General features: G+C 38.4%; 103 protein-coding genes (1 of these 103 running past the window's edge). 47 read left to right on the top strand and 56 right to left on the bottom strand.

What is annotated here, in order from left to right:
• The 4 genes from B3C94_RS14080 to B3C94_RS14065 all read right to left on the bottom strand — a co-directional run.
• Positions 1-1,026 carry the 5' portion of a hypothetical protein gene (locus B3C94_RS14080; protein WP_293904711.1) on the bottom strand. The gene continues 192 nt to the left of window position 1, outside the view, so the window shows 1,026 of its 1,218 coding nt (coding positions 1-1,026); its start codon is at positions 1,024-1,026; the stop codon falls past the left edge of the window.
• On the bottom strand, positions 1,019-1,621 hold the full coding sequence (locus tag B3C94_RS14075) for a hypothetical protein (RefSeq protein ID WP_293904709.1): 603 nt from the start codon (positions 1,619-1,621) through the stop codon (positions 1,019-1,021). The genes B3C94_RS14080 and B3C94_RS14075 overlap by 8 nt, the downstream gene beginning before the upstream one ends.
• Positions 1,622-1,738: 117 nt before the next feature.
• Entirely contained in the window at positions 1,739-2,272 is a 534-nt protein-coding gene (locus B3C94_RS14070; RefSeq protein WP_293904707.1) for a sigma-70 family RNA polymerase sigma factor, read from the bottom strand.
• Positions 2,273-2,423: 151 nt separating this feature from the next.
• Complete coding sequence (locus B3C94_RS14065; protein ID WP_293904705.1) at positions 2,424-3,359, bottom strand: hypothetical protein; 936 nt, start codon at positions 3,357-3,359, stop codon at positions 2,424-2,426.
• Positions 3,360-3,610: 251 nt separating this feature from the next.
• On the opposite strand from B3C94_RS14065, the gene B3C94_RS14060 reads away from it, so the two are divergent.
• The 3 genes from B3C94_RS14060 to B3C94_RS14050 all read left to right on the top strand — a co-directional run bounded on the left by B3C94_RS14060 (position 3,611) and on the right by B3C94_RS14050 (position 6,055).
• A complete protein-coding gene (locus B3C94_RS14060; RefSeq protein ID WP_293904703.1) occupies positions 3,611-4,207 on the top strand; it encodes a porin family protein in 597 nt (198 codons plus the stop codon).
• Positions 4,208-4,279: 72 nt separating this feature from the next.
• Entirely contained in the window at positions 4,280-5,317 is a 1,038-nt protein-coding gene (locus tag B3C94_RS14055; protein WP_293904701.1) for a sensor histidine kinase, read from the top strand.
• A 9-nt stretch (positions 5,318-5,326) separates the two neighbouring features.
• Positions 5,327-6,055, top strand: coding sequence for a LytR/AlgR family response regulator transcription factor (locus tag B3C94_RS14050; protein WP_293904699.1), 729 nt, complete (start codon positions 5,327-5,329; stop codon positions 6,053-6,055).
• Here the strand turns inward: B3C94_RS14050 and B3C94_RS14045 are convergent, their stop codons facing one another.
• The 4 genes from B3C94_RS14045 to B3C94_RS14030 all read right to left on the bottom strand — a co-directional run bounded on the left by B3C94_RS14045 (position 6,056) and on the right by B3C94_RS14030 (position 9,471).
• A complete protein-coding gene (locus tag B3C94_RS14045; protein ID WP_293904697.1) occupies positions 6,056-6,964 on the bottom strand; it encodes a DUF6268 family outer membrane beta-barrel protein in 909 nt (302 codons plus the stop codon).
• A gap of 197 nt (positions 6,965-7,161) precedes the next feature.
• The gene (locus tag B3C94_RS14040; RefSeq protein ID WP_293904695.1) at positions 7,162-8,010 is read right to left on the bottom strand and encodes a TraB/GumN family protein; all 849 of its coding nucleotides are present in this window, start codon (positions 8,008-8,010) and stop codon (positions 7,162-7,164) included.
• Positions 8,011-8,090: 80 nt separating this feature from the next.
• Positions 8,091-8,303, bottom strand: coding sequence for a hypothetical protein (locus B3C94_RS14035; protein WP_293904693.1), 213 nt, complete (start codon positions 8,301-8,303; stop codon positions 8,091-8,093).
• Between the two features lie 721 nt (positions 8,304-9,024).
• Positions 9,025-9,471 carry an SRPBCC family protein gene (locus tag B3C94_RS14030; RefSeq protein WP_293904691.1) on the bottom strand — a complete coding sequence of 149 codons (447 nt, stop codon included), beginning with the start codon at positions 9,469-9,471 and terminating at the stop codon, positions 9,025-9,027.
• A 210-nt stretch (positions 9,472-9,681) separates the two neighbouring features.
• Between B3C94_RS14030 and B3C94_RS14025 the strand changes: the two genes are divergently transcribed.
• Positions 9,682-12,330, top strand: coding sequence for an alpha-L-rhamnosidase (locus tag B3C94_RS14025; RefSeq protein WP_293904689.1), 2,649 nt, complete (start codon positions 9,682-9,684; stop codon positions 12,328-12,330).
• A 34-nt stretch (positions 12,331-12,364) separates the two neighbouring features.
• Here the strand turns inward: B3C94_RS14025 and B3C94_RS14020 are convergent, their stop codons facing one another.
• The 5 genes from B3C94_RS14020 to B3C94_RS14000 form a co-directional block, all read right to left on the bottom strand.
• Complete coding sequence (locus B3C94_RS14020) at positions 12,365-13,270, bottom strand: AraC family transcriptional regulator (protein ID WP_293904687.1); 906 nt, start codon at positions 13,268-13,270, stop codon at positions 12,365-12,367.
• Between the two features lie 186 nt (positions 13,271-13,456).
• Positions 13,457-14,446, bottom strand: coding sequence for a DUF5007 domain-containing protein (locus tag B3C94_RS14015; RefSeq protein WP_293904685.1), 990 nt, complete (start codon positions 14,444-14,446; stop codon positions 13,457-13,459).
• Positions 14,447-14,454: 8 nt separating this feature from the next.
• Positions 14,455-15,138 (bottom strand): hypothetical protein, encoded by a 684-nt coding sequence (locus tag B3C94_RS14010; protein WP_293904683.1) that lies wholly within the window; start codon positions 15,136-15,138, stop codon positions 14,455-14,457.
• Positions 15,139-15,156: 18 nt separating this feature from the next.
• Positions 15,157-16,770: a RagB/SusD family nutrient uptake outer membrane protein gene (locus B3C94_RS14005; protein ID WP_293904681.1), complete on the bottom strand. Its 1,614-nt coding sequence runs from the start codon at positions 16,768-16,770 to the stop codon at positions 15,157-15,159.
• Between the two features lie 4 nt (positions 16,771-16,774).
• The gene (locus B3C94_RS14000) at positions 16,775-19,912 is read right to left on the bottom strand and encodes a SusC/RagA family TonB-linked outer membrane protein (RefSeq protein WP_293904679.1); all 3,138 of its coding nucleotides are present in this window, start codon (positions 19,910-19,912) and stop codon (positions 16,775-16,777) included.
• 214 nt (positions 19,913-20,126) lie between these two features.
• On the opposite strand from B3C94_RS14000, the gene B3C94_RS13995 reads away from it, so the two are divergent.
• Entirely contained in the window at positions 20,127-21,332 is a 1,206-nt protein-coding gene (locus B3C94_RS13995) for an FN3 domain-containing metallophosphoesterase family protein (RefSeq protein WP_293904677.1), read from the top strand.
• Positions 21,333-21,511: 179 nt separating this feature from the next.
• Positions 21,512-22,048 (top strand): GNAT family N-acetyltransferase, encoded by a 537-nt coding sequence (locus tag B3C94_RS13990; RefSeq protein ID WP_293904675.1) that lies wholly within the window; start codon positions 21,512-21,514, stop codon positions 22,046-22,048.
• A gap of 22 nt (positions 22,049-22,070) precedes the next feature.
• On the opposite strand, the gene B3C94_RS13985 is transcribed toward B3C94_RS13990, so the two are convergent.
• The 5 genes from B3C94_RS13985 to B3C94_RS13965 all read right to left on the bottom strand — a co-directional run bounded on the left by B3C94_RS13985 (position 22,071) and on the right by B3C94_RS13965 (position 24,973).
• On the bottom strand, positions 22,071-22,952 hold the full coding sequence (locus B3C94_RS13985; RefSeq protein WP_293904673.1) for an alpha/beta hydrolase: 882 nt from the start codon (positions 22,950-22,952) through the stop codon (positions 22,071-22,073).
• A gap of 146 nt (positions 22,953-23,098) precedes the next feature.
• On the bottom strand, positions 23,099-23,320 hold the full coding sequence (locus tag B3C94_RS13980; RefSeq protein WP_293904671.1) for a methyltransferase type 11: 222 nt from the start codon (positions 23,318-23,320) through the stop codon (positions 23,099-23,101).
• 157 nt (positions 23,321-23,477) lie between these two features.
• Complete coding sequence (locus B3C94_RS13975; protein ID WP_293904669.1) at positions 23,478-23,606, bottom strand: hypothetical protein; 129 nt, start codon at positions 23,604-23,606, stop codon at positions 23,478-23,480.
• Positions 23,607-23,807: 201 nt separating this feature from the next.
• The gene (locus B3C94_RS13970) at positions 23,808-24,026 is read right to left on the bottom strand and encodes a hypothetical protein (RefSeq protein WP_293904667.1); all 219 of its coding nucleotides are present in this window, start codon (positions 24,024-24,026) and stop codon (positions 23,808-23,810) included.
• A 350-nt stretch (positions 24,027-24,376) separates the two neighbouring features.
• Positions 24,377-24,973, bottom strand: a complete 597-nt coding sequence (locus tag B3C94_RS13965; RefSeq protein WP_293904665.1) for an HD domain-containing protein — start codon at positions 24,971-24,973, stop codon at positions 24,377-24,379.
• Positions 24,974-25,151: 178 nt separating this feature from the next.
• On the opposite strand from B3C94_RS13965, the gene B3C94_RS13960 reads away from it, so the two are divergent.
• From B3C94_RS13960 to B3C94_RS13935, 6 genes are all read left to right on the top strand, one after another.
• Positions 25,152-26,174 (top strand): LLM class flavin-dependent oxidoreductase, encoded by a 1,023-nt coding sequence (locus B3C94_RS13960; RefSeq protein ID WP_293904664.1) that lies wholly within the window; start codon positions 25,152-25,154, stop codon positions 26,172-26,174.
• 13 nt (positions 26,175-26,187) lie between these two features.
• The gene (locus B3C94_RS13955; RefSeq protein ID WP_293904662.1) at positions 26,188-27,309 is read left to right on the top strand and encodes an NAD(P)-binding domain-containing protein; all 1,122 of its coding nucleotides are present in this window, start codon (positions 26,188-26,190) and stop codon (positions 27,307-27,309) included.
• Positions 27,310-27,467: 158 nt separating this feature from the next.
• The gene (locus tag B3C94_RS13950) at positions 27,468-28,379 is read left to right on the top strand and encodes a hypothetical protein (protein WP_293904660.1); all 912 of its coding nucleotides are present in this window, start codon (positions 27,468-27,470) and stop codon (positions 28,377-28,379) included.
• Positions 28,380-28,525: 146 nt separating this feature from the next.
• Positions 28,526-29,296, top strand: a complete 771-nt coding sequence (locus B3C94_RS13945; protein WP_293904658.1) for a helix-turn-helix domain-containing protein — start codon at positions 28,526-28,528, stop codon at positions 29,294-29,296.
• A 203-nt stretch (positions 29,297-29,499) separates the two neighbouring features.
• Positions 29,500-29,997 (top strand): DUF1772 domain-containing protein, encoded by a 498-nt coding sequence (locus B3C94_RS13940; protein ID WP_293904656.1) that lies wholly within the window; start codon positions 29,500-29,502, stop codon positions 29,995-29,997.
• A 278-nt stretch (positions 29,998-30,275) separates the two neighbouring features.
• Complete coding sequence (locus tag B3C94_RS13935) at positions 30,276-30,779, top strand: hypothetical protein (protein ID WP_293904654.1); 504 nt, start codon at positions 30,276-30,278, stop codon at positions 30,777-30,779.
• A gap of 404 nt (positions 30,780-31,183) precedes the next feature.
• On the opposite strand, the gene B3C94_RS13930 is transcribed toward B3C94_RS13935, so the two are convergent.
• Entirely contained in the window at positions 31,184-31,990 is an 807-nt protein-coding gene (locus B3C94_RS13930) for a LexA family transcriptional regulator (protein WP_293904652.1), read from the bottom strand.
• Between the two features lie 348 nt (positions 31,991-32,338).
• Here B3C94_RS13930 and B3C94_RS13925 point away from each other — a divergent pair, with 348 nt between their 5' ends.
• The gene (locus B3C94_RS13925) at positions 32,339-32,911 is read left to right on the top strand and encodes a hypothetical protein (protein ID WP_293904650.1); all 573 of its coding nucleotides are present in this window, start codon (positions 32,339-32,341) and stop codon (positions 32,909-32,911) included.
• 147 nt (positions 32,912-33,058) lie between these two features.
• Here the strand turns inward: B3C94_RS13925 and B3C94_RS13920 are convergent, their stop codons facing one another.
• From B3C94_RS13920 to B3C94_RS13910, 3 genes are read right to left on the bottom strand one after another with little or no spacing between them, the layout of a single operon-like run.
• Entirely contained in the window at positions 33,059-33,574 is a 516-nt protein-coding gene (locus B3C94_RS13920; RefSeq protein WP_293904648.1) for a hypothetical protein, read from the bottom strand.
• Complete coding sequence (locus B3C94_RS13915; protein WP_293904646.1) at positions 33,531-33,908, bottom strand: hypothetical protein; 378 nt, start codon at positions 33,906-33,908, stop codon at positions 33,531-33,533. Before B3C94_RS13915 ends, B3C94_RS13920 begins: the two co-directional genes overlap by 44 nt.
• On the bottom strand, positions 33,895-34,389 hold the full coding sequence (locus B3C94_RS13910) for an N-acetylmuramoyl-L-alanine amidase (RefSeq protein WP_293904644.1): 495 nt from the start codon (positions 34,387-34,389) through the stop codon (positions 33,895-33,897). The genes B3C94_RS13915 and B3C94_RS13910 overlap by 14 nt, the downstream gene beginning before the upstream one ends.
• Positions 34,390-34,965: 576 nt before the next feature.
• On the opposite strand from B3C94_RS13910, the gene B3C94_RS13905 reads away from it, so the two are divergent.
• The gene (locus B3C94_RS13905) at positions 34,966-35,412 is read left to right on the top strand and encodes a hypothetical protein (protein WP_293904642.1); all 447 of its coding nucleotides are present in this window, start codon (positions 34,966-34,968) and stop codon (positions 35,410-35,412) included.
• Positions 35,413-35,460: 48 nt separating this feature from the next.
• Here B3C94_RS13905 and B3C94_RS13900 read toward each other — a convergent pair whose 3' ends face one another.
• Entirely contained in the window at positions 35,461-35,802 is a 342-nt protein-coding gene (locus B3C94_RS13900) for a winged helix-turn-helix transcriptional regulator (protein ID WP_293904640.1), read from the bottom strand.
• A gap of 96 nt (positions 35,803-35,898) precedes the next feature.
• Between B3C94_RS13900 and B3C94_RS13895 the strand changes: the two genes are divergently transcribed.
• The 3 genes from B3C94_RS13895 (at position 35,899) to B3C94_RS13885 (ending at position 40,065) form a co-directional block, all read left to right on the top strand.
• Positions 35,899-36,501, top strand: coding sequence for an FMN-dependent NADH-azoreductase (locus B3C94_RS13895; protein WP_293904638.1), 603 nt, complete (start codon positions 35,899-35,901; stop codon positions 36,499-36,501).
• A gap of 339 nt (positions 36,502-36,840) precedes the next feature.
• Positions 36,841-39,069 carry an ATP-binding protein gene (locus B3C94_RS13890; RefSeq protein ID WP_293904636.1) on the top strand — a complete coding sequence of 743 codons (2,229 nt, stop codon included), beginning with the start codon at positions 36,841-36,843 and terminating at the stop codon, positions 39,067-39,069.
• Between the two features lie 105 nt (positions 39,070-39,174).
• A complete protein-coding gene (locus tag B3C94_RS13885) occupies positions 39,175-40,065 on the top strand; it encodes an SIR2 family protein (protein WP_293904634.1) in 891 nt (296 codons plus the stop codon).
• A 111-nt stretch (positions 40,066-40,176) separates the two neighbouring features.
• Here B3C94_RS13885 and B3C94_RS13880 read toward each other — a convergent pair whose 3' ends face one another.
• Together B3C94_RS13880 and B3C94_RS13875 are read right to left on the bottom strand one after the other, a co-directional pair.
• Positions 40,177-41,337 (bottom strand): FAD-dependent oxidoreductase, encoded by a 1,161-nt coding sequence (locus B3C94_RS13880; protein ID WP_293904632.1) that lies wholly within the window; start codon positions 41,335-41,337, stop codon positions 40,177-40,179.
• 28 nt (positions 41,338-41,365) lie between these two features.
• Positions 41,366-42,124: a helix-turn-helix domain-containing protein gene (locus B3C94_RS13875; RefSeq protein ID WP_293904630.1), complete on the bottom strand. Its 759-nt coding sequence runs from the start codon at positions 42,122-42,124 to the stop codon at positions 41,366-41,368.
• A 275-nt stretch (positions 42,125-42,399) separates the two neighbouring features.
• On the opposite strand from B3C94_RS13875, the gene B3C94_RS13870 reads away from it, so the two are divergent.
• Positions 42,400-43,626 carry a hypothetical protein gene (locus tag B3C94_RS13870; protein WP_293904628.1) on the top strand — a complete coding sequence of 409 codons (1,227 nt, stop codon included), beginning with the start codon at positions 42,400-42,402 and terminating at the stop codon, positions 43,624-43,626.
• Between the two features lie 415 nt (positions 43,627-44,041).
• The gene (nudK, locus tag B3C94_RS13865) at positions 44,042-44,623 is read left to right on the top strand and encodes a GDP-mannose pyrophosphatase NudK (protein ID WP_293904626.1); all 582 of its coding nucleotides are present in this window, start codon (positions 44,042-44,044) and stop codon (positions 44,621-44,623) included.
• A 21-nt stretch (positions 44,624-44,644) separates the two neighbouring features.
• Here the strand turns inward: nudK and B3C94_RS13860 are convergent, their stop codons facing one another.
• The 7 genes from B3C94_RS13860 to B3C94_RS13830 all read right to left on the bottom strand — a co-directional run bounded on the left by B3C94_RS13860 (position 44,645) and on the right by B3C94_RS13830 (position 48,213).
• Positions 44,645-45,073: a hypothetical protein gene (locus tag B3C94_RS13860; protein ID WP_293904624.1), complete on the bottom strand. Its 429-nt coding sequence runs from the start codon at positions 45,071-45,073 to the stop codon at positions 44,645-44,647.
• A gap of 82 nt (positions 45,074-45,155) precedes the next feature.
• Positions 45,156-45,419 carry an Ada metal-binding domain-containing protein gene (locus B3C94_RS13855; RefSeq protein WP_293904622.1) on the bottom strand — a complete coding sequence of 88 codons (264 nt, stop codon included), beginning with the start codon at positions 45,417-45,419 and terminating at the stop codon, positions 45,156-45,158.
• Positions 45,420-45,427: 8 nt separating this feature from the next.
• Positions 45,428-46,141 carry a 2OG-Fe(II) oxygenase gene (locus B3C94_RS13850; RefSeq protein ID WP_293904620.1) on the bottom strand — a complete coding sequence of 238 codons (714 nt, stop codon included), beginning with the start codon at positions 46,139-46,141 and terminating at the stop codon, positions 45,428-45,430.
• Positions 46,142-46,286: 145 nt separating this feature from the next.
• Positions 46,287-46,718 (bottom strand): MarR family winged helix-turn-helix transcriptional regulator, encoded by a 432-nt coding sequence (locus tag B3C94_RS13845; protein ID WP_293904618.1) that lies wholly within the window; start codon positions 46,716-46,718, stop codon positions 46,287-46,289.
• A 48-nt stretch (positions 46,719-46,766) separates the two neighbouring features.
• On the bottom strand, positions 46,767-47,402 hold the full coding sequence (locus B3C94_RS13840; RefSeq protein WP_293904616.1) for a nitroreductase family protein: 636 nt from the start codon (positions 47,400-47,402) through the stop codon (positions 46,767-46,769).
• Positions 47,403-47,415: 13 nt separating this feature from the next.
• Positions 47,416-47,784: a DUF1304 domain-containing protein gene (locus B3C94_RS13835; RefSeq protein ID WP_293904614.1), complete on the bottom strand. Its 369-nt coding sequence runs from the start codon at positions 47,782-47,784 to the stop codon at positions 47,416-47,418.
• Positions 47,785-47,787: 3 nt separating this feature from the next.
• Entirely contained in the window at positions 47,788-48,213 is a 426-nt protein-coding gene (locus tag B3C94_RS13830; RefSeq protein WP_293904612.1) for an organic hydroperoxide resistance protein, read from the bottom strand.
• Between the two features lie 140 nt (positions 48,214-48,353).
• On the opposite strand from B3C94_RS13830, the gene B3C94_RS13825 reads away from it, so the two are divergent.
• From B3C94_RS13825 to B3C94_RS13795, 7 genes are all read left to right on the top strand, one after another.
• Positions 48,354-49,268 (top strand): helix-turn-helix domain-containing protein, encoded by a 915-nt coding sequence (locus tag B3C94_RS13825; protein WP_293904610.1) that lies wholly within the window; start codon positions 48,354-48,356, stop codon positions 49,266-49,268.
• Positions 49,269-49,360: 92 nt separating this feature from the next.
• Positions 49,361-50,122 carry an SDR family NAD(P)-dependent oxidoreductase gene (locus B3C94_RS13820; protein WP_293904608.1) on the top strand — a complete coding sequence of 254 codons (762 nt, stop codon included), beginning with the start codon at positions 49,361-49,363 and terminating at the stop codon, positions 50,120-50,122.
• 196 nt (positions 50,123-50,318) lie between these two features.
• Positions 50,319-51,047, top strand: a complete 729-nt coding sequence (locus tag B3C94_RS13815) for a metallophosphoesterase family protein (RefSeq protein WP_293904606.1) — start codon at positions 50,319-50,321, stop codon at positions 51,045-51,047.
• Positions 51,048-51,318: 271 nt separating this feature from the next.
• Positions 51,319-51,885 (top strand): Crp/Fnr family transcriptional regulator, encoded by a 567-nt coding sequence (locus B3C94_RS13810; RefSeq protein WP_293904604.1) that lies wholly within the window; start codon positions 51,319-51,321, stop codon positions 51,883-51,885.
• 58 nt (positions 51,886-51,943) lie between these two features.
• A complete protein-coding gene (locus tag B3C94_RS13805) occupies positions 51,944-52,525 on the top strand; it encodes an NAD(P)H-dependent oxidoreductase (RefSeq protein ID WP_293904602.1) in 582 nt (193 codons plus the stop codon).
• A 121-nt stretch (positions 52,526-52,646) separates the two neighbouring features.
• Positions 52,647-53,921 carry an adenylosuccinate synthase gene (locus tag B3C94_RS13800; protein WP_293904600.1) on the top strand — a complete coding sequence of 425 codons (1,275 nt, stop codon included), beginning with the start codon at positions 52,647-52,649 and terminating at the stop codon, positions 53,919-53,921.
• A gap of 12 nt (positions 53,922-53,933) precedes the next feature.
• Positions 53,934-54,500, top strand: coding sequence for a Crp/Fnr family transcriptional regulator (locus B3C94_RS13795; protein WP_293904598.1), 567 nt, complete (start codon positions 53,934-53,936; stop codon positions 54,498-54,500).
• 113 nt (positions 54,501-54,613) lie between these two features.
• On the opposite strand, the gene B3C94_RS13790 is transcribed toward B3C94_RS13795, so the two are convergent.
• From B3C94_RS13790 to B3C94_RS13780, 3 genes are all read right to left on the bottom strand, one after another.
• Positions 54,614-55,849 (bottom strand): porin, encoded by a 1,236-nt coding sequence (locus B3C94_RS13790; protein ID WP_293904596.1) that lies wholly within the window; start codon positions 55,847-55,849, stop codon positions 54,614-54,616.
• 302 nt (positions 55,850-56,151) lie between these two features.
• The gene (locus tag B3C94_RS13785) at positions 56,152-57,687 is read right to left on the bottom strand and encodes a RagB/SusD family nutrient uptake outer membrane protein (RefSeq protein WP_293904594.1); all 1,536 of its coding nucleotides are present in this window, start codon (positions 57,685-57,687) and stop codon (positions 56,152-56,154) included.
• Between the two features lie 11 nt (positions 57,688-57,698).
• Entirely contained in the window at positions 57,699-60,944 is a 3,246-nt protein-coding gene (locus tag B3C94_RS13780) for a SusC/RagA family TonB-linked outer membrane protein (RefSeq protein WP_293904592.1), read from the bottom strand.
• 477 nt (positions 60,945-61,421) lie between these two features.
• On the opposite strand from B3C94_RS13780, the gene B3C94_RS13775 reads away from it, so the two are divergent.
• Entirely contained in the window at positions 61,422-61,781 is a 360-nt protein-coding gene (locus B3C94_RS13775; RefSeq protein WP_293904590.1) for a VOC family protein, read from the top strand.
• 51 nt (positions 61,782-61,832) lie between these two features.
• Here the strand turns inward: B3C94_RS13775 and B3C94_RS13770 are convergent, their stop codons facing one another.
• The 11 genes from B3C94_RS13770 to B3C94_RS13720 form a co-directional block, all read right to left on the bottom strand.
• A complete protein-coding gene (locus B3C94_RS13770) occupies positions 61,833-62,525 on the bottom strand; it encodes an energy transducer TonB (protein WP_293904588.1) in 693 nt (230 codons plus the stop codon).
• Between the two features lie 63 nt (positions 62,526-62,588).
• Positions 62,589-63,449 (bottom strand): DUF1735 domain-containing protein, encoded by an 861-nt coding sequence (locus B3C94_RS13765; protein ID WP_293904586.1) that lies wholly within the window; start codon positions 63,447-63,449, stop codon positions 62,589-62,591.
• A 12-nt stretch (positions 63,450-63,461) separates the two neighbouring features.
• On the bottom strand, positions 63,462-65,039 hold the full coding sequence (locus tag B3C94_RS13760) for a SusD/RagB family nutrient-binding outer membrane lipoprotein (RefSeq protein WP_293904584.1): 1,578 nt from the start codon (positions 65,037-65,039) through the stop codon (positions 63,462-63,464).
• Positions 65,040-65,050: 11 nt separating this feature from the next.
• A complete protein-coding gene (locus B3C94_RS13755) occupies positions 65,051-68,188 on the bottom strand; it encodes a SusC/RagA family TonB-linked outer membrane protein (RefSeq protein ID WP_293904582.1) in 3,138 nt (1,045 codons plus the stop codon).
• 412 nt (positions 68,189-68,600) lie between these two features.
• Positions 68,601-69,623 (bottom strand): energy transducer TonB, encoded by a 1,023-nt coding sequence (locus B3C94_RS13750; protein ID WP_293904580.1) that lies wholly within the window; start codon positions 69,621-69,623, stop codon positions 68,601-68,603.
• Positions 69,624-70,512: 889 nt separating this feature from the next.
• The gene (locus B3C94_RS13745) at positions 70,513-70,830 is read right to left on the bottom strand and encodes a hypothetical protein (protein ID WP_293904578.1); all 318 of its coding nucleotides are present in this window, start codon (positions 70,828-70,830) and stop codon (positions 70,513-70,515) included.
• 197 nt (positions 70,831-71,027) lie between these two features.
• A complete protein-coding gene (locus B3C94_RS13740) occupies positions 71,028-72,038 on the bottom strand; it encodes a hypothetical protein (RefSeq protein WP_293904576.1) in 1,011 nt (336 codons plus the stop codon).
• A gap of 120 nt (positions 72,039-72,158) precedes the next feature.
• A complete protein-coding gene (locus B3C94_RS13735; protein ID WP_293904574.1) occupies positions 72,159-73,619 on the bottom strand; it encodes a SusD/RagB family nutrient-binding outer membrane lipoprotein in 1,461 nt (486 codons plus the stop codon).
• A gap of 13 nt (positions 73,620-73,632) precedes the next feature.
• A complete protein-coding gene (locus tag B3C94_RS13730) occupies positions 73,633-76,863 on the bottom strand; it encodes a SusC/RagA family TonB-linked outer membrane protein (RefSeq protein WP_293904572.1) in 3,231 nt (1,076 codons plus the stop codon).
• Positions 76,864-77,510: 647 nt separating this feature from the next.
• Positions 77,511-78,782 (bottom strand): serine--tRNA ligase, encoded by a 1,272-nt coding sequence (gene serS / locus B3C94_RS13725; RefSeq protein WP_293904571.1) that lies wholly within the window; start codon positions 78,780-78,782, stop codon positions 77,511-77,513.
• A gap of 311 nt (positions 78,783-79,093) precedes the next feature.
• Positions 79,094-80,167, bottom strand: a complete 1,074-nt coding sequence (locus tag B3C94_RS13720) for a class I fructose-bisphosphate aldolase (RefSeq protein ID WP_293904569.1) — start codon at positions 80,165-80,167, stop codon at positions 79,094-79,096.
• Between the two features lie 111 nt (positions 80,168-80,278).
• Here B3C94_RS13720 and rsmI point away from each other — a divergent pair, with 111 nt between their 5' ends.
• The 4 genes from rsmI to B3C94_RS13700 all read left to right on the top strand — a co-directional run bounded on the left by rsmI (position 80,279) and on the right by B3C94_RS13700 (position 84,739).
• Positions 80,279-80,944 (top strand): 16S rRNA (cytidine(1402)-2'-O)-methyltransferase, encoded by a 666-nt coding sequence (rsmI, locus tag B3C94_RS13715; RefSeq protein WP_083663502.1) that lies wholly within the window; start codon positions 80,279-80,281, stop codon positions 80,942-80,944.
• Between the two features lie 36 nt (positions 80,945-80,980).
• Positions 80,981-81,742, top strand: a complete 762-nt coding sequence (locus B3C94_RS13710) for a PH domain-containing protein (protein WP_293904563.1) — start codon at positions 80,981-80,983, stop codon at positions 81,740-81,742.
• A gap of 23 nt (positions 81,743-81,765) precedes the next feature.
• Complete coding sequence (gene lnt / locus B3C94_RS13705; RefSeq protein WP_293904561.1) at positions 81,766-83,388, top strand: apolipoprotein N-acyltransferase; 1,623 nt, start codon at positions 81,766-81,768, stop codon at positions 83,386-83,388.
• Between the two features lie 214 nt (positions 83,389-83,602).
• On the top strand, positions 83,603-84,739 hold the full coding sequence (locus B3C94_RS13700) for a cysteine desulfurase family protein (RefSeq protein WP_293904559.1): 1,137 nt from the start codon (positions 83,603-83,605) through the stop codon (positions 84,737-84,739).
• Between the two features lie 159 nt (positions 84,740-84,898).
• Here B3C94_RS13700 and B3C94_RS13695 read toward each other — a convergent pair whose 3' ends face one another.
• Together B3C94_RS13695 and B3C94_RS13690 are read right to left on the bottom strand one after the other, a co-directional pair.
• On the bottom strand, positions 84,899-85,318 hold the full coding sequence (locus B3C94_RS13695) for a copper resistance protein NlpE (protein ID WP_293904557.1): 420 nt from the start codon (positions 85,316-85,318) through the stop codon (positions 84,899-84,901).
• Positions 85,319-85,402: 84 nt separating this feature from the next.
• Positions 85,403-85,735, bottom strand: a complete 333-nt coding sequence (locus B3C94_RS13690; RefSeq protein WP_293904555.1) for a tetratricopeptide repeat protein — start codon at positions 85,733-85,735, stop codon at positions 85,403-85,405.
• A gap of 399 nt (positions 85,736-86,134) precedes the next feature.
• On the opposite strand from B3C94_RS13690, the gene B3C94_RS13685 reads away from it, so the two are divergent.
• The 5 genes from B3C94_RS13685 to B3C94_RS13665 all read left to right on the top strand — a co-directional run bounded on the left by B3C94_RS13685 (position 86,135) and on the right by B3C94_RS13665 (position 91,405).
• Positions 86,135-86,872, top strand: coding sequence for an electron transfer flavoprotein subunit beta/FixA family protein (locus B3C94_RS13685; protein WP_293904553.1), 738 nt, complete (start codon positions 86,135-86,137; stop codon positions 86,870-86,872).
• 20 nt (positions 86,873-86,892) lie between these two features.
• Positions 86,893-87,867: an electron transfer flavoprotein subunit alpha/FixB family protein gene (locus tag B3C94_RS13680; RefSeq protein WP_293904551.1), complete on the top strand. Its 975-nt coding sequence runs from the start codon at positions 86,893-86,895 to the stop codon at positions 87,865-87,867.
• Between the two features lie 115 nt (positions 87,868-87,982).
• Positions 87,983-88,612, top strand: coding sequence for a bifunctional nuclease domain-containing protein (locus B3C94_RS13675; RefSeq protein ID WP_293904549.1), 630 nt, complete (start codon positions 87,983-87,985; stop codon positions 88,610-88,612).
• 45 nt (positions 88,613-88,657) lie between these two features.
• Positions 88,658-90,028, top strand: coding sequence for a nucleoside permease (locus B3C94_RS13670; protein ID WP_293904547.1), 1,371 nt, complete (start codon positions 88,658-88,660; stop codon positions 90,026-90,028).
• Between the two features lie 39 nt (positions 90,029-90,067).
• Positions 90,068-91,405, top strand: coding sequence for a mechanosensitive ion channel family protein (locus B3C94_RS13665; protein ID WP_293904545.1), 1,338 nt, complete (start codon positions 90,068-90,070; stop codon positions 91,403-91,405).
• Positions 91,406-91,779: 374 nt separating this feature from the next.
• Here the strand turns inward: B3C94_RS13665 and B3C94_RS13660 are convergent, their stop codons facing one another.
• The 3 genes from B3C94_RS13660 to B3C94_RS13650 all read right to left on the bottom strand — a co-directional run bounded on the left by B3C94_RS13660 (position 91,780) and on the right by B3C94_RS13650 (position 94,864).
• The gene (locus tag B3C94_RS13660) at positions 91,780-93,339 is read right to left on the bottom strand and encodes a calcineurin-like phosphoesterase family protein (RefSeq protein WP_293904543.1); all 1,560 of its coding nucleotides are present in this window, start codon (positions 93,337-93,339) and stop codon (positions 91,780-91,782) included.
• Positions 93,340-93,696: 357 nt separating this feature from the next.
• Entirely contained in the window at positions 93,697-94,200 is a 504-nt protein-coding gene (locus B3C94_RS13655; RefSeq protein WP_293904541.1) for a hypothetical protein, read from the bottom strand.
• Between the two features lie 91 nt (positions 94,201-94,291).
• Positions 94,292-94,864 carry a C40 family peptidase gene (locus B3C94_RS13650; RefSeq protein ID WP_293904539.1) on the bottom strand — a complete coding sequence of 191 codons (573 nt, stop codon included), beginning with the start codon at positions 94,862-94,864 and terminating at the stop codon, positions 94,292-94,294.
• A gap of 311 nt (positions 94,865-95,175) precedes the next feature.
• Here B3C94_RS13650 and B3C94_RS13645 point away from each other — a divergent pair, with 311 nt between their 5' ends.
• Complete coding sequence (locus B3C94_RS13645) at positions 95,176-96,072, top strand: EamA family transporter (protein ID WP_293904537.1); 897 nt, start codon at positions 95,176-95,178, stop codon at positions 96,070-96,072.
• Positions 96,073-96,223: 151 nt separating this feature from the next.
• Here the strand turns inward: B3C94_RS13645 and mtaB are convergent, their stop codons facing one another.
• Entirely contained in the window at positions 96,224-97,546 is a 1,323-nt protein-coding gene (gene mtaB / locus B3C94_RS13640; RefSeq protein WP_293904535.1) for a tRNA (N(6)-L-threonylcarbamoyladenosine(37)-C(2))-methylthiotransferase MtaB, read from the bottom strand.
• Between the two features lie 267 nt (positions 97,547-97,813).
• Here mtaB and B3C94_RS13635 point away from each other — a divergent pair, with 267 nt between their 5' ends.
• From B3C94_RS13635 to B3C94_RS13620, 4 genes are all read left to right on the top strand, one after another.
• Complete coding sequence (locus B3C94_RS13635) at positions 97,814-98,635, top strand: thymidylate synthase (protein WP_293904533.1); 822 nt, start codon at positions 97,814-97,816, stop codon at positions 98,633-98,635.
• Between the two features lie 63 nt (positions 98,636-98,698).
• A complete protein-coding gene (locus B3C94_RS13630; protein ID WP_293904531.1) occupies positions 98,699-99,193 on the top strand; it encodes a dihydrofolate reductase in 495 nt (164 codons plus the stop codon).
• A gap of 82 nt (positions 99,194-99,275) precedes the next feature.
• Entirely contained in the window at positions 99,276-99,842 is a 567-nt protein-coding gene (locus tag B3C94_RS13625) for a hypothetical protein (RefSeq protein WP_293904529.1), read from the top strand.
• 123 nt (positions 99,843-99,965) lie between these two features.
• Positions 99,966-101,174, top strand: coding sequence for a serine hydrolase (locus tag B3C94_RS13620; RefSeq protein ID WP_293904527.1), 1,209 nt, complete (start codon positions 99,966-99,968; stop codon positions 101,172-101,174).
• A gap of 124 nt (positions 101,175-101,298) precedes the next feature.
• Here B3C94_RS13620 and B3C94_RS13615 read toward each other — a convergent pair whose 3' ends face one another.
• Positions 101,299-102,306 (bottom strand): D-alanine--D-alanine ligase family protein, encoded by a 1,008-nt coding sequence (locus B3C94_RS13615; RefSeq protein WP_293904525.1) that lies wholly within the window; start codon positions 102,304-102,306, stop codon positions 101,299-101,301.
• A gap of 146 nt (positions 102,307-102,452) precedes the next feature.
• On the opposite strand from B3C94_RS13615, the gene B3C94_RS13610 reads away from it, so the two are divergent.
• From B3C94_RS13610 to B3C94_RS13585, 6 genes are all read left to right on the top strand, one after another.
• Positions 102,453-103,436 (top strand): PASTA domain-containing protein, encoded by a 984-nt coding sequence (locus B3C94_RS13610; RefSeq protein ID WP_293904523.1) that lies wholly within the window; start codon positions 102,453-102,455, stop codon positions 103,434-103,436.
• 194 nt (positions 103,437-103,630) lie between these two features.
• Positions 103,631-104,671 carry an endolytic transglycosylase MltG gene (mltG, locus tag B3C94_RS13605; protein ID WP_293904521.1) on the top strand — a complete coding sequence of 347 codons (1,041 nt, stop codon included), beginning with the start codon at positions 103,631-103,633 and terminating at the stop codon, positions 104,669-104,671.
• On the top strand, positions 104,671-105,078 hold the full coding sequence (locus B3C94_RS13600) for an acyl-CoA thioesterase (protein ID WP_293904519.1): 408 nt from the start codon (positions 104,671-104,673) through the stop codon (positions 105,076-105,078). Before mltG ends, B3C94_RS13600 begins: the two co-directional genes overlap by 1 nt.
• A gap of 1 nt (position 105,079) precedes the next feature.
• A complete protein-coding gene (locus tag B3C94_RS13595) occupies positions 105,080-106,045 on the top strand; it encodes a YihY/virulence factor BrkB family protein (protein WP_293904517.1) in 966 nt (321 codons plus the stop codon).
• 300 nt (positions 106,046-106,345) lie between these two features.
• Complete coding sequence (gene rpsA, locus B3C94_RS13590; RefSeq protein WP_293904515.1) at positions 106,346-108,277, top strand: 30S ribosomal protein S1; 1,932 nt, start codon at positions 106,346-106,348, stop codon at positions 108,275-108,277.
• 99 nt (positions 108,278-108,376) lie between these two features.
• Positions 108,377-109,216 (top strand): sulfurtransferase, encoded by an 840-nt coding sequence (locus B3C94_RS13585; RefSeq protein WP_293904513.1) that lies wholly within the window; start codon positions 108,377-108,379, stop codon positions 109,214-109,216.
• A 1-nt stretch (position 109,217) separates the two neighbouring features.
• Here B3C94_RS13585 and B3C94_RS13580 read toward each other — a convergent pair whose 3' ends face one another.
• Genes B3C94_RS13580 through B3C94_RS13570 form a run of 3 tightly spaced genes read right to left on the bottom strand, consistent with a single transcriptional unit; the run spans position 109,218 to position 115,176 of the window.
• Positions 109,218-111,119 (bottom strand): RecQ family ATP-dependent DNA helicase, encoded by a 1,902-nt coding sequence (locus B3C94_RS13580; RefSeq protein ID WP_293904511.1) that lies wholly within the window; start codon positions 111,117-111,119, stop codon positions 109,218-109,220.
• A complete protein-coding gene (locus tag B3C94_RS13575) occupies positions 111,116-113,200 on the bottom strand; it encodes a ComEC/Rec2 family competence protein (protein ID WP_293904509.1) in 2,085 nt (694 codons plus the stop codon). Before B3C94_RS13575 ends, B3C94_RS13580 begins: the two co-directional genes overlap by 4 nt.
• Complete coding sequence (locus B3C94_RS13570) at positions 113,197-115,176, bottom strand: hypothetical protein (RefSeq protein ID WP_293904507.1); 1,980 nt, start codon at positions 115,174-115,176, stop codon at positions 113,197-113,199. The genes B3C94_RS13575 and B3C94_RS13570 overlap by 4 nt, the downstream gene beginning before the upstream one ends.
• Positions 115,177-115,343 lie beyond the last annotated feature (167 nt).

The following is a 115,343-nucleotide window of genomic DNA, read 5'->3' as shown; positions in this document are numbered from 1 at the left end:
ATAAGTCATCTGGTGGAGGTCGACCACAGCCAGTTTTGTAGGACAATCAAACCATTCTCCCGGATCCTTAGGGATCTGCCATCCTTTTTCAATATATTGTACCAATACATCTTTCCCCTTGATATAGATGACAGATACGATGCGATGCGCGTCCAATACTTTCTGGAGGTCGACAAAAAAATCCGAAGCAAAGTTTCCATCTTTTTTAACCTTCAACAGGCCACCCGTTGGCGGAGACTCGGAAACAGGAGCATAATCCTGTGCTCGCGCGATGTACTTCGAGGGTCTATAATAGAGGTCACCATTCAAGATATCTACAGCGAAATTGTTATATCCCAAAGACATCCGAGAATCACTGCTATAGCGGATTGACCTTTCACGAGAATTGAAAACTGCCACCTGGGCGACCGTCGGAAATTTATCAAAGTTATTAGGGTTTATCCCTATAGGCAACAATATTGTATGATCATCGGTTACAAAAGAATAATAGGTATTGGTATTTACTTCTGCCGTTTTCCCCATTGGTAGAGCGGGCACCGTTAGAGATGCTGTCATACGCATTGTACTGGGGTTGAACTGAATGACTTTTCCTTCAGCAAGAAAGAATGCATAGGCTTCTTCATTGGAAATAAAAGCTAGGGAGCCAAAAGATTCAGCTTTGACTATATTTTTGAATTGCATTGAATCAACCACCTTAACCTTCATCGCGTTATCTACAGCATATTTCCTCAAAATAGCTGAGCTGCCGTCCCAAACATAGGGATGCTTTGCGTAGGAATATATCGCATTTTCGCGTCCCAATAACACCATTTCCTTTGGATCAACCCGTTTAGGTATATCTTGATAGGCCCCCAAATAGAACATACGTCCCTGAGGGGTCTTTACACGCGTTCCAATCAGAATCAGTCCATGATCTTTATCTCCATGACCATTTGAGGAACTTCGACAGGCCACAAAAAGGAAAACGAATAGCCAAAGGAGCACAATAGCATAGGTTGTTAATCTTAAGCTGGATATATTATACATTATTTTTGGCTTTTTCTGGATATATTTTCACATCCCCGCGAATGAAACGTGAGAAATTGTCGTCTGGTGAAAGATGGCTTTCTGGTACAATTGAATGCTTACCATCAATTGTTTCGAGATAATAAGTCTCCCCAGGAGCTAATGTGTATTTTTCTCCATTGGTACATTCAATGGACTTAATCTTCGAAGAGCGATTGAAAACTTGTAGATATCCCGAAAATTGCAATTTGCAATGATCCTCCAAAATCTCAATATCACCTTGCGCGGAAGTAATGACGATCGCATCTGAATCATTCAGATAAGATCCAGTCCAGCGCTGGTAAGCTACAGTAATCAATAAAAAAATCGCTAAAGCAGCTGTAAGCGGCAGAGCGTAGTTCTTTTTCCTAGGCTTGGTAAACTGGACTACATTTGCCCCAGTTGTCTTCTGTTGGATCTGCCGCCAAACGGAATGTTTCATGCTATTCAATTCATTCGAAGAAAGAACATTCCGATCCTCTGAATAATCATTGAGCCAATCCTCCACAGCTTTACATTCAGCTTCGTTCGCGGTATGCTCATTATATCGTTTTAAAATTTCTGGGTTAATTTCCAAAATATAGCAATTGTATGAAACCTACTTTTTATAGAGAAAGCCAAAAGCTAATTTTAGCCTCCTTTATGAGTATAGTTGGTCAAAGTGCATAATACCCTTAGTTAGATTTTATTTTTTTTATACTTTTCTTTCTATACTACTTCTTATGGCTTTCAACGCTTTGGTTAAATGTGCCTCTACAGTCTTTTCAGCAATGGATAATCGCTGCGAAATTGTCCGGGTATTGAGACCTTCATCTCTGCTCATGACAAATACTGTCCTGCACTTTGGAGGAAGCTGATCTGTTATTGCATGAATTCGATTCTTTAAATCCCTGAAAAAAATAGTTTTTTCGGTGACATTATCACCTCTGGCTTGGTCAAGACGCAGCTGATTAAGGTATATATTTCTCCGATGGTTTGTTTTAAGGTAATTTAATGCGGCAAGTTTAGCCGCACGATTCAGATAATGCTGGATGGGAACCGTGAGCTGGATTTCAAATCTTCTTTCCCATAATCTTAAGTAAATATCCTGTACAAGTCCCTCCGTGATTGACCGATCTCTTATCTGTTTGAAAATAATATTGAATAGTTGCTCCGAAGTACTCTTGTAAAGAGCCTCAAAATCGTTAGGAGTTTTAAAATCAATACTTATATTACTTCCGCTTCTCACAGTTATTTAGAATAAATCTAATTTAATGCAAGTATAGGAAAAGTTCTCCATGTTATCCTAATTTTTTCTCAATTCAACCAGAAGCTACAGTATAAATCGAGAAAAAAGTCTATCGCGACTTGCAATCTAAAACAGATAATTCATCAAAGAGTTATTCCATAATGGTATGTGGAGTTAGCGGAACCTTTTGTTTCCAGATCCCTTTTATTGTAAACTCATGCCCCGATCCTCTATTCTTAATGGTGAGGATATAATTGCAAGTTCTTTCTAGATATTTAAACTCTCCCCTTACGACGATATGCGCATAAGGTTTGAGTAGCAGTTCTTGTTTATCTCCCGATTTAATATAATTTTCAAAAGTTTTGCCCTTGGTATAAGGCACCTTTCCTTGCCAGCGCACAGCGCCATTTATCAAAAGTTCATCCATAAATAGCGAAGAATCTGCAGTTTTGAGCCATTCGAAAGCACCATAGTTTTCACTTATAAACTCCGAACTATATTTTACGTCTTTAAAGATAGCAGTGATATCGGCTTTCCGCTCCTGGTTTGAACTATTTGTCAGTGTCATAGCAGTACAACCTTCGGCACTGACATAGATTTTTCGACTTCCTTTCACTTCTGTAATTTCTTTTTTGACCAACTCATATCTCTCAGCTCTTGTTTGGATAAAGTTCACTTCATCTTGTTTATCCGCCGACAATATGCCAATGACAAAATTACGCGGCTGGTCACTAAAATTCTCCAATAAAGTCAATCGGAGCTTATTATTAGCTGTTTTTTCCAACTGTAACCAACCATCTTCGACTTCAACAGAACCAGTATGTTCCAATTTTAGTTTTTTTCCAGTAGCATCTCTCAGCATTTCACCAGTAAGCGCGTCTTTTACATACGAAACATACCAAAGGTCTGCTTTGATCGGGATGATATTCCCAATGATTCCGGTTTTCAAAGTGACAGTTTTGTAATCAGGATCTATTAAACCGCCGCGGGAATTCAGACCCTCTTTCGAACAGGAAATGAACACAAAAAGATAAAAAAAACATACCAGATGAGGGAAAGGGGATGTAGGCTTCAACGGATTTTTCATGCAAATCGATTATTTGTACCACCCAATTGATTAGACAGCATCTATACTGTAAGTTAAAAAAATAATCAAACTTTTCCTACTGTTGCCAACAGAAATGCACATAAACCATAAATTTTGACAAATAAATAGAAAGATGCTATTTACTAATCCCGCTTATATAAACCTTCGTCACTACAGAAATGCAGTTCGTCAAAGACTTTTTGCCAAGGAATTGATCCTTCGTTCTTTTGGGCAAATTAAAACAATATAAAATGAATAAAAACGCAATTTTATCATGCATCGTATTATTTGCTATGATGTTTAGCAAAAAGCTATTTGCTCAGGAACAACCTTTCATTCAACTGGGTATTAAGGGAGGAAGCAGTCTCAACAAACTCAATACAGAATTAGCTGATTTGGATGACAAATATGCCATAGGATTACACGTAGGTGGTATGGCAAGGATTAATTTTGGAAGAGCTTATATTCAGGGTGAGGCTCTTTTCAATAAGCGGAAAGCAGCGCTTAAACCGCAAGGACAAACAGAAAGCAAACTAAAATGGAATGCAATCGATATTCCCGTGGTTGCAGGCTACAAAATATATCAAAATCAGGAGCTCAATTTCCGGATATTGGGCGGTGTCATTTACAGCTACACCCTAAATGACAACCTGCCGCCTTTAAAAGCAATACAACAGGGAATCAAACATTTTGACAAATCAAACTTTCAACTTACAGGCGGTCTTGGAGTGGATATTCGGCGATTTACGCTCGACCTTCGCTATGAACGAGGATTTTCTGACCTCAACAAATCTTTTAAATCCAAACCACAGGCATTTTCTATTGGATTGGGTTACTTTATCTTTTAAAACAATGAATATGTTTTACCTTTGGAGCTATCTAGGGATCAGGCTCCAAAGGTATTTTTATAAAATCGCTGTATGTTCAAAAAAAACTATCTAACTAAACATCTTTTCCTTACCTTATTTTGGCTTGTACTCGGGTTTACAGTATGGATTCAAATAAAAGATGAATTCAATGCACTACAGGCGCTATTCCATACTTCTTTGATTATGGTTTCTTCCATTATTGTTTCACAATGGCTTAGTGACCGGGTTCTGCCTCAGGCGATCAAGACCCGACAAATGAAACCTTTTGTCCTGAAAGCGATCGTGTTTGTCATCATTTTAGCAATTTTAATTGGCGGTATAGATTACTATTTTATCCTTTCTAAGGAGGGTATATCTATTCAACAAAAGACAGATCTCATATTCACTCATTTCTATCAATCAATTCCATCTTCACTCCTTATTAATGGCACAGCTTGTGGAATTAGGTTTTATCAGGAACATGCCGATATACAACGTGTTCACAGCCAGTTGCAACAAAATTTTTTAGAAAGTCAGGTAAAATTTCTACAGGATCAGGTTAATCCTCACTTTATGTTTAATGTTTTGAACCACATTCATATTCTGATGAAAAAGAACGTGGAAATGGCCGATTATTTGCTTCTTAAATTTTCGGATATTTTAAGATATCAACTCTATGAATGTAACCAGCCGCTCGTTCTTTTAACACGTGAACTGCAGTATTTACAAGACTTTATAGCCATAGAAAAAATGCGTTGGGGAGACGAGTTGGATGTAAATTGCTCATGGACACAATCTTCAAAGGATTTATATATTGCGCCATTGATGCTCATCTGCTTTGTCGAAAATGCATTCAAACATGTGAACCGGCTTCCAAATCAAAAAGGAAGCATCCTCCTATCTTGTGTTGAGGAAGGAGGACAACTTCAATTTAACATTAGCAATAGTTATCAGGAATATCCTCATTTAGCTTCAACAGGACACTCTGGCATAGGGTTGGAAAACGTAAAAAAGAGGCTGAAACTGCAATATGAAAACAATTACTCGTTAACAATCCACAAACTTGATAGCAGCTTTGCTGTCCAACTGACAATTGATCTTAATAGCTAACTTTCGACAATGGAAGAAATGAAAATGAAATGTATTATCGTTGACGATGAACCTATGTTGCGTCAACATATTGCTGAAATGACCGAACAGATCGATTTTTTGGATTTAGTAGAAACATTTCCGTCAGCGCTAGCTGCAACCTCAAGGTTACAGCAGGGCGATATAGATCTTATTTTTTTAGATATCAATATGCCCTATCTTACTGGCATAGACTTTTTAGACTCGCTTGAGAACCCACCGTTATGTATCTTCATTACAGCTTATTCAGAATATGCCTTGGAAGGATTCAGGCTACAAGCTGTTGATTACCTACTCAAACCTATAGTTTTCCAGCGTTTTTACCAGGCCAGCACCAAGGCTTTTCAGCTCTTTTTGCAGCGCAACAAACCTTCACAGGAGAGCAATCCTAATGATCACATGTTATTTGTAAGACAGGGAGATTCTTTTGTTAAAATCTCCTGGACAGATATTCTATACGCTGAAAGTATGCAGAATTATACAAAACTTCATTTTAAAGAGCGCACAATTACTATCCATCAGACCATGCTAGCTTTGGAAGAGGCATTGCCCAACAACCATTTTTTTCGCATTCACAAATCCTATCTAGTCAATGTAAACCATATTGATATCATTACTGGAGGGAGAGTGTATATACAGGAACGAGAATTGCCTATATCACGTACAAAAAGAGAGGAGCTTCTTCAGAATGTTGTTTTTAAGAAGCTCCTCAGCCGATAATTATGGCATATTCCATTTAATTGCTATCGAACTATAAAAGGTCGGTGAAAACCGGGGGTCTTCTTGTGTTTTATTCTTGAATAAACTTTTTAAGGATCGATCGTTTTCGACATACAATCTGGCCAGTGTACTCCCTCCTGTCAGCTGGAGCTTGAGGCTCTTGCCTAAATTGAACTGCGGCTGAAGCCCGGCTGTTAATAACATAAAACCAGCTAAAGTAGATTTCCCATTCTTCTCGCGCTCTGCAGTCATTCCGTCCAAATTAAGGACAGCGCGTAGATCCATCAATTTGTTGACATGGTAGGATGCGGAAAGACCTTGCGGGAAATTTATATTAAACTTCACTTTTCCGTTTGTTTTCCAGTCGAAATACAAACCTGGCAGAATCATTGGTACGCCAAAACTATTGCTCAGTACAGGTCCAAAACCAAAAGCTAAATTCGGTCTAAATTTTTTGATAAAAAGCACGCCCCCCTGTCCCAGCACATCCTTGCCATCGACCTTAACGAGATCTGAATAAATCCCTACAGAGGCAAAAGTTAATAGAGACCAATTTTTCTTTAATGAGGTCAGGTATTGAAGTCCAATTTCCGCATTTAACATTTCACTCGGAAATAAAGGTTCTTCGTACCCCCGATTTTCCATCCTTGCATAAGCTGCACCTATTTTCCATGACCAACGTTTTATATTACCCAAAGAATCTATTTTAGTGGATAGCGGAACTTCCAGATTAAATTGTATCCTCTTGAAATCACTTTTTGACCCCGTCTTAACGCTATCTTCAGGTCGAATATAGTTTGAAAGCGGAACATAATCTACGGCAACTTGCCCGGACACGGCATTTTGAGCATGTGCAGCCAGCGTCGTCAATCCGCTGAGTATAACAGCACATAATACTTGTTTCTTCATGTTTTTTCAACAAAGGAAGCTTTTGGCTTGCTCAAGCACCAATTTTTTTGATATAGTGCGTATAGACGTTGACCAAATGCAAATTTATCGCGATGTCAAAAACAAAATGAGGTTAAGTTAAGTCCGAACATCATTTCTCTTTCTAGAATTAATACTCCCCAAAAATGAATACTCCCCAAAATAGGATTAAAAAGGATTTATTTCACGGCCTCGACTGTAAATCCTTTATCACGCAGCAGGGTGATCAAGCCCTTATTGCCAGCTAAGTGACCTGCACCAACAGCAATAAAACAGGATTGATCCTTAATAACTTCTGGTATCAAGTTGCTCCAATTTAAATTTCGGCCAATTAACAATTTATCTTTTTGCTCTGCTGTCATCCATGCCGAATCTTCCAATAATTTTGTTAATTCTTCCAAATTTTCGCTCTTATAGGCTTCAACCATTTTTGCAGTCAATGCCGGATATTTATCCAATTGAAAAACAGATTCCATAAATAATTTGGGCGTAATGAGATCTTTTAATAAATTAAACTGAAAATCAGGCGTTTCAAATTCTCCAATTGTCTTTCCATGGCTGTTTGCAAGCGCTGCTAATTCTACCTCATAAGACTTCATCTTCGTTGGATCTGGGCAATTAAACCCTTTCATCGAGAATAATGAAATCACCGCAACAGGCGATACATAATCCAACAATTTGATGGAGAGTTGCTGTGCAACCAGTACACTATCCATTTTTTTGATCTCATCCTCAGAAAATCCCTTTATAAAATTTGGATCCGAAACAGCAAATGCTTGCAGAGATTTTGCATTTTCCGGTTTAGAAAGGTCAACTTCAAAAATTATTTTTTTACTCGAATTGAACGCATCCAAATTCTTTTGTTTGATGACAAAATCATCTGGACATAACATATGGATTGTACCGAACAGATAAGAATCTTGCTTCAGACCATTACCGGAAATTTTCCACAACATGGAATTGCCCTGGGCGAAGCTGCAAAAAACAACGAAGAGAAGCAGTACTAATAGAATTGATATTTTTTTCATAGGATCGTATAAATTGATTTTATCTGTTAAAAAAGCAACGAATGCCTTTTCTTAAAAAATTATTATCCTTGTTTAAAGAATTAAATGCTTGTCCCAAAAAATTCCTGATGTTGTCTTTCGCTCTTGATATCTTCAATATTTTTTTCGATCAGCCAAGCCTTAAAATGTTCTGGATCCTGCGGTGTAAAGTGAATCACATCACCGGATTTTAAAAGTAGGGAAAATATTCCGCAAGAGGCAGCGAACTTTATGATTTCATTAGAATGGTATCCGAGTTGGGAAAAATATTCCATTTTTTATTCAATTCTAGAAATATATGCTTTACATGCCAATACAAGTCTATTAAGACAGCTATCATTCAGAAAGCACGTTAAATTTTATTTTCTCTCAGTTTTATAATTCATTCAAATATCGTAAATTATTTTAAATATTTCACCAAACAGATTATTAATTTAATTTTTATTTTCATAAATTAAATAAGCGATTAACGACCTTTTCCACTCAAAAACACAAGAAACTATAAATCAAAAGCATAACGCTAAATACTTATTTTAATATTCTTTACAACAAAATTTACAACTAATCTATTTGGAGCAACAATCCGTCAAATAATATAACGAATAGTTCCTGTATATTCTTGAAAATCAAATTTCACATAAGCATATTCGTTCGGCAATAGCATATTTTATCTACATTAAGTTAGCAGAAATCAAGTTATCCATTTCTGGGGTGAAATCGACTTTCCCAAAGCAGAAAGATGCCATTTTGACCATGTCATTCTTCATGATATTAGGAATAAAGCTGATGTTGAGCTGAAATCCAGTGGATACGTAATCGAAAGTTTAGAATCAAGCCTATGGTATTACCGGAGCAGCCATCGCTGGAGGACTTGCAGGTCTATATTATGTTGAGAAATGGAAATCCATTCCTAGAGATTGGTTATTAAATTTAGCCTGTTACGAAGACATTAACAACTTAATGAATGTACTGTTAGCTAGCTAACAGTACATTGATTCAAAAAGGCTGCCCTTTTCCTGTTTCGACATAGAGCTCCAAACTTTTCACAAATTGTCTCCATCCGTCTATGCAAATTGCATAACACTCAATTTCAGGCTGTAAGCCAATATGTTCGAGTTGCAGTATAGTCCCTTTCTCTTTTTCAAGGATGCTCCAAACGATCGTTGTGCCAATCCATTCCTTTTGATTTTTCAATCCAGGAACCGCGATCAATGAATCTTCAACATACCAAACAACCTTTTCATTTTTCTGTAATTCTTCGACCTGTATTGTTTTATAAATTTGATCACCAAAACGCACGGTAAACCGATCGTTTTTGCTATTTGAAGCCCCTTCAAACAGTGCTGTCCACCAAAATGGTATTTCCTCTGTCAATGCCTTAAACACCTGATCTGGAGATCTGCTCAGTTGAATTGTTTGGTTATAATTTTCTATTGTCATCATCTATTTTCTTTGAATATGACATAATGGCCTCGCTTCCCCTTATGATTCACGAATTTATAGATACATTTTCCATTTGATCTTAGCATAAGACAAGTTTTTAGCTTTTGATCAGGACAGTACATGACGGATACTTCGGATTTATTACAGATAATAGCTATATTAACTCTTATATTCCAAACAACAGATTACTAATCAAATCTTAAACCATCCATGAAAACTGTGCTCCAAAAATCAGGAATATTAGGATTTCTGATCATACTGAATCTCTCAGCCTTCGCCCAGAAACTCGGCGTAATTGACCTTAAGGTAGAACATTTAAAAGATCCATTAGCCATTGAAACCGCAACTCCGAGATTGAGCTGGAAAATAACTTCTACCGAAAAAAACACACAACAATCTGAATATGAAATCCGGGTCGGAACCGATAAAACCTCATTAAATAAGGGAAAAGATCTAGTTTGGAAAAACCACACTGTCACCGACCAATCTATATGGATTAATTACGCCGGATCTCCTTTGCAGTCAAAGAAAAAATATTTCTGGCAAGTCCGGGTGAAAGATAATCATGGGAACAGATCAGCGTGGTCGACGATTGGATTCTTCCAAATGGGAATGGCTGCGGCTGACTGGCACGCACAATGGATCACCGTTTCCGGAAAGGATACTTCGGCCCGTAGTCCAATTTTCAGAAAAGAATTTACACTGAAAAAAAAGATAAAGTCTGCCATGGCTTATATTACGGCAAAAGGGCTATATGAAGCCAAACTCAATGGGCTCCGTATAAGTGACACCTACTTTGCTCCGGGATGGACCAGTTACAAAAACCAGCTGCAATACCAAGTTTACGATGTTACCTCATTTCTGACAGTTGGTTCCAATGTAATTGGTGCTAGTCTTGGCAATGGTTGGTATAAAGGTCGTATTGGATTTGGAAACCAACATAATTTTTATGGCGATACACGTGCACTGCTTTTGCAACTTGAAGTCGAGTATACAGATGGTACAAAGGAAACGATAAAGACGGATGAAAGCTGGAAATACACCTATGGGCCGATTATGGCTTCGGACGTTTACGATGGGGAGCACTATGACGCAAGAATGGAAATCGCTGGTTGGGATACTGCTGGATTTAAAGAAGACAACAAATGGACGTCGGTGGGTTTAATGAACAAAGGAACAGAAAAACTTATCGCTATGAGCGGTCCTCCTGTAAAGAAACACGAGCAGTTTAAAGCCCTTCGGGTTTTCAAAACACCAAATGGAGATACTGTTGTCGATTTTGGCCAAAATTTGGTAGGCTGGGCTACGTTGAAATCGCAAGGTCCTGCCGGGACAAAGATTACACTAAGTCATGCTGAAGTACTTACAAAGGAAGGCAATTTCTATACAGAAAACCTGCGGTCAGCCAAGGCCCAAAACAGTTATATTTTAAAAGGAGGAGCCGAACAAATATTTGAACCGCATTTTACTTTTCAGGGCTTTAGATATGTGAAAGTCGAGGGCTATCCAGGAGAATTAAACGTCGATAACATAACGGCTGTTGCCCTCTATTCAGATATGCAGACAACGGGCAAATTTGCAACTTCCAATACCCTGATCAACCAATTGCAGCACAATATTCTATGGGGACAAAAAGGAAATTTTTTGGATGTTCCTACCGACTGTCCACAACGCGATGAGCGTTTAGGCTGGACAGGCGATGCGCAAGCTTTTGCCAATACGGCGGCTTACAATATGGATGTCGCAGGGTTCTTTAGTAAATGGCTAAGAGATGTGAAGGCGGATCAACAGCCCAGCGGACTCATTCCTCACGTCATACCGAATGTTCTCGGGGCCAACGACGGTGCATCAGCCGGTTGGGCCGACGTATCCACAATCATTCCTTGGGATATGTATGTCGCTTACGGAGATCGCAGTGTACTGGAAACACAATATGAAAGTATGCAAAAATGGGTGAATTATATTCGTTCTGTAGCGAAAAACAATCTTTGGAATTCAGGTTTTCATTTTGGGGACTGGCTTTTCTACCGTCCGAATGACGATAATGATGGAAGAGCTGCTGTGACAGATAAATATCTCATCGCACAGACCTTTTATGCCCACTCGACACAACTACTGATTAACGCAGCAGAGGTTCTAGGCAAAAAAGAGGACGCTGCGAAGTACAGGGCATTACTCACTGACATCAAAGCAGCTTTTGCAAAGGAGTATATGACCGCAACCGGCCGATTGGTATCCAGTACACAGACAGCTTATGTATTAGCGCTACAATTTGATATGCTTCCCGAAGAACTCCGGGCTGCATGTGCTGATCGCCTTGTTGCCAACATCCGTGACTATGGCAACCACCTTACCACCGGATTCTTAGGCACTCCCTATATATGCCATGTCCTGACACGATTTGGATATAACGACGTTGCCTACGACCTGTTGATGCAGGAGAGTTACCCGTCATGGCTCTATCCTGTAAAAATGGGTGCTACCACCATCTGGGAACGGTGGGACGGTATTAAACCCGATGGTTCGTTTCAAACTCCAGACATGAACTCCTATAATCATTACGCCTATGGTGCCATTGGTGACTGGATGTACCGAACAATAGCAGGAATTAACTCCGTAGCTGCCGATCCAGGTTACAGAACTATCGTTATAGCCCCAAAACCAGGAGGTAAATTAACGAGAGCCTCGGCAGAACTGGAGACGCTATATGGCACCGTGAAATCGGCTTGGGCGCTAGAAAATAACCTACTGAAGTTGGATGTCACCATCCCTGCCAATACAAGGGCAAAAATTGTGCTTGCCGGTTCCAGCTATGAGATAGGTTCCGGAACCTATCATTTTGAAAGCAGCATCAAGTAATCATAAAAGCCACGTCATATGACGTGGCCTTAAACTAAACATATGAAACAATTGAATTTTCAGTATAACGCTGATCATAGCGTAAAATATATTCTTTCGGTGTGCAACCAATAATCTGTTTAAATACGCGATTAAAATTGGTAATACTATTGAAACCGCAGTTATAAGCAATAAATGAGATATTTTCCAGGTGTAGGTGATCTCTTCCAAATTGATGGCAAACCTCATTAATCCGTATTCGGTTAAGATAACCAACTAAGGTCATCCCGCAATGTTTTTTAAAATAACGGCAAAATGCCTGTGGAGACAGATGTGCTCTCTCTGCTACGCTTTCTAATGTAAGTCCATGTCTAAAATGTGTATTGATATAATGACAAACCTCTTCAATACGTTTATTTTTTCCAATTGTGCAAACAGCAGACTCCATATATTCGGGACAAAGTGGATCTGTCTTTTTTGAAATTTGAGACAGTGTCCTGAGCAAATAGAAAAAATGCATCATTTTTTCTATTTTTTCCGATTGTTTTAATAACATAACTCGCTTGGACACTACTTCAAAATCCACCTCAGGAATCTTAAAGCCCTTAGAATCCTGCCGAAGAAATTGCTCCAATGATTGGAATTCACCCAACATAAAAAGCTGTTTCAGTCTCCCTCCCGGATCAAAAAAGATAGAAATCGAACTGGCGGCATCACCAGCCTTATCTTCGGAAATAGATTTAAAAACATGCGCTTGATGTGCACCGATAAAAAAGATATCGTTTTCCTTAAATGGATGCAGGGTTTCATCCACAAGCAATACTCCTTTTCCTTTTGTAATCCACATCAATTGAGCTTCTTGATGCCGATGTAGATGCGGGTAAAAAGATTCCGATATATCCTCCTGAACAGTTATGCTCTGCCCCTGTATCACAGGAATGTTAAACTGTAACGTTTTCATAGTATGTTAGTATCTAGGTTACTCAACATTGGTTTACTAAATATAAACAACCGGCACAACATATTGATACATGTCAATCAAACATCAATTAAAATATCAAAATTTGCCCATTATTGGTTAATTTTTGCATTACAACACGCAAGGGTTTAGTAGAAATAAGGGGAGTATATTGGACTCCCCTTATTTTTATTGCGTAATACGCGTTACACTTGGCAATTGTACACTAACTTCATAAGTACCTTCCATCAAAATTTGGAATCCAAAAACAGGGTTTACGTTACTAGCGGTCAATCCGTCTATTTGGGCATACTTCATTGGAATACGGTAATAATTGAGAAATCCCCAATCTGTTCCATCTTTTCCGATTAATTTGGCCAATGGAAATGGCGCAACTTCAAAATCACAGATCATTGAATTGTCTGTAACCTGTACAGGGTTAAACTTCACATGTGATTCAAACATTGGACGGTCGCCTCTTTTGATTACCTCCCCATTTTTAGGATTAAAAGCATTCCCATTTTTATCTACAATCTTTAAAATAACACGTGCGCCATCATTCGAGATCTTTGTACAGGTAACTTTCGGAGCGGTGATTCCCGTAAAAACCTCGGCAGCAGTTGATCCGGAAGCTGCTTGATAGGTTACTTTAAACATATCATCAATCGTAGGTTCTACAATTTCAATAGTAGCCAATTTAGGAAATATCCGCTCTCCTCTTGGATTCGTCATTTTGACATCGAAATTGAAACGGCCTAAAGGCAGATTGGCGGACGCCCGATTAAAAACCAGCTGTCCACTTACGGTATTGAATTCCATGGGCGTTTTCTTTACCGTTTCTCTCTTTTTATTTAACAGTTCAACCGTTGTATCAGTCTCGGCATTGAAAACTAAACCAGGTTTAAAAGTTAGGATGTCAAATTCTTTAAAAAAAACATCCGGTGCAGGCTGACCCGTTGCTTCGTCCTGTAAATTTAATAATTCAAACGTATATGGTGGAGTGGAACCATCTGTATTGATACGGTCAGACATCGTAAGCGACATTCCACGTTTACAAAAGATGGTATTGTCTTTATAGCGGATACCTTCACTCAAAAAGCCGTTTTCAATTTTTTTGCATCCAGAAGTCAATGCAAAAACAAACACCAGGCTATATAAAATTTTTAAATTCGTTTTCATATCTGTTTTTAGTCAGCCATTTTTCCGGCGTTAAAAAATAAACGATGCGTGTTTTGCAATACATGCAATACACCGGTCGTCGTAATAATTCCCGAGGTTTGACAGTCGTAGGATTTATCGAGCTGATCTTTGGGAATCGCATTATAATCCGGTTCCTCAGCATCAAGAGTCCCTATGACCTTTGTAAAATTGAGATAGTCTACATAATCCAAATAATCGCTGTAATCACGTGTTCTGCGCAACTTAATATTGAACCTGACATTTGGGATCGCGCCAAGCTTGCTTACAAAATATTTATTGTCCGGACTGAGATTCTCTCGAGTAATCTTTCCATCGAATAGATAAATCATCATCGAATCACGCAATTCCTTGACAGGAATATTGTTGATCCCAAACTGGATGTTTTCGTTTCCTACTTCAATAATCTTTTGTTGTTTTTTGGCGGCTACATAATCCCGCACCCCATAATCGCTAGTAGCAAAAAAAGTGACATCCGAATTGACAATATCTTTAATACCAGCACGATCTATAATCTTAACCAGTGAATCAAAGCTACCGTGCTGCTTTAAAAAATCATAGGTTGTCTGATTCACCTGTGCATCGCTCTTTCCTCCATCTACTTTGTAATTATCTTTCTTACAAGCAAAAAGAAAGATCAATAGCGATGCAAACAATCCTGTTATCTTTTTCATAATTCTATTAGTTAGTGCCTACACCTTTCCTCTCCAATAAGAGGTCTGTGTCAGCTTGTTATTATTTTTGAATAGGGCTGGATTAATTGGCCAGTAGAATCCTTCCTGGCGAAAACGGGATTCTGAAAGCCATGGAACAAAATTGCTGTATTGTCTTGTTCGCAATAGATCATAAAAAATATGCCCTTCGAGGTAAAGCTCTTTTCCCCGTTCAATGATATACTCGTACATCACATCGTTTTTACTCGAAGTATTATCTACCAATGCGGACTCATCTGCACCATTCCTCTTTCTAAATTCATTGATGATATCTATAGCCTTGGATACTTGATTTTTGTAGAGCGCGATTTCAGCTTTCAACAACCGCATATCAGCTAACCGAAAGACAATCAAATTATTGCTTATATAGGGATCTTGCTTTTGTGAGGGATTGCGATAGACTACACTTTGATATTTTATACAAGTGGGTTTATCACTATTCAAATCGGTAAAATTACGTCGACAGCGAATATCACTATCATCAAAGACTTGCGAAGGCATCGCTTTCCACTCCCATTGTTGCAAACTCGCATTCCAATACCAATCCCAAACCTGGTCTATCTTGTAAAAATGATTCGTAAGATAGTCTGCATTGACATAACACCTCGAATTTGTTCCCGTTGTTGCTAGTTGTGCTGTTCTCAAAAACATATTGGCGATATGTTGGTTGGTTCCCTCGCGCGTATTTTCACTCATCGCAATTTCAAAAATCCCTTCACCCGAAAGTCCTTCAAAAGTCTTATAATAATTAGATGTATCCGTCAATGAATACATACCATTACTTAGAATTTCATCAATAGCTTTATCTGCTTTGTCTACCATTTCAAGATCAGGTTGATTTGAATTCACATCGCTCATTGTTGCCTTCCATAGGTAGAAATGAGCCAATAGTGCATTCACTGCCCCTTTATTGGCCGTAACTTTCGCGTTCCCCATAAGTGAATATTGCCAAGGCAATAGTTCATGCGCCTGTAGTGCATCCTTTTCGATCTGTGCCATAACCTCTTTCCGGGGACTTCGTGCTAATTCTGGAGCGGAAATAGGGTCGTCATATTCTTCTGTTACCAAGGGTACATCTCCCCACACTCGTAGCATCATAAAATAAGTGAATGCCCGTAAAAAATAGGCCTCCCCAAGCATCTCATTTTTGAATTTCGTCGGATTGGTCACATCGGTCAAAAGATCATCTGTTACTTTGGGAACCCTATTAATAATGATATTACTCATCGTAATCGCTTTATAATACTTGGTCCAGTCTCCAAAATTCTCGACATTATATTGAAATGTAAAATCTCCATCTTGAATTCCCTCAAGACCGTCACCGTTATATTGGATTGTAAAATAATTCTTGGCTATAGCATCTCCATACATAAAATACCGCGGACTGGGATTCCAGTTACCCGAATTCATCACATCCCGCACCAAGGCATAGTTACCCGCCATAGCGCTTCTCAAATCACCGGAGCTCTTCCAATATGCACCAGAAAAGGTTGAATTGACAGGTTCCTCTACCAAAAACTTTTTACAGGATCCAAGCAAGAAAACCAGTATCAATAGCACGGCTAGTTTATAGTTTAAAATAAATCTTTTCATCGTCTTAAAAAGTTAGTTCAAATCCTAATGTATATTTTCTTGGAATAGGATAACCACCACCGTTATACTCTCCGTATGGGTTTACAGCCTCCGCATCAGGCAATTTTTTTGATTTTTGCCAACGGGCTACATTGTCAACTATACCAAAGAATCTCACTTTTGAAATACTCCATTTCTTGCTGATGCGCTCAGGAAGGTTGTAAGAAAAAATAAGGTTCTTGAAACGCATATAAGAACCATTTTCTAAAAAGAAAGTCTGTGCAGAGGTATAGTAGTAACGATAGGTACCTATATCATATTTAGCATATTCGGCTTTATCACCTGGCTGCCTCCAAATATTCAGCTTATCTAAATCCCGTATCGAGAAGTAAGTGAAATTTGACACCGCATCTCCAGAAGCGGAGTTATTAAATTGATCTGATTCAAAAAGATTTAGCACATCTCTTCCAAAACCATAGGTAAAAAATAAAGTAAGCGAGAAGTCTTTATAATTAAAGACATTATTCCAACCTCCTGTCCACTTAAAATTGGGATCTCCAATTGCCCTTTTGTCAGGATTTATACCGCTGTTAAATACGTCTACAAAATAATCCCCATCAACATCTTCAAAATAAAAATCTCCCGGATTGAATGTCCCATTGGAATTGCGATAACGTTCACCAGTATAAGGGTTAACAGGGATATCATCAATTGTGGAGAAAACACCTAGTGTCTTATAGAGATAGAATGCGTTGATTGGGCTACCTACTGAAAGGATATGGGATTTATCAAATCGATCACCATCCATAACCATATCGCGACCACCGTTTGGAAGGTTCATGATCCGGTTTCTGACATAAGAAATATTTAAATTGGACCGCCAGGTTAATGCGGAGCTACGCGGAAGAACATCTGCTGATAATTGAATATCGACACCTGAATTGCGGATCCCGACAGAATTTGTTTTAGCATAATCATAGCCTGAAGTCACTGGGAGCATTACATCAAATAGCCCGTCATAATTTTCCTTATTAAATATATCCACCATAGCTGTAAATCTCCCTCTATACAATTCCATATCTACACCTAGATTCCATTGCCTGTTGCGTTCCCAGCTAAGATTCTTTTGGGCAACACCATTCGCAAAGTTTGGTGTTATAGCCACCTGACCATTATAAGAAGTAGCTCCGGAATTACCCTGATACCCTCCGTTATTGACATTATAAAGATTGTACTGCAGATAGTTGCTTGATGGTAGCGATCCGGTCAACCCATAGCTTCCTCTGATTTTAAGCAAGGTTAGCGTAGGGTTATTTTTGAGAAAATCTTCTTCGGTTAAAATCCAGCCAACAGAAGCTGACGGAAAATATCCCCATTTGTTGTTCTCTCCAAAGCGGGATGATCCATCTGCACGAATAGCTCCCGAAAACAGGTATTTACTATCAAAATCATAAGAAAAACGACCGAGATAAGACAGCTGTGACCATTTTTGCAAATCAGAGTTGGCACCGATATTATTTTGCAGAAAGCCTGTAACCACCTGAATTTGATCCGACACCCCTTGGCTTCCCCACGCCGATACATTTTGCATTTTATTTTTTTCGGCTTCCTGACCCAGCAATACATTTAAGGAATGCTTTCCAAACTGTTTGACATAGGTTAAGAAGTTTGATATCCGGACTTGGCTATTTTCATAAGAATAAGCTGAAGAATAATTACCAGCACCACTCATCAAGGCCGACGGTCTATTATAAGCCCTATTGGCCATGTCTTTAATATAGGCGGACTGCGAAGTAAAAGTCAATCCTGGCGCAATATTGAATATCAGATTTAGATTGGTATTCAGATTAGAAGATTCATTATTATCGAGGCTACTGTCATATGTACCCAAAAGATAAGCCTTTTTCGCATCGGAAAGATTAAACAGTGATGAAGGCATACTCCCCGCACTCAAAGCTATTGGACTCACATCACTCCCACTCCCCCGGGCTCTCTTATTATACGAATAAGCAACGATAGGATTGATCGTTAAACGCTCATTGATAGCCTTACTTGATAGATTTAATCTTCCCGTATAGCGTTTAAATCCGGTTGCTTTAATGATCCCTTCCTCATCGTAATAATTACCGCTAAAACGATAAGAACTAATCGCCGACCCTCCGCTTACGGAAAGATCCGCACTCTTTATCTTTCCTTTTTGGTAGAAAAGATCCTGCCAATCGGTATTTCCATTAAATGCCGGATTCAATGAATCGGTAAGCATAAAGGGCAGATTCCTAAAATCATTGGAAGAAAGCTGATTTTTGAGGATCGTCATCTTTTGTTCTCGCTCAGTCCTTCCGAGTGTTACTTCGCGCAGTTCGGGCCGTTGCGTTAAACCTCCATATCCGGTCAGCATAAAACGCGGATCACCATTGCGGCCTTTTTTCGTCGTAATCATGATGACCCCATTTGCTGCTCTTGAACCATAAATAGCAGCCGCGGAAGCATCCCTAAGCACATCTACGGATTCTATGTCATTTGGATTCAGCCCGGCAAGGTAGTTGGTTCCTGTCCCCGTATTCGGGCCGACAAATTGCTCCGTAGGCTGAGGAACTCCGTCAATTACATAGAGCGGATTACTAATAACATTGTAATAATCATCATTGGAATAATTTAGACTAACTGCCGATGTCCCTCGAACAGCGAGTGTGGGTGATGCACCCGGAGCACCGGAAAAGTTCTGAACATTTACGCCCGCCAATCGCCCCTGAAGCAGCATATCAAAGCTGGCAGCGGGAAGATTTTCCAGATCTTTGCCCGATATACTTGATATCGCAGCTGTAGCTTTTTTGCGCGAAGTACTTTGATAGCCGATTACCACGGCTTCGTCAAGAATACTTAATGTTTCGACCAGTGCAAAGGACATCTTACCTGTTGCAGGAATAGTTTGACGTGCTCGTTCATAACCGACAAAACTCGTCTCTAAGACTTCTCCAGATTTACCTGAAATCTTAAAATTCCCCTGATCATCGGTCTGTGTACTGTTGGAAGTACTCGTGTTTCTCACAGTTACTCCAGCTAATTGCTTACCATTCTTATCACGTACGGTGCCCGTGATCTGTTGGCCTAATGCAATTAGTGAAGTTAGAAACACAGATAAAAATAAAACTATCTTTTTCATTTGTGTTTGATTAGGTGCTCTTACTTAGGTTATCCCAAATATAAGTGTCAAACACAGGTCCCATTTTCTTAATAATTACCAGTTTACAGCACTTTTTTAGCAAAAAAAACAAAAACGATACAACTTATGATTTTGAGGAGGCTTCATTTTGAATTAATAGCATTTTTATCTAATTTTAATATCAATTTTGTTTCTTTAGACCGAGAAAAAACCTATGCACATTGCAAAATCCGTCACTGATCAAGGTATTAAGATGAAAAAAATGCTGTTCTTCATTTTATTGTGCTGTTTCAATTGTTTTATCGCAATTGGACAGGATGCAATAAAAATAAACCATCTCCCCTTTATTCAAGGTTTGACGGAGCAATCTGTTTCCATTATTTGGACGACAGACAGGCCCGCGACGGGTTGGGTCGAACTGGCTCCAGATGACTCCAGTCACTTTTACTTTAAGGAAAGACCCAAATATTACGCGGCTGCTTATGGTTTTAAAAAAGTAGGTACGCTGCATCAAGTTACATTGACCAACTTAAATCCTGGAACACGCTATAGATATCGTGTATATAGTCAAGAAGTTCTCAAACATGTTGGAGTGAATGTCCAATATGGAAGGGTCGTGGCCAGTGATGTCTATCAAAAGGCACCTCTTTTTTTCCAAACCTTTGGCAAGGCCAAATCGACCCATTTTACGGTAGTTAATGATATTCACGAACGCAATGAGGTTCTCGATAAGCTATTGGATATCGGCGACCTTAAGACAAGTGACTTTGTGGTATTCAACGGTGATATGGTTAGCAATCTATTAAGTGAAACACAAATGTACGAAGGGTTTATGGATACCGCCATTAAAAAGTTTGCCAGCGAAAAACCAATGTTTTATTCAAGAGGAAATCATGAAACACGGGGGCCTTTTGCCATTGATTATCCCAAATATTTTCCAACACCAACAGGTGAACTATATTATCAATTTAAACATGGGGATACCGGTTTTATCGTATTAGATTGCGGCGAAGATAAACCCGACAACGATATAGAATATAGTGGTATTGTGGATATGGATAATTATAGAAGCGAACAGGCAAGCTGGTTGGCCCAAGCTGTTGAAGACCCCTCATTTAAAGATGCCAAATATAAGATCGTAATCTGTCATATGCCCCCTTTTGGCGGTTGGCATGGGGAACAAGAAATTTTGGAGAAATTTGTTCCCATCCTCAATAAGGCAGGAGCACAGATCATGCTCTCGGGTCATTTACACAAACACATTATCAAGGAAGCAACAAATAGCGTACAATTTCCAATTATTGTGAACTCCAACAATAATGTGCTACGCGTGGATTTAAATGATGAAAAAGGAATTTTTAGAATTCTCGACCAGCAAGGAAAAATGGTCGATCAGGTGGTCATCAAACCGTTAAAATAAGCGATATTGCTTATCGCTAATGAGAACAGCAGACAAATTCATAGCTGGTGAAACGAAGTTAGGGCACTATATCCTTTATTTATTTTATTAAAATTCTATTAATTGTGGTATAATTCAGGAAACCTAATCATTAATTAGAGGATTGATATAACAATTTCAGATACACAAAGTATTAAATAATGATCAACTTAAAACCACTCTCTCTTAACGATGTCTCACCATTTTATGAATGGATCAATGATGATATGTCTATTAAATATTCGCTTTCACTTTTTCAATCATTGCACACAAAGAATCAAATCGACCATTGGTTTCATTCGGTTATCAATGACTTAACTAATTTTAACCGGGGAATTTTCCTCAACGACTCAAATAGATTGATAGGCTATGCCGGCATTTGCAATATTTCCAAAGCAAATAGATCGGGCGAGTATTTTATCTTTATAGGAGATCGTCAAGAGTGGGGAAAAGGAATAGGTTCAGAAGTCACTAGATTAATCCTCGGTATGGGATTTGAGGAACTAGGGCTCCACAGGATCATGCTCACTGTATCGGAACCAAATTATGCTGCAATAAAAGCCTATCAAAATGCAGGCTTTAAACTCGAAGGGAGAATGCGTGAAGCCTGTTTTAGAGACAATCAATTTCACGATAAACTATTCATGTCAGTTTTGGAAGAAGAGTGGAACAACGAAGTACAGCTAAGTGTAAAATGAAATTAAACACCGTATAGCCAGACTACTCCTTTGAATAGACAGTTTTTGGATACAGCTTCTTAAAAGCATTGTAGACAGCTTGATGTATTACTGTTGAATGCAATTCATCAGGTATGTAATCAAATACAAAATGAGTCTTATTATTTCGTTTAAGAACCTCAGATAACGCTATAGCCTCATCATACATTCTTATGTCTTCTTCCTTGTTGGGGATACCGAGGTAAACCTTTATATTTTTTTTCAAATTAGTTTGCAGAAACTTCTCCGCATTCTTCGATAAAGACTCTTCTCCCCACCACAAACTTGGACTGATAATAATATAATCATCAAATAGTTCAGGTTGTTTCAGTAATATTTCTACGGAAAAAAGTCCAGCTAGTGATTCTCCGATTAACGTCTGTTTTCCGTTCGATTTATAATTGCCACTTAGGTAAGGAATCAATTCATTTTTTAAGAATGCCCTATATTTTTCAGAACCGCCATAAGTAGGAAAACTAGCTTTTTGAAAGCCTTCCTTTTCTATAAAATCTGTATTTTCAACAGGAAAGGTAAAATCTCTTCTTCGTGTGTTTCCTCCTATTCCAACAACAATGCTTTGAGGAAATCTGTCGATCCAGGGTTGTGTACTAAAACGTACAATACCTGCAATATGGAAGAAATCTTCATCAACTCCGCCATCGAGAACATATACAATTGGATAGCGAATAGAATCATCTGGATTATAATTATCCGGCAGACAAATATTGATCGTTCGATCTTCCCCCAAAACATTTGAATGCAATATTTCTGAAATACCTATTGATAATGGCACTCCTTTTTGTGCAAAACAAGCTGCGTTAAAAATAAGGAGTATAAAAAAAAGGAGCATTCTATTACCTATCATATTGATATTTTTTGCTTTCATAATGGACATGTGATTAATCTTTTGGAATCGTCAGCTATCTGACATACCAACTTTAAAGTTGATAGATAGCAACGTTTAGCAAATCACAGCCGTGAATTTACAATGAAAATAAATATAATCGATAGGTTTTTATTTTTAGCGAGTGGTTAGACGATTCTTTCACATCGATAGCCCCACTCAAACATCTTTCTAATGATGCTGTTGGTCTCGATTTCCAATTGCGAAGATTCCACTCGGAGAATACACTCCTCATCGTCAAGATCGAAGTTAATTTTATAAGAAGAAAACAAGCTGACAAGAGTTGCAATGATCCGCTGTGCGTCTTTCATTCGATAAACATTGGTTTTAAATATTTCGACTCGTTTCATTAGATCTGATTAAATTCTGTTCAAGATATATTGTGCTAGTCCAATTCCATTTACTGATCCTAAACTACAATATGATTCGAACAACGACTACAAAGTTTAGATAAACACAATAAAAAAATCGGTGAATATATGGGATTAAGCGGTAAATACCCGCTTGCTATTTAACGACCAAATTGTAACTGTTCATAAATCCCTGAATAAGCTCAGGTAGATTGAGCAATAGAAATACACAAATGACAATAGCAAGAATGGCATAAAAAAACCACGATGAACTTTTCTTTTTCATAACAAACTATTTTAAGTTTAAAGATATAGGCTACACAATCTAGGATGCCATAGAAAAAAGAAACAGATAGACAACATAGCATATCCACTTAATTTCCCTATATAGTTCAATATATGAAAATTAATCTATATAACAATAAAATAATTTTAGAAAATATATTTTTCAAAATCACTCATGGAAGCTTCAATAAAGAAAACCCTGTTACAAAGCTGAATTTTTCGAATCCCTATATCCTTGGATTTCATCCTGCGGCGTTCTTTCTAGCGGAGTACTGGTGTTCGTCGCGCTATTAACCTGTAACTTATATTGGATTTTTGTATTCACGGTAGTAGCCGCCTCTTCTTCGAGTTTTAATCCGCTCAAGAAAGTACTCACTCCTACTACAGTTAAAATTGCTAATGAATTAAAGAAGTGTATCATAAATAAAAATTGAATAGTTTATCAATCCAATTTCAAGAAACAAATTTTAAAACACCACAGTTTTTCGGCGAAAGAACAATTTCAACCGGTAAACAACACACTTTTATCCATTAACCGATATCTTATGACTATTAATGCTTACGTACAAGGATTCATTTAAATTTCCGATCAACCATATATTTAAAACATGTTTTAATATCTTGACGATGCGAAAAATAGTTAGAGCGGCCTTCTTCCAGGTAAGCGAGAAGAATAATCTCCGCATCTACTGTTGAAACAATAAGCTTCCGTGCTGCTATTTTTATCACATACACATTCGACAGGCTTATTACGGAATACGGGATTACCTCTTAATCCTTTTTAAGAATCCCCCGCATCACTCCCATATCGATCAATTTTTCAGCATATCCCCAGAGTACTGCCGAACCGTCTTTAATGACAGATTTCTTTGCATAAACCTTTTCATAATTTACACCAGGTTCATTCCAGGTTCCACCGTTATTAGAACTATTCTGCAATAGCGGCTCCAACCGATCCATGGCGCGTGCAAACTGCGCATCGTGAGTCTGCCCAGCTTCGAATTCTTCCCATAAGGCGATAAGTTCTTCAGCCTGCTCAGCTGGCAGAATTCCAAATATCCGCTGAGCCGCCAAACGTTCTACCTCTGTATTTGTATGATTTTTCTCAGTATCATAGATAAAGGTATCACCAGCATCAATTTCAACAATATCGTGTATTAATACCATCTTGATCACCTTCAGTAAATCTACCGATTGATTTGCATGTTCTGAAAGTACCATGGCCATTACTGCTAGATGCCAACTGTGTTCGGCATCATTTTCGGGTCGATCGCTATTGAAAAGCTTTGTTTTTCGCTGAATATATTTAATCTTATCGATCTCCTTAATGAACTCAATCTGTTTTAATAATTTATCCGAAAAATCCATCCTCAATCACTTATTTAATTACGTAATACACAAATTTACCTTTTTTGAAATACAGCTTACTTGTCATTTGGCAAATTAGTTCAAATCCGATATTATTTACACCCACCGGACAATCTATATTACTGAGATTACCGCAACATTTGTTAAATTTGATTGACATCAAATCGCATTGTGATTTATGAAAAAACTAGGATTTTTATCTTTTGGACATTGGTCCAAACACCCTGCATACAGTACGCAGACAGCAAGTGACACCTTGCTGCAATCAATAGATTTAGCGGTAGCAGCCGAAGAAATCGGATTGGACGGCGCTTATTTCCGTGTACACCATTTTGCCAATCAGTTAGCCTCCCCTTTCCCATTATTATCGGCCATTGGAGCCAAAACCTCTAAAATCGAGATTGGAACCGGTGTAATCGACATGCGTTATGAAAACCCGCTTTATATGGTCGAGGACGCGGGAGCTGCCGACTTAATTTCAGGTGGCAGATTGCAATTGGGGATCAGTCGTGGCTCACCCGAACAGGTAATAGATGGCTGGCGTTATTTTGGATACAATCTAGCGGAAGGAGAGACAGATGCCGAGATGGGCAGGAAGAAAGCATTGGAGTTTTTAGAAAAACTAAATGGTATTGGTTTCGCCGAGCCAAATCCTTACCCAATGTTCCCAAATCCCCCGGGCTTATTGAGGCTAGAACCTCATTCGGAAGGATTACGAGATCGCATATGGTGGGGAGCAGCATCCAATGCCACTGCTGTATGGGCTGCTCACAATAGAATGAATCTTCAAAGTTCTACCTTGAAGTATGATGAAAATGGCAAACCCTTTCATATTCAGCAAGCAGAACAGATTCGGTTATACAAAGAAGCCTGGAAGGAAGCCGGACACCCGGGAGAGCCTAGAGTTTCAGTCAGCCGATCCATTTTTGCTTTGGTAGACGATTTAGATCGCTATTACTTTGGGCAAGAAGCGGACAAATCGGATAAAATTGGCCTTATTGAGTCAGATAAAAGAGCCATTTTTGGTCGAAGCTATGCTGCTGAGCCAGATCAACTCGTTAAAGAATTAGCACAGGACGAAGCCATACAGGAAGCGGACACACTGCTTTTGACCATTCCGAATACTTTAGGAGTAGATTACAACGTTCATATTCTCTCCGCTATCCTGGAACATGTGGCTCCTGAACTTGGTTGGCGCTAATTCTGCAGTATTTATGCTAAAAAACATTCGTTATAAAACAAAGATTGCAGTCATAGGCGCTGGTCAGGCCGGGCTTTCCGCTGCTTATCATTTAAAAAAACTGGGGCTTAAAATCGGGCAGGATTTCATCATTTTAGATGAAGCCCCCAACGCTGGCGGTGCCTGGCAATTTCGCTGGAACTCACTCACCTTAAGCACTGTCAATAAAATACACGATTTGCCGGGCATGTCGTTTGAGGAAACTTTAACGACAAAGGATACCGAAGTGCAGGCCAACACTGCCGTTCCCCATTATTTTGAACTTTATGAAAGGAAATTTGGACTTCAGGTATATCGACCTGTTAAAGTAGAAAAGGTATACGAGAATGGCGATCGATTTCACATTGATACCTCAGAAACACTTTTCTCTGCTCTTGGTATCATTAATGCAACCGGGACCTGGGGAAGCCCTTACATTCCAGTATATCCAGGAGCAGAATTATTTCAGGGAGAACAGCTCCATACAAAAGACTTCAAAACTGCAGATTATTTTCGAGGCAAACATGTAATTGTTGTAGGTGGTGGCATCTCTGCCATCCAGCTACTCGATCAAATCTCACAAATAACAACCACAACATGGGTTACACGACGGCAACCTCTATTCAGAGAAGGGCCATTTGATGACATGGCAGGACACAATGCTGTTGCCATGGTAGAGGAACGCGTTAGGCAAGGACTTCCCCCCTTGTCAGTGGTATCCGTTACAGGCCTCCCCTACTCCGCTGAAACCCAGGAAATGGAAAAACGCGGTGTACTTAAACGTTTTCCCATGTTTAAAGAAATAACCAAAACAGGAATCAAATGGGAGGACGGACGAGAAGAAAGGGCCGATGTTATATTGTGGAACACAGGCTTTAAAAGTTCTTTAAGCCATTTGGATGCCGTGCTACCAAAAGAAGAGCAAGGTGGTATTCAAATGGCCGGCAGGCTGGCTACCATGGTCGCTAAAGAACCTAGAATTCACCTCGTCGGTTATGGGCCATCCGCATCAACTATCGGTGCAAACCGTGCTGGAGGCGCAGCGGCGAGAGAACTTCTAAAAACGCTCTCAATGGCCGACCTGAGCGCAAACTCTTATACGAGAAGCCAACCGTAGCGATGACACCATTTTAAACATAATAACAAAAAGCCACTTCATAATAAATAATTAGCAACTCGACTAATCTTAAATCACCTCTTATCGCTGTTAACAAATGATTAAAATAGAAACTTAATCCTTCGATCAATAAAACCTAACGACAAACTTAAATTCGCATGAGTTATCTTAAACAGCAGACTCGCCCCAAAATAATAAAGCAACACTGGTTATGGTTGCTGGGACTATTTGCCATGGCATTTTTTAGTTGTACCTCTCAAAATAAACAGGTGCACCTACAAGATTCGTTTCTGGTCTATCAGGAAATTGATAGCCTGAAAATCTCGGAGTACAACCTCAAAGAACAAGACTGCACTTTGATAGCAAATAAGTGTTATAGATTATCCGTCTTTAAGAATGACTCAAACTGTTTTTTTCAGATTGAAAAACTGCACAATCATCAATGGCATCTTATTATGCGAGATATGGAGTATCAGACCAATAATTCAGGACTGTCTTTTGCCGATCAGAATAATGACGGTTTTAAAGATATTGTATGGAACAAGAAATGGCAAGAACACACCTATTTGTTTAATCCAAAAGTTAAAAACTTTATTGAGGTAGGCGAATATCACAATAGCAAAACAGTTAAAATAAATGGTAAAACCGCATTTTATAAGCAGAGTTTCCCCATTCAATACCTCTGGAACGAAGAAAAATCCATGAACTCAATTTGCGGAGAAATAATCGAAACACATTCAGAACTCTTTGCAATAGATGCGGATTACCGAAAAATCAGCATCGCAACAATAGATAATTTCGACAGCTATAATTATTCCGCTAGTGACAGTTGTGTACAGGTTATCAAATGTTATATACCTCCTTATAAGGGACGTTACGGCAAAATCAGCATTTGGAATATTGGAATACCGGTGGATTCTATTGTTTTAAAAAGTGATCTAAGTCATTATAATCCTTCATTGGATTCGAATTGGATCGCCAACTATTGGCAAAATAATTGTGTTAAATTATTAAAAAACGCACAATTATTTCAAGTGAGAAGAGAAAAGCCCCTTTATTATTTTAAATAAGCCGGATTACATTCACATATGTTTGAAATGTGCTATATCATGATAAATCAGCTAATGAAAATCCGATGGCAATATCCGCTCTTATTGGATATTTCCGTATAAGATGTATATGACAATTCGTAATTCAAAGCCAATACAGTTAATTGATGAATCCCAAGATTATCCACCCCGACAAATCCATTGCATTATTTGTAAAAGAAATATTGGTATTTGAAAGTACCGATGAATATCGCTGTAACTTACCTTTTTATGCTGATGGATACCCAGGCCTATTATTTCAACGATCAAAAGGAGACTTTCTCATTAGCCCCCATAATAAAAAAATGCCCCATATTTTCTTATATGGTCAAACGATAACACCTATTACGATCAATATAGCTGGCCCCTTTCAAATTATAGTTTTCAAATTTTATCCTTTTGTGTTACGTGCGTTTTGGGATATACACCCAGAAAGTATAAATGACAGCTGTTATTATTTAGAAGCCACTCCACATACAGACATCCGTCAATTGATTACTGAATTATCTTCCTCCTCAAACTGTCACAACAACATCCGCGTATTATCCGCTTTCCTTCTCAACCTTTTTAATACCAAGAAGGATAATCTCGACTTTTCAATTAAACAGGCTATCCTAAATATCATCGAAAACAATGGTCAGGTTGCTATTGGAGAAATTGCCAAGGAAGCGCGACTGAACATCCGAACCTTTGAACGCAGATTTCTTAAAGAGACGGGATTAACAGCTAAACAATTTGCTAAGATAGTACAATTTCAGACCTCTCTGAAACAATTGACCAGTAAAGACTTTCACAGACTAACAGATATTGTTTACGAAAATGGCTTCTCGGATCAGTCTCATTTCATCCGTGTATTTAAATCCTTTACAGGTTCAACTCCCGCTTCATTTAACAAATGATAAACTGTGTCGTTTTTATTCTATTTTACTTCGGCGCTTATTCCAAACTTTGTACAGATGCCGGGTAGATCAACATCGGTATTGGCGTTTTTTCAAAGTCTATACTCTTTACGAAATAGACTTTAAAATAATATTTTGATACGCCTGCATATCAACTGAAGTAAGTTTAGCAAACGAATTTCACAATTAAAACAAATAGAAATATGAAATTACAGGACATCATTTTGGCGCTGGCAACAATTTTTTCGGCCATCATTTCTGGCTTATTCTTTTCTTATACATTTTCGGTCAACTTGGGTCTGCATAAACTTAATGACAGGGCTTATCTGATGGCCATGCAAAATATCAATAGAGAAATACTGAATCCTGCTTTTTATTGTTGCTTCCTGGGAGCACCAATTCTATTAGCAATTTCTACCGTATTATTGTTTGATATCCATTCACCAAAGTTCTATTTAATACTGGCAGCGAGTTTGAGCTATATCATTGGAGTATTTATAATTACGGGAATACAAAATGTTCCCTTAAATAATCAGTTAGCATCAATAGACCTATCGATTGCTTCGGAAAAATCTATAAAACTTATGCGAGAGGCCTTCGAAAGGCCTTGGGTATTCTGGAACAATATCCGAACATTCTGTTCGGTTCTAACCTTAGTCTTCTTGATTATTAGCCTCGCCTTCTTTAAGTCAAAAACCTAGTTAGAAAACGGCGCAGTTACAAAAAATCAATCCCCTTAGCGCTTTATTAAGAGCAATATAACCAAAAGCTTCCCTTTTCACAAAACGAAAACATTTGTTGGCTAAGCGAATTTAAATTTGTACCTAACGAATTTAAATCATACGCTAATATCTATTTCTCAATATATTACCTTTATATAAAGATAACAAGTAGATCTCATAAGTCAGCATCATTTTGGATGCGGATCTATTGAGCTACAAAAGAAGCTTTAAATATCTCTCAATTAATAATTTTTGACATGAAAACAAAACACTTAATTTCAGCATTATTGTTAGCGTCATCGGGTTTGACACTGTTAGCATCTTGCAATGGCGGTTCTGTTGATACGGTAAAAGCTATCGAATCAAACTATGACAATCAAAATAAAACCATTGAATTAACAGGTGAGTTTGACGCACCTTCTTTTACCTTCTCATCAGGCAAATCAAAAACCATGGCTATGAATTTTGTGGTCAAATCCCATGCCTTCAGCTCAGAAAAATTCACTGCTTTCAGCGTGATCTTACCAGTTGGAACAGAAAAAAATAATGTGTTATTTGAACTTCCTGCGGATCAAAAAAATTATACACTCAAAAATTTTTACGTATTTGACAATAATGGTGAGAAAATCAACCTAGATTCTCATACAACGTTCAAGATGACCGGAACAGTGCATTACAGTGAATTGGAGAAACCTGAGAATGAGCGGGAAAAAGATAACTTCTCTTATACAATAACTGATGTAAGTTTTGTAAAAGATTAACAGCGGTAAGGACGTATGCAGCGCTAAAAATAATGTTTATATATCCTATTATTTCTTTTGAACGATACGAACATGCTTGAATAATGAGCAACCAATATTCTTATCACGCTATCAGCTGTCTTAACGCTATATATACTAGGAACGCTAAAATAGCACGTAACAACATGTTCGTATACGTTCAATTGATGGTCAAATATAGGAATAAAAACTAACTAAATTAGTTTTTATTCCTATATTTTTTAGCAAAAATATGAAATCGCTAAGAATAAGTATTTTTCGGTTTAAAAGAGTACAACTGGATCAATTTACCGAGCAACTATAGGTGACATAAAGAGATCTATCGCCTAAACTTTGGTGTTAAAAGATGAACCGTCAAAAAAGGAAAAATTGAGGACACGAGTTTCCTAAAGCGAACGGCTAATATCTACAACATTAAAAATCTGGTCTACATCATCCAGGCTTACCTCAAAGTCAGGGTATCTTGTTTTATCAGTATTAAGAGAGCGAAGCGTAAGAATTCCATTGTTTACATCATGATGGGCAATCTCTTTAATAATAACGCCTTCATATTTGTGGACAACAACCCAATAACGATATTTATGGGTATGAAATTTTGATTGCCATAGCTCTCTTTTTATCAGACGACCAGTTACAATATCACCGTCTAACACACTGGCATCAGTCCCGTCTGTCATACTATCCCCACTAACTTCAAAAGAGCGATAAGCACCTTTATGGAACTCATTAACCGTAATAAAATGGGCCGGTAAATCATCCATATATTCAGCGTCTCCAAAACCAGACAAATATCCTGCTTTAGCCTTCTCGGTAACAAGTTTAGTCTGCATCAGGTATCGCCCGGGAGAGACTTCAAAAAATATATTGTTCTTGTTTTCGTCGATAAACTTGACATCATCCGCAAAGTACCCAATTGATTTCCCATTACCGATACTAACCATCGATATGGAGTCAGGCTGAATCAAAGCACCAGCCTCTATCCTTTCCCCTTTTCCATACACTAACCAATCATACTGGATATGAGGAAAGGCTTGTTGAATGCGTGTTTTCATGGTAAGCCCAATAGGATACTCCCCCTTTTTTATACGCGAGTACACTTGTTCACGCACACCTAACAGCGACGCAAATTCGCGGTTGGTAACACGCATCTCCAAGCGTAAAACTTCAAAATTATTATTTGGATAAGTTTCCATAGTTCATAGGATATTTAACAAATGTTACACAAATACATAACATTCTGACACTAAGTTACACAACTTATTAAACCTTAACAAATAGACCACTATATTTAAAAATTAAATCACTTATTACCAACAAATTAAAGTTAAACAAATAAGTTTATAAACGAAGAATAATAGCAAAAAATAAGCTTAAAATAAATTGAAAGATTAACAAATTTGTTTAACTTTGTTTAACAAGTAACAAATTAAAATAAACTGTAGATCCACAGCACAATCAAGCGCCTGCGGCCGGATTGAATTATTGTAGGATCACCATCTCAAGAAACGAAAAATCAGTTCATACTTAAACAGAAAAAGAAAATGGAACAGCTTCTTACACACAGTCCAAAACAGCAGATAATTTACACACTGGATCACAATCAGTCACACGGACAAAACAATATTTTAAGAAAAAAAGAAACAATCAGATTAACAGAAAAAAATAGTTCACAGCGTATGAACACATTATATTATTCATTCATTATGAATTTCTTAAAAGAAAATCACCCCGAAATATTAAAGTCCATCGATAAAATATACGAGTCTGATCTTTCTAAAATCAGTAAAGTTATCGATTGCTATTGCCAATTTGTAAATATACCTACCAAGCAGATTATGGGAGAATATATCAATTACAAGGATATACAGCATCGCTACAAAGCAATAGCAGTTGTGCTTCGTATTTTTCAGCCGGAAAAATTGGATAATCTGAAAACCAAAGTAAAAAGTAGCATATACAAAGAATTAGGTCCTTATTTACAAATAAATAATGACACATTACAGAAATCTATCATCTGTGCCTGCAATCAATTCGACCTTTACCGTGATTTCAAAAAGGAGATTAAACAAATTGCAAATTATTACCTTATTGAGGCCCGTTTCAACAATGTCTAATTACATGCATAAAAATACCACCATCATTATCAACACCTTCCACTTTTCCTTGGTAAAAAACTAGTCCTTGAATATTGAATACTCAAGGACTTTTTTTGTACTACATTCCCGCTGGCCGTGGTCAGGTTGAATTAACCTGCAGAACTATTACCAGTGCACAAAAGCTCGACCTTTTCTTATCAACCAGATAACTAATGTGATTAAAACTCCCAAGCCAATTGAAAAATAAAGCATACTTGTCGTAGCGGGTTTTACTACCGATTTTGACTCCGTATCATGAAGTTTTATTTTCTGAACGCTTTGCCGACTGCTCTTCATTTTCTGACCTTTCCAACCTGCGTCAAATCGTTCCTCAGTCTCCAACCTCTTACCTAGCACGCTCTGTTTCTGATAGATTTTCCCGCTTCGAAGCCGTACGACACCATCTCGCGTGATCTGAATTCCCTCACCTTCAATTTGAATAACGTCCTCGCTCTTCTTCAAAGCTCCAGCATATGATTGAACAACCTTTATTTCCCCCGTATCCCGCTCAACCTGCAAATTTTTATCTATTTTTTCTGTGATAGCCATTTGTTCGGATGCAGTGGATTTTAAAGTCTTCTTAAATAGACCGCAACTGCTAACCAGTAGCAGTATTGAGATCATCTGTAGTATATTTTTCATTTTTTATCTGTTTTAATTCAATTTGTAGCCTGTTATAGAGCTTCATTAGATCATCATATTTTGCTTGTAAATCTCCCAAGGTCTTCGTACAAGCAATACGTTCATCATTTGCCAAACGTAAACCTTCATTAAGATCTTCAATGATAGCTCGCAATTGTTCAATATCTTTCTCTAACCTATTCGCATATCCCTCCCATTTTTCAATTACCTTTCCTGCATTTTCGACATTTGTCGCTTCCACTTCGGCTTGCTGTTTAGGTTTTCCAACCAAGTAGCCCCCTACGGCTGTGACCACTGGGATGATTAATTTCTCTAAAATCTCAAGTAATTCCATTATAAGTTCCTTTCGTTAACAGTTTAAATTTCTCCCAAGGAAACTGCATCCCTGGATCCTCCTTTCTTCCTGGTGCGACATCCGAATGCCCCAAAATCTCTCTAATTGGGTATGTAACACAAATCGCTTTACATACGGAAATCGCCGCGTCAATCTGTTTTTCAGTATAGGTCTCCTGACCTTTATTTTGCAGTTCAATCCCGATACTATAGTTATTGAGATCTTTCTGCCCAGCCCAATTACTGATTCCTGCATGCCAGCATTTAATGTTAAATGGGGCCAATTGCGTAATGACACCATCACGGCTTATATGAAGATGTGCGGAGACCTTACTCCGGGCATCTGTCATCCAATCGATCGCACTTGTTCCATTGGTCGCACCATCGTAATGCATTATAATATAAACAGGCTTGATAATTCCACCTTTATTTGGAGTTTCTCTATAAGGAACACCCACTAGTTTGTTTTCTTTTATTTCCATAGCGCTATATGTTTATGTATTCATTCAATTATAACCTTCGTTTTCTAAGAAAAAGGAGGGGGCTGGGCATAGAAGAAGGGGCACCACTTCATCAATGTCTATTCAGCTCCTATTTCAATACAAAGTTAAATACAGCACCTTGCCAGAAAATGGAATATCAAACCTAAGTAGGCGGTACATTGCAGCTACCGAATATATCGTCAACACCTCCATTTCAAAAAAAAAGCCCTATCTCGTAGATAAGGCTTTTTGCTTGATAATAGCAAAGAAAGAATGGCTTAACAGATACACGTTGAGAATTGACTGTTTACGTTGAATACCTGAAAGAATTTCCCATTTTAGCTGGTTATTTAAATAGCATTTGATAACTTAAAATATGAACATCTCGAAGCCAAAAACACAATAAATTAAAAAAAATAAATATTCTAAAAGTATATATTAATTTAGCGTAAAAGACATTTTACTATGCCAATGACCAAAAATGCCATATATTTTGACAAAAATGAGGAATATATTAGGTTTGTTATCAAAATGGTACATCCTAAGTTATACCTATTCATCTTTGCCAGTCTATGTATGCTGTCATTCCTAGGTACACTGTCCCTCATCGTCGTATTCAATATTTTTGCTGAACTAGGACCTTCCTCTCTATTCGTATTGAGCCTAGGTCTGCTTATTTCATTTGGTTTTTTTAAAATTTATAGATGGCACCATGCCGGCGAAGAATTTTTCATACTAGCAAAAGATAACATGAGTTATCAGATTAACAACGGCATAAAACTATCAGAGCTTACATCATTTGAAGCAAAAGATTACAAGATCGGTTTCCACAAGACGAACAATTATGAATCAAGTATATGTGGTAAAATTTATTTTTATCGGATTGATCCAGACACCAAATTGGTTACGATTATCTTAGATAGCACACTGGAAATAGCTTTGGAGGAGTACAAACTTCTAGAAGAAAATTATCTTCAATTGACACAAAAACCATCATCCCTTTTCGATTTCAATTTGAACTAACCCAAAAGCCATGAAAAGGTTCGTCCCTTATCGGTAATTATAAAGAAGTTAAAGGCCAGCTATTATTTTGCGACGATGTTGCTGCCCCCATTGCTCCATTTCAATCAAAACCTGCTCTAGTGTCTTACTATATTCTGTCAGCTCATATTGTACCGTTACAGGTTTAGTATCACAGACCATACGTTTCACAAGTCCATTCATTTCCAATTCCTGAAGTTCCTTCGACAAGATTCTCGGGGAAATGCTCGCCTCACGTGAAAGCTCATTAAAACCACGCTTTCCATTTCTCAGGACTGAAAGCAGTACGAGTTTCCATTTACCACCAACGACATCCAGCGTATCTCGAATAGCCAAATTTGCTTTAGCACAACGTTCTGCAGTATGTTCCATATACTATTCTTTTTGTAAGTACTATCCTTTTTGTAACAGATAACAAAATTATAGTATTTATCTGGAAATTTGTCAAAACAAAAATAAAATAAAACAATGAAAATATTACATCTCATCTCGAGCTTAAGAGGCCAAGCATCCTTCAGTAATAAATTAGGGAATTCTATTATTGAACAAATAAAAGCCAAACATCCCGTTGAAGTACAGGAGCGCAACCTGGCGTCTACCCCACTGCCTCACTTATCTGACAGGCATGTTGCAGCTTTCTTTACTCCGGCAGACGAAAGAACTAAAGATCAACTTGAAACAATACGTCCTTCAGATGAAGCTATTGCCGAACTTATGGAAGCAGATACCTTGGTGATCGATGTACCTATGTACAATTTCACTATACCTTCTACGATAAAAGCATGGATCGATCAGATAGCCAGAGCGGGGGTGACATTTAAATACGGAGAGAATGGTGTACAAGGACTCGTAACGAACAAAAAGGCCTACCTGGCGATTTCTACTGGTGGGATCTATTCGGAAGGTTTCATGAAAGATTTCGATCATACTGAGCAGTATCTTCGACATGTTTTAGGATTTTTGGGTATTACAGATATTGAGGTTTTTAGAGTTGAAGGAGTTAACCTATCGGATGCCAAAGATGATGTCTTTTCCAAAGCAAAACAACAAGTAGAAGATTTTGTATTTTAACCCTGAATAAAACATTTCTTTTACTCCTTTGTTATCTGTATGTTATAGCATAGGATGAGTTATACCATGAAGGCTAGGAAGTTGGTTCGCCTAGCCTTTTCTGTCGCATAGAGATTTTGCCGCTTAGAGAGATGCTTTAGATATACTTCAAGGATAGAAATGATATTGTCAATGGACAGGAGTTTTAACCTCATTATCGAATATAGTAGATAAATCTAATAAATTTTTATATATCCATTTGTTGGATATAAAAGTCTTTCCCCCTCTATCTGGAGATACTTTGGATGTCTCCATCCAGAATTTGGTTATAATACAACTTTTTTTTGTAAGTTAGTCTTTATGGACATCCCCCACTTTTTAAATTGCGATCAGGAAGCTATCCATCTCTGTGGTCACGTACAGAACTTTGGTTGCCTGATCGTCTTTGATAAATTTCTTCATTGTATTGGCTGGAGTGAAAACTGGCAAGAAATCGGCTTACCAGAACACAGCATATACACAGGGATGCTCCTATCAACGTTCATCAGTAACCTTAAGCTATCTCACCCTATCGATCTTGATCATGTACTACGGGACAACATAGAGACTTTCAAGCACCGATATGTAGCCGATATTCAACTGCAAGATGAAACACACTACCTAAGTATTTATCCTTTTGACGATAAGATATTTATTGAAATAGAAAGACACCAATCGCGTTCTCATCAATTCAAAAATATCTACCACTATGCCCAACATATCAATAACAATAAAGACATCTGGAAAGCGCTCGCAGAAAATATCTATACCGTAACGGGATACGACCGTGTGATGATCTACAAATTTTCAAAAAATGGGGACGGCAAAGTTATTGCCGAGCATGTGTCTGAGGAGTTAGAACCTCTTTTGGGATACCATTATCCCGAATTCGATATTCCTCAACAAGCACGCAGGCTTTATACAAAAATTTTTGCCCGGGTAACTCCTGATGTGGAAGCTAAGCCAATTCCTGTACTTGGCATTAATCCAGAGGAACTAGATCTTTCCATGACTGGGATACGGGCCATGTCTCCGATCCATCTTCAATATCTTCGTAATGCGCAAGTTCGTGCAAGTGGGAGTTTCTCTATTATCATTAACGGTCAATTGTGGGGCTTAGTGGCCTGCCAGAATAGAATGCCCAAGACCATAGATTTAGCACAAAGACATCTCTCCGTATTTATTGTTCAATATGCCGTAAACAGTTTTTTGGCCAACAAACAAATTGTAGAAAACAACTTCAAACTGAAGACAAAAAGTATAGAATTTGAGATCAGACAAAGTCTATTCTCAAAGCAAGATCTCCATAAGGTCTTCGGAAATCTTACTTCCAGTCTAATGGACATCCTAAAAGCGGATGGAATAGCATTCAAATACCGCGGCAAATGGCATATGATAGGCAAAACGCCCACTAAAGATTGCATTCAACAGCTGGAAAAAAATATGGTCAACCACAGCAAAGAGGAATTGTTTTGGCAATCTGATTTTAAATGGCCTCAGAATGACAAAGAACAGTTGTGCAATTTTCCAGGCATCGCAAGTATAGACCTGGAGTTTAAACTGGATTTTAAGATTTACTTTTTTAGGGAAGAAGTGAAAATTGAAGAAGTTTGGGCAGGACAACCTGAGAAACAGCTTATTTATGATCCCAACAAATCGGTCAATTTTCCATCTCCCCGTACATCATTTGAAGCTTGGAAGAAGACTGTAAGTGGGACCGCGCCAAAATGGAAAGAATGGGAAATTGATTTTTTAAAAAACCTAAGTTTTATTATACAGGAAGCCTGTTTGAAGAAATTCACGGAGATCCAGGCGTTGAATGAAAAATTAGTGGAAATCAATAATGTACTTGAAACTTTTAGCTATACATTAAGTCATGATTTGAAAAACCCGCTGGCCGCTTTACAGATGACCGCGCAAATGATCCGGGACCGAGCTGGATTAAGTCAGGAATTCTTAACAAAAGCGGGGAAAAATATGATGGAGGCAATTTCATTGATGAATAATATGCTGGATAAAACCGTTGATTTTGCCCGTACAAAGAGTTATGATTTCGAATACGAGCTGGTGTATCCTGAACGCTTCATCCAACATATTATTGATGATTGTAAAGTCAGATATAATATCGAGAACCTGGAATTTGAAAAAGGCAAAATCCTGCCTATCGATGGTGAAAAAACATTGATTTATCAACTGTTTTTAAACCTTTTGGGTAACGCAATAAAATATAGCAGCAACAAGGGAATACCAATAATAGGATTGGAGAGCGAAGATAATGGTCTTGCCATCGTCTACAAGATCTACGACAATGGTATCGGAATTTCGGCAGAGGAAACAGAACGGATTTTTGAAATTTTCCATCGCCTACCCAATGCTGTTGAATTTGATGGTTCAGGAGTAGGATTATCCATCGTCAAAAGAATTCTGGAGCGGCTTCATGCAACAATAACCGTGGAAAGTACACTAAATGAAGGAACAACCTTTACGATTCATTTTCCTAAAAAAAATAATATGCTAAAGTCTACGCTATCTAAAAAACGCCAAAATTAAGCCATATAAGTCCTTCAAGATTTTTTATTAAATTAGTGTGGGATAGATTGTGATTGTTCAACATTGCCGGAAAATTTTTAGACAGGACTCTTGATTTATAGAAAAATGACCAAGTTTACTTTATTCGTTGGAAACGATATAAATAATATTTCACCGGGAATAAGCTGGAGCGATTTGCTCCACAATATCAAATCGAAATATAACGTCAGTTCATTAGAAAATGGGCAGAAACCTTTCCCCATGCTGTATGAAGAAATATTTCTTAATGCAATTAAAGAAAAGCATATCAATGAGAGAGAACTAAAAAGTTATATATCGGATTGTGTTTCACAGATCAACCAAAATGAAATACACCAGTTAATTCGGGATGTTCCGACCGAAAATATCATTACCACAAATTATGAATTTAGTTTGGAAGGGAAAGCAGCGACTACAAATACCGGTCTAATCCGAGAAACTACCTATAGTGTATTTCGAAGACACGAAAGCGACAACAAAGCCTACTGGCATATACATGGAGACTGTCTAAACCCATCGTCCATTAACCTTGGCTATGAACATTATTGTGGTCAGCTGCAAAAAATGAGAGACTATGTCGTTAATGGTACAAATTACAGTTCGGAAACTGTTTATAGAGCCCCATTGATGAAAAGGTTAAGCCAGCAAAAGGACACCAAGCTTCAATCATGGATTGATCTATTTTTCACGCAGGATATCCACATATTTGGCCTTTCGCTTGATTTCGTAGAGATAGACCTTTGGTGGCTCCTTACTTATCGTGCAAGAAATAAATATTACAAACGAAGTAGCTTTATTGTCAATCAATTATTTTATTACACAACCAAAAAATGGCATGAACTTTCCAAGGACAAGATGCAACTGCTTCAGGCAAATGATGTTGAAATCGTTGTTATTGATGAAGCCGATAAAACTAAATACTACAAAAAAGTACTTACTGCAATAAAGAAGAGGTACCGATTATCCAATGAAGCATAAATTAAACGACTGGCTTATCATAAATCCTTATTATGCTTTTTAACAACATGCCTTTAACAGAAAGCAAAACTGTCTTTTTATCATATTTAAAGCAACAACTTTTTAGGCCCACTAACCTTCTGCCGGTTGGCTAAAGAAATTCAACATCTCTGATAAAGCTGTTGTCGAATGCATCCGATCGCCGTTTTCCAATGTATCTTTTGTTGCTTTAGCACCACGTTTTATCATATCTTTTTCAAAATAAGATATGGCTTCCAGTAGCGTTCCATGTTTTCCATTTGTCAGGCATTCAGCTAGCTCAAATGCATCTTGCATTGCTACATTGGCACCCTCACCGGCAAATGGCGGCATACGATGAGCTGCATCTCCTATCATCGTAAGACTAGCTTGGGTTTCCCAGTTTTGGTCGAGCGGAAAATAATACTGTGGCCGGGGTATAAATTGAACACTATCATTGGTAAAAAATTCCTCCCATCCCAGGCCCCAACCTGAAAAGTACTTCCTGAACCAATGTAAGACCTGTTTTCTATCCTGAAAATCACGAATAGATTCGCTAAGTTGATTTTCTAGCATTTTTGTACTTGCAACAAACATGATCGAACCATCCTCCTTGGTACCGTATCCGATAAACTGTTCTCCGCCAAAAGCCATAATCTTCCCTCCCTTCGTCAATTCGAAAAGATTTGGCACATTTTTTTGAGCCTCATAGATATTCCCTTCAATCAACGTTATTCCAGAATATAAAGGTTTTATATCGCTTAGATAAGGACGGACCCGTGAATTAGCACCATCCGCCGCAATAACAAGATCTGCATAAGCATCCGGTGTATGCTTAAAATGCAACAGCCAGCCCTCTCCAGATTTTTCCATCGCAACAAATTGACTGTCCCAAACGACAGTCTCCTCTTTCAGGGAATTTAACAGGATAGCTCGCAATGGAGCCCGATCTATTTCCGGTCGATTTTCGGCAACTGATGCATGTTCATCGTGATCATCAAATTTTACGACAAGTTGCTTGTCAACGATACGCAGCTTGCTGGCATTGGGCCGATAATGTTTATAAAATTCTTCTAAAAGACCAGCACGTTTCATTGCCTCAAGTCCAGTCCCTTCGTGGAGATCCAAAGTTGAGCCCTGAACACGAACGTTTCGATTTAGATCCCGCTCGTAAACAGAAACCTCGGCACCATTTAACTGTAGCAAACGAGCCAAAGTCAATCCCCCAATCCCCCCTCCAACTATGGCTATTTTCTTATTTTGTATTAACATCATTTTTATCTTAAAAACTTATAAAACAAAATTATGATGATGTTAAGGAGGATAATAGTATAAATCGGTCGTTTTTGTTTTTAAACAGTTCTTTGGGAACAACTCCTGAAAATCTTTTGATCTCTTTAATAAAATGAGTCTGATCAAAAAAATGCTCCTCGGGGAAAAGCTTTCCTTGAGCAATATGATCCAATGAGGATCTAAAACGTAGAATGCTACAATATGACTTTAAGGAAAGTCCAAATCGTTGATTAAAATATCGATTGACCTGCCTGCTGTTCCAAAAAACCTTTTCGGAAAGTTCTGCGACGGAAACAGTTCCATTACTCTTGTAGATAAGCTCAAATAATTTTCGCTTACGTTCATCGACCGCAACTGGAAGAAGTGATTTGATTTTTCTTTCAGATTTAACAATAAACTGATCAAAGTCCACTAAATCCTGCTCGCAAAAACCCCAAAAATCCTTTGACAGAAATTTTCCCGTATTGATAATACCGGCTATATCTTCCTTTAAAAGGTATTCTACAGCAAGCAATTTAAAACTGATACAAAATATCTGGCCATCAATAGGAATAGAAGCCTCTTCATGAGGCAATGTCCCTAAGCCAAGTAGAATAACCCGGAAATCATCAACCGACGACTTAAAAAGAAACAAATCGACACGCCCGTCTGGTAACCCGACAGTGTCCTTTATCTTTCCTGATTCATTGCGTAAATACCAAAAGCTGTCCACAAAATCTGTGAGTGCTTTATCAGGTTTAACCAATGCGTAATGTAGACCATCTTCCATTCGTAGCTACTGCTAACATGCTTATTTTATTGAACATTTACATTCAATACCGTAAAATTAACAATTAAATTCTAGGATTATCTTTAACACGCAAATTCATGCGAACCTCTTTACAAATTCCACAAAAACAAATATTTATAGCAATTAACATATTTTTTCAAATCGATTTTGAGAAACAAAAAAAATAGATCATTTTTGCTGTCATTAGCTAAGATTAACAGAAAAAGTAAGGCCGTAACGAATTACCATTCGCATTTTATTTTTATTGATTCCATATGTCATTTCAAAGAATTACCTATTTCTTTTTGGGAATATTATTGTTTATTGGTTGTAAAAGAGACATACATCCGGGCATTGTACCTTCAGATCCAGAAATTATCGAAAAGGAAAAATTACCTATTCCAGCAGGTTTTACCAATGACCTTGGTTCTATAAAAATCAATACGATTGCCAATGCAAATCAGCCAGGAGAAGAACTGCCTGCTTTGATACGAGACATTTCTGGCAATAGTGCAAGTTATTGCCATCCTGATGTAGAATATTTTCCTGCCGGATTCAATGGATACAAATATTGGATGGTATTTACCCCTTATTTTGGAATAATAGGCTCCGATAGAACAGCTTCCCTGTATGAAAACCCGACTGTAGTAGTATCTAACGATGGAAAAGAATGGATTACTCCGGCGGGATTAATAAACCCAATTCAACAGCGCCCAGCATTGGAGGATTCATTCGTCCAAAAAGATGGCAGCCCCAATCAAGGTTACTGGTCTGATGTAGACTGGAATTTCAATGGCCAAGAATTCGAATTATACTACAGAGGTTGTTTTTTCTCAAGCAAAATTTTGAAAAAATGGGGCGCCAAAAGCGAAAACAACAGTAGAAAATTAAACGAAGAAGCTGAACGGGTCGTTGTAAGACAAACGTCGAAAAATGGGATTAATTGGACACCTCTCGAACTCGTATATAATAGTAATGAGCCAGCTTCATTCCAGGACAATCATATCCTCTCTCCTACCTTTGTTAGAAATTCTACACATGTAACGAGCTATGAAGTGGATTTTACCCCAACATACAAGGCTCCCATAATGACTAATATTTTATCCCGTAGCTCTACTAATGGACTAGATTTCACACCTTATCGAAATAGTAAAAAAATTGAATTTATCAATAAACCCTGGCTTGAATTTAACAAGGGATATTCAACCTGGCACTTGCAGGGATCTTACATTGACGGGTACTATTTTCTATGTCTGGCTATTGGGAATGTAGATCGATTTACCTCAGATATGAATTATTTGGCCTATTCAAAAGACGGCTTACATTTTCGCGTCTTTGAAAAACCTTTAGCTTCATCCAATGTATACCGTTCTTCTGTATTTCCGAAGACCTCTACTTCAAAAAACATCGAATTTGGGGCAGTAATTGGGTATAAATCAGGAGCCTTTGGTTATAGGGAATTCACTATCAGCAAACAGGTACTGGAGGATGGTTTAAAATAAACGTAAAGCCCAACAGTGAAGCCAGAAATTACATTTTTTATTTTAAAGCACTATGTATTATGATTTCCGACCTAATTGACATCATAGTTGAAGGCACTTTTTTCATTCTTGGACGAGGTTCTGGTAAGGAACGTCCAGAGAAAGAAAAAATAATTTCAAACTGGTGTTTCTATTTGGCCCTCATTATCGCTTTTATCATCACTTTGACTTATTTTGATCGAATGCCGATGAATTACTTTATCTGGATAGCCCTATTCTGCTTGCCCACGGGGTTTATTCTATTTTTCATACCTCTCCGTCTTCACTGGATAGCGCCATGGAAAATAGCAACGTATATTAAGGTTTCTTTTACTTTTTCATGTATAGTCTGGATCGCAATACTTATTTTTATCTTTTGACCTTAAACATCCACAAAATGGCAATAAAAAATATTGAAATTGTAAAAACAGAAATTCTATCAGATAATTGGTACACATTAAAAAAATTAACCTATCAATATACCATACCAGATGGAACAATTCAGCAACAAAGCCGGGAAGCCTATGACCGCGGTAATGGAGCTGCCATCCTGCTTTATAACACAACATCCCAGACAGTAATATTAACTAGGCAATTTCGGATCCCCACTTACATAAACGGTAATGAATCCGGCATGCTAATAGAAGCTTGTGCCGGTTTGTTAGATCAGGATTCACCACAGGACTGTATCCGTAGAGAGACAGAAGAAGAAACGGGTTACCAAATCAAGGAAGCAAAAAAAATATTTGAAGCCTACATGTCTCCAGGGTCGGTGACTGAAATCCTACATTTTTTTATCGCAGAATACACCAACAATATGAAAGTGAGCGATGGCGGAGGATTAGAAGAAGAGGAAGAGCATATTGAAATTCTTGAACTCAATATCCAGGACGCTTTACAGATGATTGATACAGGTGAAATCAAAGATGGAAAGACTATTATGCTATTACAATATATTAGATTGAAAAATATTATGTAAATCGGAGCAATAGACTTGTCTTTAACGATCAATCTCTGCAAAAATAAACTTCGGATCCCGGAAATTGATAGTAGACGGTATAAAATGGGGAATCCCCATATACACTTGCTCTGTACCCGTACCCAAAATATATTGAGACCCTTTTTTTAATAAAACCAAGGGTCTTCTTTTTTTCTGCCCCCAGCCGAATGGCGTATAATAATAATCCCCAATTAGCGTATCTTTTTGGATATTGCCCCGAATATCGCCAGAATCAACCTCACCTCCAGGTCTATAGAACCACAATTTTCCGTGAAAACGGCTCTCGAAAAGACTAAGGTCCAAACGGGCACTATCACGTTTACTCTGAGCAACATAAGTCAAAGCCGTTGTATCCTGCCTCCGCTCTTCACAGCTGATCAATAGCAAAACAGACAAAATAAAATAAACAGCAATCGAAAGTAAACGCATTTCTCTTTTGATCCGAAAATTAACTTTGGCCAAGATAAACACAAAAATCAACAAAGCACAACGAAATTGCGATAAGCCTCTTTTATTGAATTCGATTTACTCCCTTATTTGCTACTTTCCATTTCACATAATCGGCTTTCAAGCAATGCCCACAAGGACGGTAGTGATGTTTTATCGCATCTTGTTCCGAAGTAAAAAAGACTCTGTTATTCCGCTTCATCCGCTTGCCTGATGTGCAATGAAGCAATCCATAAATTCTCAACTTTTCATTTCCGCCAAAGCAAATTTCTCCACGGCGAATCTTAGCATGCAATAAAGCATCTGTTATATTTTTGTGCCATTCCATTGTTTTATCTATTTCTCAGCGTCATGAAAAATTATACCCAAAGCATGTCGCTCCCCTGATGTGACCTCACTCACTCCATGCTTCATATTAATCCTGAAATATCCCATACGCCCCTTCTCCGGTCTAAAATTTGTCGCAAAAAGAACGAGCTCTCCCTTTTTAGGTTTTAGAACAATTGCTTTTGATTGTGCTCTTGGAATTTGTTGTGTTAATACAAACTCTCCGCCGGTGAAATCGAATTCGGGTTCATCCAACATCAGAACAACCTGCATTGGAAAATAGACTTCTCCATATAAGTCCTGATGCAACGTATTGAAGCCCCCTTGTGTATATTTCAAAATCAATACCGTTGCCTGCTCTTGACCGTGGCGCCGACAATGCGTCAAAAACTCTTCATGTTTTGGAGGAAACGATAGTTTTATTCCCAATGCCCGAAACCAGGCGTTCGCAATAATTGCCAAATAAGGATAAAATTCCGATCGAATGGTTTGGATCAAGTCGGGCAAGGGATAATCAAAATATTTATACTCTCCTAATCCAAATCGATGTTTCGCCATAATAACAGTTTTACGATAGCCACCTGAATCACCATACCCCTTTTTTAATAAATCACATTGCGAATCTGTAAGTAACTTTGGAATGATCGTATAACCCTGGGTATGCATTGTTTCTGTAATCGCAGCCCAGTCCAGGTCTCTTATTTTTTGAATGATATTTTCCATTCAGCGAATCTCCGCATTACAGTGCTGCAAAAAAATCCGAAACATGCTAATGTAATATGAACAGCTAGAGGCGAACTTTCAAAAAAAGGATCGAATACAGTTCATCTGCATTCGATCCTTTTTTATATTCATATAATACAAACAGCTAACTTTCTCCAGCATTTTTAACGATCTTCTCTGCCAAAGCCTTAAGCTGAGCCATATCCGCATAGTCGAGCTTTAATGCCTCAAAAATCTGCATCGGGATACAGCTCGCCTTTTCTTTCAATGCAGTTCCCTGTTCGGTTAACTTTATTTTCACAACCCTTTCATCTTCTTTGCTCCGTGTCCTAGTAAGCAAAGATTTGCTCTCCAAGCGCTTCAAAAGCGGTGTAAGTGTTCCATTATCCAAATATAGTTTCCCACCAAGTTGATTTACCGTTTGCTCATCGTTTTCCCATAAAGCCATCATCGTGATATACTGCGGATAGGTCAAATCAATCTCTTCAAGAATAGCACGATAGCGCTGCATAATTTCCCGATGCAATACATACACGGAAAAACAGAGCTGTTTGTCTAATTTTAATAAATCATCCATTTCGCAAATATATTGAGTTTTATTAGGGATTGAAAAGCTGTATACTGTTTATTTATACTCCACAACAAATTCTTCCTTGGGAACTCGAACTTTCTTCATTGTGGAAATCCAGTCACGAGAAGCATCTGCCACACCGACATACATCAACGAAACACTTTTCAATCCATGCTTTTCCAATTGTAATACCTCATCTACCACACGGTTATCGAAGCCCTCAGCAGGAGTAGAATCGACGCGAAGCTCTGCGGCCTGAGCCAGGGCCAGACCTAAAGCAATGTAGGTCTGTCTTGCGGTATGTGCAAAGTTTCGTTCAGCAGCCTCGTTCAGGTAAATCGATTTCAACTTCTCGGTATAGGATCCAAAACGTCCCCGGGGTAGATCGCGTTCATCTGTTGTGAAATCATAAACTTTATCAATACGCTCTTCCGTATAACGATCCCATGCCGCAAAAACCAATACATGCGAACATTCACGCATACATTCGGGATTCAGCGCTCCCTTTGCCAATTCCTCTTTTAATTTTTGGTTTTCTACAACCAATATTTTAAATGGTTGCAAGCCTGAAGAAGTGGGTGCAAAGCGCGCCGCCTCAACGATTTTATCTATATTTTCCTGACTAACTTTTTTTGTTGGATCATATGCTTTTACAGCATGACGCCATTTTAAATCTTCTATTAATGACATGTTGATAATAAATTTATTTAAAAAAAATAACAGATAATAATGCCAGCAATGCTGGAACCCCTTGTACAAAAAATATTTTTTTACTTGCAGTAATTCCGCCAAAAATACCGGCAACAAGCACGCAGCCTAGAAAGAACAAACGAACGTTATCACTCCAGACTGGATCGCTAATAAAAAAAGACCAAGTTAAACCTGCGACCAAAAAGCCATTATAAAGCCCTTGATTTGCGGCAAGCCCCTTTGTCGGTTTAAATAGCTCAGCGGAAAGGGCCTTTCCAAAACTACGTTTTCCAGCAGTTTCCCAAGCAAACATTTCCATCCATACGATGTATAGATGTTCTAAAAGTACAAGTGCCGTAAGCACGTTGGCAACATAATTCATATATTATTCGTTTGTTGATACACTCAGTTTGACTTCCATATTTCCTCTTGTTGCATTTGAGTAAGGGCAAACTTGGTGTGCTTTCTCGATTAATTGCTGCGCTAATTCCAAACTTACCCCAGGAATATTTGCATGTAATTCTGCCGCAAGCCCAAATCCGCCATTCTCTAGCTGACCTATGCTCACTCTTGCCGTCACCGAAGTCTCTCCAGTTTTCACCTTCTCGGTTCTAATCACTAAATTCAGGGCGCTATCAAAACAAGCTGCATATCCCGCAGCAAAAAGCATCTCTGGATTGGCATAATCGTCATTCGCTCCACCAAGACCTTTCGGCATGCGGACCGCCAGATCCAATACACCATTTTCACTTTTTACTTGACCATTTCGTCCTCCTTTAGCCGTAGCACCGATATTATATAACGTTTTCATATTTAATTTGTTTTTTATTGTACAAATGTATAGCTGAAAATTATATTGTGCAAAATATAATATGACAATTTACATTAAAATGAAAATTGCCAGGATGCAAAATATTTTCCATAAGTTTGATTATCGCAAATCGTTATTTTATGAATACAACTTCAATCGAACAGTTCTATCAGCAGATTAATGCAAGTATTCCAAAGCAAATAGCCCAAGAAATTGGTCATTTTAATGTTTTCAGTTATGAGGAACTAGCAAAAAAAATGAAAGATAAGCCGGTCATGCCTTATAACAAGCGTACTTACTACAAAATCAGCCTAATCACAGGAAAAAACACAGCCGAGTATGCTGACAAAGTAATCGAAATAGATGAATCTGCGCTTGTATTTGCTACCCCAAAAGTTCCTTATCACTGGATACCGAAGGATGAGCATCAAAAAGGTTATTTTTGTGTTTTCACCGATGAATTCCTTACTCGAAATAAAAGTGGAGCTGTGATAGACGATCTCCCTATCTTTCAACCGGGAGGACTTCCGATTTTTCAACTATCGATAGAACAACGAATGGAAATTGAAGATATCTTCCTGAAAATGAACAAGGAGCTATCTTCTGAGTATGCGTTTAAATACGACCTTTTGCGCAATTATGTATTGGAAATCATCCACTATGGACAAAAATTACAACCGAAAAGTATCACAAACCCAGCGTACAATGCTTCCAACAGAATTACGTCACTATTTGTAGAGCTACTAGAAAGACAATTTCCAATTGAATCACCGATGCAGCGGGTACAGTTGCGTACAGCAAATGATTTTGCTGACCGGCTTGCCATCCATGTCAACCACTTAAATAAAACCCTGAAAGAAAATACAGGTAAAACGACAAGTCACATTATCGCTGCAAGGGTAACACAGGAAGCTAAGATTTTATTACGGCAAACCGACTGGAATATATCCGAAATCGCCTATTCACTTGGTTTTGAAGAAATAGCACATTTCTCCAATTTTTTCAAAAAACAGACCAGTCTTGCACCAAACAATTTTCGTTCCCAAACGTTATAATTTGAATTTCGCAATTATTCATTTGCTTTTTGCAAGGAAAGATTTATTTTTTCAATGGATCTTTGTCATGTTAAATTTAAAACAAATCAGAAATGGCTACAAATAAAATAGCGTTGGTGACTGGAGGAAGTCGCGGGTTGGGTAGAAACATGGCAATTAGCCTCGCAAAAAAAGGGATTGACGTCATGCTCACCTACAATAGTAATCAGAGTGAAGCAGATCAGGTTGTTGCTCATATAAAGTCTTTAGGACAACATGCTGCAGCCTTTCAATTCGATGCAGGTAATGTATCGTCCTTTGATAACTTCTTAGAACGAGTTACCCATCATTTGAGAGAACAGACAGGGCAGTCCAATTTCGATTTCCTAATCAATAATGCTGGAACAGCATTATATGCTCCTTTTGTGGAAACGACCGAAGAACAATTTGATACTGCTTATAACATTCACTATAAAGGAGTATTTTTTCTCACACAAAAAACACTTCCTCATTTAAATGATGGAGGACGCATTATTAATATTTCCTCCGGCCTAGCTCGCTTTGCCTTTCCGGGATCATCGGCCTACGGCTCTATGAAAGGAGCAATTGAGGTCTTAACAAGGTATCTAGCCAAAGAACTGGGCCCACGTGGCATTGGAGCAAATGTAGTTGCTCCAGGCGCAATGGAGACAGACTTTGGAGGTGGTCATGTACGGGATAACAAAGAAACGAATGCGCATATCGCCAGTGTAACAGCTTTAGGACGTGCTGGAGTACCTGACGATATCGGCGGTGTCGTAGCTTTCCTATGTACAGAAGAAGCCAGATGGATCAATGGGCAACGCATCGAAGTATCCGGAGGAATGAACCTTTAAATAACAGATGAATTGAATGGGCTCATGTATAAGGCCGAAGCAAGAAAACATGAGCCCATATAAAATACTATTTCGATGGTTCCCGCCAGCTTATGTTCATAATAACGATTGAATATAATAGCAGTCTCATTTTCTCATTAAAACAACAAACGACACGATTAATTCGCATAGTGAATTATTAAGTTTGTAGTGTAAAATGAAGATACAACTCGCCATAATAAGTGATATCCATGCCAATATAATTGCATTGGATGCGGTTTTAGCAGATATCAGTAAGAGAGGGATAACACAGATCTACTGTTTAGGTGATCTCGTTGATTTTGCCCCTTGGGGCAATGAAGTAATAGCCCGTATACAGGAAAAAAACATCCTATGCCTTTTGGGCAACCACGACCAAAGAATTGCTTTTGATGAAGCGATTATCCCTTTGCCGCACCATGATGTGCAGGAGACCTTAAATCGTGAAATAGCGATCAACCTCAGTAAAGAGGAAATCTCCGCTCCTCATAAAAAATGGTTGGCCACTTTACCCTATAATATTGAACTGACGTTTAAAACAGGAAAGAGCTTAAGAAAAATACTGCTCGTACACGCGAGTCTTCAAAGTAACGATGAATATATTCATCAATCTACTCCTAAGGCCGATTTATCCGCTCACTTAAAGAAAAAAACAATAGACATTCTCGTGATGGGACATACCCATCATTCCTATATCCAGCAATCGGAAGATATTTTGTTTGTCAATTGTGGTTCTGTCGGACGCAGCAAGGAAAAAGATAGAAAAGCGACCTATTCCATCATAACACTTTCTAAAGAGGGGATGGAAGCCCAAATCGTTAAGGTAGATTATCCAATAACTGAGGTTGCTAAGGCTATTTACAGCAGCGATATTCCTGATTTCTATGGTGATTTTCTAATCAAATAGATAAAAAACGCATAAGTCGATCGATGATCAGGATCGCTCAGATAACATCAGGTTCCTATTCTTAAAGTGAGAATAGGGAATTGTATGTAAATTGGACGTAGGAAATCAATAAAATTCCCTTGAGGCGATTGATCATTCAATCGGAATAAATAGATGCGCAATAGAACTGCTTATTTTTAATCATTAGCCGGTATAAGATATTGATCTTTTGAAGCTGGCCCTATTGGATTTATCTTGCATTAATACCGCAATTTAGTTAAGTTTGGAAGACATGATAGCAGCATATTTTCGGTCTTTGCGTCTATTCGAGGAAGAAGAGATCAATGAAATTATTCAGCTTTTTGAATACAAGAAGCTGAATAAAAACGATTTTTTTGTCAAAGAAAATCAACCTTGTCATGAAGTAGCATTTATACAATCGGGTATCTTTCGCTCCTATTATAGCAGTGCAGACAAGGAAGATATCACCTATTGTTTCCGCTTTCCCAATACCTGGATAGCAGCGTACTCTTCTTTTATCACAGGAGGACCAAGCACCGAGACTATGCAGGCCATTACTTCCGCTGAGCTTTGGACCATCAAAAAGCACTCAATTGACAAACTTGCTACAGACAGTTTAAAATGGACAAAGTATCTTAAAATGGTTGCTGAGGAACAATATCTTGAACTTGAAAAACGTGTATTCCAATTGCAAAAAGAAACCGCTTCCCAACGGTATGCAAATTTGCTCAAAAATCACCCCGAGTTTATCCAACAGCTTCCATTACAATACCTCGCCTCCTATTTGGGCATTACCCAACGTCACCTAAGCCGTATCCGCAGCGAAATTTCTTTTTAGACATTTGTCCTGTAAAAGGAGGTTGGCCTATTCTATTTTTGTGATGTAAAACAACATCATGCAGAAAAAAATACTTATCATCAACGGCCACCCGAATCGGGAATCCTTCAATTTTGGGGTTGCAAATGCTTATCAAGAAGGCGCAATAGCCTCCGGAGCTGAGGTGCGGACAATTCATATCATCGATCTCAAGTTCAACCCTAACCTTCAATTTGGTTATCGTAAAAGGACAGAACTCGAACCCGATCTACTTCTTGCCTGGGAAGACATAAAGTGGGCCGATCATTTAGTTTGGGTACATCCTGTTTGGTGGGGTGGACTTCCTGCACTAATGAAAGGCTTTATCGATAGACTTTTTTTACCGGGGTTTGCTTTTCAATATCGGGAAAATTCTCTTCTTTGGGATAAATTACTGAAGGGAAAATCTGCCCGGATCATTACAACACTCGATCAACCCAGTTGGTATTATACACTGGTTTACGGTAAACCCAGCGTTAACCAACTAAAGAGATCGACACTGCTATTTTGTGGAATATCGCCAGTGAAAGTTACTTATATCGGCATTATCAAAACCTCAGATCCTATTAAACGAGATAAGTGGCTACAAAAAGTAAAACAGCTGGGACACAAACAAGCTTAAACTCAATCGATATGCCTCAAGGGTACTTCACAAAAATATCAAGCTTCACTTTTTGCCAAATGACAATTGCCCCCAACTTCTCAAACCCTAGCTTTGGATATAAATTCAAGACAAAAGCAATATGGACATTTTAATTGGGCTCCAATGGGGAGATGAGGGCAAAGGAAAATTTATCGATCTGATCGGGCGCGACTATGACATTATCGCGCGATTCAACGGTGGAGCAAATGCCGGACATAGTATCTATTATCAAGACAAAAAGATTACCCTAAAACTGCTTCCTTCGGGGATTTTTTCTCCCCACATCAAAAACATCATTGGTACCGGCGTAGTCATTGATCCCCTGTCCCTGAAAACAGAAATTGAAGAACTAGCGCAAATTATCCCGGAACAAGATCTCGTAAATAGAATTTTGATATCCCAAAAAGCACATCTTGTATTACCCACTCACCGGTATTGGGATATCTATATGGAAGAGTCTGCACTATATCGGACGATAGGAACGACCAAGAATGGCATTGCCCCGAGTTATTCCGATAAAATAAGACGACAGAATCTACGCGTGGAGGATATATATTCCGACAATTTTAAGGATGACGTATATCAAATTTTAAATCGTCAATACAATGAACTGCAGCATTTGGGACAGGAAATGCCAGCCTTAGAAGAGCTTTATCACAATTTTATGCTAGGATGTATTTTCCTCAAAAAGATACAGATTACAGACACTGAAATCTTTCTGAATAAAGCGCTTCGAAATGGGCAAAAAGTATTGGCGGAAGGAGCTCAGGCAACATTACTCGACATCGATCATGGTAGTTATCCCTATGTTACCTCTTCCAACACCCTTGCCTCCGCAGCCTGCGTGAGTCTAGGCATATCACCGAAGCTTGTGGATAAAATATACGGCGTGACAAAAGCCTATTGCACCCGCGTGGGTCACGGCGTCTTCCCAACAGAGATAACAGGCCAAACTGCCAGCGATTTGCGTGAAAAAGGAGGCGAATTTGGTTCCAATACCAAACGTCCTCGTCGCATAGGCTGGCTCGATCTGCCTGCATTGAAATATGCCATCATGTTGAATGGAGTTACTCATCTTGTATTGACTAAAGCGGACATTCTAAATGCAATGACCGAGATTCCTATTTGTACCCATTACGAAACAAAGGGTGAGAAGATTGCTTTAGCATTGCCTGCATCCAGGGATCAAGAAATTAAGCCTGTCTGGAAATATTTGAGCGGATGGAATACAGTGCTGACGAATGTGAGTCAGGCAAAAAATCTTCCAGAAGCCTTAGCAACATTCATCACGTTTCTCGAAGCAGAACTAGAGGTTCCCATAAAGTACCTTTCAACAGGCCCTCAACGGGAAGAATTGATTAACTTAGCTATATAATATAAAAGTAAAATGGAGCAATTGCTGGAATACATCCGAAAATTTGGACAGCTCGATCTGCGGGAAGAGAATCTCATCCGACAGGCATTTGAAAAAAAAAGCATTCCAAAGGCAAGCTATTTTGTCGCCTGCGGTAAAGTAAACAATAGCATTGCTTTTGTGGAATCGGGGGTATTCCGTTCGCTTTATTACAATAGTAAAGGCGACGATTTTACACGTTATTTTATCTATGAAGGTCGTTTTATTGGCGATCTTCAGAGCTTCTTGGATCGAACACCTTCGAATGACTATATAGAGTCCCTGACAGACACTGAAATCTGGAGTTTGGACTTTGATAACTTCGCCCTGCTGGAAAAAGAAATTAAAGTTTGGCCACTGTTGATGGCCAAACTTTATGGTTTTGTTGTTGAAAGCAAACTAAAAACCGCGAATACCATGTTGAACCTCGACGCCAAAGAACGGTATCTGCTCTTCTTGAAACTCTATCCCGGCTTGGCCAATCGCGTTCCTTTAGCGATGTTAGCCTCCTATTTAGGTATCACCGCATCTTCACTGAGCCGTATTCGAAAAAACATCTAAGTGTTGAGCGTTATCTAAATCAAATCGCAAAAAACTTATGCATTAGTCAAACTAAATGCCTGTTCTTCCACTCAACTCTGTCCATTCTGAAAAAATAATGGTCCAAATCCGATTTACCAACGATAAAGCAGTCTTGTTGTGAAAACATTATCTTTCAGATCCGCCGAAAAGTTTGGTAAACTTGTCTTTTCATTTGTTACATGTTCATTATATACGGTCAGTTTTATCCTATTATTGACCTGATATGCAAGACCATAACCCAATGTACTGAACTTAACATCACCATCGGCCGTAAAATTATCAGACATGCCAATCGTCATGCCACTTGCTTTCGTATTGGGATCATAGACATCATACGCTAACAGCGCAGTTATACCAGTCTTCGCAATCTCTTGCGTAAACCAAAGATAATATCCGCTAAATTTCCGCTGATAGAGATCTGTGGTAGGTTGCGTTGTGAAACTTCTACTGGCATATGGTCCTTTAATATCGACACCGCCGGCAACCCCAGGCTGGTCTCCTGCGACATATTCTGTTTTGAAACTGGATGTCCCGAAGCTATTATCAAACTCGACCTGTAAGTTTGCTCCATAATAATTTCGGCCAATTGCCTTACCTTCATTCTCATCACTGGTATGTGCTGTATACCCATTGCTATTGGGTGTATAAAAGGTTTTCGTATCATTACGTACCGAACCTTTATAAAATGAGCCACCAAATCCCAAATGAAGTTTTTTATCGGCGAGGCTATCAAATTTAAAAGCGAGATTACCGATTAGATCTTTTTTTGAATCATAGTCTTTAGCGGAATGCCCACTACCATTCACAAGCGCCAAGTCTAAGTTTAAGAACTTCACTTTACCGCCAGGGTGGTAACTTACCATCCCTCCCAGATCACGTTCGCGTGGCATCAGCGTTTGGAATACACGTGCTCTTTCCGGGAAATCACGATAGCCTGATGAATACACAATAGAATATCCAAAAGGCCTATTAAAGAGCCCGGCTGTTAAACTGAGCCCCTTTTGGCTTGGATGACGTAATTGAATAAACGCATCCATAAGTTGTACTCCGTCCTGCGTTGCATCCAGTTGAAAGACAATACTGGAATAGGTATCTACACGGTCAATCTTAAGGCGCCCCCTACGGATCATAAATCTGTTATCCGAATTCTTTGAAAAATCACCGCCCGAAAAAGAAGTAATTCCTGGCGACTGTGCTTTTTGAAACTGTGTCTGAAGGTACCCCGTAATTTTGATATCATGTGGATCGTAGCTGGAAGGCGCATTATTATTTTGCGCAATCGCTGCAACAGGACTTATCAGAGCTAAGAGTAAAAGTGCTTTTTTCATGAGAATTTTGAATAAATTATCTTTTTCGCTTGTGATGACACGATATTAGTAGAATCATTTTTCCTTCTTCTATCTCATCATCTTTTCAATGGCGTAAAAATAGATTCTCAATATTAAGTTAATATTAATAAATTGTTAGTCTATTAATTTATATACATAAAATTAATGATTTGGTAATATATCTTAAAGGCTATAGATTAAACAAACACACTCCACATGATTTGCAATGGAAATATCACAAAAACAAAATGGCCGATACAGATTGTACCGGCCATTTTATCCTATTGATTTTATACTTAGAATTATTCCAATCCCTTATTATAATCGCTTTCGCGAAGCGGGATAGACCAAGTCCACTTGTTTTTATCTTGAGGATTAATTGTAACAGCTAAAGATGTAAGGAAATTACCGCCGTTTGCGTTATTTCTTCTCACAATAGTATCTCCCCAACGTTTCATATCAAACCAATCGAATCCTTCGCCCCATAGTTCAACCGCGCGATAAAGTTTAATTTCATTAAGTAGATCTGTCCCTGTTTTTGTACAAACATATTTCACATCTCTTCCTGAAGTTGCGTTTAATGCGTTAAGAACACCTTGAACTTCGCTTGCCGCTTTATTTTGGAAAAATTTAGCTTCAGCTTCAATAAGATACATCTCAGAAGCCCTAAAGTGATTTAAGTTTCCAACACCCGGTAGATCATTCGCTTTAAACTTAAAGTTCATGTAAGCGTAAGGCACTGCATTAGACTGTAAATCTGGAAAGGTAGCAAAAGCCCTAGCCTTCATCGTCGCTCCGGCCAATCCCGTAGCTGCGGTGTACGCTTCGCCTTTTGGATCTAAGAAAAGATCTCTTCTAATATCTGTTGAAGGAATTTTATCGAACAATTCTCTACTGATACATTTAGGCGTCGTTCTAACAGCACTTGCTGACGAATTATAAGCAATATACGATTGAAATGAATAGAAGTATAACGTTTCATCAGACGCACCGTAGCTACTCCAAATCCACTCTCTATTTGGATTTGCAAAGCCACTTTTATACTCTGCATTATTCATCAGTTCATAATTAGCCCGCGCCAAAACAGCATATTTTTCAGCATTGACATAATCCTGTTTATTCAAAGCTGCTCGGGCATAAACCGCATAAGCAACATCTTTGTTTACTTCGTAATTTTTATTTGCATTACGAACTAATTTTGAAGATTCATACAATGAAATGGCATCGTTTAAATCCGTATAGATCAAATCATAAGTCTGGCCCAAGGTAGATAAAGGCATATCTCCAGTTGACACATCTTTTCTTAAAACCAATCCATTTGTCTGCCCATTATTTGAATCACTCCATCTATTGCCATAGATCTGAGCCAGCATCATATAACTGTAAGCACGGTAAGTCAATGCTTGCGCTTTTATAAATTGTTTGTCGGCCAAGTTTCCTTCCGCAGCATCAATATTTTCGACAATTTGATTTGCGTTACCAATGATCTTGTAGTAATAAAACCAAGGATAATACAAATAAATACTTGTTAAGTTTTGGTTATAATTTGCATTAATAATGTCTGCCCAGCCGCTTAAGTTCACAAAAAAATTGTTTCCAGGATAATTTCCGTAATACATTTTAATTGTTCCCTCTCCATTAAATCCTTGGCTACCTAAATACTGTTGGGTCATCATTTTTGCCAAACCATTAACGGCTACTTCAGCATTTTTTGTCGTTTCAAATACTTTAGAAAGCTCAACGGAATCTGTAGGGCTTGTATTTAAATAGTCTTTTTTGCAAGAAGAAACAAGAATCATTCCTGCTAACAATACTTTTATATATTTATTATTTTTCATTGTTTGATTTCTTATAATCCAATTTTTACACCAAAAGAAATTGTACGTGGAGTAACCCAAGCATTTGTGCTGGTACCATTCCATTGTTGTTGTGGGTTCATTCCTTTACGTTTTGTCATTGTCGACAAGTTTTCAATTCCAGCAACAACTCTCACGGAAGACAAATCTATTTTACTAACCAACGTTTTTGGCAAACTATAACCCACCGCTATATTCTTGATAACCAAATATGATCCGTCAACTAAGAAACGGTCGCTAGTAGCATAATTATTCATACTACTTTGAGAAAAGTTAATCGCAGGAATGCCATTGACATCCAATCTATCTGCCGAGGATGCTGTCATTCCATCAGGGATACCGTTCCATGAGTTCATAATATCCGCATGCAACGCACTTGGTGTACCGGACATGGCCATCAAACCAGCATATGAAGAATCGTATACTTTACCACCGATCGCATAGGTAAACAAAGCAGAGAAGCTAAAGTTTTTATACTCAAAGCTTGTGTTGAAACTTCCATTCATTTTAGGAATAACCGATCCGGACCAGTCCCTTAGACCATAGCTAGAAGCATTAGTTACGTAGTATTTTCCATTAATTTCAACAAGTTCCGCTGTAGGGATTTCCGCTTTTCCTGGTGCAGAACCATTCACATTAAAACGTTCTGTATCTGCCAGGTAAAGCGAACGACCAGTCATCTGATCTACACCCGCATACTTAAACAACCAAAAATCATAACGGCTACCGCCTTCAACCCATTTGAAATTACCAGTTACAATTCCGTTCTCCCTATTCTCCTCAGGTAATGATAATATTTTATTCGTCAACCAGGTTGCATTCGCACCAACATTCCATTTCCATCCGTCACCTTTCAAAACGTCTACATCAAAAGTTAACTCGAAGCCCCTATTTGACATTGAACCAATATTCCTTGTTACTGTTGAAACTGCACTCGAAGATGAAGTTGCTCCAGCAGACAATGGTAGATTAAAATCAAAAATCAAGTTTTGAGACTGCTTGTTAAAGTATTCAAAGCTTAAATTTGCTCGTTTAAATAATCGGGCTTCTACTGCCGCAGAGAATGAACTCGAGGTTTCCCAAATTAAATCAGGTGAAGGGTTTTGGTTTTTAAAGACCGCCCCTGCATTCGCATTTTGGCTTAACTCATATAACGATAAATAAGAATACTTACTTGCACTTTCATCATTACCTACTTCACCGTAAGATGCTCGCACCTTCAAATCATTAACGGTATTCAGCATATCTTTAAAGAAATCTTCTTTAGATACGCTCCAGCTACCGCCTAAAGACCAGAAATTACCCCAACGGTTTGCCGGGCTGAATCGAGATGAACCATCTCTTCTAAACGACGCCTCTGCAAAATATTTACCAGCGTAATTATAACGAGCACGAGACAAGAAACTTTCTACACGATAATCTTCCTGATAATCATACAGCGATGTAATTTTGGTAAAATTTACCATATCAGTTTGGCCTTCAAAAATTTCATCTGTTTTATAGCCATATAGATAACTCCAGTTGTCAGAATAATTCTCATGTCCTGCCAATAAGTCCAGATGGTGTAAGCCAAAATCTTTGTTCCAAGTCAATAACTGTTGAACCGTATAGTTTTTATAGCGATAGATATTCCTAGCCGCTCTACCCTGGCCGGCACCATCACCTATTATTGCGTTATTATACGTACGACGTTCTGAATTGCGAAGATTTAAATCGCCGTTTAAAGTCAATGTAAAATCTTTCAGAAACTTGAATTCAAGAAAGCCTCTACCATTTACTGTATTACGAACTGTTTGGTCTCTGTTTAATTCATTTTCCCAAATGGTATGTCTTCCGACATATTGCAATCTTGTAGATTCGCCGTTATCATACTGTATTTTTCCGGCCTCGTCCAATGCATAAGATCCGTCTGCGTTATGCAAATGAATTGGATAGATTGGCGCTATCGATCTGGCATAGTTATACGGATTAACAAATGAACCTGCATCGTCAGTAGAACCACTAATTTGATTTGAGATCTGATGTGAACCTGCTAAATTGAAGCCATATTTGAACCAATCTTTAGCTTGAAGTTCGGCATTTAATCGTCCAGTAAATCTTTTTAGACCAGAATTTTTAATATATCCTTTCTCGTCCAAGTAACCTGTGGAATAAAAAACTTTGGCCTTATCGGTTGCTGTTGTACCATCAATATTATAATTTTGACGGTGTCCCACGCGATCTACCTCTTTAAACCAATCCAAATCGTCTGCATATCCACTTTTTATTTGAGCATCAGAAACAAGCTTTCCATTGGAATCAAATAGTTTATCATCAGCCTTATCATAGATATTTAATTTCAAATAATTGCTCACTAAAGATTTGGTTGCTTCATCATTTGCAGATGCAACTGTTGGATAGGATGCCGAATTGTTAGTCAATAAGCTATTTCGATAACCCAACCACATGGCTTCCATAAATTGTCTATCATTCACGCGATCGTATTCAGCAATACCTCTCGAGTAGAAACCTTGATCTGTTGAGATATTAACCTGAGAGCGGCCAGCCTTTCCTTTCTTGGTGGTAATAATAATCACCCCATTACTAGCCCTACTTCCATAGAGCGCAGAAGATGAAGCGTCTTTTAACACTGAAATACTTTCCACATCGTTGGGGTTAATATCAGAAATATTACCACCAAAAGGTACACCATCCACGACATAAAGTGGGTTGTTAGAACCATTTAGTGATGAAAATCCCCGAATTCGTATACTAGGTTCTGCACCTGGCATACCAGAAGTATTGTTCAGTTGAATACCAGCAGCAGAGCCTTCTAAAGCTGCAAATGCATTGGTAACCGGTCTCTTTTCGATATCTTTCGCTGAGACTGAGGTTACGGATCCTGTTACAGACTCTTTCTTAGCAGTACCATAAGCGACTACGACAACCTCATCTAATGCTGTATTCTGATCCTCTAGTGACACGTTGAATAATGACTGTCCATCTTTAACGATTATAGTCTTATCAGAATGACCGACATACCTGAAAACCATCACTTTACCAACAGGAACTGATAAAGAATATTTTCCATTTGCATCTGTTTGAGTAGCAATGTTTGACCCTTGAACAGCAATTGTCACACCGACTAATGGTTTACCATCAGCGCCAGTTACACGACCGCTTACTTTCTTCTCTTGCGCAAAAGCAACAGAAGAAAGGATCATACTCCCCACGAAAAAACTGAGTAGTTTGTGTTTCATATGTTTATGTTTGTTTAATAGTAAGTAGTTTATCTAACTAAAAAAGATAAAAGCGCCAAAAGGATCTTTTAATATATGTTTTTCTAAAAATGATGAGTCTATTAGACTAATACAGTTAGTGTGCAAAACCAGACATGAAATGTTAAGGTTTTGTTAAAAGCAAAGATAAAACAATCTTTTAAAGATGCAACAAGAAGTTAGAAATAGAATTAAAAAACTGGAAAACAAACGATATAAATCATAGTATTTCACACAAAAAATAACACACAAAAAACACTAAATACCAAACAATTACACAAACAACACACCTTAATATGAAAAAATAAATATTTTTTTTCATGAAGCAACAACAAATACTGCAATATTTTGTATTTTTCATCATAAAACTACCATTACAATCGATAACAATAAAAAAAAACACATAACTACTATCAAAAAGACAAAACAATAGTTCAAAACAATCAAAGGCAAATAAAGATGAACTACAAAAGCTTAAATCCAATATTATATACAAAAAACTTAGATCAAACTATTCAGTTCTATATTGAAAAACTCGGGTTTACATGTATTGAAAAAAACGAAGCATTGAACTGGACTTTACTGCAAAACGGAACCATTGAAATCATGTTTTCTCATCCTGTTGAAAGCATTGCTTTTGAAACCGCACAATTTACCGGTTCCTTCTATTTTAACATAGATGAGGTTGATAATTTATGGGCAGAATTAAAGGATAATGTCAGAATATGTTACGAAATAGAAACTTTCGAATGGGGAATGCGTGAGTTTGCTATTTATGATAATAATGGATATGTACTTCAGTTTGGTGAAAAGAAATAGAGGTAGCAAATACTACCTCTATTTTAGGAATTGATAAAAACACTTTACTAATTAAATATGAGATCTAAACTCTTTCAAGCTTAACTTAAATGGAACAATGACGGATGATTTCACAGCTTCACCATTTTGGGTTGCAGGTTTCCACTTACCGGCTTTGTTTAGTGCTCGCTGTGCACTTGTCAATACGCCATAACCGGGATCATTTTTCAATTTCACAGCCGTTACTTTTCCATCTTCTTTAACTACAAAATTTAATTCATACTCACCGGACAATCCTGCCTTCAGTGCTTCTGGTGGATATTGAAAATTTTTATAGAATTTTTCAATGAAAGTAGACATTCCTTCAATTGGTTCAGCTTTAATAATTTTTGCTGAATTCTCTGACTCTTTAAAGCTTAACACTTTATAAGGGAAACGCACCCAAGATGCCAATGGAGTTCCATTTCTATTTGCAGGTTCCCAGTCCCCTGACATCTTTACTGCCTTTAACAAACGGAGTCCCATTCCATTTTCAATATCTTTCGCAATATCAGCGGAATCAATTTTTCCAAATTCGTTTACACGAATATCCAAAATGATTTCTCCAGAAACATCTTTAGAGATTTCACTATCAGTCAATTTGAAAGAATGGTTTACCTGTTTGATAAAACTGTCGTATCCTATTTTGGGCTTTGCTGCATTTTCCTGTCCAAAGGAGAATACGCAACTAAGCACTCCGATTAAGCTAAAAATTATTGCTTTCATATCTTATTGTTTCAGAAAATTCACATTATCTAAAAGGGGAGATTCTCACCCCCCTTTCTAAATCTATCTTGATCCAGTATAAACAAACTTTTCTTCAAACGTTCTGGCTCCCCCATTTGATGTCCAGTTAACCGTTAATGTCTTTGTTGCTGGGTCATAAACACTGGTTGACTTGGTCGCTATTGGTAGAAGAGAAAACATTTCTACAGTAATTTTATTAGTAGCTTGATCAATTGTATAATTTACCTGATTAGAATAAGTTCCTAGCAAACCAGGATCTAGCATACATTTATTGCTTCCAATCGTTACTAATTTGACTGTTTTATTTGCATTAGGGACTAAAGCAGTAGAAGCAGATGTTGTATATTTATACACACCGTCAAAGAAGTTTTTAGCTCCTAAATTCAATATAATCTTGCCAAAATTTCCCGAAATTTCTCCAGAGGATACTGTTTTTATAGCTAAACCAACAGCATAATCAGCATCAAAAGTAAACTGATCCGGTTTCAAATTAATTGGGACAGCGACTTCTCTTTCACCCTTTTTTATTACCGCTTCAGTCGCACTTAAACTATACTGTGAAGCAGGCATCGCCTCATATTCAGTTTCATTTTCCTCATTATATTTTTCTAGTAATGAGTTGTCAACAGCTATTGTTACTTTAATATCACTTTCTGCAGTTTTAGCTCCAACACATTTCAATTTCAAATTTACTACTCCAGTAGGAGCAATATCAAATGCTAAAGAGTATAAAGGTATAGAACTCGATTCGTTAGATATTGGAACAGATACATCCCCAAATTCTATAATATTCGCAACAGCACCATCAGCATCCGGTCCTATTAAGTCTTTATCCTTTAAACAAGACGTTAGCACTAATGGAGAAGCTAACGCTAAGAAAATATATTTTATTATTTTTTTCATGTTAATCTAAATTTATTTAGCCCAAAATATTTTAGAAGAATACTTATTTATATCTGCAGGAACATTTGCTGCATTATAACTAAATTCAGTATTTGGATATAATATTCTAGTTGGTAATTTGTCTTCCGACGTTGCACGTGAAGCAATTGAGACGAAAGTCGTTCTCGCATTAGCAGTATTGTTTAAACCAACATTCTTAGGGTATCCAGTACGACGGAATTCATTCCACGCTTCATGCCCAAATAAAAAGTTTAATGCAATATATTTTTGTGTAATAATTGCTTCCAACTTCTGTTCTAGACTTGTCGCCTTTTCAAAATTTACAAGGTAGCTATCCGGGTTTTGTGACTTATAAGTTTGCAGATAGGTCGCTGCCTCAGCCGCTGTTTTTGTAGCAACATCAGCCTCATTTTTATATAAATAATTATAAGAGGCTTTAATACCATTTTCAAAATACGTATCAGCAGTAACTCCTGAAATTAAACCCTTGACCACACCCTCTGCGGCTAAAAATTGCCCTTCAGCCGCCAGCATTAAAGGTTGACCAGCAGCAGGACCTTTGATAACACCTAACCCTCTATAGTTTGTACCGCTTATCGTACCAGAGACTGGACGCATAACCCAGGCAGATGGCGCAACTCCTGTTGGAGGATTATCAACATTTCCAAGTTGATTTTTATTGGTTGATATTCCATTTGCGAAGACCAATGATGCACGTTCCGAGTCAGATATTTTAAAACCATCGTAGAAAGCCATTATATAATTGGTAGGAATAAATTGGGTTCCCCATGTTCCCACAGCGGCATTATCAGCGCCATAAGCCCAAGTATTCCACATCGGATTTTGCTTCCCCGCAATTTTGGTAAATACAGGTTGTACAATGACATCGCTTTCAATAACGCCAATATTATCTATTGTCTTATTAGCAAATGTAGCTTTACTACCAGCTCTTAACACCAACCTTAATTTCAATGTATTAGCAAATTTAGCCCACGAGGTCGTATTACCTTTGAATATAACATCTGCCGTTTTAAAATCATCACTAGCAGTAGCCGATTTAAAGAAAGCCACTGCTGCATCCAATTTTTTAGCAAGATCGACATAGATATCAGCTGCCTTGTCGTATTTCGGAGTTAGCGAAGCAGCGCCCTTTAACGCATCTGAATAAGGAACATCATTATAGGTATCCACAAGATTCGCATAATTATACACTTTCATGACCTCTGCAGCTTGTACAAAAAGGGCTTTCCCTTCGCCTGCTTTTTCTACAACATACTGAAGATCAGTCAATGTATTATATGGAGTACTCCACAAGCCAGTCATAAACCCGGTTGAAAAATCGTAGGTAATCATATCACCCCAACCAGAGACCCCGCCCGATGTAGCATAATAACCTACTAATCGTCCGCCATAGGTATTATATGTTGGAACAGAAAGCGCTGTTGCAACCATAGCTTGAGGCAAAACAAGCTCGGGTGTAGATTCAGTTGGTGAATTTGGATTATCATTGATATCCAATGCCTTTTTACAGGATGAAGCTACTAATAAAATAGACATTGCTATGGATAAATATTTTATTTTATTATTCATGAGATTCGATATTAAAAAGTTAAACTAACAGAAAAACCAACGTAACGAGACGGCGGTGTTTGGCTTAAACCTGTCAAACCAAGCGCATTTCCATTGGATGATCCGTTTCCATCAGAATATTCTGGATCGGTATAAACATTTGTCGCAGGTGTCCATAGAAATAAGTTACGACCTTGTACACTCACTCTAGCCTTCTTAATTACATTTTGACCCGCAAGAAAAGATTTAGGTAAGTTATAAGACAAGGACATTTCACGAATTTTCCAAAATGCTGCTGAAGTCACATATGTTTCATCAATATTTCGTCGTCCAGTAGCCATTGTCCAATAATCAGCTCCACCATCATAAACCGTAATATTCGTATTTTTAACATAAGATTTTGTTGCTTCATCCCAATAAGAAGAGTTTGGAATAACAAAACGCTCGCGATCGTAAGCGACGGTATTTATTCCTGATCCAGAAAAATCAAACAAATCTGCTCCATTATTAAAGATATAGTTACCTGTACGATACTCAGCACTTGTATAAAATGTTAAATCTTTATAAGATAATGACAAGTTTAAACCTAGCGTATGCGTTGGAAGCGCTGCTCCCAACACCTTCAATGTACCATCTGTAGTTGGATATCCTGTAATACGATCCACAATAATACGTCCTTCTGGATCTCTGTTATAAGTAGAACCCATGATTACAGGGAAAGCTTCGCCTTTTACTGCGTAAGAACCTGTACCACCTGCGTAAGTAGCCAAAGCCAACTGATCTAAACCTTCTGCAATTTCAACAACCTTATTCTGAATATAAGTAAAATTTCCTCCTAAAGTTAAGTCCCAATCTGCCGTACGGATTGGTGATACGCTTAGTCTCGATTCGATACCTTTACCTGTGGTTGTTCCTGCATTCAGTAAATATTTATTATAACCAGATGCCCAAGAAATATCTGTTGGAACTGTATTGTCTGTCGTTTTATTATTAAAATATGTGACATCTGCAGATACCCTATTATTCCACCATGCAGATTCAAAACCAAATTCAATAGATCGCGTCATTTCTGGCTTTAATCCAGGTTGAACTATCTGGTTACCAACGGTATGACCACCAATTCCATTATATGGATATCCGGAACCTTGGCCAAAAGTAGGTACTGTTGCATAGGCTCCAAAGTTGGATGAGCTACCCACGTTCACTTGGCCTACTTTAGATAAACTTCCTCTTAACTTCAAAAAGTTCAATGGTTGAAAGTCTTTTAATGCTTCAATTGCGTCAGTTGCAACAAAAGAAACAGTTGCTCCTGGATAGAAGAATGAACGGTTGTCTGGATCTAAAATTGAAACCCAGTCATTACGTCCTGTTAGTGTTAGAAACAAATAGTTTTTATAGGCTACATCAATTTTACCAGCCAATCCAAAAGTTCTCGCTAAATAGTCGGCCTGACCAGTAGAAGGAGGATTCAAACTATTTCCCTGATTGTAAATTCCATCTACGACCAAACCATTAACGGTAGCTGACAAGTTCGAAGATTGGTTCTGAACATACTGGAATAACGCCGTATAGTCGAATTTGAAATCTCCGTTAGTATGTGTCGCATGTGCATTAAAATCAGACACTATACTTGTTGCATAACTTGCAGCATCAGAGACGCTACCAGTAATATTAGTCCCTTTATATGCGCCGTGCAAGCCTGCTGCATAAGGTGTAAAGCTAAATTTTCCAGTTGTATATTTATAAGATTGATTAGAGGTCGTCATACCCACACGTCCCATGAAGTCTAACCATGTTAAAGGTTTGAAATTTAACTCCACATTTCCCATAAAATAATCATTTCTGATATTTTGACGATTATTTGCGGCAATGAAATAAGGGTTATTATAATAGGCATTATAATAACCATTTGGATTTGCAAAAGGATTATTTTGCCAATCTTTATAACTCGTTAGCGGGACATGACCTGGAGATTGCAAAACCGCATCATAGATATTCGCATTTGCAGAAGTTTGATCATATCTATTTTGTGCGTAATAAGAAGTATAATTGATATTTAGAATATCGTTTAATTTTCTACTTCCATTAACACGAGCAGAAGCTCTATTATATTTATCAAAAGGAACAGTACCAGTTGATTTTAAATATTGACCTGAAAAACGGAAAGAACTATTTTCATGTTTAGATGCTACAGCCAAATTCGTCATGTTTGTCACTCCAGTTTCCCAGAATTTATCCTTTCCACCATTCCAAGAATAAGGGCCAGTTTGAATTGACCCGTCTTCTAAAGGATCACCAATTTGAACTATAGATCCATCGAAAGCGGGGCCGTATTGTTGGTTTTCGTAAGGCACATAAAAGATATCATGCGCTGAATAACCGGAACCAAAACGTTTTTGAACTTCAGGCAAAAAGTTAACATTCTCAAATGTTGTTGTATTATCGATAGTTACTTCTAATCCGTTACTAGCTGCACCTCTTTTCGTTTTAATAATCAAAGCACCATTAGATGCTTGCGAACCATACAATGCTGCTGCGGAAGATCCATTTAGGACTGTAATATCTTCAACATCATCTGGATTTAAATTCCCCAACATGGAAGATGGAGAAATAACATTATCAATAACAATCAGTGCTTGGTTATTACCTGTTAATGAACGCATACCCCTTAACATTACACGGTAATTAGGATTGACACCCGAACCGACCCCCTGTACAGTTAGACCTGCAACTTTACCTGTTAAGCCTGTTACGATATTCGTTGGTTTCGCTTGTTGTAAATCCTCTGCTTTAATTGTTGTTTGTGCCGCTCCAATCGAACGGCGACTAGCAGTTAATCCCGCACCAGTTACAACGACTTCATCTAAAACAGATTCGTTGCCACTAAGTTGTATGTTATACAAACTTGAACCTTGTGCAACTGTGATCGTTTTGTCGGAATAGCCTACAGAACGAAAAACTAAAATTTTTCCAGTAGGAACATTGATTGAATAGTTACCGTTTGCATCGGTTTGTGTGGCTTGATTAGTACCTTGAATAACAATAGTAACTCCTGGCAACCCCTCGCCATTTGTACCTGTTACTCGACCACTAACCTTCTTTTCTTGGGCGAATGCTACCGAAGTGAGGATAGCACCACCCAATAAAAAACTGAGTAGTTTGTGTTTCATATGTTTATGTTTAATTAAGTATGTTTATTTAAATTCTCGGTAATTAAAATACCTTGGCTAGCAAATATTACTTTTCAATTATTATTATAAGCTGTTTTAGTTAGTCATACATTTCCCAGCTGTGAGCTGTTAAAAAATGTTAAATACAAATTTATAACTTTTTTTAACTTTTGCAATGCAAGCATAACTTTGTGATAACATTTATTTCACAATAAAACACAAACAACTGACAATCAGACTATTATTTTCACTTTTAAACGTAACAAAAGGTAATTGGGAATGACTATTCATTTAAAACTATCTTAATAACCTTAAACAATCAGCCGATGATGGAAATTGTAAGTTTTCTTAATACAGAAACAAACACAAAGACAACTACTATAACAAAATAAAAAATTTACTGAGAGTAAATTTAATGCATGATTAATTCGAAATTAAATCTCACAGGAACTTTAAAACGTACTCGCACTGGTATTCCCTTTAGGTAGGCGGGAGTCCATTTACCTAATCTTTGCATTGCCTCAATCATCATCCTTTTGATCTCTAAGTCATAATCCTCTTCGATCTCATAATCTTCAGTTGCACCAGACTTACTAATGACGAAACTGACAAGTATGGTTTTCTTTTTATATTTTTCAAAAAATTCTAAGGGAAACTGAACTCCACGCATCACCAATTCAACATCGGCCATTAAATCACCATGATATTTGGGCGCTTGCTCCATTGTCTCAGCAGAATATGTATTAATTTTTCCATCGGGCAAATAGCGCTTTCCATTTATCAATATATCTTCTTTATAAAACTCCTCATATTTTGACTGATCCCAACCAGTCCAAATTCCCTCACGCTTATCATTAACTAATTCACCTTCGATATATTGACCGTTTTTATAATCAAATCTAAAAAATCCATTTCCGTTTCGAAGAAGTATATTTCCTAACGAATCCAAATACAACAAATAATGAGGAAAATTTGCCTGAGCTTCTGTTTTATTAGGTTCATAATAAACCAGAGCTTTTAATTTTCCATTTGGGTGATAATAATATGCGGTATCAATCAAATAGGATAACTCATCATAAAGCTCCATAGATTCGACCTTTCCAGTAGGAAAATAAGACACCGTCTCGCCAAAGTACTTTAATGTTTTTCCATCATAATTTAAACTATGTCCAGAAAACTTTGGAAGATTAGTATCGGTATAAAAGGCTTGTACACGATAAAGTCTTCTAGGCTCATTTGAAACAGGATAAACTTGTCTATAATAATAAGATTTGTCTTTTGTTGTCAAGAAATCACCTTCTAAGTCAAAAAAACGAATAATTGTATCCTTAGAGGTGCCAATATGAATAAGCTGACCGCTAGGATTTATCCTTATTTTTTGTGCAAAAACTCGATTAAAACATAACGTAAATAAAAGAAAGACAAAAGCTTTCATAGTTTAAATTGGCTTTTATAAATGACACATAAATATATCATTAATACTTAATACTTAATACTTAATACTTAATACTTACATCCGATGAACCAACAAAGAACACTATCTTTACTATCCTTTCAGTTCCTATTGCCGCGCAGACAAAGTATCTCCCATCAATTATAGTATGTATACTATAGTCAGCCATACTATTGCTATGGTGGCTGAGAGATCAAACTTGTTCTTAAAGTCCAACTCTGCTATCATAGAATCGGTACACGTGTAATATCTAAAATCTTAGAAAATTCATTTTAATCATACCCAGCTGTATTAAAAGTTAAGTTAAACTTCCTTATTTCATCGCCGTACGACTTTCCTTATGATCCTCTAGGCAAAAAGGATAACGAAGAATAGATTGGACATTCAGCCGGACCCGCATACCGTAAGGGAATTCTACAACACATTGCTGACGAGAAGCTGTTCTGATCGCGGATTTACGAAACTCAAATACTTGTGCAATGCTTTAGTCGTCCATGAGTATAGCAAGGGCTTAGGAAGGGGGAAGCTAGGGCCGCACAATAGTCGAGCTTGTGTGTTGCTTGTGGGAACGTATAGTCAACCTTTAACTGGCCAATACCTACCGAATTTCTACATTTCATCGGATTTTCATCGGGTTGGCATCGAGTTTTGATCGGTATTGCCCGATGAAATCCTGATGAAAACTCGGAGCCAATAGTATAATAGGCAGAAGTTGGTCATACAAAAGTCCGAAGAAAGTAGACTTAGCATTTGCTTAATTTGTAAGCGTTTGTGCTTAAACAGTCCTGAGCAACTGCTTGAATATATAGGTTATATTGCCCCATAAAAAGACTAGTAATTTTAGCGTATTCATAATTTTGTTTGTTAGTGGTTATTCCGATAACCGACCGAAAAAATCAACGATTTTTTTGGTCAATTCCAGCTCTTTTCCAATGCGCTCTTTTGCTTCTGCTGACAGCTGAATTTCACTCAGGTCTATATGCCGATGATTGGCGATACAATAAGCGATCAGCGCACGACACAGTGCGGTTACAAAACCTTGCATTACCTCATCTTTCAGAAGGCTATTTTTTTTCACGTTACCATCACCATAAGCAATCAATAGCTCCAAAGTATTAGCAGATAAAGCCTCCAGTTCGTAGTGATTCCAGAATGCCTCAATCTCCTTTATAAGGGCATAATCGACCACTTCAGCACGGACAAAGTATCCAATTATTTAAACTATGAATACTGTAGCTATACTGTATCTATACTTCAACCATGCTACAGCTATACTGGCGACAGATCAACCCTGCTCGTAAAGTCTAATTTGTAGTTGGCAACTTATTTGCCAACTACAGAAGCAAAAATTTTCTTAGCAAACAGATTGCATCATGTGTCGGTGTATTACAATCGTATCGGAATGGTATAATTTATTGCCACAGGCTCTCCTTGCAGTCTTCCTGGCTTCCAAGCCCCAACACTTTGAATAGCAGTTGTTATTTTTTCTTTAATCTCAATAGGAATATCACCATTATATTTAAAATTACTGAGCCTACCATCTTTATTGACGACAAATGTCACGTTAATAAGACTAGACTTCAATTGAGGGATTAAATGGTCCGGTATATCGATCTTCCGATAAACTGCTTCCATAAACTGCTTCAATTTAAGAGGAAGAATCGGTGTCGATTCCTTTGTCTCAGCATCGTATGAAATCACCTCTCCATTGGCACGAAATCTTTTTCCGCTCTGAAGAACACCACCTAGATATTGCTCTTCATAACGGCTTCCCATATTAAAACCTTCCCATCGACCTTCTTTTTCATTATCTTTTAGCTCACCTTCAAAATAGGTACCATCCGAATTATCCAGTCGAAGGAATCCATTTCCGCGCTTCAATAGATAATTTCCCAAAGAATCCATGTACAGCAAGTGATATGGTTTTGTCATTCTCGAACCCGTAAACGGATTTTGTGCAGTGTCTATATGCAGCACAAGCATTTTCAGTTTCCCTGTCGGATAATAATAGTAAGAAGAATCAATAGGCACACCATCTGTATCGAATTTTTCCAGGCTTTTCAACTGTCCATTTGGATAATATACCGTCGACTCCCCAACATACTTCCAGCCGAAAACCCCAACTGTGCTATCAAGGCTATAAGCGAAAGATTTCATGGAATCAGTATCTGTATAATAGCTAACAATATTAAACAATCTACTCGAATCATCTCCAACAGGAACAATACATTGATAAGAGTGAGATGCTCGTTTTGAACCAACTGAATTTCCCGATTTATCAAAGTAATTCACTATAGTATCCTTAATAAATACTTCCCCCGTTACTTTAGAAGAAAAAGCCTCCGTAGTAGCTCCTATCAGAACAAGCACAATTAAAACTAAAATCGATCCTTTCATAAATAAAATATGGCAACGTTAATAAGGACGAAAATACAGCTTTTTCCATAATTTAATACCAAAATAAAAGCGGCAATTTCTTTCGAAATTGCCGCTCTCATAAGCATATAATCTAAGAGACTACTTAACGTCCCACCAAACAGGTGTATAAATAACAATATTACCTGGGTAATTTGTATTTGAAGTAGCTTCGCTATTTGCATAAGGCATACGCAATGGCATTCTTCCTTGGCCTAATGTTGAAGCGATGGAAGTGGTAAAGAAAGTAGGATAACCTGTTCTTCTCCATTCAGTCCATGATTCAAACCCTTGGAACCCACACATTGCAAAATATTTTTGTGTGATAATAGCTTTTACTTTAGCTTCAGCATCACCTGTGAATTTCGCGTCAGGGGCTTCAGCTATATATTTAGCAACATCACTTGCGTTTCCAGTTGCTGTAAAACTTGTTGTGATACCAGATTCAAACAATGCTTTCGCATCACCTGTTCCCCAACCTTTTACTACCGCTTCAGCTTGCAAGAATTTGCTTTCCGCAGCTGAGAATAATTTAACAGGTGCTGTTGCCGATGTCGGGTCTACAGCGCGACCACCTACAAGTGCTGAAGGAGAAGAAACTAATTTCGCTGAATTATCGTTAAAGTCACCTTGAAGAATAAATGCGATTGTATCTTGTCCGCTCAACTTATTGTAAAAAGAAAATCTTCTTGGATCGTTATTCTTAACAAATGCTTGAACTACAGTTCCACTTGCCACAACATTTTGAGTCTTACCCAATCCTACCATCTCATTATAAAATGGATTTTCGTTACCCCCAGTTGTTGTGTAAGTTATTGAAACATCTTCATCCAAGAATACGGCATTTTTCGCATAAAGAGCCTTAATACCTGCAGCTGCTTTGTTTGCATCTACATTTGAAATACGTAAATACGCTCTCAATTTCAATGTATTTGCAAATGCCTTCCATTTATCCAAATCGCCATTGAAGATCATATCTTGACTGGAGACAGGTATAGCCTGTTGGGTTGCCAACAAAGCCAATCCCTTATCAATATAGTTGAAAATAGAATCATAAACAACTTCCTGAGCCTCGTATTTTGGATTAAGATTTCCGTTTGCTTTCAATGCTTCAGACAATGGAATATCCCCAAAAGCATCAGTTGCTACTTGAAATGTATAAGCCTTCAATAAATAAGCTATACCTTTATAATTGTCATTAGCTGCCTCATTTGAATTGATGATCAATTCAGCATTATTTAACGCACTACGATACAAAATCAACCACGATCTATCCATTGCTGTATTCAGGACTTGATATCTATCGATAGAACGATATTGAGAAGATGTAGGATTTTGTGTCCAATATTGTCCCCAGATATTACCATATACCTGAAAACTGTTACCTACTACTTGACTGATTGCAGCTTCCACTGTAGGTAATAATAAACTAGGAGTCGCTGTTTCTGGATTGTTCGGATTTTCATTCACATCCAAAAATTTATTACAACCAGTCAATCCTAGTGTGCCAACTAAAGCTAAAACTAAAAGCTTCTTAGCATTTTTAAAATTTATAGTTTTCATACTTTACTTGCTCTTAAAATGAAACTTTAACATTGATACCATAATTACGTAATGAAGGTTGAGCAGTAAAGTCAAATCCTTGCGCATTACCAGCACCAGATGAATTCACCTCTGGATCAGCGTATTTGTTTTCGCTTGGCGTCCAGATAAATAGATTATTTCCAAACACTCCGATAGAAGCGGCTCCAAATGGTGTGTTTTTCAACATGTCTTTAGAGAATTTATACGTGAATGTAAGGTTACGCAATTTGATATAAGTCGCATCCACAACATTAACTCCTGCTTCCATGTTCGGATAGTAATCGATCTTATCGTATGTTGCAGTTGTATTAACAACAGAATTTCCTGATGCATCCAAATAAACTGAATTCGGGAAAATCTGACCGATACGATCACCACCTGATTCAGCAGACGTACCAACAAATCCCATGATATCTTTCGTTCTAGAATAGAATACACCTCCTTGTTTCGTATCGAATAATGCACTCATTGACCAATTTTTATAGCTCAAACTTGTACCCAAAGAAGCTTGGAAATCTGGATTATATGTACCTAAATACTCAGGCTTAGAAGAGGCTATTGGTAATCCTGTTTTCTGATCAACAATCGTACGACCTTGCGCATCGGTAGCATTGGTAACCCCATAAAACTCACCATATGGACGACCTACCGCAGCAACAATACTCATTCCAGAGAACCCACCTACTGACACTTGTTGTACACCATCCATCAACTCAACAACTTTACTGTTATTTTTTGTAAATGTTCCAAACAATTCCCATGTTAAGTTTTCTGTCTTCACAGGAGTTCCTCTCAAGGTTAATTCAACACCGTTATTCTGCACTTTACCTGCATTTACCAAGCTAAGTCCATAACCTGTTGAAAGTGGAATAGGAATACTTAAAATTTGATTTTTTGAATTGTTTTTGTAATAGGTAAAATCAGCTGACAAGCGATTGTTAAAGAAACCTAACTCTGTACCCACCTCGAAAGAAGTTGTAATTTCAGGTTTTAAGTTTAGATTTCCTATGGTATTACCTGACATTAAAGCAGATACGTTACCAAATGGAAAAGTTGTTGAACCAAAACCGCCAGCAATAGTACTTCTAGAGAACGTCGAAATCAATTGGTATGGATCTGTATCCGAACCTACTTGCGCCCAGTTAGCGCGGATTTTCGCGTAACTGAACTTACTCTTCAATTCAGGAGAGAACAATTCCGATGCAACAAATGATCCACTTACACTTGGATAGAAAAATGAATTATTTTTCTTTGGCAAAGTAGATGACCAATCGTTACGTGCTGTAGCTTGTAAATAAGCAATATTTTTATATGAAACGTTCAAATCACCATAAACACCTACTAAACGACGGTTTGACCAAGTATCTTCAATCAGATCCAAAGGACCATTCGAGTTTGCAAGATTATACCATCCCGGAACAACAAGTCCACCACTTGAATTTGTTGCAGTACTATTGGAAGTAGTTTTGCGTTGGCGGATATTATTACCAATCATGAATGAAGCATCCCAATCGTCATTAAACTTATGAGTAGCGGTTGCCATGAAATCATGGACAATTTCATTCACGTTAAATTGATCAATACGGTATTGTCCTGGATCAGTTTGAATATTTCCTTCAGAATAATTACCCGAAGTATTATCTATCGGCAAAAAGCTATATTTCGGAGATTCCGAACGTCTACGGTCGCTATAGTTATCTAATCCTATACGTTCTTGGAATGTTAACCATTCAGTTGGCTTATAATTTACATTGAAGTTCCCCATGATACGGTTCACATCATTATAATTGTTATAGTTAGCCAATACCCAATATGGGTTCATGGTATAAGCACCGTAATAACCATATACGTCATTATGAGCTACACCATTTTCATCCGTATAACCATATCCATTATAGGGATTAGACAAGTCTTTTAAACCAACAACATCAATATCTCTCGGCGTTTGTAATAAGTTGTTATAAACAGAACCACCGCCTTGACCACCACCAACATTGTTACTATTGATTCTGCTGTAGTTTACAGCAATACCTGCACTAAATTTATTTGAAAACTCCGTCGTTCCATTAAATCGAACACCGTATTTGTTGTAGTTGTCTTTTTTACCAGGATAAACGCCATTTGAATTCAAAGCATTCAATCCAAGATAAAAAGTTGATTTATCCGAACCACCAGAAAAGCTTAAATTGTTATCAGAGGCAATACCTAGGTCAAAAAAATCACGTACATTATCCTTCACAGCAGAATATGCTTTTTTCTGACGTACACCATTTACAGCTTGTCCCCATTCCTGAACTTCGCCGGTGAACGGTGCTCCCCAAGACCAGTTTTCTTTCGGGTCATTTGTATAAATCAAATCCCCTGCTTTGTTATAACCCGATGCGCCTTGTCCATATTGATTTTGAAATTCAGGTAATTTCAAAATTGATGACAATGTATTCGTCGAGCTAAAAGTGATTTCATTTTTTGCTCCTTTTTTACCGCTCTTTGTTGTAATAATCAATGCACCATTGGATGCTCTTGAACCATACAATGCAGCAGCAGCAGGGCCTTTCAATACAGTTACGGAAGCAATATCATCGGGATTGATATCATTACCGCGGTTACCAAAATCCACACTTGATAAATCACTGGCTCCCCCCATTTTACTTGTATTATCAATCGGTGTACCATCAACAACGATCAATGCTTGGTTATTTCCTGAAATAGAAGAACCACCACGTAAGACAACACGAGAAGAACTACCCGGAGAATTTGATGTAGAAGTAATATTAACACCCGCTACCTTACCAGCTAAGGAGTTGATCGCACTCGAATTACGGCCTTCAGTCAATTCATCACTCTTAATCGTCGGAGCAGAATATCCCAAAGAACGTTTCTCTCTTTTAATTGCATTTGCAGTGACAACCACCTCTTCCAAAGCATTGTCATGATTTACTAAAGAGACATTGAATACTGAACTATTGTTATTAACAATAATGGTTTTATCATCAAAACCAACTGAACGGAATACCACAACTTTGCCTGCAGGAACATTCAATGAATAATTACCATCAGTATCAGTCTGAGTAGCCTGATTAGTACCTTGTACAACCACTGTCACCCCTGGTATTGCTTTACCGTCAGCAGATGTAACACGACCACTAATCTTTTTTTCTTGAGCGAATGCAACCGAAGTCAGAATCATACCGCCAACAAGAAAACTTAGTAATGTTTGTTTCATGTTTTAGTTAGTTAATTTTATTATTTTTCTAATCCTATATATTGATATACATTATATCCGTTATCATAACCGTCCAAACATATATTGCCTAGACAATAAACAGCAAAAAAGCATAACACGCTATTGCAGTTCATTTGGTAACAGTTGAAAATATTATTGGAGAAGCGGGCCCTAGGTAGATGCAGGGTCAGTCCTTAGATAAATATCCAGCTGTAAAATTTGCTCTTTTCAGCATTTACAGTAAATAATAGTTAGTGCGATTTTTATTAGCGGTGTCAAATATAGAAAGCCAAAGTTGTTTTTACAAGTTTTTTAACATTATCTCAGGAAAACAAGAAATACCGCAATAATAAGTTCACAATTTTACAAATTGTTACAAAAGAATCATTTTAGAATAAAAACTCATCAAACTATTTTCAAACAGAATTTTATACGGAATCAACTATATTTAACAAAACATTAACAATGCTATAAGAAATTGTTAACACATTAGTCTATTAAATTTTTGTATCAAAAAGAAGTTTAATTTATAATGATTCTAAACATTTAAAAATCGAATAATAACAAAAAAAGACGCTCTACCTTCTCAGGCTGACCGTCTTTCATGTGGATATTAAATAAGTTAAAAATGACTTATTTATTGATATTTAATCGATATATTCAAATTTAGTATAAGGCACCAAAACTTCAGGAATCTTAATTCCTTTTTCCGTTTGGTTATTCTCTAATATAGCTGCAACAATACGTGGCAAAGCCAATGCCGAACCATTCAAGGTATGCGCCAGCTGCATCTTACCATCGGCATTTTTAAAACGTACTTTCAAACGATTCGCTTGGTAAGTCTCAAAATTGGAAACGGAAGATACCTCCAGCCAACGTTTCTGAGCAGAGCTGTAAACTTCCATATCGTAAGTCAACGCCGAAGTGAAACTCATATCTCCACCACAGAGACGCAATACTCGGTATGGCAACCCTAACTTCTGAAGCAAGCCCTGTACATATAAACTCATCTCTTCCAGTACTTCATAGGATTTTTCAGGATGTACAATCTGCACCGTCTCCACTTTATCAAATTGATGTAAGCGGTTTAATCCGCGTACATGTGCCCCATAAGAACCTGCTTCACGACGGAAACAGGGTGTATAAGCGCAATGTTTGATTGGAAACTGTCCCTCTTTCACAATCTCGTCTCTATAAATATTGGTGACCGGAACCTCAGCTGTAGGGATTAAATAGAGGTTATCGTTGCCCACATAGTACATCTGTCCTTCTTTATCTGGTAATTGTCCCGTAGCGAATGCAGAATCTTCATTGACCAAAATTGGTACCTGTACTTCTTCGTATCCTTCTTCTGCAGCCTGATCTAAAAAGAAATTGATCAGTGCGCGCTGCAATTTAGCGCCTTTGCCTTTATAGATAGGAAAACCTGCTCCGGCAACTTTTACGCCGAGCTCTAAATCAACAATATCATATTTATTCAACAATTCCCAATGCGGCAATGCATCCTCCGACAAAGCAGGAATTTCGCCATGGGTCAAAACAACTTCGTTGTCATCCGCACTTACACCATCCGGAACGGACTGATGCGGTAAGTTAGGCAATTGTACGATCTTCTCGTTCAATTCGCCCTCAATTACACCCAATTGATCCAAAAGCTGCTTCACTTGCTCCTTATATCCCGAGGATTTGGATTTAACGGTTTCAGCTTCTTCTTTTTTACCTTGGCGCATCAGATCTCCAATCTGCTTTGCTGCCGCATTAGCCTCTGCCGAAAGTGCGTCTGATTCCGATTGGATCTTACGACGCTCTTCATCTAAACTGATGATTTCGTCGACCAATCCAATTTCCTTGAAATGCTTGACAGCTAACCTTTCGATTACCGTATCCCTGTTCTCACGGATATAATTCAATTGCAACATAATATAAATGTGTTATTTAAAATAGTGAACAAACTTAGATAAATTTGCCTTCATTTACAAGCAATTTTATTCCTAAACCACCATCAAAAAGGCTTTCTGACTGCTTTAAGCTTCTCCATTTCCACCTCGCCGCGCCAAATTAATACCCGTCATTCTATTGAACGTCTACCTTATATTAGCCCCATGTTTTAAGTCAATCATCAACAGAAAGAGCGTATCCATTAAACTGCTAATCGATACGCTCTACAATTCGACATATTCTGCAACCCCTACCATGAGACCAACCAAAAGAACTCACTTTATGTACTTCACTAAGCAATACTTACCTCATCACATAAATATACATCCTGAATGGCATGCAACAGCTCTACACCTTCTTGCATCGGTTTTTGAAAGGCTTTACGACCGGATATCAGACCAGTTCCGCCAGCGCGCTTATTGATAACCGCTGTTTTTACAGCCTCTTGTATATCATTCTGTCCCGAAGCCCCGCCAGAATTGATCAACCCTCCCCTACCGGCAAAGCAATTGAGTACTTGGTAGCGACATAGGTCAATAGGATGATCTGAAGAAAGCTGTGTATACATACGTTCGTCCAACTTTCCATAACTGCTTTTACCCATATTCAGCGCTTTGAAACCGCCGTTCAACTCGGGGAGTTTCTGCTTAATAATATCTGCTTTAATTGTTACGCCCAAATGATTAGCCTGTCCGGTTAGATCTGCAGCTAAGTGGTAATCTTTATCTCCCACCTTAAAAGCCGAATTACGCAAATAACACCATAATACCGTCGCCATTCCCAAAGAATGCGCTTCCTCAAATGCTTTAGCGACTTCAATAATCTGCCGATCAGATTCCTCAGATCCAAAATATATGGTCGCCCCTACCGCAACAGCTCCCATATTCCAAGCTTCGCGAATTGTTCCGTATAAGATTTGATCGGCACGATTGGGATAGGTCAATAGTTCATTATGATTAATCTTAACCAAAAATGGAATCTTATGTGCGTACTTTCGGGCAACAGCTCCTAGAACACCAAAGGTAGAAGCCACAGCATTACAATTTCCTTCCAAGGCTAGCTTGACAATATTTTCTGGATCAAAATACTGTGGGTTTGGAGCGAAAGAGGCTCCGGCACTGTGTTCGATTCCCTGATCCACAGGCAATATCGAAAGATACCCGGTATTGGCTAAACGACCCGTTCCAAAAAGTTGGCCCAAGCTCCGCAACACCTGAGGACTACGATCACTGGAACTATATACTTGGTCAATAAATGCTGCCTGCGGAAGATGAAGCATTGTTTTGGAAACTGCAGGTTGATCAAATTCTAACAAATAACTCGCTTCTGCACCTAGATGTGCCTGTATTTTTTCAATGTATTGCATAATTTATTTAAAATAAGGTGATGGAGTTTACCATAATCTTTAAAATAAAACTCCAAAAAGCACAGAATGTTTTAGCGCATATTATATAGTAAAAAAAACTTAACTTTGACCATGTTATATTTAGTTCCAACACCTATTGGCAATCTGGAAGACATGACGTTCCGTGCGATCAATGTCCTGAAAGAAGTGGACCTCATCTTAGCAGAGGATACTAGGACCAGTGCTCCGCTTTTAAAACATTTTGGAATCGACAAAAAAGTATTTGCGCATCATCAGCACAATGAGCATAAAGCGGTCTCGGAAATCATCAAATTCCTGAAAGAAGGACAAAACATTGCTTTAATTTCGGACGCAGGAACACCAGCAATCTCGGATCCGGGATTTTTGCTGGTACGCGAAGCCATTAAAGAAGGACTGGAGGTACAGTGCTTACCGGGAGCAACAGCTTTCGTGCCGGCGCTTGTTAATTCGGGGCTTCCCAACGACCGTTTTTGCTTTGAAGGTTTCCTACCCGTAAAAAAAGGAAGGCAAACACGCTTAAAAGCTTTGGCAGAAGAAAAACGAACAATGATCTTTTATGAGTCACCGCATCGTATTCTCAAAACCATAGAAGAATTTATCACAGTTTTTGGAGCTGAAAGACAAGCCTCGATATCACGGGAATTGAGCAAACTCTATGAAGAAAATGTTCGCGGAACATTAACTGATTTAAAATTACACTTTGAAAACAATCCGATTAAAGGAGAATTTGTATTTTGTGTAGCGGGATTGGAATAAATTTTGACAATCTTTATGTATTAAAAAGTATTCGACATGAACATGGAACAATTTGCACAGGACGGGCAGGACATAAAAATCATTGAAAAATTGGTTACTAAAGTCCAGGATATGCTTACTCCAGGGGAAAAAATAGATTATATAGCAGTTCAAAAGAAACCTGCAGTAACCATTTTACCAGACAGTATCACCATCAGTAATAAACGCATTTTTATGTGTGAATTTACTAAACTTGGCTTGGCTACTGATTTTGAAATCTTTGGTTGGCAAGATATTAAGGATATTGCTTTCAAAGAGGAAATATTTGGTTCGAAAGTGACAGTTATACCATTTACTGGCGAAAATTTAAGCATAGACTATATCCCTAAAGTTCAGGCCAGAAAATTGTATCAATATATTAAAGCCGCGCTTGAAAACTATAAAAAAGCAGAATTGGCCGCTGAAAAGGAGAAAATAGTTATTGCTCCAACTGTGGCAAAAGAAGTGGTTATCGAACGGCCAGAAAGTAATATACCGGTTCAGCCAGCGGTTACTTCGCCTGCCCCATCGGCACCACAATCTTATGGTTCGGCTCAGCCAACTCCGCCGGCGCCTATTCAGGCACAGCAACCGATCGGATCTACCCCTACTGTTCCTCCAGTTTCGGCAGCTCCCATCGTCCCACCAGCAGCCGCAAAAGAAGAAGATGATGATGAAATTACCTTAAAGCTCAAAAAGTTAAAGACACTCTTCGACAAACAATTGATTACCCAAGAGGAATACGAGAGTAAAAAGAAAGAAGTTTTATCCAGTTTATAATCATAAATGGGAGTAAATATATAGTGAAAAATAACTATCTACTGGCACTTTTAAGTGCCTTTTTATTGTGGTTGGGCTGGCCTCCCGTACCCTATTCCAGTCCCTTGTTATTTATTGGCTTTGTGCCTTTGCTGATTGCCGTAGAAAACATTATCCGCAGTGAAACATTCAAAAAGAAAGGCCGCAAAGTATTTCTTACTGCAGGACTCACCGCAGTTGTCTGGAACACGGCCTCCATTTACTGGGTATATAACTCCATTTCGGCAGTTATGCCGCCATTTGCCGCAGTTGTGATCAGTCTGATCCCTTTTGGTCTCGGAGCTGCTTTAATGGCACTTGCTTTCAGACTATATGGGCAATTACGACGTAAAACAAACATCCTGTTATCCCTTTTCGGATTAATGGGATTCTGGATAAGCTACGAATTTCTGCATGAATCTTGGGATTTAGCTTTCCCATGGATGACTTTAGGCAACGGGTTTGCAAGTTTCCACCAATTGATCCAATGGTACGATATCACAGGGGTTTATGGCGGTACAATTTGGATCTGGCTGGTGAATATCTTGGTCTTTACACTTTACCTCAATCGAAAGGGACTTTATCCGATCAAGCGTAAGATAATTCCGATTGCTTCTTTGGCCGCAGTATTGCTAATTCCCAGCGCCTACTCGTTAATACGGTATTTCAACTACGAAGAACATCAGAATCCGGCACAGATTGTTGTTGTACAGCCGAACATTGATCCTTATATTAAATTCAATTTAAGTCCCGAAGAGCAATTAAATATCTTATTCTCCTTATCAAATTCGGTCGCCAAACCCAATACAGAGTTTTTTATCTGGCCTGAAACTGCACTTTCGCAGAACGGCGATTTTGACGAGGAAAACTTTAGAGAAACCTATTCTTACCAGCGTATCTTAAAATTTTTAGATCAATATAAAAATGGCAACGTACTTTCAGGTATTGAAAGTTACCAGTTGTACAACGATGCTAAAACACCGACTGCACGCGAAATAGCGCCTAATATATACCAGGATAATTTCAATGCCGCAACATTGATCGATTATTCTTCCAAACTTCAGTTTTACCATAAGTCCAAACTCGTGCCGGGCGTAGAGCAAATGCCTTTTGGGGCAGCGATGAACTTCTTGAAACCTCTATTTAAAGCATTCGGCGGTACTACGGGGGGCTATGGGAAACAGGCTGAACCTTCGGTATTCTATGCCCAGAGTGGTATCGGTGCTGCACCGGTAATCTGTTACGAGTCCATTTGGGGCAATTATGTCTCCAAGTACGTCAAAAAAGGAGCGCAATTTATTGCCATTATCACCAACGATGGCTGGTGGGGAAATACTTCTGGTAAGGACCAGCATTTGCAATATGCGAAACTCAGAGCGATTGAAAACCGCCGTTGGATTGCCCGCTCAGCCAACACAGGGATTTCTGGCTTTATCAATCAGCGTGGCGATATTGTACAGCAGACCAAATGGTGGCAGCCTGCGGCCTTAAACCAGGAAATCAATTTAAATGAAGAAATTACTTTTTACACCAAAACGGGTGATATTGCAGCCTACTTGGGGTTGGTGCTCGCAATGGGAGGACTTGTGATACTCATCGTGGTCAGACGAAAAAAAGAACTTATCTAAATTGAAAAGTAGCGCCAAACTGAAATAGTATTTTGGCGCTATTTTTTCTGTATCAGAATGGGAAAGCACCAATCCTATACCTTCCTCGGTAAAAAGCCTAATTTTAATGAGCCCCGACAATCCAACACTTATCAGCTATAATTAGGAAAATAAAATGATAAAAATAAGTCATTTAATACCTTTAATTTACTTTGGAGATTTGTAATTTTGCAGCATGCAAGTATATTTTGATAATGCAGCGACTACAGCCTTAGATCCTGAAGTAATAAAAGTAATGGTCGATGTGATGGACAATAACTTTGGAAATCCATCTTCTATCCATAGTCACGGACGACAAGTTAAAACAATTGTAGAAAAAGCACGTAAAACGATTGCCAATCTACTTCATGTTTCTCCAGCAGAGATATTCTTTACATCGGGTGGAACCGAGGCTGATAATATGGCCATCGTCAGGTCAATCGCCGACTTTGGAATAACTCATGCCATCACCTCTCCTATCGAACACCATGCCGTATTACATACCTTAGAGGAGCTTGAGAAGGCAGGTAAGGTACACCTCGACTTATTGGAAGTTGACGAAAAAGGTAATTTAAACCTGAACCAACTGGAAGAACTTTTAAGTACCAATCCACGTACTTTTGTTTCCATTATGCATGCTAACAATGAGATCGGAAATCTCAACGATATTCAACGTATCTCCGAGTTATGCCAAAAGCATAATGCGATATTCCATTCGGATACTGTACAGACTATGGGTCATTATCCCCATGATCTTGGCAGTCTTAAAATAGATTTTATAACAGGGGCCGCCCATAAATTTCATGGTCCAAAAGGAGTTGGTTTTCTCTATATCAATGCCAACAACAAGATTAAACCATTGATCTATGGTGGAGCGCAAGAACGTAACATGCGCGGTGGAACAGAAAATGTCTATGGTATAGCAGGACTTGCCAAAGCTCTCGAACTTGCCTATGAGCACATGGACGAACACCACGCTTATATTCAAAACCTAAAATCTTATATGATTGACGAGTTGCAGAAAGCGATCCCAGAGATTGATTTTAATGGTGTTATTGAACCCGAAAAATCATTGTACACCGTGCTGAATGTCTCATTCCCTTGCAGTGACCTTGCCGACATGCTCTTATTCAATCTGGATATTGCGGGTATATCCTGCTCCGGTGGTAGCGCCTGCAGTTCAGGAACGGATATAGGATCGCATGTATTGGGCGCGATCAGATCTAGCTCGGAACGTCCTTCGGTTCGTTTTTCATTCTGCAAGCATAATACTAAGGAAGAAGTTGATTTTGTGGTAGCGACATTAAAAGAACTTTGTACTAAAAACAAATAAGATTTCAATGCCGACCAGTAGGCGGAGCATAGCATCATGGCCTTAGTAGTGCAATTCAAAACTTCAAAACTGGGAAAACAGCTATAAATCCAAAAACATAAAAAAGCCGGAAGTATACTTCCGGCTTTTTTATGTTTTAATAGATCGTTTATGCTAGATTCAATTTTTTGTCAAGACATAATATTTAGAAATATCACCCGTAATGTCATTCCCTGAAAGATCCAGCTGACTGAGAATCCGATTTCCTAATTTGAACTTATAGTCGACACCATCCAGTGTAATAATGTTGTCATCTAATTTCCACTTCCCTTCACGCACAAAGACATCATCACTCTTATTTAGATATTTGGATGAGTATTGATAGGTGTTGTCAGCATGCAGTGAAATAAGTGTTTCAATCCCATCACAATCCGCACAAGGCATTACACCTTTGTATTCACCAATCACGACTTCCGCCTTATCTCTGCCTTTAAGGTCCTGTAAATTATCCTTATAAGCAGCCACACTTTGTTTGGGATTATCACATCCCACCATTCCAATTGTCAACAACAAACCCACAATCCAAATATACCTTTTCATCTCATTCCAAATTCAAAAAAAACAGCATCTAACAGTTACACCAATAAATTCATAACAAATTAAATACCAAAAATTTAGAAAAGATTAAAAATCATCTTCATCTTCGTCTGTTAAAAATGATAATGCTCCCTGTAACTCACCCAAAGCATGGAAATTGCGGGTCTTTCGAGCGATCTCAATTCCGGCTCTATAAATAGCAATCGCTAGTTCCTGTTTATTCAGTTTTTCATATAGCTTACCCAAATGGTAATAGGTTCCTACATAATCTGGATTCGTCTGTACTAAATCCTCGAATCTTGACATGGCCTCGTGCTCATTCTCCTGCTTGAGATATTCCGCTGCAATCGCGTATTTTAAAAAAGGATCTTCGGGGCTCTCTTTCAAAAATTCATTCAGTTGATCCAATCGTGTCGACATATCTTTTTTATTTCAAACATAGACAAATTGCGTTTTATATGCAATTTAATTGTATATCTCCTAAAATAATCATCTTTCTTTCTGGAGCGACCAAAAGCTTTTCCTAATCGCAGTCTTGGATAAATTGTGTACACATCTAAATTACTATGCTAGCATATAAAATGACAATTTACTGACGCAATAATTCCATTATCAAAAACCGGGTATTTAAAATAAAAAATTATAAAAAAGATAACAAAACACCCTTATATCATGTCACATCAAAAAAAATAAAAGAATTAAGCTAGTAAAATTAAAAATTCATTAAAACTTATTGACAGCTATCTAACAGAATTTAAAACGTCCAGGAGCTTTTTAATTGAAAGAAAATATGGTAAGTTTGAGTAAAACCAATCGTATATGAAAATATTAGTTTGTATAAGTAATGTCCCTGACACTACATCCAAAATCACTTTTACAAATGACAACACTGCGTTTAATACAGCTGGTGTACAATTCATTATAAATCCGTATGATGAAATTGCTTTATCCAAAGCAGTTGAGTTGGCCGAAGGTGGAAAAGGAACCGTAACTGTCATTAATGTGGGCGATGCATCTACCGATGCAACCATTCGAAAAGCATTGGCAATCGGCGCAGACAATGCTGTACGGATCAATGCCGTTCCGCGCGATGCTTGGTTTGTTGCAAATCAAATAGCGAACTATGCCAAAGACAATGCATTTGATCTCATTCTAACGGGCCGCGAATCCATCGATTATAATGGCGCCCAAGTAGGAGCAATCGTTGGTGAATTGCTTCATATCCCTTCTGTTTCCATCGCCAAGAAAGTTGACCTTGCAGGTGATGCGGTCACTGTTGAGCGCGAGATCGAAGGTGGAAAAGAAGTATTGACTGCCAAGTTACCCATTGTCATTGGCACAGCCGAAGGTGTTGCCGAACCCAAAATACCAAATATGCGTGGCATTATGAGTGCACGGACCAAACCATTGGATGTATTGGAACCCTCCTCTGTCCAACTTCTTGCGCATATTGTTGGTTATGAGACGCCTGCCCCGCGGGGTACGGTCAAACTGGTTGACGCTGCCGATGTAGAAAAATTGGTTTCTCTTCTTCATGATGAAGCTAAAGTTATTTAATCTCTAAACGCTAAAACACGATGTCTATACTTGTATATGTAGAAAATACGGATGGGAAATTCAAAAAATCCGCTTTTGAAGTTGTTTCTTACGCAAAATCTGTCGCTGATACCATCCAGACTGATCTTGTTGCCATTTCAATCGGGAACGTTGCTGATGACGAACTTGCTGGTTTGGGCAAATACGGTGCTTCCAAAATATTAAATGTCAATAATGAACAACTGGCCTCTTTTGTTAACCAGGCCTATGCAAGCATTATTGCTGAAGCCGTCAAAAGTACCGGCTCAAAATTATTGGTGCTGTCCAACTCATTCTCGGGCAAAGGACTCGCTCCGCGTATTGCCGCCAAATTAGAAGCGGGTCTTGCTGACGGAGCGCTTGAGCTCCCGTCGATCAACGGTGACAAATTGACGGTTAGGAAAACGGCATTCTCTAATAAAGCTTTTGCTACATTAGAGCTTACCTCTGCCATCAAAGTGATTGCTTTAAATCCAAATGCTTACGAAACCAAGGAAGTTGGCGGTACAGCTGCCGTCGAGGCTTTTACTCCGAATATTGATCAGCATGATTTTACGACTTTGGTCAAAGAAATCGTTCGTGCTACAGACAAAGTCTCCCTACCGGAAGCCGAGATTGTCGTCTCTGCAGGCCGTGGTCTAAAAGGACCTGAAAACTGGGGAATCGTTGAAGAACTCGCGGATGTCCTTGGTGCAGCTACAGCATGTTCAAAACCCGTATCTGATGCAGGCTGGCGCCCACATTCGGAGCACGTAGGCCAGACAGGTATTGTGGTGAGTCCCAATCTCTATATTGCGATTGGTATCTCCGGAGCCATCCAGCATTTGGCCGGAGTAAGCTCTTCGAAAACGATCGTTGTCATCAACAAAGATCCAGAAGCGCCGTTTTTCAAGGTGGCCGATTATGGAATTGTAGGCGATGCCTTCGACGTCGTTCCGAAATTAACTCAGGCATTGAAGGCTTACAAAGGTATTTAAAGCTTTCATCCGATATATTCTCCCCATTTATCCAAAATGAATGGGGAGTTTTTATTTGTTATAATTGCATATAAAAGCAAATTTATCTAAGTTTGTAGACCGCTTTGGAATTAAAATGAAGAAAATCAGATTAGATATCGTTGGTTTATCCTATAGTCAAACACAATCTGGGGCTTATGCCCTTGTATTGGGAGAAGTGGAGGGCAACAGGAGATTGCCCATCATCATCGGCAGCCATGAGGCTCAGGCTATTGCTATCCGGATAGAAAAAATGGTTCCTAGTCGTCCGCTCACACACGACCTATTTCAATCTTTTGCAGATTCTTTTGGTATTAAACTCATTGAAGTACTGATCTACAATTTGATTGAAGGTATATTTTATGCTAAAATCATCTGTTCCGACGGCAATAAGATTGTAGAGATTGATGCCCGCACATCCGATGCTGTGGCCCTGGCTGTACGGTTTGAAGCTCCCATTTATGCCTACGAATTTATTATGTCCTCTGCTGGAATTATCATTGAAGGACATGAGTTTGCATTTTTGGAAAACCTGGACAAATCCAACAAAGTTCAGGATCCAAGTGTCGTTGAGGTCGAAGAAAAAACGCCTTCAAAATCATCACCAAAAAATCCGTTCTCCTCACTGACGGATGAGCAGCTGGAGCAGGCGCTTAATCAAGCATTGACCGAAGAAAACTACGAACAGGCAGCGCTGATTAGGGATGAGATTTCCAAAAGAAAATAACTCCTTTCAATAAAGCGAAATAAAAATTTTAAATAACATCAATTTATGTCTATTAAATTAAGGTTGACCATTATGAGCTTCTTCCAGTTTTTTGTCTGGGGAGCATGGTTGATTACAATAGCAAACTATTGGTTTGGCACAAAACAATGGGATGGCACGCAATTCGGGGCCATTTTTGCGACCATGGGAATCGCTTCCTTATTTATGCCTACCTTAATGGGGATTATCGCCGATCGTTGGATAAATGCCGAAAGATTGTACTTTATACTTCACTTATGTTATGCTGGTGTTTTATTCTATTTACCGCAGGTAAATGATCCAAACACCTTTTTTTATGCGATGCTCGCGGCGATGTGTTTTTATATGCCGACTTTGGCCCTGTCCAACTCCATTGCGTATACTGCGTTGAATGAAAATAACTACGATCTTGTAAAGGCATTTCCCCCTATCCGGGTTTTCGGAACGATAGGCTTTATCGTCGCCATGTGGATCACCAATTTAACCGGCAACAAGGCAACAGCTTATCAATTTTATATTGCAGGAACCGCAGCATTGGCTTTAAGCCTGTATGCGTTTACCTTACCAAAATGTCCGCCAAAGAAATTACAGCAGGAAAATGCTTCCTGGACGCAATTACTGGGCTTGGAAGCGTTTAAGCTTTTTGGAAATTATAAAATGGCTTTATTCTTTATTTTTTCCATGTTTCTAGGTGCCGCCCTCCAATTAACCAATGCCTACGGAGACGTATTTTTGGACGAGTTTAAATTCTATCCTAAATTTGCTGAATCTTTCGTTGTGAAATACTCGACGATCATTATGTCCATTTCGCAGATATCAGAAACCTTATTTATTCTTGCTATTCCATTTTTCTTGAAGAGATTTGGTATAAAGAAAGTCATGCTTATTTCCATGTTTGCCTGGGTATTGCGCTTTGGTTTATTCTCATTTGGTGATCCTGCCGGTGGACTTTGGATGATTGTATTATCCTGCATCGTCTATGGTATGGCATTTGATTTCTTTAATATTTCAGGATCCTTGTTTGTCGAAACTTCGACTACTTCAAGTATACGCAGCTCGGCACAAGGCTTATTTATGATGATGACAAATGGTTTTGGCGCCGTTGTAGGCAGTTTTGCATCAGGTTGGATCATTGACCACTACTTTACCAAAAGCTTTCAAAATAGCAAAGATCTTGCGCAATACCTGGACACGACAATTGATAACACCCATTTCCTTAATTTTCTACAGGAAAAGAGTATTTCAATCTTACCTGACGGCATGTTAAGCGGCAACCTCATGCTGAAAGACTGGCATGATATCTGGCTTGCATTTGCAATCTATACGTTAGTTATCGCGATCTTATTTGCAGTATTCTTTAGACATAAACATGAGCGTGAACCGCTAAATTCAAAATAACAAAAAGCCGCTAATTGCGGCTTTTTGTATATTTGTAGCATGCAAAGTACAGCAACGGAATTATTCAAAGATTCCCAATCCCACATCTATAACTGGACATTTCAATGGATTAAACAACTTGGCCTTGATAATCAGGGCAGTCATTTTGTTAACTCCATTGTTTTGCTCTTACTGGTTGTCTTGTTTTTGATCATTATTGACTATTTCACCAAAAGAACATTATTACTGTTAACGATCAAAGCGATCAGACGTAGCACAAATCGTTTTGATGATCTGTTGATCCCCAATAAAACACTGAAACTTATTGCTCATTTTGTCCCGATCTTAGTGGCACAATATATCATGCCCATTATCTTTATGGGGTTTCCAACCTGGAAAGAAAACAGCAATAAAATACTTGACATAGCCACCACTGTCGTCAGTTTACTGATTATCCACTCGCTTCTGAAAAGTTTAAGGGATATGCTGCGTATGAAAAAATCTTTTGCAGACAAACCCCTGGAGAGTTATTTACAGGTCTGTCAGATTATCCTATTATTTATCGGAGGAACGATCTGTTTCTCTATACTGACAGGGAAATCTCCCTGGTCCTTCTTATTATCCTTGGGCGCCGCATCCGCAATCCTCATGTTGGTATTCAAAGATACTATATTGGGATTTGTTGCCAGTATACAGGTTTCGGCCAATGATTCCATCCGTGTGGGAGACTGGATAGAAATGCCCAAATATGGTGCTGATGGAACGGTCAAAAAGATTAACCTCAATAATGTGAAAGTACAGAACTTTGATAAGACCATCACCACAATACCGACACATACCTTGCTTTCAGATTCTTTCAAAAATTACAGGGGCATGCAACAATCGGGCGGGAGGCGTTTAAAGCGGGCAATAAATATCAAAATTTCAACCATTCGTTTTTTGGAAAATGAAGAAATTGAAAGGCTCAAAAATATACAGATCCTCAGGCCATATATCGAAGAGCGTACCAAAACAATTGACGAATTCAATACGGAGCGGCAGATTGATCATTCGAGTCCCATAAACGGACGCAAAATGACTAATCTAGGGCTATTCAGAGCTTATACCCTCACCTATCTACGGCAGAATCTCCATATTCACAAGACCATGCCCTTGATGGTGCGTCAGCTTGCCTCTACCGAACATGGTGTTCCAATTGAACTCTATTTCTTTGTAAACGATATCCGCTGGGAATATTATGAAGGAATCGTTTCAGACGTATTCGACCACCTATTTGCCGCCACAAAATACTTCGATCTGGAGATCTTTGAAAATCCGGCATCAGATGATTTCCGACAGGTTATCCGGCAACAAACCGTCATGACTTCGCAGACACCAACGGCAATAAAAGCAAACTAAAGGTTCTTTCTGACCAATAGCACCAGACACTTTCAGAAAATAATACCACTACCGAGCTAAGGTTGATACACTAACTTGGTTGTCTGACAAATCCCTGTAGACACAAATTGGATAAAAAAAGAAAAGTTCCCTTTGGAAAGCATTTAAATTGGATTATTTCATGAACAGAATAGGGCTAAAAACAGTGAAAGGTAATCTGGGGAGATTACCTTCACTTTAAAAACAAACTAAATTTTCAGACGTGTTTCACAACAGATCTACACATTAACCCTAACTCTTTATGAATCAAAAATTACTCTACACAAATATAGGATGGTTATGTTAAGTGCATCTTAAGCTATCTTTAAACTTAAAACAACTCTACAAATGGTTATTTATCTCACCTCAATAGTCTTCGTTGCTAGGTGCACTCTATTGAAAAGATCAACCGCCTGAACCTCAACCTGATATTTACCAGCTTTGAGTTTTGGCAAATTAGCCGTCCACAAGTGACTGGATTTTTCAGGGTTTGAAGGTCTACGGGTATTCTTTAATTCGGTTGCTGTATCGTACTTCGCCAAAGAATTTAGAAATGCTGGATCGTTTTCATTGACAAAGTCCATTTCTTTCCATTCGCCCTGATTGATTCTATAAGTTACCTTATCACCTTCCTTTCCAATAAAAAAATTAGCGTAGATTGGATATCTCTTTGTGTACTTTTCTGGCACAACTGAAGCACCATACAGATCTATCTGATAAGTAGCAGGCTTTCCTACGACTTTATAATCAAAACTGTATTGGTTACCTGCTATCTTTAAAATGGCGTATCCTTTTGGAGTACCGTCGCGCATCGTAGAAACGGGAATACCTTTATCATTCAGCTCTCCCGAATACCAATCTCCCGATGTCGTTCCTACATTGTATTCATGATGTGGCTTTTCCTGTTTCCATCCGTCCTTTTGTCCATAAAAATACTGGCGCTGAAAGTGGGTATGCGCGGATAAAGACAAGGTATGGTTAAATGGAGCCAAAATATCGAAAAGACGTTGTCTATCTTCGTTACGAAAGACATCCGAGTTTTGATGATATAAAGGAATATGGAATGCCAACACAATCAATTTATCTTTAGCAACGTTTTTTAAGTCATTTTCCACAAAATCAAGCTGATCTTTACGGAACCCGCCTAAATAACCTTTTCCTGTCCGCGGATTGGGATAAATGATATTATCAAGAATGATAAAATGGGTATTTCCATAATTGAAGGCATAATTATTGGGGCCAAATGTCTTCTCGAACGATTCATCGGAAAGACTATCCACTTTTGCATCATAATTCATATCGTGGTTTCCCATGACGTTATACCATGGTAAGCCCATGGTAGAAATCACTGACTTATATTTTGGCTGAAGTGAAAGATCGTCGCCCACCAAGTCGCCTAAGCTGATGCCAAATTTTGCAACTGTCTTATCCGAAATTTCATTGATCACCCCGTTTTTGAAATAGGTGAGTTCTTCCTCCGTGTAAGCCTGTGGATCACCGAAAACAAAGGCTGAAAAGTTTGGATCCTCTTCTTGCTGATACAAAGCAAAATTTACCGCAGCGGGAATCTTCCCTGTGGCAGCGACGGCAGGGTATTTTGAAACTGGACTGCCGTTCAATTTATGGATATAATAGAATTTTGGATGATTGTTTTCATCCAAAGGCAAGGCATAACCTGCCGGTTTAACGACGAAAATGATATTGTCATTCCCAATGGGCAATTGATAATTACCATCCTTATCTGTGCTTGTCACCTCACGTCCGTTACTAACAGAAACAGACGCAATACCTTTTTCATTTTTATCTAATTTTCCGTTTTTGTTTACGTCCAGATAAACTTTTCCTTTTGCAAAATCTTGCGCCTGCACGACGTTTACACATGCCAAGGAAATTGCTAATGCCAAAAATGCTTTCATATGAAATTTTGTTTTGGCGCTAAAATATTCGATTCAGGTTAAACGAGTATAAAGAGAATATCAAGAATTCATCAAGAAATAAAGGGTATATCACCAAACCAACTTACTAATTAACACACATTTAATACTAAAATAATAGGGATATTATTCGTATTTTATACGCTTTCATCCGAATGAGGTCCCTATCAGGTCCCTATTAGCTGCCTATAAAGTACCTATTATAGCGGAAGGTATTAGTAAAATGATCTTTGTTCTTCCCCTGCAGTCTTGAATAAATGCTTCGAGGAAAAAGAGTAGATATAAAAAAAGAGAAACCAATTGCTTGGTTTCTCCTTTACCGTTAGGTTTATTTTTTAATTATCGTGCTTGTGCAGTTGCTAGCATGCGGTTAATTTCATCAATCATTGATTTTGCGGCGTCATGCATACGAGGATTACCTGCGAAATCGGCATCTACAGTTACATGTTTAGATTTATCTTTATAGTTGAACTCTAGATAAAAACGTGGAACTTTAGAATTTGTCGAATCCTGCTGCCATTCGGGGCCTGTCATATCTGTATCCAAGTTCCAAAAGCCTAGCTCCATTGCTTTGCGATGAAGGTACAATAGATCGTCTTTGGTAAATTTTACAGTATCGGTAATTAAAGAATCTTTTTTGTCTAAATATTTATAGATACGCGTTTTAGAATTATATTCGTTGACCATGTGGTTCGGCTCACCGTATTTGAATTCTATGGATTCAAAATCAGCAAAACGAAAAGGGGCATTTTTGATCATATTACTATAGTAATAAACACAATACATCAAAAACGGCACAATAATACAAAGGCCCAAAAAAATCTTCTTACTCTTTATTGTCATTTCTATAAAATTTTGACAAAAATAAGGATTTATATAGGGTATAAAAGTTTATATCAAGATATGACATAAAACCTACATGAAATTCACGTATTTAGATATTTGGAGAGCCTGCGTCGACGAAGGTCTTAGCATACCAGCTATCGGAAAGATCAGAGATAATAACGCCTTTGCGAGTTGAAACATGAACAAACTTATTATTATGAAGATATACCCCCACATGATCTATCCCATTTCGACCGAAAGAAAAGAAAACGAGATCTCCCTCTTCCAGTTTATCGACCTTTTTTCTTTTTACTATCCCTTCCATGTCACGTGAAGTCCGCGGCAAATTCCCTTTGTATACTTCGATATAGAGCAAATTAACAAATCCCGAACAATCGACTCCCGATTTGGTCTGTCCCCCCATACGATGCGGTATTCCCATCCAATCGTCGATAAATGAATAAAGGTGCGGATTTAGTTTTTTGGTACTCACATTGAGTAAATCGGCATAATTGTCAAGCCGTGATCCGGAAAAGGTTTTTCCGCGCGCTGAACTCGCGTCGGTCAAAACAGAACCATTGGAGGAATGTGCCTTGGAGCTGAGTACCTTTTTCTTCGTTGAACAACTGCTCAAAAATAGAACTGCACCTAAAAAGAAGATAAAATAAGATCTGACACCCATGCTGTTCGATTTACGTTCTTGCTTAACAAACTTACTTGCATAACAAACTTAATTAAATTGCTGTTGATATGCAATAAATTTGCCTGCTGCTAAAAAACAATTTACTCCGATGACCTTAGGTAAGAAACCGCCTCTAGCAACATTCTACGGGGTAACACTAAACCTCCCGACAATGAGAACTTTTAGCTCTCAGGCTCATTTTACACCTGCGATTAAGCTTGCCACACAAGAATTGCTTTTCTTGATAAGAACGTCAGATAAGAAAAAGAATTGTTCAGAAATCGTAACTTTGACGCCTAATTTATTTGAGAATGGAAAAATTAAAAGGTGCATTAGCTGTCTTTTTAGGTGCGAGTAGTTTTGGGATACTATCAACGTTTGTTAAAAAAGCCTATGGCAAAGGGTTGACTTTAGGAGAGGTAACGGGAATTCAGGTATTGTTTGGCATGCTTATCCTTTGGCTTATCTATATTGTCATCAAACTTTTTTCGGCAAAGTCGTTTCACTCTTCAAGCAAGAAATCTTCATGGATCAAGATATTAATCAGTGGTACTTCGACTGGTTTGGTGAGTATCCTCTATTACAAATGTGTACAACTTGTTCCGGCTTCGTTGGCCATTGTACTGTTGATGCAGTATATCTGGATCGGTGTGCTGATTGAATTTATCTTTTTCAAGGCAAAGCCTTCAAAAAACAACCTGATTGGCATCGGCATTGTACTCATTGCAACATTATTAGCGACTGGGCTTATTGAAAAAGGCTTACAACACCTCAACTTAACAGGTGTCTTATTTGGTCTTTTAGCGGCGACCGCCTATTCGGTCTTCATGATCGTGAATGGCCGTGTCGGCAATGACTATCACCCCATTCAAAAAAGCGCTATTATGGTAACGGGGGCCTGTATCATGGTCTTTACCTTATTTCCGCCTGCTTATTTATGGAATGGTCAATTTGATGATAACTTCCTCTATTTCGGCTTGATCCTTTCGCTATTTGGCACCGTCATCCCGCCTTTATTGTTTGCCTATGGCTTACCTAAAACGGGCTTCTCCTTAGGCGGAATATTGAGTTCGGCGGAGCTACCAGTAGCAACCTGTATGTCATTTTTTATACTTCATGAAAATGTATCCACGATACAATGGCTCGGGGTACTTTTGATCTTGGGTACAGTTATCTGGTTGAACGCTGCAAAGAGCAGTACGCATTAGGAGGACCGAGCAACTTCCGGTCAGATTTCGGCCGTCAACCTGAGCAGAGATACACTGCAATCAATGGTGGAATTATGGAATTCCCTTTAACGAAAAAAGGCAATCCTATTAGAGAAGATTGCCTTTTTTTATGTTATAAATCTTTAGTGGACTAATGTGCCAATGTCTCTGGAATTTCTTCCACCTCCACTTCACAAGAGTCCGTTACTTCCATAAATTTTACCGGTACCACCTCATTCACCAATAATGGATCGTATAAGGTCCGTACTTTGACATAGTTTTTAGAAAAACCATGCATATAACCGTCTTTCTCGTCAGCCTCAAACAAAACGTCACCAGTCTCACCAAGCTGTGACTCATAAAAAGCACGGCGCTTCTTCTCCGAAAGGATATGCAACATTTTGCTACGGTCACTACGTTGCGCTCCCGGTACAGCACCTTCCATTTGAGCAGCAATGGTATTCTCTCTTTCTGAATAGGTAAAGACATGCAGGTAAGAAATATCCATATCATTCAAGAAATTATAGGTATCGATAAAGTCCTCACGAGTCTCTCCCGGAAACCCTACAATAACGTCAACACCAATACAGCAATTAGGCATTAAAGATTTGATAAATGCAACGCGCTCGGTGTAAAGCTCTCTTTTGTACCTTCTGCGCATTAAACTTAGAATTTTATTGCTTCCAGACTGCAATGGCATATGGAAATGCGGAACAAAACGTTTTGATTGTGCCACAAACTCTATAATATCATTGGAAAGAAGATTAGGTTCTATCGAGGAGATACGAATTCTATCAATTCCTTCGACTTCATCCAATGCCCGTACCAAATCCAAGAATCGGTCTTCACGCTTGCCATCCCGAATACCAAAATCGCCAATGTTTACGCCTGTCAAAACAATTTCTTTGACGCCTGATGCTGCAATTTCTTCCGCTTGACGCACAATATCTTCGATCTTACCCGAGCGGCTTCCACCACGTGCCAAAGGAATCGTACAAAATGTACATGAATAATCACATCCGTCCTGTACTTTTAGGAAGGTACGGGTACGGTCACCAATCGAATAGGCCGAGACAAATTGATTGGTCTCATCGATTGGACCATTATAAACAATCGTTTTTTCCTGTTTCGTCAAATCATTGATATGCTCAATAATATTAAACTTTTCAGCTGCACCTAAGACCATATCCACTCCGGGAATCTCTGCAATTTCTTTTGGTTTTAGCTGCGCATAACAGCCAACAATCGTAATATAAGCATTGGGAGAGTGCTTTAAAGCTTCCTTCACTACTTTTCTACACTTCTTGTCTGCATTATCCGTTACCGAACATGTATTGATTACATAAACGTCTGCACGGCTATTGAACGCAGTAGTATCATAGCCCGCATCTTTAAATAAACGACCAATGGATGATGTCTCCGAATAATTCAGTTTACATCCAAGTGTATAAAAAGCTACTTTTTTATTCTCCATAATATTTTGCAAAATTACATTTTTTTTCAGTAACCCCTCTTATCATTTTAAGTTTTGACTTTCTCGTTATAAGGATTTTCCTTAGTTTTGAATATCTTGAAAGGTTGAATGCATCAGTAGCTTATTAATGGCTGAAGAAATCAATTCGAACATCATGTATTCAAATACCCTCCGATTGAGAATCAAACATATAAAATAGCGCTATTCGATCCATTACAGTTCGATGATAGCATTGATATTTAGTATTTAATAATTACTTTTTTACAGATGAAACAATATTTAGATTTACTCAGACATGTATATACGAATGGTGTTGTTAAGACAGATCGTACAGGCACGGGCACCAAAAGTGTCTTTGGATATCAGATGCGTTTCAACCTTCAGGAAGGTTTCCCTTTGGTAACGACGAAGAAGTTACACCTTCGATCCATTATCCATGAGTTGATCTGGTTTCTTAAAGGTGAAACCAATATTCAGTATCTCAAAGAAAATGGTGTAAGCATTTGGGACGAGTGGGCTGACGAACAAGGAAATTTAGGTCCTGTATATGGATCACAATGGCGCTCTTGGCCGACACCTGACGGCCGTCATATTGATCAGATTGCACAGGTTATCAACCAGCTCAAAAATTCTCCGGATTCCCGTCGTATTATTGTATCAGCATGGAATGTCGCCGAAATAGAGCATATGGCATTACCGCCCTGCCATGCTTTTTTTCAATTTTATGTCGCTCCGGCACAACCTGAAAAAGGAATTTTAAAGCCACAATTGTCCTGTCAACTCTATCAGCGTAGCGCAGATATATTCTTGGGGGTACCTTTCAACATTGCTTCATACGCCCTTCTGACCATGATGGTTGCCCAAGTGTGTGATATGGAAGCGGCAGAATTTATTCATACCCTGGGCGACGCACATATTTATAGCAATCATTTTGAGCAAACAGAGCTACAGTTGAGCCGGGATCCAAAACCCCTACCACAACTAAAAATTAATCCTGACGTGAAAGATATTTTTGATTTCAAATTCGAAGATTTTGAATTGTTAAATTACGAATCACACCCGCATATCAAAGCGCCGGTTGCCGTTTAGTAATCAAGGCTGACAATTTTGCAATCACATTATTTCAGAGAACGACTAATCACCCTATCATAAATGAGTAATCCAACAATCACGTTAATCGTAGCTGCTTCGGAAAACAATGCGATTGGCATCGAAAACCAGATGCCCTGGCATTTACCCAACGATTTTAAATATTTCAAAAAAAATACCATTGAACACTCGGTTCTGATGGGTAGAAAAACCTTTGAAGCCATAGGCAAAGCATTGCCGGACAGAAGGAATATTGTCATCACACGCAACGCGAATTTTCAGGGCGAAGATATTGATGTCGCCAATAGTATCCAGGAGGCACTTTTATATTGCCGTGACGAACGTGAGGTATTTATTATTGGCGGCGCAAACATCTATCAACAGGCCCTTTCACTAGCGAACAAAGTGCTTTTAACACGGGTGCATACAAACATCAAAGGTGATGCTTTCTTTCCTGAATTACCCGCCGAAGAATGGGAATTAGCTTCTTCAGATTCACATCAGGCCGATGAGAAACATGCATTTGCTTATACCTTTGAGGTTTATACAAGAAAATAGATCCATGTGTATTAAAAACAAGTTGCATACATGCTCCGGTACGTCCAGTTATGTATTGTCTATGTTATGTTTCGGGCTTGTTATGCTAGGTAATCTATCGCAAGTTTCTGCGCAATTCCGTCACCCCTACACCATGCGTACACCTGGAGGAAATATTACGATACCAGGGTCGTATGCTCCGATGCTCTATTCTTTCGAACGCGAACCGATCAGCAGTAGGTACAAATTTTATATCGTTTTAAAAAATGACAGCACTGTCGTTTCAAAAACCAAAATAAAATTGAGAACGGCAACCAAGCCCAGTGAGATATCCTGGCGGGAAAAAGGCAAAAAATACACCGTAACACCAGATCAAACAAAAGAAATTTATCGGATAGATTATTGGAATAAGAAAATTAAAGGCATTCCACAAGATAGCTGCTGGTTATTTTTGGTGGACACCGTTAGTTATGAAAGACGAATCCGTCGCTATAGCATGACCGCTGATATCAATCAGCCCGCGATATCGCATTTCAAGATGGAAAAGGCGAATGAAATTTTACCACTAAAAAAAGAGACCCTAGAGCCTTATGTTCAGGAAAATGAAAAAGCAAAGAAGCTGCTATTGAAAGACCAGCTCTTAAAAGCCATAGAAGAATTTAACCGATAAGGCTACACAAGCCTGAGACTTAAATTTAATTAAGCTTTCTTTTGATTTACCTGTCTTGAAAATTTAAAACACGAAATGATTAGGCACATACACAAATTTCTAACCCTCATTTTTATCTTATTCATGTCAGATGCATACGCTCAAAAGGTTGACACCATATACTTGGAAAAGCTGCTCCAAAGCCATCCGGATCTATTTCAGAAGATATTAAGTCATCCGACTAAAAACGAGGTACAGATCCTTTACACACAGATTGATCGTGATAAATCCAACATACCGCATTTTAAAACCTATAGCTATCGCCTTAATCCACATTGGTATTTTTATCCGGCAAGTACCGTAAAACTTCCGACAGCAATTCTAGCACTGGAAAAAATAAATGACCTAAAGATTGCCGGTCTCAGCAAAGACAGTCCGCTACGCATTGATTCTGCCTTCGAGAAACAGACAAGGGTATCCGTGGACGAATCTGCTGCCAATGGTCTTCCTTCCGTAGCGCAATATGTAAAAAAAATCCTATTGACCAGCGACAACGATGCCCAGAATAGGCTCTTTGAATTTATTGGCCGTGCTGAGCTCAATGCAAAACTTAAAAAATACGGCACTCAATACAGCCGGATCGTCAACCGCCTCGCTATAGGTGACAAGGGCATCTGGGCCAAACATACCAACCCGATCACCTTTTACAATGGGAAGGATATTATTTATAAACAAGAAGCACAGTTCGATCCCAAAGACTATGCTATAGAGCTGTCGAATACCCTTCAAGGAAAGGGCTATATGAATGACAAAGATGAGCTAGTCCATGAACCCTGGAGTTTTGAAGGATTAAATGTCTACGCGCTTCAAGATCAACAGCTCATCCTGAAGAAATTGTTATTTCCTGAAGTGTTTCAGCCTAAAGATAGATTTAATCTAAAAAAAGAGGATTATGCCCTGCTCTATGACTATATGTCGCGCTACCCCTTTGAATCGGATTTCCCGAAATATGACTCAACAGAATTCTGGCCAACGTATAGCAAGCTCCTTTTATATGGTCGCGAAAAAAATGCAACCTTAAATCCCAACATCCGGATCTTCAACAAGTATGGCGATTCTTATGGCTATAATATTGACAATGCCTATATTGTTGACTTCGAACATGGGGTAGAATTTATGCTCGCCGTTGTTGTGCAGTCCAATGAAAATGGCATCTACAACGATGGACTATACGAATACGAAACGGTAACCTACCCATTTTTAAAAAATATCGGGCAGGTAATCTATCACGAAGAGCTAAAAAGGGTGAAAAAGTTTAAACCTGACCTATCTAAGTTTGATTTCAGAAAATAAAAAAATACAAAGACGGCTTTCAATTTTTGAAAGCCGTCTTTTGTTATCTTTGAGTATCGCTGCATATTTTTATCCGCTACAGCCGCAAGCACCCTCGTTTCAGGGCCATTAAAATAGGACAATACTATTTCGATTGCAAGGCTGTTTCGATTAACTCGCCATAGAAATCGCCTTCTTTCATTCCAAAAGCCCTTACTTGCTGCGGGATAAAGCTTTGTGGAGTCTGCCCGGGAATAGTATTGATTTCGATAAAATAAAATTTATCGGTATCGTTTTCCAAAAAGAAATCTACACGGACCATCCCTTTGCAATTCAATCTGACATAGATCTCTCTCAAAATACGTGCAGCACGCTCCTGCTGTTCAATAGTCAGCTCTGCCGGAGTAATCTCTTCGGTCAATCCGGGTACATATTTCGCTTCGTAATCAAAAAACTCACGTGTAGTCCGTACTTCCGTAGCAGGTAAAACAACCAGCTCCCCTTTCGAATTGCGAAAAATTCCTTCCGAAAACTCACGTCCGGTCACAAACTCTTCGACAATAACCTGTTTCCCTGTATTTTCTGCATCGAACGCTTTATCGATCGCTTCTTGCAGCTGCGTAGATTCCTTCACCTTGGTCATTCCGATACTACTTCCACCTGCATTAGGTTTCACAAAGTAAGGCAGGGAAAGATTACTTTCGACGATTTTGATCGCCTCAGAACGCTGCGATTCAAATAATAAGACGGATTTTGCTAAATGCAGTTCTGGGATATCCGTTAATATCGCTTTTGTATACCCTTTATTCATCGTCAGCGCGGAAGTCAGGGCATCACAAGATGTATAAGGAATATCTAGCAAATCAAAATAGCTCTGAAGTCTTCCATCTTCTCCAGGTACACCATGCACCATAATAAATGCCAAGTCAAAGGTCAGGGTTTCCCCGTTCAATGGAAGCGTAAAATCTGCTTTTGAAATCGGGTGACGGTTACCATCTAAATCTTCATAGTACCATGCTTCTTTGCTCACTGTAATTAGATACACATCATATTTGTCGTGATCAAGCTGAGAATTCACAAAGGCAGAACTTTTAAAAGAAACTTCTGCCTCCCCTGTATAACCTCCAGTTATTAATGCTATTTTTGCTTTCATAAATTTTAGCGATTCGAATAGCAAATATAATTTGCTATACACGGAAAAACGAATAATTTTGTGAGGAATAATTTTATTTAATCATTCTGCAAACTTGGCTTTAATATTGCGGTTCTATGCAGAATTAATTTTTAGCAAACAGAGAAATGTCCAAAGTCGTACAATATCTTCAGACCCCCACTTTCAGGAAAAATCTTATTGCCGCTCTCATTGCGATAGTATGTCTATTCCTTTTCGTATATGTTGGACTGAAAATATATACCAAACATGATGAATCTATTGCCGTTCCAAAAGTGAAAGGGCTGCATATCAGTGCAGCTATTCAAGCGCTGGAGGATGCTGGGTTGGAATATCAAATTGATTCCGTTTATCAAATGGATGCCAAACCAGGTCTGGTCATAGAACAGGATCCTGAACAAGGGTTCCATGTAAAATCGGGCCGCACGATTTATTTGACTATTATTACTCAGGTAGCCCCTGAAGTTGCATTTCCAAATATAAAAGACAAAACACTGATCGAAGCAACTGCGATTCTGAAAAACCATAACCTCAGAATTGGCGATACTTCTTATGTTGCGGATATCGCAAGAGATATTGTACTAGACGCTCAATTTGCGGGGCAATCGATCCGCAATGGACGTATGATTCCGAAAGGATCACGTATAGACCTAGTTTTGGGAAATGGGCTTGGAGCAAATGAAGTAGAAATACCCAACTTAGTCGGTCTTCCATTAAACGAAGCGAAGTTTGCCCTGTCTGGCGCCGGCCTTGGTCTAGGTACCGTGACCTATGATCCAAATGTCACAGATACAGCCACCGCAGTCATCAGTGTACAATCGCCAGGAATAGAAAAAGGACTGACGAGCTTAGGTGCCAAAATTGATGTTACGCTTTCGTTGACCGCACCAGCGCCAACAACAGGAACTCCTTCTGGCACGACAACGCCTAAACCACAGGCAAACCAAACTCAAGTTAATCCACCTGCGGCGAAACCTCCGGTCCAGTCGAAACCTGTTGCTCCAGCAAAAAGTACAACAACAAATACGCCTACTGCCAAACCGACAACGACGACACCCCCAGCTGGACAGAAAAAAGAAAAAGAAAACAAAGGCAATAGTCTAGGCTTTTAAATGTATTGACTCAAAAATGAAGCTGCATGGAATGATCTCCACAATAAGGGATTAGCGTCCTTGGCAGATTCAGGAATAGTATAAAATATAAAGATGAAACCGATCTATATGTGTGCGATTTCATCAACCAGTGACCGCTAAAGGCTGTGTAAATGCCATGAACAGCGAACAACAGATGAATAAAAAATTTTAGAATGGAAAATAAAAAAGGAATACCAAGTTGGTTAAAAATCATTGCGCTGATCGTTATTGTTGTTGGAGCTTATTTTGCTTGGACATTTTATAAAGCATTTTTTGCTTCGAATGTATCGGGAGAGAAAAAGTACCTGTACATACACGAGGGTCAAAAGTATGAAGATGTACTGAAATCAATCAAAGATTCCAATCTATTGGATGATATTGCTTCATTTGAGCGTGCAGCACAATACAAAAAATATGAACAAAGTGTAAAACCGGGACGTTACCTGCTGACACCTGGAATGAACAATAGACGCTTAATTGGCAATTTAATTGGAGGCTATCAAGAACCCGTAAAATTCAGATTCGCCAATGTTCGACTAAAAGAGAATATGGCAGCACTTCTTGGAAAAAGTTTTGAAGCTGATTCTGCACAATTTATCGCAGTACTGAATGATGAAGCTACCGCGCAGAAGTACGGATTTACAAAGGAAAATCTGATTTCTATGTTTATTCCTAATACTTACGACATTTACTGGAACACCAGTCCAGAAAAGGTAATTGCTCGTTTTGATGATGAATGGAAAAAATTCTGGAATGCGGAACGCACGGCGAAAGCAAAAGCGCTGAATTTGACACCACAACAAGTCAGTGCGTTAGCTTCCATTGTCAAAGGTGAAGCCCTGCACCAAGATGAAATGCCCATGATCGCTGGGCTTTATTTAAACCGTCTCAAAAAAGGGATGTTATTGCAGGCAGACCCTACAGTGATCTTCGCTAATAATGACTTTACCATTAGAAGGGTATTGAATAAGCACCTGAGAACAGATAATCCTTACAATACTTACATCTATAGAGGCTTGCCTCCAGGTCCTATTTCAATTCCAAGTATTGCTGCAATTGATGCGGTCTTAAACTTTAAGCAACATGATTATATTTACATGTGTGCTAAAGATGATTTTTCGGGTTATCATAATTTTGCAAAAACAGAGGCTGAGCATTTGATTAATGCCCGTAAATTCCAACAGGCATTGGACGCAAGAAATATTAAAAAATAATGTTTGTATTTGACCATCAGATTCGTGTCCGCTATGCAGAAACAGACCAAATGGGTTATGTTTATTATGGAAATTATGCTGCATTTTATGAAATAGCAAGGACCGAAATGCTTCGGAGCACGGGGATATCGTATAAGGAACTGGAAGAAATGGGAGTCATGCTCCCCGTTGCCGAAATGAAAACCAAATATCTGAAACCGGGCAAATATGATGATTTGATTACCATACGGGTAACTATCCGCCAGAAACCTGCCGTTCGTATTATTTTTGAATACGAGCTCTTCAATGAGGGCGGAGAATTACTCAACCAGGGAGAGACAACATTGGTCTTTGTCAATATGGAGAAAAACAGACCTTGTATGCCGCCACAAGTTTTCCTGGATAAGATGAGTAAATATTTTAATTGATATGGGGAAAATCCACCAATGGCTATTAAATTTTGAACCTTATTTTAGATTAATCGAATGGAGTAAACGTGTCGTATTGCCGGGCTTTGGCTCACTACCACTTTATACAGTGTCCGTATTTTTCTTCCAGGAACTTTCTAGAGATTCCATTGTCAGTAAGGCTTCTTCCCTATCCTATAGTTTTTTATTGGCCATTTTCCCAGGGATTATCTTTCTCTTTACGTTAATCCCCTATATTCCCATTAATAATTTTCAGGAACAATTGTTGGACTTTCTTGCTGTGGTTATTCCTAAGAATGCGTTTCTTGTAGTTGAAACGACTTTGGAAGATATCATTAAAAACCAAAATGGGGGACTATTGTCATTCGGTTTTGTATTTGCGGCCTATTTTGCAACTAATGGCATGGCCTCCCTAATGAATGCGTTCAATAAGGCATCACTCATGACGGAAAAAAGACCATGGATCAGAAAGCGTTTACTGGCCTTAGCACTGGCTTTCCTCATTATATTTGCTTTAACCGTGGGGATGACAATATTTACCATTGCAGGAATTACGATAGATTACCTCAAGGAAACAACGGGTATAAAGTCGAGTTTCTGGGCTATTCTACTCAAGATTGCCCGATGGTTGATCATATTCGCCATTTACTTTTTTACCGTAAGCTGTATTTACAAATTTGGTCCTTCCAACTCCAATAAATGGAAACTCTTTAGCCCAGGAGCATCTATGGCTACCATTTTAGCTATACTGACTTTTTCCATATTTACATTTTATATCAATCATTTCGGTGCATATAACAAACTGTATGGATCTATAGGTACCTTAATCGTCATTATGCTCTGGATTTACTTAAATACGCTTATTTTATTATTGGGTTATGAGCTTAATGCGGCGATCGCCCTGTCTAAACAAACCATCGTTATTGCCAAACCACGCATTTTCAACTCTTTTAAAAAAGAGGAATAAAGATTTCCCCTGCTTTACACAACACGGTTAACAACAAAGCCTTCATAGACTTCGCAGACAGCAACAGCAATATAGGCAAACTGAAGATTCTTTCTGTCCGATAATATCAGACATTTTCAGAAAAAAGAGTAGCGAACACGTTAAGCAACAGGACAAACATCTAGCTTTCGGCCAATACGAATAAAAAGTCCTTTATAACTGAAAGTCTTTCAATAAAATAAGAAAAATAAAATTTTGCATTTAAAGTTTTTTTGTACCTTTGCAACTCCTACAAAGTAGGAAAAAGGAGAAAATTAATTAATGGCAAAAAAACAAGAAGCAGAAAAAGAATTAGCAGCGAAAAACGCAGAGCTACAAGGTGCTGACACTAAAGTAGTGAAAGACACTGAAAAAATTGAATCAGAAGCTGATTCAAACTTAATCGACGAAATCAAATCAAACACTTGGATCACACCAGAAGGTGAATTTGACTGGGATGCAAATGATAAAGGTTTCGGAAATTATAGCGAAGCTGAACGCGCTAAACTTGAAGCACAATACGCGGATACTTTCAACCAAGTAAACCAAGGTGAAATTATCGAAGGTACTGTAGTTTCTATCAACAACAAAGACGTAGTCTTAAATGTTGGTTTCAAATCTGACGGTTTAGTTTCTTTATCAGAATTCCGTGACTTACCAGAATTAAAAGTTGGTGACAAAGTTGACGTATTCGTTGAATCTCAAGAAGATGCTAACGGTCAATTAGTACTTTCTCGCAAACGTGCTAAAACTCAAAAATCTTGGGAAGCTATCAATGAGGCATTGGAAAATGATGCAATCATTACTGGTTTCGTTAAGAGCCGTACTAAAGGTGGTCTTATCGTTGATATCAAAGGTGTTGAAGCATTCTTACCTGGATCTCAAATCGATATCAAACCTATCCGTGACTACGATGTATACGTAGGTAAAACAATGGAATTCAAAGTTGTGAAAATCAACCACGAGTTCAAAAACGTTGTTGTATCACACAAAGTATTAATTGAAAACGACTTAGAAAACCAAAAATCTGAAATCGTTGCTAAATTAGAAAAAGGTCAAGTATTAGAAGGAACAGTTAAAAATATCACTGATTTCGGTGTGTTCATCGATTTAGGTGGTGTTGACGGTTTATTGCATATCACAGATATCTCTTGGGGTCGTATCGAGCATCCAAAAGAAGTTTTAGCGCTAGATCAAACAATCAACGTTGTTGTATTAGACTTTGATGATGAGAAAAAACGTATTGCTTTAGGCTTGAAACAATTATCTGAGCATCCTTGGGAATCTTTAGATACTGCATTAGAAGTTGGTTCTAAAGTTAAAGGTAAAATCGTAACAGTTGCTGATTACGGTGCTTTCTTAGAAATCATCCCAGGTGTTGAAGGTTTGATCCACGTTTCAGAAATGTCTTGGTCACAAAACTTACGTTCTCCACAAGAGTTCTTAAAAGTTGGTGATGAGATCGAAGCACAAATCTTAACATTAGACCGCGATGAGCGTAAAATGAGCTTAGGTATCAAACAATTGACTCCAGATCCTTGGAAAAATATCACTGAGCGTTACCCTGTAGGTTCTAAACAAACAGCTGTTGTTAAAAACATGACTAACTTCGGTGTATTTGTTGAATTGGAAGAAGGTATCGACGGTTTGATCCACATCTCTGATTTATCTTGGTCTAAAAAAATCAACCACCCTAACGAATTCACTAAAGTTGGTGAAACATTAGAAGTAGTTGTTTTAGAATTAGATGAAGAAAACCGTAAATTATCTTTAGGTCACAAACAATTGGAAGAAAACCCTTGGGATACTTTCGAAACGATCTTTACTGAAGGTTCTATCCACGAAGGCACTGTGATCAAAGTTGGTGACAAAGGTGATATCGTAGCTTTACAATATGGTGTTGAAGGTTTCTGTCCTTCTAAACACTCTGTTAAAGAAGACGGTTCTTCATTGAAAGTTGATGAAGTTACTTCATTCAAAATCATCGAGTTCAACAAAGAAAACAAACGTTTAGTAATTTCTCACTCTCGCATCTGGGAAGAAGAGAAAGAAGAAGCTCGCAAAGAAGAGTCTAGCAACCGTAAAAAAGACGCTAAAGCTGAGTCTTCAGCTGTGAAAAAAGTAAAAGATTCTGTTGAAAAATCTACTTTAGGCGACTTAGATGTGTTAGCTCAATTGAAAGAGCAAATGGAAAATGATAAAAACGCTAAGTAATTAGCAATTTCAATCCATAAAAAGCGGCTGTTCCAAAAGGACAGCCGCTTTGTTTTTATAAGGATGCTTTGTAATTTTGTACCAATAAACTTTATTGTTATGTCATTCAAATCAACCTTAATTAGCCCTGCCGAACTTCAGGAATCTTTGGAACAATCTACAGATATCATCCTCCTCGACTGTACCATCGATAAGGTTGGCCAATCCATCAAAGATGCCAAATTCGAAGTACTTCCTAATTCTCAATTTTTTGACATCGAAGGAAAGCTCTCAGACGCGAATTCCAAATTGCCGCATACCCTCGTAGCAACAGCGATATTTGAACAAGAGATGCAAAACTTGGGAATCAATCACAACAGTACAGTCGTTTTATACGATAGATGGGGAATATACTCAAGCCCAAGGGCCTGGTGGATGTTTAAAGTAATGGGCTTTGAACAGGTATTTATTTTAAATGGCGGTGTACCTGCTTGGAAAAAAAACAAATTTCCGCTCGTAGATCACTATACAAAACCGCTAAAGACCGGTAACTTTAAAGCATATTTTCAAGCAAATCGTTATGCAGATAAAGCATATATTTTAACACATTATCGAAATCCCGAAGTCAATATTTTCGATGCTAGAAGTAAAGGGCGATTTAGTGGTTTAGTACCCGAGCCACGGAAAGGTCTCCACGGTGGACATATCCCTCATTCGAAGAATTTACCTTTTGAAGAATTATTCGATGGAATAGTTTACAAACCTCTAGAGGAACTGAAACAACAATTTGATCATTTTAATTCTACGGGCGCTGAATACGTTTTCTCCTGTGGTTCTGGTATCACAGCATCCATTTTAGCATTTGCCTGTCATCTTACAGGACAGGAGAATATCCGCGTATATGACGGTTCCTGGTCGGAATGGGGGCGCGAAGAGTTAAATCTTCCCGTTGAAAAATAAGTTAAAACAAGGTATTCCAGGAATAGAGATTATCCTCCAGACGAATTTTTTCTGCATCCAGAAGATCGCGGATAATCTCTATTCTTTTCTTTTCCGTACCTATCGTTAAGCTCGCAACCAAATCATGAATATTTTTCGGTGCGGCAAGCAAACTGCTTTTGATTTCCGCTTTTATACTTGTCCGTTGGTTTTCCTGATGAGTTCGGATCAGGCACAAATCGCATACTTGGCAGAAACCAGCATTTTTCTCACCAAAATATAACAACAGCGACTGGCTGCGGCAATTGCTGTGTTCAATATAACCGATCATGCCATTGACTTCTGCTTCCTTCACCTGATGGCGATCGCGAATAAAAATATGATCGATATGTAAATGTTTGTAATCAACACGGTTCTGTAAAAAGGTCAGTTGTGGCGCATCGGTCGAAGGTAAATAGCTCGCGATTTCCAACGTCTCCAACGACTTCAATAGTGCTACGATACGATCATAAGACAAACCTAGCTTACGTGCAAATTCATATTCATTGATCAGGATATAGTTTTCAAATACACCGCCATAGCTGCGCAAAATAGCCTTAATAAGCTTATCATATTTTGCATACTGAACTTGTATTTTATACAATTCTGCACTATCAATTTCAAACTTAAAGCGGGAAGGTATTGTTACAGCTTCAGACAATACCAACCAGGTGTCCCGCTCCAGAAACTTCAGTGCATTCATAACCGGGACCAAGGGCAGCTGATATTTTTTGGCAAAGGTAACAACATCAAAATCCACCGTCACTCCTTCTCCAGAACCGTAGGGTATTTGAAAATGATTACACAGGTAATGATAAGTCTGCTGGATAAACGGAATATCAGGAAAACTTGCTTCCAGATTATCCATAAGTTTCCGCTCATCGGTCTTCTGATAAAGAATAACAGGATAGGCTTTTTTTCCATCTCTTCCAGCTCTACCTGCTTCCTGATAGTAAGCCTCCAGGGAATCTGGTAAATCGAGATGGATCACAAATCGCACATCCGGCTTGTCAATCCCCATCCCAAACGCATTGGTAGCGACAATGACGCGAACAGTGTTCGCCATCCATCCTTTTTGTTTCTGATCCCGTTCGTGCCCCGAAAGCCCAGCATGATAATAATCTGCCGATATACCATTATTAACCAAAATACGAGCTATTTCCTGCGTCTCCCGACGGTTTCTGACGTAGACAATACCAGATCCACCCAACTTATGTATAATGCGCACCATACGTCCCATCTTATCCTCTTCCTCAATGGCCATATAGGCTAAATTATCCCGAAGAAAACTTTTTACAAATACATTTTCCTCCGGAAAGTTCAGTTTTTGTTGTATATCTGTAATGACACGTTCGGTAGCAGTTGCTGTAAGTGCCAAAAAAGGCACCTTAGGATGTAGTTCCCGTAGCTTCGCAAGCTCCAAATAGGGCGGTCTAAAATCGTATCCCCACTGCGAAATACAGTGTGCTTCATCTATAGCGAACAAATTGACATTCATAAATCGAATGCGCTCTTTCACCATATCATTGTACAAACGTTCAGGAGAAAGGTAGAGAAATTTAATTTGCCCATAGACGCAGTTATCCAATGTAATATCCACCTCTCTCTTCTTCATTCCTGAATAAATTGCGACCGCCTGAATTCCATTTTTTCTCAAATGTTCAACCTGATCTTTCATCAATGCAATAAGTGGTGTTACGACAATACAAATCCCTTCTTGCATCAACGCTGGTACTTGAAAACAAATCGATTTCCCTCCGCCTGTCGGCAATAAAGCTAACGTATCTTTACCTGAAATGACCGATTGAATAATTTCCTCCTGCAGGGGTCTAAATGAATCGAATCCCCAATATTGCCTTAAGATTGATATACTATCTTGCGTCATAAGTTCTCCTTATCCCAAACATACGCAAAATTATCTTTCATGAGATAATTCTGTACCCCCAAACTATCTAACATGCGTTGTGTTTGCAGCGACTGTTCCATTGAATTGGACCCATCCAGTATAACAAGTTTTGGCCTGATTTGCTTCAATAACCTTGGTAAACCATAGCATAAATCTTTTCTAACAATCACGAGATCAGCATGTGGCATGGTCCCTTTCGCATGTGACAGAATAGCTATTTTACCCAATGGGAGCGTTACAAGATAGTTCTCCCGCTCCCGGCCATTCAAAGCCACAAACTTCAAGTCTTCTTTAGCCAATAATTGGATTTCTCTTCCACATGCATATTGCAGGCCTCCGACTTGTAAAGAATCAAATGTGCTGTAAACGATACCTCGGCCATCTTTGAAATACCCCATCGTCAGCTCACGTTTCGTATTATAAACCCGAAATCGTTCTGCATAATTATTTTCCAGCCACCTTTGACCTGATATCAACAACATTCCAAGCACACAACATCCCCCTAACCAGACGTATCTTTTATCTTTCCACTGGAAAGCGTACAAAAAAGAAAAGACTGCACCGTAAGCCAGCAATAAAAGCCCCAGTCCCATGGGGGCAATTTTTATTGTCGAAAAAGCCAAATGATCAATAAACTTCAAACAATATACCATAAAACGAATGAGATGTTCCAGTAAAAAACCCATGAAATCATTAAGCCACTGTACCGGATTAATTGTCATAACAAAGCCCAGGTACATGACTAGGGTTGAAGGAAAATCAACAAGCAGATTGGCTATTAAAAAATAGGTTGGAAACTGTCCAAAATAATACAGACTCAGTGGCGTTGTTAGGATCTGCGCGGCAATAGACACCGCCAGTGTATCTCTCAAAAGCCGTAATACAGGCTTTTTAACGGGAAGAAGTTCCTCGACAAGCGGCGAACATACAATCATACCTAAAACGGCTAGAAAAGATAGTTGAAATCCCACATCAGTAATGGCCCGAGGCTCCACAAGCAAAATCAATACTGCCGCAATAACCAACGAATTCAAGCTTGAGAAACTTCGTTTAAAATGCTGTGCACATAAGACAAAACTAATCATGATAGCTGCTCTCGTAATGGGCGGATCAAGCCCTGCAATAAAAGCATACATCCAGATGATACTCCATAACAAAATTAAGGGCAGCCATCCAAAATAGGGAGGCCAAGCAATTCGCTTAAAGATAAGGGACAAAAAACCGAATAAAACAGCGACATGCATTCCCGATACACTCAGCACATGTATCGTCCCCGTATTGGTGAAGGCCTGGATGTTTTCGGCACTGATATCGCTTCGAGAACCATATAATAAAGCTGACGCTATAGCAAAATTTTCATCCTCTTTGAGATGATTCCGAAGCTTAATCATAAAATATCGTCTCGCTTGCAAAGCGAGTCCTATCAACGAAAAAGTTCTTGTTCCTTTCCGACTGATCAACTTAAATCGACCGTCGGCTACAAAAATCTCATGCTGAATATGGTGTCTCCTCAAGTATTTCCGATAATCAAATTCCATCGGGTTAAGTGGTGGGGCTATTTCCCTTACTGAACCTTTTAGCCATAGTAAGTCACCAAAATGAAGGTTATTTTTCCCGCTTGATTTTAGGGATAACATGAGCACACCTGCAGTTTCTACAAATTCACCTTTTCTATAAGCCCCGGCTACTTCTACTGAAAAACGGGCAATCCCCCGTCTCGCCCTGGGTTCCTCTATAATTTTGACCACGTAGCTATCCGCTTTTAAAAGGGCGAAATGGTTACTTAAGACCAACGGATCATTGCGCCAAAATTGGCAAATTCCAAATAATACAACAGATACATAATACGCGCAGGTATAACCATATTTGCGAATTGATCCTTTTAACAAATAACAACAAATCGTTAGCAAAGTCATCACAATCAAGGCCAGTTGTACATATTGATATGCCCGAACCGACATTGGCAATACAGAAGCCAAAAGAAGCATCACAACATATGGAGCAGCAAGTTTAAGAATAGGAACTCGCTCTAATCTTTGTAGAAAACTGAACTCTTTCATAATTGCCACCTCAACTGTACCTTTATTTCTGATTTTATGTTACCCTCGATCTGATCCAATCCAGTCCCAACAGTCTCTCTCCCCGGATAATAATAGAGCGCATATTTGGCCCATATCTGAAGATGGCGACTTAAGTGATATTGTAGATTAAGATAGGTTCTCCATCCCTTCGTATTGTACATTCCGAAACCGGAGGCATACAGTACATCCTGTTCGTATGCATAGATCCGATTGTCATAGCTTGCTGCATCGAAATACGCAATCCGCATATTTGACCTGAATTTTCCAGCTTTAGATTTCCAGAATACATCCTGGTAAACCATATATCCTAAGCTGTTTTCCTGATACTCTTTTTGGAAAATATTCGCTTCTATACGAGAGCGAATAGTCCATGTGGAACTTAAGAGATAATGTAGCTCCATCCTCAATTGCTGTTTCCCCGTACTTACAAGTCCTGTTTCGGTATGTCCATCTCCCATGTAGTTAACCTCTTTCAGTCGGTAGCGATAACGAAACGAAAGCTGTCCTCTTTTATACCAAATGTAGCTCAACTGGCTAAAGAAATCAGCTCCTGTAGAGAGCGTATCGGCCTGATATCTTGCCCCCGGAAAACAGAATAGATCCGCGTAATTGGACCAAACCAATTTTCTTCCCAGTTGATAAGTTAATCCCAAATAAACACCTTGTTCATTAGAGGTATTATCCGATTCACCAAATCCCTGCCCGTAAAAAGTATGAAAATTCCTTTTGTAGTCCCGAAGCAATATAACCGATGATAAACGTGGATGTAAACTTATGATAGATCCCGCTAACCATGCTGAGCCTCCGTCCATACTGTTCGCAAACTCACCAAATAAATAGGTATTTCGAATGGTATAGTTGGCATACAGGCTTATATTTTGCAAAACATCGCCTTCAAAGTCAGCTTCTTGCCTTATCCCCTTCCCTTTCGTTTTCAGGACATCCAGCTGTGTTTGATTAAAGTGAACACCTACTTTGAGCCTTTTATAGCGCCACAATACATTCAATCCATAAGCCATTTGTGATGCCGCATGACGGTACCGCTGTTCGGTTGGAGTGCGATGCAGACCCGTACTTGCTATTGTTGAAATCGTTGCTGGAGAAATTGTACGGTCAACTTTTCCATCAATGGATAGATAAGAAAAATAGGGTGTAATTTCAACGTGCTTCATCTGTAATGTCCCGGCTATACCACGCATAAAATTTACTTCATTTAACGAAGTATAGGGTTTTACACCAATACCTTGCCTTGCCGTATTCTGTACTAATCCACCTTTGCCGAAATTCAGACCATTCCACATGCTAAGTCCCTGACCAAATTGCAATGCGTAGTCGCCGATCACAATATTCTTGAATCGGCTAAAGTTTTTTACCGACAAACTCATGCCATAGAAATCAAACCCCTTCTTTTGCTTATCCTTAAAAAAGGGCTCCCCTGCATCTTTCTCCATATTGACAGCTAGGTGAATTCTATCGTTTAATTGGGCTCTGTATCTTAACGCATAGCGATTGGCATCGCCTAAATAACGGGATCTCGTTGTATCAAGGATACGATACCCCTTTGCTTTTTCAAATATCCGAGCGTATCTTAGGGTAAATTCCTGCTTAAAATTTTTCACTTTAAGGGTTTCAAGGGGAGATTCAGCACCTATCCTTACAAAAGGTAACAGTAAGTTGACAATCCGTTCATTGAAACCATCAATAGATTGTAATTCAAGCACATTGATAAAATTCCCTGAAATGGTCTTATGTTCCAAAAGCTGCTCAATTAATAAAGGATCTAGAAATTGTAATTCAGTGAGTTCTCTTCCATCGGTCTTGTTGAGATCAATTGGATGCTCGAGATAGTAGTACCACTTTTCTGTCAGCTCGCTCAAATCGGCATCCTCTGGAAGTTCTTCCGATAAGCTTTCAAATAAATCTTGGAGATCGACTTTTTCTTTTGTTTGCGCCATACAGGTTATGCCAATAAAACAACCTATAAAGAGCAAAATCTTGCTACAATATTTCATAATAGGTTTTAATTAATATTGGCTAAATGCTAGGCCATGAATCCTTTATCCCGGCAGAAAAACGATTCACTCCTATGAAATTAGAAAATATAAAGGAATAAAAAAAGCCT

Origin of the sequence: Sphingobacterium sp. UBA5670, from assembly GCF_002420705.1 — a bacterium.
GTDB lineage: Bacteria > Bacteroidota > Bacteroidia > Sphingobacteriales > Sphingobacteriaceae > Sphingobacterium.
The sequence above is the reverse complement of the archived record's forward strand: the minus strand, read 5'-3'. Positions and strand labels throughout refer to the sequence as shown.

What these genes read in the sequence shown, in the direction of transcription:
- B3C94_RS14035 (WP_293904693.1), bottom strand. Translation starts at nt 8,303, where the DNA reads ATGGAATATTTTTCCCAACTCGGATACCATTCTAATGAAATCATAAAG.
- B3C94_RS14015 (WP_293904685.1), bottom strand. Translation starts at nt 14,446, where the DNA reads ATGAAAACGAATTTAAAAATTTTATATAGCCTGGTGTTTGTTTTTGCA.
- B3C94_RS13630 (WP_293904531.1), top strand. Translation starts at nt 98,699, where the DNA reads ATGAGTAATCCAACAATCACGTTAATCGTAGCTGCTTCGGAAAACAAT.
- B3C94_RS13670 (WP_293904547.1), top strand. Translation starts at nt 88,658, where the DNA reads ATGTCTATTAAATTAAGGTTGACCATTATGAGCTTCTTCCAGTTTTTT.
- rsmI (WP_083663502.1), top strand. Translation starts at nt 80,279, where the DNA reads ATGTTATATTTAGTTCCAACACCTATTGGCAATCTGGAAGACATGACG.
- B3C94_RS13875 (WP_293904630.1), bottom strand. Translation starts at nt 42,124, where the DNA reads ATGGAAGATGGTCTACATTACGCATTGGTTAAACCTGATAAAGCACTC.
- B3C94_RS13570 (WP_293904507.1), bottom strand. Translation starts at nt 115,176, where the DNA reads ATGGCGCAAACAAAAGAAAAAGTCGATCTCCAAGATTTATTTGAAAGC.
- B3C94_RS13890 (WP_293904636.1), top strand. Translation starts at nt 36,841, where the DNA reads ATGGACATCCCCCACTTTTTAAATTGCGATCAGGAAGCTATCCATCTC.
- B3C94_RS14005 (WP_293904681.1), bottom strand. Translation starts at nt 16,770, where the DNA reads ATGAAAAGATTTATTTTAAACTATAAACTAGCCGTGCTATTGATACTG.
- B3C94_RS13665 (WP_293904545.1), top strand. Translation starts at nt 90,068, where the DNA reads ATGCAAAGTACAGCAACGGAATTATTCAAAGATTCCCAATCCCACATC.
- B3C94_RS13575 (WP_293904509.1), bottom strand. Translation starts at nt 113,200, where the DNA reads ATGAAAGAGTTCAGTTTTCTACAAAGATTAGAGCGAGTTCCTATTCTT.
- B3C94_RS13720 (WP_293904569.1), bottom strand. Translation starts at nt 80,167, where the DNA reads ATGCAATACATTGAAAAAATACAGGCACATCTAGGTGCAGAAGCGAGT.
- B3C94_RS14020 (WP_293904687.1), bottom strand. Translation starts at nt 13,270, where the DNA reads ATGAAAACGTTACAGTTTAACATTCCTGTGATACAGGGGCAGAGCATA.
- B3C94_RS13775 (WP_293904590.1), top strand. Translation starts at nt 61,422, where the DNA reads ATGAACTACAAAAGCTTAAATCCAATATTATATACAAAAAACTTAGAT.
- B3C94_RS13785 (WP_293904594.1), bottom strand. Translation starts at nt 57,687, where the DNA reads ATGAAAAATAATAAATATATAAAAGTATTGTTAGCAGGAATGATTCTT.
- B3C94_RS13730 (WP_293904572.1), bottom strand. Translation starts at nt 76,863, where the DNA reads ATGAAACAAACATTACTAAGTTTTCTTGTTGGCGGTATGATTCTGACT.
- B3C94_RS13760 (WP_293904584.1), bottom strand. Translation starts at nt 65,039, where the DNA reads ATGAATAATAAAATAAAATATTTATCCATAGCAATGTCTATTTTATTA.
- B3C94_RS13900 (WP_293904640.1), bottom strand. Translation starts at nt 35,802, where the DNA reads ATGGAACATACTGCAGAACGTTGTGCTAAAGCAAATTTGGCTATTCGA.
- B3C94_RS13710 (WP_293904563.1), top strand. Translation starts at nt 80,981, where the DNA reads ATGAACATGGAACAATTTGCACAGGACGGGCAGGACATAAAAATCATT.
- B3C94_RS14040 (WP_293904695.1), bottom strand. Translation starts at nt 8,010, where the DNA reads ATGAAAAAAATATCAATTCTATTAGTACTGCTTCTCTTCGTTGTTTTT.
- B3C94_RS13740 (WP_293904576.1), bottom strand. Translation starts at nt 72,038, where the DNA reads ATGAAAGGATCGATTTTAGTTTTAATTGTGCTTGTTCTGATAGGAGCT.
- B3C94_RS14045 (WP_293904697.1), bottom strand. Translation starts at nt 6,964, where the DNA reads ATGAAGAAACAAGTATTATGTGCTGTTATACTCAGCGGATTGACGACG.
- B3C94_RS13645 (WP_293904537.1), top strand. Translation starts at nt 95,176, where the DNA reads ATGGAAAAATTAAAAGGTGCATTAGCTGTCTTTTTAGGTGCGAGTAGT.
- B3C94_RS13680 (WP_293904551.1), top strand. Translation starts at nt 86,893, where the DNA reads ATGTCTATACTTGTATATGTAGAAAATACGGATGGGAAATTCAAAAAA.
- B3C94_RS13935 (WP_293904654.1), top strand. Translation starts at nt 30,276, where the DNA reads ATGAAAACAAAACACTTAATTTCAGCATTATTGTTAGCGTCATCGGGT.
- B3C94_RS13950 (WP_293904660.1), top strand. Translation starts at nt 27,468, where the DNA reads ATGAGTTATCTTAAACAGCAGACTCGCCCCAAAATAATAAAGCAACAC.
- B3C94_RS13650 (WP_293904539.1), bottom strand. Translation starts at nt 94,864, where the DNA reads ATGGGTGTCAGATCTTATTTTATCTTCTTTTTAGGTGCAGTTCTATTT.
- B3C94_RS13825 (WP_293904610.1), top strand. Translation starts at nt 48,354, where the DNA reads ATGAATACAACTTCAATCGAACAGTTCTATCAGCAGATTAATGCAAGT.
- rpsA (WP_293904515.1), top strand. Translation starts at nt 106,346, where the DNA reads ATGGCAAAAAAACAAGAAGCAGAAAAAGAATTAGCAGCGAAAAACGCA.
- B3C94_RS13690 (WP_293904555.1), bottom strand. Translation starts at nt 85,735, where the DNA reads ATGTCGACACGATTGGATCAACTGAATGAATTTTTGAAAGAGAGCCCC.
- B3C94_RS13700 (WP_293904559.1), top strand. Translation starts at nt 83,603, where the DNA reads ATGCAAGTATATTTTGATAATGCAGCGACTACAGCCTTAGATCCTGAA.
- B3C94_RS13960 (WP_293904664.1), top strand. Translation starts at nt 25,152, where the DNA reads ATGAAAAAACTAGGATTTTTATCTTTTGGACATTGGTCCAAACACCCT.
- B3C94_RS14030 (WP_293904691.1), bottom strand. Translation starts at nt 9,471, where the DNA reads ATGATGACAATAGAAAATTATAACCAAACAATTCAACTGAGCAGATCT.
- B3C94_RS13895 (WP_293904638.1), top strand. Translation starts at nt 35,899, where the DNA reads ATGAAAATATTACATCTCATCTCGAGCTTAAGAGGCCAAGCATCCTTC.
- B3C94_RS13750 (WP_293904580.1), bottom strand. Translation starts at nt 69,623, where the DNA reads ATGAAAGCTTTTGTCTTTCTTTTATTTACGTTATGTTTTAATCGAGTT.
- B3C94_RS13925 (WP_293904650.1), top strand. Translation starts at nt 32,339, where the DNA reads ATGGAACAGCTTCTTACACACAGTCCAAAACAGCAGATAATTTACACA.
- B3C94_RS13810 (WP_293904604.1), top strand. Translation starts at nt 51,319, where the DNA reads ATGATAGCAGCATATTTTCGGTCTTTGCGTCTATTCGAGGAAGAAGAG.
- B3C94_RS13970 (WP_293904667.1), bottom strand. Translation starts at nt 24,026, where the DNA reads ATGATACACTTCTTTAATTCATTAGCAATTTTAACTGTAGTAGGAGTG.
- B3C94_RS14025 (WP_293904689.1), top strand. Translation starts at nt 9,682, where the DNA reads ATGAAAACTGTGCTCCAAAAATCAGGAATATTAGGATTTCTGATCATA.
- B3C94_RS14055 (WP_293904701.1), top strand. Translation starts at nt 4,280, where the DNA reads ATGTTCAAAAAAAACTATCTAACTAAACATCTTTTCCTTACCTTATTT.
- nudK (WP_293904626.1), top strand. Translation starts at nt 44,042, where the DNA reads ATGGCAATAAAAAATATTGAAATTGTAAAAACAGAAATTCTATCAGAT.
- B3C94_RS13830 (WP_293904612.1), bottom strand. Translation starts at nt 48,213, where the DNA reads ATGAAAACGTTATATAATATCGGTGCTACGGCTAAAGGAGGACGAAAT.
- B3C94_RS13755 (WP_293904582.1), bottom strand. Translation starts at nt 68,188, where the DNA reads ATGAAACACAAACTACTCAGTTTTTTATTGGGTGGTGCTATCCTCACT.
- mtaB (WP_293904535.1), bottom strand. Translation starts at nt 97,546, where the DNA reads ATGGAGAATAAAAAAGTAGCTTTTTATACACTTGGATGTAAACTGAAT.
- B3C94_RS13795 (WP_293904598.1), top strand. Translation starts at nt 53,934, where the DNA reads ATGGAGCAATTGCTGGAATACATCCGAAAATTTGGACAGCTCGATCTG.
- B3C94_RS13975 (WP_293904669.1), bottom strand. Translation starts at nt 23,606, where the DNA reads ATGAAAAAGAAAAGTTCATCGTGGTTTTTTTATGCCATTCTTGCTATT.
- B3C94_RS13990 (WP_293904675.1), top strand. Translation starts at nt 21,512, where the DNA reads ATGATCAACTTAAAACCACTCTCTCTTAACGATGTCTCACCATTTTAT.
- B3C94_RS13985 (WP_293904673.1), bottom strand. Translation starts at nt 22,952, where the DNA reads ATGAAAGCAAAAAATATCAATATGATAGGTAATAGAATGCTCCTTTTT.
- B3C94_RS13820 (WP_293904608.1), top strand. Translation starts at nt 49,361, where the DNA reads ATGGCTACAAATAAAATAGCGTTGGTGACTGGAGGAAGTCGCGGGTTG.
- B3C94_RS13850 (WP_293904620.1), bottom strand. Translation starts at nt 46,141, where the DNA reads ATGGAAAATATCATTCAAAAAATAAGAGACCTGGACTGGGCTGCGATT.
- B3C94_RS14010 (WP_293904683.1), bottom strand. Translation starts at nt 15,138, where the DNA reads ATGAAAAAGATAACAGGATTGTTTGCATCGCTATTGATCTTTCTTTTT.
- B3C94_RS13980 (WP_293904671.1), bottom strand. Translation starts at nt 23,320, where the DNA reads ATGAAACGAGTCGAAATATTTAAAACCAATGTTTATCGAATGAAAGAC.
- B3C94_RS13735 (WP_293904574.1), bottom strand. Translation starts at nt 73,619, where the DNA reads ATGAAAACTATAAATTTTAAAAATGCTAAGAAGCTTTTAGTTTTAGCT.
- B3C94_RS13770 (WP_293904588.1), bottom strand. Translation starts at nt 62,525, where the DNA reads ATGAAAGCAATAATTTTTAGCTTAATCGGAGTGCTTAGTTGCGTATTC.
- B3C94_RS13965 (WP_293904665.1), bottom strand. Translation starts at nt 24,973, where the DNA reads ATGGATTTTTCGGATAAATTATTAAAACAGATTGAGTTCATTAAGGAG.
- B3C94_RS13790 (WP_293904596.1), bottom strand. Translation starts at nt 55,849, where the DNA reads ATGAAAAAAGCACTTTTACTCTTAGCTCTGATAAGTCCTGTTGCAGCG.
- B3C94_RS13765 (WP_293904586.1), bottom strand. Translation starts at nt 63,449, where the DNA reads ATGAAAAAAATAATAAAATATATTTTCTTAGCGTTAGCTTCTCCATTA.
- B3C94_RS13615 (WP_293904525.1), bottom strand. Translation starts at nt 102,306, where the DNA reads ATGAAAGCAAAAATAGCATTAATAACTGGAGGTTATACAGGGGAGGCA.
- B3C94_RS13880 (WP_293904632.1), bottom strand. Translation starts at nt 41,337, where the DNA reads ATGATGTTAATACAAAATAAGAAAATAGCCATAGTTGGAGGGGGGATT.
- B3C94_RS13675 (WP_293904549.1), top strand. Translation starts at nt 87,983, where the DNA reads ATGAAGAAAATCAGATTAGATATCGTTGGTTTATCCTATAGTCAAACA.
- B3C94_RS13940 (WP_293904656.1), top strand. Translation starts at nt 29,500, where the DNA reads ATGAAATTACAGGACATCATTTTGGCGCTGGCAACAATTTTTTCGGCC.
- B3C94_RS13860 (WP_293904624.1), bottom strand. Translation starts at nt 45,073, where the DNA reads ATGCGTTTACTTTCGATTGCTGTTTATTTTATTTTGTCTGTTTTGCTA.
- B3C94_RS13625 (WP_293904529.1), top strand. Translation starts at nt 99,276, where the DNA reads ATGCTAGGTAATCTATCGCAAGTTTCTGCGCAATTCCGTCACCCCTAC.
- B3C94_RS13905 (WP_293904642.1), top strand. Translation starts at nt 34,966, where the DNA reads ATGCTGTCATTCCTAGGTACACTGTCCCTCATCGTCGTATTCAATATT.
- serS (WP_293904571.1), bottom strand. Translation starts at nt 78,782, where the DNA reads ATGTTGCAATTGAATTATATCCGTGAGAACAGGGATACGGTAATCGAA.
- B3C94_RS13600 (WP_293904519.1), top strand. Translation starts at nt 104,671, where the DNA reads ATGTTTGTATTTGACCATCAGATTCGTGTCCGCTATGCAGAAACAGAC.
- B3C94_RS13945 (WP_293904658.1), top strand. Translation starts at nt 28,526, where the DNA reads ATGAATCCCAAGATTATCCACCCCGACAAATCCATTGCATTATTTGTA.
- B3C94_RS13995 (WP_293904677.1), top strand. Translation starts at nt 20,127, where the DNA reads ATGCACATTGCAAAATCCGTCACTGATCAAGGTATTAAGATGAAAAAA.
- B3C94_RS13910 (WP_293904644.1), bottom strand. Translation starts at nt 34,389, where the DNA reads ATGGAAATAAAAGAAAACAAACTAGTGGGTGTTCCTTATAGAGAAACT.
- B3C94_RS13610 (WP_293904523.1), top strand. Translation starts at nt 102,453, where the DNA reads ATGTCCAAAGTCGTACAATATCTTCAGACCCCCACTTTCAGGAAAAAT.
- B3C94_RS13585 (WP_293904513.1), top strand. Translation starts at nt 108,377, where the DNA reads ATGTCATTCAAATCAACCTTAATTAGCCCTGCCGAACTTCAGGAATCT.
- B3C94_RS13835 (WP_293904614.1), bottom strand. Translation starts at nt 47,784, where the DNA reads ATGAATTATGTTGCCAACGTGCTTACGGCACTTGTACTTTTAGAACAT.
- B3C94_RS13805 (WP_293904602.1), top strand. Translation starts at nt 51,944, where the DNA reads ATGCAGAAAAAAATACTTATCATCAACGGCCACCCGAATCGGGAATCC.
- B3C94_RS13840 (WP_293904616.1), bottom strand. Translation starts at nt 47,402, where the DNA reads ATGTCATTAATAGAAGATTTAAAATGGCGTCATGCTGTAAAAGCATAT.
- mltG (WP_293904521.1), top strand. Translation starts at nt 103,631, where the DNA reads ATGGAAAATAAAAAAGGAATACCAAGTTGGTTAAAAATCATTGCGCTG.
- B3C94_RS13800 (WP_293904600.1), top strand. Translation starts at nt 52,647, where the DNA reads ATGGACATTTTAATTGGGCTCCAATGGGGAGATGAGGGCAAAGGAAAA.
- B3C94_RS14065 (WP_293904705.1), bottom strand. Translation starts at nt 3,359, where the DNA reads ATGAAAAATCCGTTGAAGCCTACATCCCCTTTCCCTCATCTGGTATGT.
- B3C94_RS13780 (WP_293904592.1), bottom strand. Translation starts at nt 60,944, where the DNA reads ATGAAACACAAACTACTCAGTTTTTTCGTGGGGAGTATGATCCTTTCT.
- B3C94_RS13920 (WP_293904648.1), bottom strand. Translation starts at nt 33,574, where the DNA reads ATGAAAAATATACTACAGATGATCTCAATACTGCTACTGGTTAGCAGT.
- B3C94_RS13695 (WP_293904557.1), bottom strand. Translation starts at nt 85,318, where the DNA reads ATGAAAAGGTATATTTGGATTGTGGGTTTGTTGTTGACAATTGGAATG.
- B3C94_RS13885 (WP_293904634.1), top strand. Translation starts at nt 39,175, where the DNA reads ATGACCAAGTTTACTTTATTCGTTGGAAACGATATAAATAATATTTCA.
- B3C94_RS13655 (WP_293904541.1), bottom strand. Translation starts at nt 94,200, where the DNA reads ATGACAATAAAGAGTAAGAAGATTTTTTTGGGCCTTTGTATTATTGTG.
- B3C94_RS13930 (WP_293904652.1), bottom strand. Translation starts at nt 31,990, where the DNA reads ATGGAAACTTATCCAAATAATAATTTTGAAGTTTTACGCTTGGAGATG.
- B3C94_RS13915 (WP_293904646.1), bottom strand. Translation starts at nt 33,908, where the DNA reads ATGGAATTACTTGAGATTTTAGAGAAATTAATCATCCCAGTGGTCACA.
- B3C94_RS13855 (WP_293904622.1), bottom strand. Translation starts at nt 45,419, where the DNA reads ATGGAATGGCACAAAAATATAACAGATGCTTTATTGCATGCTAAGATT.
- B3C94_RS13685 (WP_293904553.1), top strand. Translation starts at nt 86,135, where the DNA reads ATGAAAATATTAGTTTGTATAAGTAATGTCCCTGACACTACATCCAAA.
- B3C94_RS13845 (WP_293904618.1), bottom strand. Translation starts at nt 46,718, where the DNA reads ATGGATGATTTATTAAAATTAGACAAACAGCTCTGTTTTTCCGTGTAT.
- B3C94_RS13955 (WP_293904662.1), top strand. Translation starts at nt 26,188, where the DNA reads ATGCTAAAAAACATTCGTTATAAAACAAAGATTGCAGTCATAGGCGCT.
- B3C94_RS13660 (WP_293904543.1), bottom strand. Translation starts at nt 93,339, where the DNA reads ATGAAAGCATTTTTGGCATTAGCAATTTCCTTGGCATGTGTAAACGTC.
- B3C94_RS13635 (WP_293904533.1), top strand. Translation starts at nt 97,814, where the DNA reads ATGAAACAATATTTAGATTTACTCAGACATGTATATACGAATGGTGTT.
- B3C94_RS13595 (WP_293904517.1), top strand. Translation starts at nt 105,080, where the DNA reads ATGGGGAAAATCCACCAATGGCTATTAAATTTTGAACCTTATTTTAGA.
- B3C94_RS14060 (WP_293904703.1), top strand. Translation starts at nt 3,611, where the DNA reads ATGAATAAAAACGCAATTTTATCATGCATCGTATTATTTGCTATGATG.
- B3C94_RS13870 (WP_293904628.1), top strand. Translation starts at nt 42,400, where the DNA reads ATGTCATTTCAAAGAATTACCTATTTCTTTTTGGGAATATTATTGTTT.
- B3C94_RS14000 (WP_293904679.1), bottom strand. Translation starts at nt 19,912, where the DNA reads ATGAAAAAGATAGTTTTATTTTTATCTGTGTTTCTAACTTCACTAATT.
- B3C94_RS13620 (WP_293904527.1), top strand. Translation starts at nt 99,966, where the DNA reads ATGTCAGATGCATACGCTCAAAAGGTTGACACCATATACTTGGAAAAG.
- B3C94_RS13580 (WP_293904511.1), bottom strand. Translation starts at nt 111,119, where the DNA reads ATGACGCAAGATAGTATATCAATCTTAAGGCAATATTGGGGATTCGAT.
- B3C94_RS14050 (WP_293904699.1), top strand. Translation starts at nt 5,327, where the DNA reads ATGGAAGAAATGAAAATGAAATGTATTATCGTTGACGATGAACCTATG.
- B3C94_RS13815 (WP_293904606.1), top strand. Translation starts at nt 50,319, where the DNA reads ATGAAGATACAACTCGCCATAATAAGTGATATCCATGCCAATATAATT.